This window comes from Persicimonas caeni (assembly GCF_006517175.1).
Classification (GTDB): domain Bacteria; phylum Myxococcota_A; class Bradymonadia; order Bradymonadales; family Bradymonadaceae; genus Persicimonas; species Persicimonas caeni.
Map to the genome: position 1 here is coordinate 5,414,240 of NZ_CP041186.1, position 115,343 is coordinate 5,529,582.

Below are 115,343 nucleotides of genomic sequence, written 5' to 3' on the forward strand. Positions count from 1 at the left end.
CGCCTCGGCCGGCGGCTCCGACAACGGCGTGCTCAGCCTCTACATTCAGACCGACGGCAGCGGCAACCAGCCGGGCAACCTGCATCCCTCCTTCCAGCCGGGCCACGTCGAGATGCTGCCGGTGCCCAAGGGCCACACCGCCTCGGTCATCTTCTCGTACGACCTCATCGCCACCTGCTACGTCAAAAAGCAGCTCGAAGCCGCCGGCTTCCATGTCAGCCTGGACAACTCCGCCGAGGGGATCGCGCTGACCGTGGCGGTCGACAAGAGCATCATCAAGAATGCCTCGCACGGCAATTTCTGGGGAAGCTTCAATGTCGACGGCATCGACGCCAGCCTCAAGAAGGACCCGATCAAGCTGGTCATCAAAGACGGCAAGATGAGCGTCAGCTGGAGCTTCAAGCAGACGCTGGGGTGGAACCGCATCATTCCCATGGCCAAGACGGTGCCCTGGGGCAAGGTCGACCTGAAGATGTCCATGAACAAGACGGTGCCCTTCTCGCTGAGCGACGAGGTGGCCAGCGCCAACTTGCACATCACCTCGGCCGACTACCACATCTCCACCGAAGCCCAGAGTTTGCCCTGGTACGACCACCTCATCGGCGGCCAGAACAGCCTGCCGTCGGAGCTCGAGGCGGACAACTTGTCCCTGTCCTTGCCCGCCATCGACCTGAACTTGGGCGGGCTGGGCTTCTTCCCCATCACCAACCTGCTCTTTCCCGGCCAGCACGTCATCGACATCGACAAGTCCACGGGCATCGAGATGCCCCACGACTTCTTGCTCACTGGCCAGATCGCCACGGGCAACCCCAAGGCGCTCGTCTCGGCCAATTACCTGCTGGAGATGGCCTCCACCAACACCCTCCAGAGCACACCGCAGACCAAAGGGGCCTCGGCGCTGCTTCATGACGTGACCACCCAGGACAAGGTGGCCGCCCAGGTGCTCGACCTGGTGGCCGACGGCGACCGCGACAAGCTGCAGGGCTGGCTCGACAAGAACGGCTACGAGGTCACCGGCGACCAGATCCAGGCCTCCGTCCAGGCGCTGAGCTCCGGGCAGGGCGACGACATCTCCATCTGGGGCGGCGTCTACGAGGTCGAGGCGCCGCAGCGCTTCGAAGACAAGAAGCTGACCGTCTTCACCAAGAGCCAGCGCGTGGAGCTCGACGGCAAGAAGGTCGACTACACCGTCGAGGCCAGCAACAAGATCCGCTGGCAGAACACCGCCGGCGAGACCTTCGAGATCACCTTCCTCGACCACTTCGACGACCAGGGCCGCCCGGCGGCGAACACCTTCGAGGGCACCATCACCACCCCCGCCTCCAAGCCCAAGGCCAAGCCCACCGTGGTCGACTTCAAGGGCACGATGGTCGTCTTCGAGGAGGAAGAGCACTGGCACGAGCTGGCCGAGACCGAGCAGGCCGTCATGGTCATCGCGCTCATCGGCTCCATCTCGGGCGTGCTCATCGGCATCGCCGGGCTGCTCAAGGGGACCAAGGCGGGCAACGCCATCTCCGAGTCCTTCAACAAAGGACGCGAGAAGCTTCGTGAACGCGCTCGGGAGCGGGCGATCGACGCCGCCGATCCCGACGCGGAGATGTGGGACGAGGCCACCGCCGATCTCGACCGCGAGGCGCGCCAGGAGATCAACCGGGAGCTGACCAAAAACCGGCGCAACTACAAGGATCTCGACGTCAACGAAATCGCCGAGAACTTGCCCGACTCGGTCACCGAGGCCTTCGAGGCGCGCTTCAAGGAGCGCTTCTGGGAGGTCGCCCGCTCGCGCATCGAGGCCGAGCTGGGCGGCATCAGCAAGCTCATCGACGTGGACAGCTACAAGGAGCAGGTCCTCGAGCAATATGCCGACGCCAAGATCGACGCCATGCTCGACGGCGCCGACGGCTATTTCGAGAGCGTCAAGCGCGCCACCGCCGCCGAATTCAAGGCCGAGATCTTCCGGCGCGACTACGAAGCCAAGGCCCGTGAGGTCCAGGAGGCCACGATGGCGCGCGACGCCACCGGCTCCGAGATCGAAAGCCGCCAGGACCGGGTCGACGAGATCGAGGAGCAGCTCGACGACGAGAGCCTGCCCGACGACACCCGCGAGGAGCTCGAGCGCGAGAAGGCCGAGCTCGAGCAGGAGATCTCGGACAAGCAGGACGAGCTCGACCAGCAGGAAGATGACCTCGCCGACAAAGAGGAGGCGCGCGACGAGGCCGAGCAGAACAAAGAAGACGCCGAGAACGAGCAACACGATGCCGAGCGCCAGGCCGAAGAGCGCCGCGCCGAAGTCTTTGGCGAATAGGAGCCGACCATGACCGAATCGACGCTAGATAACTCACTCGCGGGGGCGGCGCAGGCCGCCGCCCCCGCCTCGACACCCGAAATCCACGCCCAGGCCCGGGCGCTCACCAAGGCGGGGGCTAGTCTGCTGTCGCCCTCGGAGGGCTACCGCGTCTACGACGTCGGCGGGCGCAAGATCGTCTTGTCCGCGCTCGACGCGGCCGTCTCGCTGGGCGAGGGCACCGACCTGGGCGGCGACTTCACCGATCTCGACGAGCTGGTGGTCTTCTCCGAGGCCGTGACCGTCTCGGGCGAGGTCGACGCCAACGCGCTGGCCATCGCCACGCACACCATCGACACCCTGCCGGGGTCGAAGCCTTGCTTGAGCACCGCCGGCACGCCCGGAGCACATCAGCCCCACCCGGCCATGACCGGCGACGGCGACCGGGGAGGGCCCGGCGGCCCCGGCGGCGACATCGCCGTGTACCTGGAGATGCTGTCCGACTCGGCCCTGCACCTGTTCTACGACGCCGCCGGCGGCGACGGGGGGGCCGGCCAGGACGCCAAAAAGGGCACCGGCGGGCCGGGAGGCCCGGGCGGCAACGGCGGCACGGTGCATGTGGGCTTTTCCCACCCGTATGCCAAGGCCCTGGCGACGCTACGCGAGTGTGCGGCCGCCAAGCACGCCTCCCAGCGCGCGCGGTTGGCCAAGCAACTCCTCGCCCAGCTCGACGGCGACGAGCAGTTCGCCGACGAGACCGCCAAGCTCGCCAAACTGGTCGACGACGGCCACGGCCGAGACGCCGACGCGCTGCGAGGCGTGCTCCAGGCTCTCGGCTACGGCCTGCTGGGCGCGCTGGCCGCCCTGCGCTCCGAGCTGGTCGAGCGCATGGACGTCTCCGGCGGCGGCTACGGCGTCGGCGGCAGCGGCTCGAAGAGCGACGGGGACAACGGCAGTCGCGGCGAGCCTGGCAAGCGCAGCGCTGACGCCCTCGTGCTCGCCGAGGCCGGCGATCGGCCCACCGACTTCGTCTTCGCCCACCCCGACCAATGCGACATGCTGCTGGCCAAGGCCGAGATGGCCTATTTCACCGGCACCGACGAGCATCTGCAGAGCGCGATCATCTGGGCGCGCCGCGTCTTCGAGCGCACCTCCTTTGCCAAGGACCTCGACGACGACTCGGCGCTCCGGGCGCTGTACGCCGACAAGCAGGCCTCGTTGGGCATCCACGCCGGCATCGAGCAGTTGGCCCAGATCAACGATCGCGCCGGCCAAATGCTCAACCAGATGAAGGTGGGCAAGGACTACTTCGACCACGCCGCCACCTGGGCGCCGTTGACCTCGCTCGACTTTCTTCGCTCCATCCTCGACCAGCAGTTGAGCAACCTGGAGACCATCGAGGCGTCGTATACCGCCTACTTCGATGCCCTCGCCGAGCAAAAGGCGACCTTCAAGCAACTGCGCGCGATGCGCGCCAAGGCCCACCACGCGATCTCGGCGGCCCGCAACAAGCTCGAGATGCTCGAGGGGATGGCCGACGACACCGCCCGGGCCATCGAGCTGTACGAGCCGCAGATCGAGGCCAAAAAGGACGCCCTCGAAGAGGAGTTGGCCAAGGCCAAAGACGACATCACCTCCCGGTTCAGCTTCAACTTCAACGACCTGGTCAACGGCCTGACGATGGTCGCCTTCGCCCCCCAGAAGTTCATGATCGCCTTGCAGGTCACCGACCTGCTCTACAAGGGCGCGTTCACCGTGCCCAACGACAAGGGCGTCGACGTCAACAAGAGCTACCTGATCAAGCACGTCGCCTCGTGCAAGGCCGACGTCGACTCGCTCATCGAGGGCTACGAGCAACAAAAGGACGGCAGCGTCAAGATCGACGATCCGGGCGCGGCCAAGCTGGTGGTGGCCAAAAAGCAGCTCGACAAGTTTTTGGGCGAGTTCAGCGAGCGCCTCGGCGACCAACTCGAGGCGGTCGACAAGGCCTTCGACGCCTATATCAACACGATCATCGCGCGCAATAACCTGGTGTTGCGCTACAACGCGATCGTCAACACCGAGGCGAAGTACCTGCAGCGCATCGCCAACTACGAGCAGAAGCTCGACGAGATGAGCGACGAGGGGCTCGACAAGCTGCGCCCCGACTTGCCCGCGATCAGCAACTTCATCACCCGCATGTACTACGATGCGCGCGACGAGGTGTTGCAGACGCTGTATGGCTGCTCGAAGGCGTATCGCTTCTGGGCGCTCTCCGAGCACGATCTGCTCGAGGAGAGCTTCGCCGGCTACCTGCCCCCGCAGATCAACGCGGCCATCTTGCGCGGCGCGCAGACCAAGCTGCTCGGCGAACTCGAGCGCGCCGTCGAGACGCTTCGCCGCCCGCCGCAGCACTTTCCGCCCCCGTCCAACCCCCAGGGCAGCGTCGAGCTGTCGCTGAGCGACGAGCAGGTCGACGCGCTTCGCCAGGACGGGGCGGTCATCTTCCAGCTCGAGCCGGTCTACCCTTGGACCCCGCGCAGCGAGTCGCCCTTCGCGGGGTGGGCCAATATCCGCCTCGACAAGGCGCGGGTGTGGCTCCCCGGGGCTTCGACGGCCGACGGGGTGTTCAACATCGATATCACCCAGATGGGCACCGAGGAGCTGGTCGACCCCAACGGCGCCAGCTACGAGTTCACCCACGACCCCATCCACATCAGCTTTCGCTACCGCGATGGGGAGACGCCTCAAATCATGGAGGACGGCGACATCGGCACCGGCTCCCAGCGCCGGTTTGCGCCCGTCGGGCCCTTCGCCTGGTGGCGCATCGAGGTGAACGACACATACAACTCGGAGCTGAACCTCGAAAATCTGGAGGGCATCACCCTGGAGTTCTGGGGGACGAACTACACCTTCGGCTAAGTGCAACCGCGGGAATCCCTCGCTCCGAATCACATCGGGGCGAGGGCGTCTTGCTTTCGGAGCGAGAGCATCTTGCTTTCGGAGCGAGAGCATCTTGCCCTCGGAGCGAGAGCATCTTGCTTTCGGTGCGTGGGCATCTTGCCCTCGTGTGAGAGTGCAGGGGGCCCTCGTATGCGAGAGCATCTTGCTTTCGGTGCGTGGGCATCTTGCCCTCGTGTGAGAGTGCAGGGGGCCCTCGTATGCGAGAGCGTCCCTACCTATGGGTTTGGAATGCAATGATGATGGAACAACGGACACACCGACACAGATCGCACGCGCCGCGCCTGCCGGCCGGCGTCGCCCTGCTAGCCCTGGCGGCCTGCCTGCACGTGCCGTTCGACGCGCCGGCTCAGGAGCCCGCCGACCAGGAGCGGGAGCAGACCCGCCGAGAGCTCGGGCTGACCATCAGCGGCGGCGCCAGCCTGGGCGCCTACGAGGCGGGCATCAACTGGGCGCTCATCAAATACCTGCGCTCGGCGCAGGCCCGCGGCGACGCCATCGCCTACGACCTGACCACCGTCACCGGCGCGTCGGCCGGGGCGGTGAACACCCTGCTGACCACCGTCAACTGGTGCAAGGATTTCAGCCAGGAGCACCGCGGCCAGCCCGACGGCCAGTGCGTCTCCGACGAGCAGGTCATCTGCAATGACATCGACGACAATATCTTCCGCAACACGTGGATGGCCGTGGGCTTCGACGCCGACCCCTCCCTGCTGCCGCGTTCGGCCGACGGCTACCTCGACGACGACGGGCTGTTCACCCGGCGCGCCTTCGGACGCAGCCTCGAGGTGCTCGACCGTGAGCTCGGCGAGTCGAATTTTCGACCGGAGTGCTCGCTCGATAACCTCGGGATCACGGTGACCCGGGACGTGCCCGGCAAGCTGACCAAGGGCGGCCTGCAGACCTACAACCAACGCTTTGTGGTGCCGTGGCGCGTCGACGTCGACGACGGCGGCGAGCTTCGGTTCGCCTACCAGCCCATCCACGACGGCGAGCACCCGATCCACAACATCTTGCAGTTGGCGTCGGTGCTCGACCCCTCGACCGGCCAACGCCACGTGCCGCGCCGCATCGTCTTCGACGCGGTGGAGACCTCCAGCGCCTTTCCGATCGCCTTTGCGCGCAAGCAACTCTACTACTGCGCGCTCGAGTGCTCACCGCAGCACGGGCTGGTCGGCTCCCAGGTTGTCGTCGACGGGGAGGTGTTGTCGTGCCCGGACATCGAGGGGCAGCCGGCCCAGATCTGCTGGGGCGACTTTATCGACGGCGGGGTCTTCGACAACGTGCCCCTGGGGCTGGCGGCGGCGATGGCCGAAACGCGCCGGGCGGCGCGACACACCCCGCAGGCGCCGATGACCTACCTGTATATGGACCCCGACCAACGCCGGATGCACGGCGCCGACCCCACCAAGACGCGGCGGGCGATCCGGGGTCCGGGCTACTCGCCGCGTGGGCTGTCGTTTTACGCCGAGTGGCTCGAGGGGGCGATCGACTCGGCGCGTAGCTCCGAGCTGTACCACACGTTGCTCGACCACCTGTGGAACGAGGGCGCCGCCGCGCTGGCGGGCCGGGTGGCCCAGACCCTCACGCGCACCTCCCGGGTCTACGCGCGCGCCGCCGAGCTCGGCGTCGCCGACAAACTGACCGCCTCCGAGCTGTCGGCGGCCGACCGCCAGGCCCTCGCCAAGCTCGGGGTGCGCCGCCCCGACGCGTTCGCCCAGCAGCAGTTGAGCCTGTTGGCCGACAACCCCCAGCCGTCCGCGAGCGACGCGCCCACCCAGGCGTCGCGCAAAAAGCAGGCCTTCGCGCTCCTCGAGGCGTTCGACGAGAAGGTCGAACTCGACGCGGCCGACTACGCGGCCACCCACCCCTGCCATGCGGTCGCCCTGGCCCAGCAGGCCGACGACGAGCGCCCGGTCGCTCCCGCCGGCTTCGCCATCGACGATTCCCTGCACATCGCTGCCTTCACAGGGTGCCTGCTGGCCGACCGACACCGGCTCGCCGACGCCTTCTTCGGCGCCGACGGCCACGCCGCGGCCGAGGGGCTGGCTCAACTCTTCGGGTTTCTGGCGGTCGACTACGCCGAGGCCGAGCATCGCGGGGCGCCGAGCACCCAACCGCTGCGCGCGATGATCCTCGACGCGATCGTCGAGGCGGCCTCGCTCGCCTTTGTACGAGCCCCCTCGTTGGCCCCGGCGATGCGTCACGAAGCGCGCCAGATGGCTGCACACGCCGCGTTGGCTCGGCGCCTGCAGTCCTCGGTGGAGAGGGGGCGGCGCCTCGTGCTCTCCACGCGCTTGTCGCCGGTCGTGGGCGACTACTTCTCGGCGTTCGGCGCCTTTTTGGACAAGGGCTTTCGCCACTACGACTACCTGGTCGGGGTCTATGACGCGTTGCACTCCATCGCGTCCTATCAGTGCCAGCGCCAGAGCTACTACGCGCCCCACCCGGTGAGCCGCGTCGGTCGGGTGCCCACGCAGACCCACCTGAACCTGTGGAGCGAGGTGACCCAACGGTGTGTGGTCGAGCGGATGAACGCCGCCGCCGACGCCCTCGGGGTCGACGAGGTGGCCGACGCACACTTTATCGTGGCCTCTCTGGCCAGACAGGAGGCCCAGGTCGCCCTGGGCGTCGACGGGGCGAAACGGGTGTGGGCCGACTTGCGCCGCGCGCTCGACAAGGACGACGCCACGGTCGACAACGTGCTCTTCGTCGAGCAGATCCCCCCCGGCAGCCCGAACCTGCAGGCCCTCCTGGAGGTGATGATGGGCACGCGCGCTCCCTGCCAGAACCACCCGGCCAACGAGACCTGCCCGACCGAAGTCGACCCGGACGCGTTCTTCGAGCGACTCGCCGACGCCGGGTTTACGCCAAGCCCCAACGGGGTGGTGGCGATGATCCTCGACAAGGCGCCGGGCTGGTACTTCGACCCGGTGCGCCAGATCACCCGCCGCATGCGCGCCATCGAGGCCAGCGACAAGTTCGCGCCCGGCGTCGCCCTGTTCGACGGCGCGCAGACGGGGGTCAACATGGCCCAGAAGGTCGACCGGGTCGAAGCCGAATTCGGCCGCCCGGTCGACGACGGGCTGCACTGGCTGGCGCCGTACTCGGCCGCCGAGCCTGCCTTCTGGACCCAGACGCTGCTGCCCAACGAGCTTCGGTTGAACGTGGCCACCCAACGTGAGCGCAGCGCCCGCGTCGGCTTCGAGGTCCAGTGGCGCTTCGCCGAGTTGGGGTTTGCCGACAGTGGCCAGGCGCTGGGCGGGCTGTCGCCGCACTACAGTTGGAACCGACGCCGCCACGAGGTGGGCATGGAGCTGCTCGACTACTCGGTACGCGTCGCCAGCGACGCCGGCATCCACGGGGCTCGCCTGGGCGTGCACGCCAGCTACCTGTGGGACGACCCCGCCGGTGACTGGCTGGCAGTAGGGCCGAGGCTTGTTGTCCACACCCGCTTCGTCGACTTCGCGGTGCGCTACAACCATGCGTGGAGCGCGGTCACCGACCCCGACGGGCGCTCGGAAGTGCTCATCGGCCTCGGGTTCACCGGCCTCGACCAACTGGCCGGCGCCGGCGTCTACCTCGCCCCGGAGGCCACCCGGGCCTACGACATCCTCGAGCAGGCCCTGTGACGGCGCCCCGGCGGGTTCACCCGACCGATGAACGAGTCTGAGCAGCTAATGCGAGGCGGCCAATCTCCCACAAGAGCCACGACTCACGACTCGAGACCGGCGCGCAGCGCCCCCACGACGACATACTGATGCGTCTGCCGGCGAAATTCGCCGGCATGGGCGCTGCGTGTTTGCTTGTGATTGTGAACAGTCAACGGGCAAAGCCCGCCCCGTTTTCAAGCCACCTCGGATAGGTCATGCGCTACGCACATGCCCACCCCGACGCCACGACCTCCAACGACGCCGCTGCGGCACTCCCATGGCACAGGCCCATCTTCACGCCACATCCGAACTACGACGTTCCTACGAACCCGCACCGGGCAAATCCGACCGTTTCGCCACAAGGACGAAACTGCCGGCTCGGCCTCCGCCGAGCGCGTCGAAGAGGTACAGGCCGACATCTCCTCGAAGATACGCTCGCTACGAAAGCTCTGTTTTGCGGATCGGGAAACCGTTCCGCCGCAGACCAGGTTCTGTTCGACAACTCCGGACCGAGCCGAGGCGAGGGGATTCGGTGCAGATTCGGAGGCCGTCTGACGCAGGCGATGCAGCGCATCGTCGAGGACAGACGGCGCCGAAGATGCACGAATCAACCGCCTTCGGCGACGGGAGTGAGTTGTCGAACAGAACCTTCTGAGCCCAACCGGCTCAGCCACCAGCGTGTGGGTTAAGGCTAACGACGACCCACCCGCCCGTTTCAAATTTGTGGGGAAATTCGTGGCCACGATACATCCACCCCTCATTACGGTTTTCGGCAAAAACCAAAAATTGTTGCGTCTTTTTTCTGAAATCGCCCCGTGGCGGCCGTGCAGGGCGGTTTTTCTCTGTTGCTCCGATCGGGGGGGGCGAGGTGCGGGGGCGCCTCGTGTCAGTGCGCGCATGGTGGGTTGCCGAGCGCGCGCGCCTTCGGGTAGTCTGGTCGGCACAACACCGACAACGAAGTGGCCGCAGGCCGTCGGGTAGACCATGACCACCAGCTGGCACGCGCATGGTGCGCGGGCGAAACAGCGGTGGCGTTTACCAATGGGAGGACGACATGTCGACACCGAACCTGGATCAATTGACCCCGACATTGCAGGCGCTCGACGCCGCCGATGTCTCGGCGCCCCACGGGATGCCGATCGACGTATTCTTGGCCGAAGCCGAGGCGCTGGTCGCGCTGGCGACGCGCGCCGAAATTGCCGCCAAGCTGACCCACGTGGGCGTGGCGGACGCACGCTTGGCGCGCTTCGAGGTCGCGCTGGGCGCGGCCCGCGAGGCGCAGGCGGCGTGGACGCAGGTGCGCAGCCGGCGCCAGACCGAGGAGTTCGAGGCCGCCGTGGCCGACGGCGAGTCGCTGCGCCGCGACATGCTGCACGCGTGCAGTTGGAACCTGCGGCGCAACCGCAAGGTGCGCGAGGCGCTCAAGTTCGTGCGCGAGGGCGACGGGCACGCCGACCTCGCCCAGGACCTGCACGACCTGGCCAGCTTGATCGACAATAACCGTGCTGCCTTCGACAGCGACGGCTCCTTCGACGCGGTCGCCGTCGCCGAGCGTGCGCGTGGGGTTGCCGCCACGCTCATGGGCGAGTCGGCGTCGTATCGACTGCGCTTTACCAGCGCGGGGGCCAAGGAGATGCGCGACCGCGCGTTCACCTTCCTCGACGACCTGGTCCAGGAGGTGCGCGAGGCGGGCCGCTACGTGTTCCGCGACGACGAGGAGATGGCGCGGCGCTTCGCCAGCAGCTATTGGCGACGCTTCGAGGACAACGACGTGCTCGACACCGAGCCGACCGAGCCGACCGAGCCCGAGCAGCCCGCCGAGCCGGTCGACGTCGACACCGACCGCGAGCCCGTCCCCGCCGAAGAGTAACCCCTCCCAGAGATCGGCCGCGCGAGCCCAGAGACGGCTCGCGCGGCCCCAGAGATGACCCGGCGCAGGCCCAGAGATGGGCCCGCGCCGGCCCAGAGATTCTCCACCCGACCCCAGAGAAAGTCCGCGCGGGCCCAGAAGTTGGCCCACGCCGGCCCAGATCCTTCCCCTCCAAGTCCAGAGACGCCCCGCGCCGGCCCAGAGACGTCCCGCGCGGGCCCAGAGGCGAGTCGCCCCGGTCCAGCGGGGAGTCGACCCGGGCCCAGAGATCAACTCAGACCAGAGATCAACTCAGACCAGAGATCAACTCAGCCCCACTCGACGTCGCCCGACTCGGCGTCGCGGCGCATCGCGAAGGGCACCACCTCGCGAATGTCGGCGGCGCCGCAGGCGAGCATCAACAGGCGGTCGACGCCGACGGCGACCCCGCTCGAGGCGGGCATGCCGCGCTCGAGGGCCGCTAGAAATCGCTCGGGCATGGGCATGTCGGGCAGGCCGCGCTCGCGGCGGGTCTCGAGGTCGTGCTCGAAGCGCGCGTGTTGCTCGACCGGGTCGGTCAGCTCGCCGAAGCCGTTGGCGAGCTCGACCCCGCCGACGTACAGCTCGAAGCGCTCGGCGACGCGTGGGTCGGCGGGCTTTTTGCGGGCGAGCACGGCCAGCGGGGTGGGCCAGTCGGTCACGAAGACGGCGCCGCGGTCGGCCAAGAAGGGGTCGATGTAGGTGACCTGCAGTTCGAAGAAGAGTTCGTCCCATTGCCTATGCGTGCCGGCGCGGGCGAGTGAGCGGGGCGAGAGCAGGTCGTTCGCCTCGCACGCGGCGTACAGCGCGTCGAAGTCGAGGGCCTCGAGCAGGTCGAAGCCGCACGCCCCCTCGACGACCTGTTGCATGGTCATGCGCTCGAACGGAGCGCTCAGGTCGACGCGACGCTCCTCGTCGTCGGTGACCACCATCGCCTCGTCGCCGAGCAATTCGCGTGTGAGCGCCTCGACGTCGTCGATGATCGCCTCGACCGGCTCGCCGGCGCGGTACCACTCGAGCAGCGTGAACTCGGGGTTATGCAGCGGGGTGACCTCGCCGTTTCGCCACACCTTGCACATCTGCCAGATGCGCTCGAGCCCCTCGACGAGCAGGCGCTTCATCGCGAACTCGGGGGAGGTGTGCAGGTAGCCGGAGACCGACAGGTCGCCGTGGCGGTCTTCGTACACCGCGCGCACCGGGTCGAGGTGGACGTCGGTGCCCGGGGCGGCGACCCAGTTGGGGGTCTCGACCTCCAGAAAGTCGCGCGCGTCGAAGAAGGCGCGGATCTGGCGGTTGGCCCGGGCGCGCAGGCGCATCGCCTCTTCGAGCGACAAGCTGCGTGCGGCTGACAAGCTGCGTTCGCTGGCGAGTGAGGGCGTCCGAGGGGTGTTGGAATCGGCCATGGCGAGTCTCGGTGTATGCAATCGTACTATTGAAGCGTCAACGGCTTCCATTCAAGGTGGGCACAGATTCACAACAACTCACGATAGGAAGTGCGATGCAAGATGCCCAGAGAGTATTGTCTCGGCTTGTGCCGGTCGGCGCGCTCGTAGCCGCCCTGGCGGTCGGTGCGGTGGCCTGCGACGATGACGACGACACCAACAACACGCCGGCTCCGGCCGACACGGGCCAAGACGCCGCGGCCGACGTGGGCGTGGACACAAGCGTCGACGCCACGCCGGACACTACAGCGGACACGGCCCCGGATACCACCGCCGAAAACCAGGCGCCCACCGCGGTTATCGCGGCGCCGACCGAGATCGAGGCGACCGGCACGATCACCTTCGACGGCTCCGGGTCGACCGACCCGGACGGCGACGCACTCAGCTACACCTGGGAGGTAACCTCGGCGCCGGATTTGAGCCTGGCGACGCTCGACGACGCCAGCGCCGAGATGCCCACGTTGCTCGCCGACGCGGCCGGAGAGGTCGTCATCGAGCTGACCGTCTCCGACGGCGAGTTGGAGGACACGGCCACGGCCACCGTGACGGTGACCTGTCCGGCGCCCGTCGAGGTCAGCGGCGACATCGACACCGACACGACCTGGCCCGCCAACGGCTACGGCTGCACCCACTACCTGGTCACCGGCACGGTGCGCGTGCTCGAAGGGCTGACCATCGAGCCGGGGGTCAACGTCTCCTTCGAGCAGGGGACGGGCATGCGCCACAGCCGCGGGGCGACGTCGCCCTTCGTGGCCGAGGGCACCGCAACCCACCCGATTCTCTTTACCGGCACGACCGAGAGCCCCGGCCACTGGAAGGGATTGCTCATCTCGAGCGACCTGGCCGACAACTCCCTCGTGGACGTCATCATCGAGTACGGCGGCTCGGAGGCCTGGTGGAGTGATGTGCGCGCTGGCAACCTGAGCGTGATGGACCTGACCACCGGCGGCACCGTCGCCTCGGCGTCCATCGAGCATACGACGCTGCGCCACAGCGCCGACGCCGGGCTGGTCACCGCCGAGCAGGGCGCGTCCTTTCCGGTCTTTAACGCCAACGTCGTGACCCAAAACGCGGTGCCGGTCTCCATCAACGCCAACCAGTTGCAGTGGCTCGGGGCGCCCGGAGACAACGACTTCACCGGCAACACCGACGACTATATCGAGATCCACGACGCCACCACGGGCAACCGGGTGGTCGACGGGCAGAACTGGGTCGATATGGGCGTGCCGTATCACTTCACGGACAACGTCCACGTCCTGTCGGCCGCCGACTTGGTCGTCGAGCCGGGCGTCGAGTTGCTCTTCGCTGAGAATACGGCGCTTTATGTCGGAGGGACCATCGAAGCGGTGGGCACCGCCAGCGAGCCGGTTCGTTTTGCCAGCATCCTCGACCAGGATGGCGCTTGGAACGGCATCCGGATCGAGAGCAATAGTGTAGTAAACGTCTTAGAGCATGTCGTAGTCGAAGACGGCGGCCAGAGTCGGATCGGCGCGGGCGTCGACGAGCCGGCGAACCTGACCCTGTTCAAAAATAACGGTCGAGACGCGTCGATTACGCTGCGCGACAGTGTCTTTCGCGACAGCGCCGGGGTCGACATCACCTTCCAGAACGAGAGCTTCACCGACTACCAGTTGCGTGATTGCTCGAATGTGACCTTCGAGACTCCGCCGGTCTCGTGTCCGTTCCCCGCGCCCTGATCTGGAGTGGGAGCGAGTCGTATCGGGAGCGCGGTTCGTCGTTGTGGCGAATCGCGCTCATTCGTTTCTTGTGGTGAGTGTGGCGTGCAGCCAGATGAGCTCGGCGCGCGAGTCGAGCCCCAGCTTGTCGAGCGCGCGTCGGAGCAACGTGGCCACCGCCCCGGCCGACAGCCCCAGCCGATAGCCGACGGCCTTGTTGCTCTCCCCGGCGCCGACCAGGCCGGCCACCTGGCGCTCGCGCAGGGTCAGGGCGCGCGGGTCGCTGACCTCGTGCGGGTTGGCGTAGGCGACTAGGTAGCGGCGCCCGTCGCTGTCGAATCGGTCGACCAGCGACCATCGCCCGTCGATGAGCCCCTGCCACAGCGACAGCGCCTCGTCGTCATTCTGGCGAGTGGAGCCGGTGCGCGCCGCTTCGATGCGCTTGGCCGCTTCGCGCAGTGTTTGGCGCGCGTTCGGCGAGCTGGCCGCAGGCTCGGCGTGGATCACTCCGGCGCCCGGCTCGAGCACGGCCTCGGGGTCGACCGGGTTGCGCGTCAGCGCGCGCCGCAGCCGAAAGGCGGCCTGCAGGTGTGCGCCGATGCGAAACCAGCGCTGCCGGGTGGCCTTTGTGATGGTCGAGATCTCGCGAAACGGCGAGTTGACCGCCACGCCCACGCCGGTGGGGCCGGAGGCGCTCAGCCCGAACGTGTCGGGGTAGCCGTGCGGCTGGACATGCTCGCCGTAGGGCGGGGCATCGGCGGGGCGCTCGTAAAACTCGCTGACGGTCCCGCAGAGGATGCCCGCGTGGTAGAACTGGCGGACCTGTTGGGGGGCGCTGTCGCGATTGAGCGCCAGCGTCGCCTCGACGAACTCGTCGGTGACTTGCGCGGCCGCCCAGCCGACGGTGTCGACCCCTTCGTCGGGACGACTGGCATCGTAGCCGTAGACCATCACGCCGAAATCCCCCGGCGCCAGGCCCACCAGCGACTCACACAGGGCGTCGTACCACTGCTGGGCGTCGCGCTCGATGCAATAGGCGGTTTCGACGATATGGATCAGGTCTCGTGACATCGGTTGTACCGGGCGAGGGCTGCGATCAACTCCGAGGTGGAGCTGACGTCGAGTTTGGAGAGCATCGAGGAGACCTGCGAGCTGACGGTGTGGCGCGAGGTGCCTCGCTGCCGGCCGATCTCGGTGTAGGTGCGCCCTCGAATGAGGAACGTGGCGACTTCGCGCTCGGCGTCGGTCAGCGCGTCGGGCCACTTGCTTGGCACGAGCGGGACGCTGAGGACCGCGAGGCCGCGCGCAACGGCGTCGCGTTGGCCTCCGTCGTTTGTGAGTTGCTCGGGTGTGCCCGACTCGTTCGACATCTTGGTTCACCTCGGTGCTGCGAATGGGCGAGTTTCGATGGGTATGGTGGGGTGCAAAACACTCTCTGGCAAGGCGGCGAGTCCTCGCGGCGCGATTCGACTTGCGTAGGTTGGGCGTCGCGTAATAAATTTATCGCCGTTCAACTGTGTTATTTTTCTGAGAATCTTTTGTTCCGTCGGCCAGACCGGCTCGGTCGAGTCGGAGCGGTCCTCGCCACACATTCGGAGAACGTAGATGCCTGCATTCGAAACCCTCGTCGACCTGTTCGAGCAAACCATCGAGAAGTACCCGAACAACCGCCTGTTCGGCGAAAAGAAAGATGGCCGCTACCAATGGACGTCGTACCAGAAATTCGGCCAGAAGGTCGATGCCTGTCGCGGCGCGCTCGCCGCGCGCGGTATCGGCAAGGGTGACACGGTGGCGGTCATCTCGGACAACCGTCTGGAGTGGGCCGTGGCCGCGTACGCGACCTACGGACTCGGCGCCAAGTACTGCCCGATGTACGAAGCGCAGATGCCCAAGGACTGGAAGTACATCCTCGACGACAGCGACGCCAAGCTGGTGTTCGTGGCCGACCAGGACATCTACGAGAAGGTCCAGGACCTCAAAGACGACATCGAGACCCTCGAGCACATCATCTTTTATGACGGGGCGACCGACCACCAGGACTACTTCGGCAATATCCTCGAGGACGGCCGCCACAACGCCACGCCCTCGACGCACCCGACCAAAGACGACATCGCCACGTTCATCTACACCTCGGGCACCACGGGCAACCCCAAGGGCGTGAAGCTGAGCCACTGGAATATCTGCTCGAATATCCAGGCCATCGGCGACATCTTCCCGCTCGACTCCGACGAGACGAGCCTGTCGTTCTTGCCGTGGGCGCACAGCTTCGGCCAGACCGTCGAGCTGCACCTTCTGTTCTCGCGCGGCGCCGCCCTGGGCCTGGTCGAGGACGTGTCGACCATCGTCGAGAACCTCTCGGAGGTGCGCCCGACCATCCTGATGAGCGTGCCGCGTATCTTCAACCGCATCTACGACGGCGTCCAAAAGAAGATGGACGCCGAGGGCGGCTTCAAAAAGAAGATGTTCTATGCGGCGATCGACAACGCCAACAAGAAGCGCGAGGAAAAAGAGGCGGGCGGCGTCGGCTTCATGACCGGCATGAAGGACAAGATCTTCGACAAGCTCGTCTTCAGCAAAGTGCGCGACCGCTTCGGCGGCCGGCTCAAGTACGCCATCAGCGGCGGCGCGGCGCTCAGCCCCGAGGTCGCCCGCTTCATCGACAACCTCAACATCCAGGTCTACGAGGGCTACGGTCTCACCGAGACCTCGCCCATCGTCTCGGCGAATATCCCCGGCGCCCAGAAGATCGGCAGCGTCGGCAAGCCCATCCCCGGCGTCGAGGTGTTCACCCGCCCGGTCGAGGGCTACCCCGAGGGCACCGGCGAGGTGTGCGTGAAGGGCCCGAACGTCATGCAGGGCTACCACAACCTGCCCGACAAGACCGCCGAAGTGCTCGAAGAAGACGGCACCTTCCACACCGGCGACCTGGGCCGCGTCGACGAGCAGGGTTTCCTGTGGATTCTGGGCCGCGTCAAAGAGCAGTACAAGCTCGAGAACGGCAAGTACGTCGTGCCCGGACCCATCGAAGAGCAGCTCAAGCTGAGCGGCTACATCAACCAGATCATGATCGAGGGCACCAACAAGCCGTACAACGTGGCGCTCATCGTCGTCGACGAAGAGGCGCTGACTCAGTGGTGCGAAGAGAACGGCGTGCCGCGCGAAGAGGCGCTCGACCACCCGAAGGTGCGCGAGCTGTACGCGACCGAGCTCAAGCGCTTCGGCAATACGCTCAAGGGCTACGAGCACCCGCGCGCGTTCGCGCTCATCGACGAGGAGTTCTCCACGGAGAACGACATGCTCACGCCGACGCTCAAGCTCAAGCGTCGCATCGTGATGAAGAATTACGGTGAGAGGATCGAGGGGTTGTATAAAGAGGCTGCGGCGGAGTGAGGTTTGGGTTGCCGAGGCGGCGTCGCCGCCTCGGCAACCACTTCTAGGCCTTCAACCTCTCCTGCAACGCCTCCGCCTTTTCCAAAGCCTCCTCCTCCCTCGGCTCCAAGCCAAACTCCCCCAACATCGCAGCCTTGTCACGCGCGGCCGCCGCGCGGCTGAGCACGCCCAAGAGCTTTTGCTGCTCGGAGCGCGCCTCGGCGTCGAGTTCGGCGTCCGAGGTCGAGCGGTACGGGTCGAAGCGGCCCTGGTCGTCGATGGTGATCTGGGCGTCGACGTCGCCCACGTCCATCGTCTCGATGATGTACTCGATGCCCGAGGCGCTGGCGTGGAGCGGCAGGCGCAGGAGCGTGGTGATGGTGCCCGAATTGGTCGAGGCGAGCGTCGAGCCCAGCCCGTCGACGACCTCGCCGATGGAGACGCCCATGGCGGTCTCGACCTCGTCGACGACGCCGCGCGAGGCGAGCGGCGGAAGCTCGGCGCAAAACAGCACGTTCTGGCCCTGGTCGCGCAGCCACACCGCCCAGCTCATGAGCGCGCGCAGCGCGGTGAGTTGGCGCTGGGCGTCGCCGTCGAAGGTCAGCTCGTGGGTCGCCCATTCGGGGGCGCGCGCGTCGCCCGACAGCCACAGGACGGCGTCGTACTCGTCGGAGCGAGTGCGTGCGGCGTGTACTCTGGCGGCGAGCGCGTCGTAGGCCTGCGGGCCGGTGTAGGTGTCGAGGATGAGGTTCAGGCCGCCGTGGGCGAGCGGCGAGAGCCGGTCGATGGCCGAAAAGCCGGTGGCCAGGGCGGGGCGGGTGCCCGAGAGCTCGGCGAATTTGGGGGCGCGCAGCTTGAACGGGATGGTGTCGAGGTCTTTGCCGGCGGTGATCGCCAGGGCGTCGACCGAGGACTGTCCCTGCTTGGGCGCGGTCACGTGGGCCGACTCCTCGGTCTGGAAGACCTCGACGCCGGGGCGCACCCAGGCGGGCATGCCGAGCAGCATCGCGTCGACGGTGCGCCCGCCGGCGTGACGCCTGACCGCGGCGAAGACCTCCTCGCCGCCCTCCGAGCGGATGCCTAAGGCATCGCCGGTGCGCGGGATGTCGTCGCCTACAAAGGCGCGCACCCATCCGGATTCGACTTCGATGATCTGGGGCGACCGTTCTTCGTAATCGGTAATATCCATGTCATTTTTCCGGCGGCCGAAAATCAACGAGCCACCCAAACCGCTCCAGGAGGTCCTCGGCGACATACTCGAGGCCTGCGCGGTGTGGGTGGCTCAATGTTGCGAACGGGACGAAGTCGCGAAACGCGCCGCTGTCGGCGGCGTTCCAGTATTCGTCCTCGTCGAAGATGTCGACCTGGAGGTCTTTGACGCTCGCCGCGAGCAATTCGAGCTCGGCGATCATCTGGGCGCGGTCGGCTTTGCGCCGATCGACCGATAGGGTCCAGGTCTCCACAGGTGTCCCGCCTTACTCTTCGATTTCTTCTTCGAGTTCGGCTTGAAGCTGCTCGGGCGTGGGCGGCCCCTCTTCCTCGCGGCGCTCGAGGCGCTCGCGGGCCCACTCGCGAAGGCTCTTGGCCTTGTCGTCGAGGGACTGCTTGAGGAAGTCGATGCCCAGGTACTTCTCGCCCAGGATATAGGCGCGCTTTCGGACCGAGGTGTCGGGCAGGTCGGCGGCCTTCTCCAGAAGCTCGAGGCGGGTGTTCTCCTCGAGGTTCTCCCACTCTTCGTCGAGCAGGTCGAGCGCGCCGCTGGCGACGTGGTCACCGCCGTAGCCGCGCACGGTGTTGGGCTTGAGCAGCTTTTTGAGCAGATCGAGGGAGTCCTTGCCCAGACGCGCCAGCCAGACGACCGCGCGGCGGCGCACCGAGCCGGGCAAAAAGCGAATGCTCAGCCGGTCTTGCTCCTGGGCGTCGGTGTCCAGCGGGTGGTCGTACTCGTTGCGCGGGAACGGGATGGCGTTCTCGACGACGATCTTGCAGACCTCGCGCTTGAGCGTCTTGTTGAGGCTGTCGAGCTTCATGAGGAAGTCGAAGATCTTCTTACCCTTGGCCCCGATGGCCTCTTTGGCCGTCAGGATCATCAGGATAAGCTCGATCGACTCCTCGTTGCTGATCTGGACGTCTCCGAAGACGCCGTCGCAGGCCGGGATGAGGTACTTTTCGGCCTCTTCGTAGTTGTCGGTCAGTCGTGGCAGCCAGATGATGCCGCGGCGAAGCCCGAGGTAGTCGCGGCGAGTCAGCAGGCCGTTCTCGCCCAGCCAAGCGGCGAGCATGAACAGACCGGGGCCGGGCTCTTGGCCCTCCTCCAGGTGCATGTTGACCTGCAGGCAAGCGTGGCACAGCTTCTCTTTGACGTGATCTGAGATGCCTTCGGCAGCGACCACGCGGCGGGCAAAGAGGCCCAGGTAGTACGGGTACTGCAGATAGCGCCAGATCCGCTCTTCGTTACTGCCACCGATGGGATAGTCTGTGCTCTCGATGAGCGCGTCGGTGGCCATCTCGATGAGTCTCGGGATTTCTTCGTCCGAAGCATCGAGATTGCGTTTCAGAAAGGTGGTCGTATTCAACCGAAACCTCCAAATTGGTATCGTGAACCGGCCTGGAAGCAGCTCTGGACTACTTCAAAGAACGTATGGTGGGAGTAGCGGCGAAACACCGCGGCGTCGTTTTCAACGGTTGCAACCAGCAACGCCCCGGGATTATTCGTGATGCCGTGTCCGTGGCCTGGGGGCGTGGCACACGTTAGTAGGCTGTCGGCATAGCACGTTCAGCGCGGGATCGCAACTTCCGGACAGGGGAACCCACCCCCAGACAACTTGTCCAAAGACCTGAAGGGTAGTAACCACCCCACCAAGGTGCTACGATACGCGCCAGCGCGCATCTCGAGCGAATCGAGAGGTGCGCTCGACTTTGAAACCGACCGAGGTTCAGAGGCTTATGAGTGACCACAACGGCAACGAAAACCCGCAAATGTCCGACGACTCACCCGAGTTCGACCGGATGCTCGACAGCATCGAGAAGGCCGAGTCGGCCCGCAAGCGAAAGGGGCTGATCTTTTTGCTCATCGGCCTGATCATCGGCGCGGGGATCTTCGCGCTCGCCTTCATGTTCCGCGACGAGGTCTTCGGCCCGGCGGTCGACATCGAGGAGGGCCAACAGGAGGTCATCGCCAAGACCGACGACCCGCAGTGCCGCGACATGATCGCGCAGGTCCAGGACTTGTCGGACCGCTACTTCAAGCTCGAGCCGAAGATCGAGGACAAGCTTTTGAGCGAGGACGCCGCGGCCATCCAAGAGATCCGCGACGAGGTCGCGCGGCTGCAGCAACGCCTCGACGAGATCGAGGAGTTCTCCGGCGAGGCCAACTTGCGCTTCGACGAGTCGCGCGCCCAGCTCAAAGAGTGGTTCGACTACGTCGAGCTCGAGCTGTCGTTCATCGACCGGCTCGCCCGCGAGCAGCTGGCCAAATTGGAAGACGCCAAATTGGAAGACGCCAAATTGAAAGAAGAAGGCGAGCCCGCTAAAGAGGACGGTACTGCAGACAAGGCTGGCGAAGAGGCCGACAAGAAGCCCGAGGGGATCGTCGTCGAGAAGGGCGAGGCGACCAAGAAGAAAGAGAAGGCCGAAGCCGCCAAGGAAAAGAAGAGCAAGAAGACCCCCGAAGAGCGAAAGCAGGGCGCGCTGGTGGCCATCCACGACGCGTTCCAGAAATTTCGCGTCTGGCACTCGAGCTCGCTGCACCCCTGCGGCGAAGCCGACGAGGGAGAGACTCCCTGGCGTCCCAAGAATGAGACACGAGACTCGCAATGACATTGACGTACCTCAAGCGTGCCGCTGTTCTAATCGCCGCCCTGGCGTTCACCTCCTGCGGCGGTTGTGACGACGGCGGAGGCAACAACGCCACCGACAGCGGCATCAATCCGACCGATGTCAGCGACGTGTCTGACGTCGAAGAGGATACGATCTCGTGTACGCCCAACGAGATTCTGCGCTGCACCGCCGAGAACACCCCCGGCGTCGAGCGCTGCAACGCGCAGGGCAACGGCGTCGAGCAGTCGAGCTGCGGCGACAGCCAGGTCTGCCGCGAGGGCGCCTGCGTCGACGTCACGTGCGTGCCGGGCACGCGCCGCTGCGCAGATCCGGGCCAGCCTCAGGAGTGCAACGACGAGGGGTCGGCCTGGGAGAATATCGAGGCGTGCACCGACGGCGATATCTGCGAGGAGGGTTTCTGCCTGAACCGCTGCGAGATCGCCGACCGCACCAACAGCTATATCGGCTGTGAGTATTGGGCGGTCGAACTCGAAAACCACCTGCTGAACGACTCGCGCGACGACGGCGAGCCGCTGCCCGACGACCAGCGTCCCCCGTTTGCCATCGTGTTGGCGAACACCTCCGACAGCTACGACGCCGAGGTCACCGTCTACACCGAAGAGGGTCAGCTCGCCCAGGCGGTCGGCTCGCGCACCGTCGCCTCCGACGTGTCGCTGCCGGGCATCGACTACGTGACGGTGCACTCCGAGCTCATCGACGCCGACGGAAACCGTCTGCAGGGCCCGATCTCGGGCGATATCGACAAGCTGCCGCTCCCCAAGGGCACGCTGATGACCTTGGTGCTGCCGCACCGAAGCGTCGAGTTCGGCAAGAGCACCCTCGACTCGCTGGCTTATCGGGTCGAGTCGACCCAGCCGGTGGTCGCCTACCAGTTCAACCCGCTCTGCTGTAACTACAACTACACCAACGACGCCAGCCTCCTGCTGCCCACCAGCGCGCTCACCGAGAACTACATGTTCATGAGCTACGCGGTATGGAACGGCAGCCAGAGCCGGCTCGACCAGCCGTATTCGTCGACGATGACGGTGCTGGCGACCGAGCCCGACACGCAGGTCTCCATCCAGCTGGTCGCGCCCAAGGGCGCCGGCTCGGGCGAGAACGGCCTTCGTCCGTACTCCGAGCTCATCTACCCGTTCGACAGCTCGCGGGTGAACGGCCCGGACGCCAACGGGCGCATCAACGTGACGATGCAGCCCTTCGAGGTCTTGAACGTCGCCGGCGCCGGGGTCGACCCGGTCGAAGATCTGACCGGATCGCTCATCGAGGCGGACAAGCCCATCGCGGTCTTCGGCGGCCACACCTGCGCGTTCGTCCCCTTCAACCTGTCCGCATGTGACCACCTCGAGTCGCAGCTCTTCCCGCTGGAGACCTGGGGGCGCCGGTTCATCGCCGCGCCGCTCAAGCTTCGCCAGGAAGACGCCTCCAACAGCCGCGAGGGAACCTACTGGAAATTCCTGGCGCGCGAGGACGGCACCCGCATCGACGTGGGCATCGACATCCAGCGGCCCAACGTGCTGCCGCCGGCCGACGAGGGCGTCAAATCGTGCGAGGAGTTCGCCACCAACGCCGAAGCCGGCATCTTCGAGCTCGACGCCGGTCAAACCTGCGAGTTTGGCTCGCGCGACCTGATCGTGGCCGAGGCGAGCCAGCCGATCATGCTCGGCGCCTTCCTGAGCGGCCAGTCGAGCGTCAGCGAGAACGCCGATTGGGGCTCGCACGCGGGCGACCCGGCCTATTATCTGGTGCCGCCCGAAGAGCAGTATCGCCGCGACTACTCGTTTTTGACCCCGGCGACCTACTTCCAGAGCTACGTGACCGTGACCACCCAGCCGGGTGTGCCGGTGACGCTCGACGGTGAGCCGATCAACCTGAGCGACTACGATTACGAGGAGAACCTCACCCGTGGCGTCGCCCGGGCGCACATTCCGGTCGAGCCCGGCCCGCACCGTATCGAGGCGCAGGTGCCGTTCGGTATCGTGGTGTATGGGTACGACGATTACGTGTCTTATGCGTATACGGGTGGGTTGAACTTCAAGAAGTTGACGCCTTGGAACTGAGGGGTTTGGGGTTTAGGGGTTGAGGGGTTTGGGAGATGGGACGGCGCGGGTTTGGGGAGAAGGTTTTGGATGAGTGGATGTAGAGTGATTCGGGGGTTTGCGAACGGATCGAAATCATGTAATCGGGCCCAGTCAACTGGTGGTCACCGATTCATTGCCGCCCCGTAGATACGCAGTCGTCGTTGCTGTTACGCAGTTGTAGTTCACTCAACCACTGACCCACTCAACCACTCTCGAATGATTCAGCCCGGACATATCATCGGCGAACGCTATCGGCTCATCGAGCAGATCAGCCAGGGTGGCGTCGGTACGATCTGGAGAGCCCTGCACGAGCAGCGGGGCCTGGAGATTGCGCTCAAGCTGCTCAAGCCCGAGATGTCGCGGCTGCCGCACCTTCGCCGCCGGTTTGCGCGCGAGGCGAGGGCGGCGTCGCGCCTGTCTCACCCCAATATCGCCGTGGTCCACGACTTCGGTGTCGACGACAACAGTCAGATGTTCATCGGCATGGAGCTCATCGAGGGCGACCCGGTGACGCGCTGTATCGAGACGGGGCTCTCCCTGCTCAACGTGCTGCTGCTCGCCGACCTGCTGCTCGCGGGGCTGGCGCACGCGCATGCTCGCGGCGTGATTCATCGCGACCTCAAGCCCTCCAATATCCTGCTGGCCGGCTCGTCGCTGCCCCACGAGATGGGCGTCCCCAAGCTCGTCGACTTCGGCATCGCCAAGGTCTCCTTCGAGGGGAGCGACGAGAGTGAGACCGCCCACGGCGAGGTCGTCGGCACCCCGCGCTACATGAGCCCGGAGCAGGCCTCCGGCGAGCCGAATCTGGGGCCGCAGACCGATATCTACAACGTGGGGCTCATCCTCTACGAGATGATCACCGGCGAGCCGCCGTTCGGCGAGCAGAAGGGGCTGGCGGTCATGAGCCAGCACGTCCACGACCCGATTCCGCCGATGATCCCGCGCACGGGCTTGTCGATTCCGTCGGATTTTCGAAACCTGGTGATGCGCGCGCTCTCCAAGGAGCCGCGCGACCGCTGGGCGACCGCCGCCGAGTTTCGCCAGGACATCGCCCCGCTCATCGAGCAGGCCCGTCGAGATCCGCACGCCGAGCGGGTGCCCACCCAGACGATTCAGGTGCGCGATCCGCACACCCTCGAGACGGCGCGCATGACGATCGAGGAGACAGGCGACTTCGCCAACGAGGCGCCCACCATCGTCGAGGAGCCCGACGTGGTCGAGTCGGTGCGCGGCGAGGTGATGGAAGCGGCGATGGGGCCGGCGTTTCGCCGGGTCCCCTTCGTCGGGCGCATCGATGAGCGCGAGCGGCTCCAGCAGATCGCGCGCAACGTCAACGAGTCGGGACACGGCAAGATTGTGCTGGTCAACGGCGAGGCGGGCGTCGGAAAGACGCGCCTGTCGACCTGGCTCAAAGAGCAGTGCGAGGAGCACGGGGTGCTTCGCGCCCATATCGGCGCGTTCTCGCGCGGGGCGACCGGCGGGCTTCGCGGGCTGCACGAGGTGCTCGAGAGCATCTTCGGCACGCGCGGCTTGTCCCGAGAGGAGGTCGACGAGCGCGTGGGGTGGTATCTCGACCAGTGGGGCCAACCCGACAGCGACGACCGCGGGCCGATCGTCGAGTTTTTGCGGCCGCACGGAAGCTCGGCAGGCGAGAGCCCGTCGGGCAACTTGTCGACGAGCGCGCTGTTCGCCGCGGTCGCCCGCGTGCTCGAGCTTGCGAGCCTGCATCGCCCCCGCCTGCTAATCCTCGACGACGTGCACTGGGCGGGCGGCGAATTGGCCGAGTTCTTGGACTATATGGCCGTCGAGATGCGCCACCGCAAGCTGCCGTTGCTGCTTCTGGCGACCATCCGCACCGAAGACCTCGCCGAGCGTCCCCGCCTCGCCGCCCAACTCGAGGCGCTGAGCCGCTATGTGGGGGAGAGCGTCGAGCGGGTGTATCTGGAGAGGCTCGGCCGCGAGGTGAGTTACCAGCTCGTCGAGGCGATCTTTCCGTGCGACGACCAGTTGACCGGGATCATCTACGAGCGCTCGGCTGGAAACCCGCTGCACCTGATGCTCTTGCTTCGCTACCTGCGCGAAGAAGACTTGCTCGAGTCCGACGGACAGCAATGGCACGCGCGCAACCTGTCGCGGGTGCGCGCAGCGATGCCCCCGAGCCTGGCCGACCTGTTCCACGTGCGCGTCCAGCAGGTCGAAGAGCGCCTGCAGACGGCGGGGAACCTCAGTGCGCTGTTGGTGCGCGCGGCGGTCATCGGGCCGCGCTTTAGCTACGGCGTGCTCGAGCGCATGATCGAGCTCGAGGCCGACTCCGAGCGCTTCTCCGACTTCGATATCCAGTTCGACCGGCTGCTCGCCGAGGGCCTCATCGTCGAGGTCGAAGGGCGCGGCGAGGACTGGTACCAGTTCAACCACGCGCTGCTTCGCGACTACTTCTTGCGCGAGAAGCTGGGGCCCGGGTTGTTCAAAAAGCTGCATCGCCTGGCCGCCGAGGCGATGGTCGACGCGCTGGGCGCTCGGGTGGACCAATACGCCCTTGAGATCGCGGCGCACTGGCGCTCGGGCGGGCGCACCGAGCGTGCGCTCGAGTGGTATCGACGCGGGGCGAACTCGCTGCGCGCCTCGTCGATGTATCGACAGGCCGCGGCGGCCTACGAGGTGTGCGTCGAGTTGATGGACGCGCGCCTGGCGATCGACTCGCGCGGAGAGAGCAGCTTGCCGAGTGTGAGCGACGCCGAGCGCTTCGAGCGCGCCGGGGTGACGTTGTCGGAGTATGTCGACACGCTCGTTCGCCTGGGCGACTTGCTCGAGGGCTTCAGCGAATTCGATCGCGCCGAGAAAGCCTACAGGCGGGTGGTGCGCATGGTCGCCGGCGACCACGAGGGCCTGGCCGACGACGTGCTGCGCGCGCTGGGGCTGAGCTGGAAGGGCCTGGGTCATATCGCCTGGCAGCGCGGCGACTTCGAGGCCGCCGAGTGGGCGTTCCAGAAGGTCCGCCAGCTCGTCGAGGGCCGCGAAGCGCTGCGCCCGGTCGCCGAGTCGGCCGCGCGAGGGCTGTCGTGGGTGTTCTGGCACCGCGGCGAGTACGCCCGCGCCAGCGAGTTGACCGACGCCGCGCTCGCATCGGCCACTGCCCGCGGCGACATCGCCGGCGAAGCCGCGTCGCACTGGCTTCTGGGCGAGGTCGACCGCATGAAAGGCGAGGGCGAGCTCGCCCGCGAGCACTACGAGACGTCGCTCGAGCTGTACCGTCAGTCCGACGACCCGACCGGCGTCGCCCGCAACCTGTTGAGCATGGCCCAGCTCGCTCGCTACCAGAAGGCGTTCGGCGAGGCGCAAACCCTCTACCAGCGCGCCCTGTCGCGCTACGAAACCCTGGGTGACCGCCGCGGCGCCGGCCAGTGCTACAACGGCTTGGGCGATATCGCTCGATTCGAGGAGCGCTACCGCGACGCGCGGCGAAATTACGCCCGCGCGCTCGACATCTACGAGGCGATCGGCGCCGGCTACGACGTCGCGCTCGTCTACACGAACCTCGGGCTGACCGCGATCGCGCTGTCCGACTACGAGGCGGCCGACGAATACCTGAGCGCCGCGGGCAATATGGTCACCGGCGACGAGTACCCGTATTTGCTGGCGGGCGTGGAGTTCAACCTGGCGCTGGTCAAGTCGCTACGCGGCGACGACGCCGAAAGCGAGGCGATCCTCGACGACGTCCTGGAGCTCGCCGAGCGCTTTCCGATCCCGGATTTGGACTACGCGCAACCGTTGGAGCGCCTAGGTCGACTTCGCGCCGAAGCGGGCGATACACGCGAGGCGGTCGAGTTGTGGGAGAAGGCGGCCGAGATTTATCGGGAGTTGGAGCTTGGTGAGGATTTAGAGCGGGTGCAGGGGTATATTGCAGGGGAGGAGTGAGGGGCTCGGAATGTAAGGCATTGCTTTGCGGCGCCCCCCATCCGCCCTCCGCTTCGCTACGGGCACCTTCCCCGAGGGGAAGGGCTGCCTTAGCTCTTCTGAGCCACGTAGCTTTTCGCAGGGGCATCCCTTCCCTCGGGGGAAGGTGCCGAGCGCGTCGTTTAGCGCGAGGCGGATGGGGGGGCTTCGGAAAGCTAAGCTCCCTACGCCGCAGCCGCCGTCTGCTTCAGAATTCGACGAATCCCCGTGATCGCCCGATACAGGCTCGCCTGACGCGCCGCCGACTCGCGGCCGACGCTGCACAGGTACAGGGTCTCGCCGTCGATGTCGAAGCTGCGGATCGACATGGTCGACGGGTTGAAGCCCGGCACCATGGAGGCGAGCTTGGCGAAGACCTTGCCGCGGCTCTTGCCGCGATAGGTCTCGAGCACCGGCGCGTAGGCCGCCAGCGCGGCGGCTTCGTCGGCGTCGCCGGCCCCGGCGAGCAGCAGGCCGCTGCTGTCTCCGAGCACGAAGTTGTTCAGGTTCTGGGTCTTGAAGATGTGCTCGAGTTGGTAGCCGATGGCGATATGCGCCTTGGGGCTGCGCTTGCGGCGGCGTTCTTGGTGAAAATCAACGACATTCATTTGCGTCCTCCGTGAGCAGTGAAAAACATCACGCGCCATCCCTGGCGCACTTTCACTGTACGAGGGTGCGGCAGAGTCGCAAATTTTTTGATCGCTCTCGTTCAAAAGCGTGTATTGACGCAAACTTGCCCACACCATACGATGCCGGCGTTTCGAGCCATTTTCCGCGAGGATGTGCGAGGCGTTAACGAAGTGACAGTTTCTTGACGGATCGCTTCTTGCACAACTGGTACCCGTCGATCATTTTGTTACGTCCCGACTCGTTGCGGGAGACCGAGAGATTGGATTGAGGAGATACGCATGCGCGATGACTTCAAAAAATACCTGACCGGAGCCATCTTGGCTGGAGCGGTCATGGCACCGGGCGCCGTGTGGGCGCAAACTGATGATCCGGCCGATGCCGGCGCCATCGAAGAAGATCTCGATGAGGCCGTCGAGGAGGATCTGGAGTCAGGTGAGGCTGCTGAGAAGCCGTGGACGGTGTCCGCGACGTTGCTCACGCGCGCTTACCAAGGGATGTTCGCTGACCCGGCGAACCAGGACCCCGCGCTCGACCCGAGGAATGGACAGGCCGGGCCGGCTTCGGCTGCGTTCGACCGTTGGCTGAATCTGTACGTGGTTTCGGCCGGCTACAGCTACGAAGACTTTTCGTTCGGAGCGGATCTTACTTGGTCGCACTGGATGACGCGCGGCGGCGGCAGTGTCGAGCCGAACGAATTTCGCTTCGAGGACACGGGTCTATCGGCGAGCTGGTCGGGTTATGAGATCGAGCCGATCGACACCACCGTGTCGGCGCGGTACTCGGCGACATTGCCCACGAGTTTGGAGAGCCGCACTTCGAACCTCATTGTCGGCAATACGCTCACAACGTCGGCCAGCAAGACGTTTTTCGAGAAGTTGACCCTGTCGTACTCGCTGGCGGGAAGTTGGACGCCACATACCACCGAAATGGCGACCAACGCGCCGGATACGGTGCAGATTCTGCGTGAAACCGATCCGTTGACGACCGCGAGCGGCGAGTTTCCGGATAACGAGTACTACAACTCGCAATTCGCCTTGACCAACGCCCTGAGCGCTAGCATCCCGGTTTGGGACAAGCTGAATGCATCCATCTCTTACTCGTTGACGAAGTATTGGACGTATCACGTCGACAACGACGACGCACTTGCCGCCGACATCGACGGCATTCAGACGGGCCGAATGACCTCGGACGTCAGCATCGCTGCGGCATCGCTGTCGTATCCCATTGGAGACTACGTCAACGTCTCGGGTGGCATCCGCACGGCCCAGGCGCCCAAGACCAGCGACAATTCGAGCTTCCGCTTCCCTTGGTGGGACACCACCAGCGCCGCTTCGAATCGCTCGGCCTTCCAGTTGGCGATTACCGGCACGTACTGAGCTGAGTTGAAAGCTTGAAATGAAAAAGGCGCGCCTTCGTGGCGCGCCTTTTTTTGTTGGGGAGAGCAGACATTGCCTACTCCCGAGCCCCCTCCACATCATTCAACGCCCAGTCATACTTCAGAAAGCTCACCGCGGGCTCACCCTCACGAGTCTCGACGAGCTTCTGGACCTCCTCTCCGCCATATTTCGCCGCATAGAGCGGCAAGCTCTCGGCGCTGGGAGAGAACTCGTCGCTCACGAAGTCAGGCCGATACCAGTTCATCACGCTCGTCAGGTAGAGCTTGTCGCCCTCGACACGTGCGTAGCGCTCGTCGCCGAGGGTACGCTCCGCGGCCTGGTCGAGTTGCTTGTCGATCTTCGCACCCTCGTAGGGCCAAGAGGCCAGGGGCGGGCAGCCCACGGAGGCGCAGTTGACCGCGAAGTGGATGCGCGAGTCCTTGTAGATCGGTCGAATCAACCCGTGCTCGATGTCGTCGAGGCTCAAGGTGTAGCCGGCGACCTTGTAGCGCTTGGTCTTCCACGGGTTGTCGAGGTCTTTGATGCTCTCGAGGCCCGGGTAGTTCTCGACGATGAGCTTGAGGGTGTAGGCGTTGTAGGCGTTGATGAGGAGCGCCAGCTCGCCGTCGTCGTCGAGCTCGGTGAGGTCAGCCTTGGCGAGCCGGTCGAGGTAGGCGTCGAGTTCGGCTTCGTCGGCTTTGAGGCCGGCGTAGTCCACCCGTGCTGTGTCGTAATCGACGTGGCGCTCGAGAAGCTCGCCGTAGTCGGAGTGATCGAAGCTCTGCGCTTCGTCGGGATCTTTTCGCAGATCGTCGACGATGGGGCTGTCGATCTGCTCGGCCTTGGGGACGAACAGAGACAGGCACCCCGAGGAGCACGAGGTGAGCCCGGCCAGCAAAAAGAGGGCGGCGGCGATAATGGGAAGACGAGTCATATAGAACTCCATGCAGAGGGGCGGCATGCCTAAGACATACCGCGCCCTCATGAAGATTCAACAATTCGACTCGCCTCGCCGACGCTGGCCCTGGGCTCAGTCTTCTTCCTCGCGCATCGAGACGTTGATGGCCTTGGGGTACTTCTTGCCATCATGGCCTCCGTACTGGAACTCCACGGGGATGATCTCCCCGGGTACGTACGAAGGTAGCCGCGTGCGCAGCTCGTCGTCGACGACGTTGGCGATATGGAAGAAGAACTTTCGCTCCTCGTCAGTCTGGATGAACCCGAAGCCTTTGTCGGTAAAGTAGGCGATGATGCGCCCCTCGATGTCTTCGCCGATCGAGAGCTCTTCATCGATCGACATGCGCTCGAGGCGATCGATGTTCTCTTCGAGATCGAAGAAGTGGAAGGAGCAATCTTCGTAGATGCGAATTCCCATCGCCTTGACTTGGCTATATCGCCTGTCGAATAGAAATGACAGACAGGCGCCAAAGGCCACCAACAGCCCTCCGGAATCGATCGTGACGTCGTCCACTTCGATATATAGCGACTTGAGGACGACGCCGCGTTTGGAGGCCTGTAAGAAAGCCTGTTGTTGATCGAGGTCATCCGACTCCGTAGTCACGTGGATGCCTAAATTGACGTGCGCATGCACGTCCTCTAGGCCCGAGACAGTGAAGTCGAGGAGATACTCGTCTCTGAACCGATCGCTGGAATCGATCAAGCCGCCGGCGCGCTCGAAATAATCGCGCAGGGCTTTGGACAGATCGGCATCGGGCGAGTGCAACTCGTTCGAGATGTTTTCTGACATGCTCATGAATCCACCTCAAGCACAAACAACCTAGTTCGACCGGTGACGCTCGCAGAACGCGTAACGCTCCGATGAGGCCCTACGGTCATTAAATATATGGAGCAGCGCGACGAAGGCACGCATCTGGCTGAAAATCCGGCCGCATTGCACCGCATAGCGGTCGCGCTCTGGTATAACGAGCGAGATAGGCCGCGCGTTCCGCAGGATCAAAAAATTTTTTGGCGGGCGGTCGTGTTAGAGGTTCGGCGCCGGTCGGTCGCCGCATTTCGAAGGCCGTCGCCTTTCGCACGGCTGGACAAAACTACTGAGCTTGGACACATTCCACCCATGGAAGAAGCACCAAAGAACACCTCCGATGCGACGCCGGACGCCCATCGCGGCTTCGTGCGTGAAATGAATCGCGGCTTTGCCACTGTTTACGGCTACGGCGGCGCAGCTGTGTTGGCTGTGACCGCGGCCGTGGTGGGCGTGGCGGCGACTTTCGACGCCTTGGGCTCCCCGCTGACCTGGATTGGGGCGGTGGTCGCGTTTTTGCTCGGCCTGTTCGTGCTGCGCATCTTCGTGAGTCGCAAAGCCCACCGCATGCTCGATCGCATGCGCCAGTACTGTGAGGTCAACGAGGTCACGGTCGACGAGCTTCGCGCCCGCTATACCGGCGAGGGGCTGTACCCGTACTTCGAGTCGATCTTCGAAGTCGTCGAGCGCCGCCAAAAGCTACGCAACCAACAGGGTTCCGAATAATGACCGAAGTCTACGAATTTCTCGCCAAGGGCGGCTGGCTGATGATCCCGATTCTGGGCTCGTCGGTCATCGGCCTGGCTTTCTTCTTGGAGCGGCTGTGGGCATTGCAGCGCGCCAAGATCGTGCCGCCGCGTTTTGTCGAGGTGGTCAAAAAGATGCTGCGCGAACGGCGCTTCGACGAGGCCGAAGGGCTGTGCCAGACCAACGAGGCGCCGATTGCGGCGATGCTCGAGGCGGGCATCCAGCACGCCGGCTGTGAGCGCGACGTCATCAAAGAGGTGATGCTCGAGAAGGGCGAGCGCGAGATGTTCTTCATGGAGCGCTTCACCAACGCCCTGGGCTCGATCGCCACCGTGGCGCCCTTGATGGGCCTGCTGGGCACCGTCGTCGGTATGATCAGCGTGTTCCAGCGCGTGGTCAATCAGGCCGGCGCGGGCGGCGCGGTCGACGCCGGCGCGCTCGCCGCGGGCATCTGGGAGGCGCTGATCACCACCGCCGCCGGGCTGACCGTGGCCATCCCCATCTACCTGGGCCACCGCTACATCATGGGCCTCATCGACCGCTACGCCGTCGAGATGGAGGATATCAGCCTGACCGCGCTCGACTACCTGGTCCCCGAGGGCCAGGCCGGCCGCGTGCGCCACACGCCGGTCGAGACGAGCGAAGAAGACGCCGACGCCACGGCGACCAACGGCCAGCTCACCCCTCAGGAGGCTGAATGAGCCTGCGACACTCCCGAAAAGAGCGTCGCGGGGAGGCCAACCTCGAGCTCACCCCGCTCATCGACGTGGTCTTCTTGCTGCTCATCTTCTTTTTGATCACCACGACCTTCTCGAAGAGCCAGGAAGCCCATATCCCGATCAACCTTCCCAAAGCGGTCAGCGGCGAGAAGGCCACCAGCGGTGACAAGGTCGTCTTGTTCATCACCGCCGAGGGGTCGGTCGAGCTCAAGGGCGACGAGCCGCTGCAGGGCAACTCCATCGAGGAGAAGCTCGCCGACTTGCGCGAGCGCAAGCCCGAGGCGAACGTGGTCCTCAAGGGCGACCAAAAGGCGAGTCACGGCAAGGTGATCGAGGTGTTGGACCAGATCAAGCAGACCGGCTTCAAGAAGGTCGATCTGGTGATTTCGCGGCCGCAGGGCGAATAGGCCGCGAACCAAATTCTTGCATTCCCCCACCCCCCTGCTAGTATCGCCTGCAGGATAACTCGGAGCCACCTACATCCATGAAGCGCCTCGGCCTGACATTATTGGTCCTCGCCGTGATCTCGGGCATCGCGTACTACGTGTTTACCCACCCGAGTCTCGACCGCGCCGAGCAGTTGCAGGGCGAAGTCGAGAAGCTTCGTGAGCAGAATCGGCAGTTGGCCGACAAGAACGATCGCCTCGAGAAGAAGGTGGTCGCGCTTCGTGACGACCCGCGCTTGGCCGAGCGCAAGGCGCGCGAGTCGAGCGGGTTGGCCCGCCCCGGCGAGGTGGTCTTCCAGTTCGAGAAGCCCGACGAGGACGTCGAGGTGAGCGTGACGCTGGAAGTCGGCGTCGACGCGCTGGAGTTGGCCGGCAAAAAGTTACACGTGGATCAATTGGCCGACGCTCTGGTCGCGCTCGACAAGGATGTCGAGAATGCGCGGCTCAGCGTGGAGTTCGATGAAGAGGTCGACGCGCTCAGGCAACAGCGCGTGCGCGATCTGGTCGCCGGCTCGCCGTTGGCCCCGGCTGAATTCGTCTCGGTTGAAGAGTGATCGAGTGATTGAGAAGTAGAAAGCCAAGGATGGCTGTTATGTCTGCGACGACACGAAGTCTGACTCGCCGCCCGCAAACCATCGAGGCGAGCTGGCCGACCGGCCTGGCGATGCTCGGTGCACTCCTGTACGTGGTCGGCTACGTGGGCAATCCCAGCCTTCCGCTTCCCATCAACATCGCAGCTGCCGTGGTCCTGCTGGGCGTGTGTGTCTGGTCGGGTTGGCGTGCGTGGAGCCTGCGCGGCGCCGACAAGAGCGTGGCGTTCCAGCTCGAGCGGTCGGTATTGTACGTGACGACCGCCTTTGTGCTCGTGCGCTCGCTGTACGGCTTCGGCGTCGACACCTACCCGCTCGTCTACCTGCTGCTCGCCTTTTTGGTGACCTTCCAGGAGCGACAGGCCGCCATCGGCGCGGTCGTCGCCGCGCTGGTGCTCGAGTGGGGCTCGCAACTTTTGGGCACCTCGGCCGGCGCCGCGGAGCTGAGCGCCGGGTTCGAGCTGCAACAACAGCTCGACTGGGCCTCGCTGACCACGCGCACCGCGTTTATCGGGCTGTTCGGCTTTTTGTCCTACGGGGTCCACGGCACCGAGGTGCTCGAGCGGCGTCGCCGCCACCGCCGCGAGGTCGAAGAGGAGCGCGAGAAGATGCTCCGTCAGGCCCGCGAGTACCGGCTGCTCAACTCCGGGCGGGTAGACGCGGCCGCCGGCGACCGCACCCAGGCCGAGGAGATGGCCGTCTACGACGCCGTCGAGGCCGTCCAGCACACCACCTACGTGAGCCTGTCGCTGCTCAAGACGGCGCTGCAGTGTCATACCTGCGTGCTCTTGTGGTTCGACGTGCGCGGCGAGAACCTGCACATCAAGGAGCTCGTCAGCGACAGCGACGGCATCGTCGAGGGCGATATCAAGCCGGCCAAGGGCGTCATCGGCGGCATCTCGCGGCGGCGCGAGCCGGTCAACCTCGAGAACCTGCGCAATGGGTTTCGCGGCATCCCGTATTACCGCGACCCGCAGGCCATCAAGCACTTTTTGGGCGTGCCCGTCATCGAGAACGGCCACCTGCGCGGGGTGCTCTGCGCCGACCGCAAAGGGGGCATGCCGTTCTCGTCGACCGACGTCAACGTCGCCGAGGAGGCGGCCGCCTACATTTTGCGCGCGGTCGAAAACGAGCGCATGTTCACCAGCATCGAGCGCACCAAATTCGAGCTGGGGCGCTTTTTCGAGGCGAGCCGCCGGCTCAACGGCGTGCTCACCCCGCAGGACGTCTACGAGGTGGCGCTCGAGAGCATCGCCGGCATCGTCGAGTACGACTTCGCCGCGATCACCGTCTTCGACGAAGCCGACAACCTGCACCGCATCGAGGCGCTCGACCACACTGGTGCCTTCGGCGTCGACGTCGAAGACTGGCAGGGCAAGACCTTCGGCGAGAATAGCGGCCTGGTGGCGATGGTCGTCAAAAACTGCCACTACCTTCCCTACGGCGGCCAGGTGCGCGAGTCCGACCCGGTCATCTTCACCCGCGACGAGCGCCTCGACGCGGTGCGCAGCATGCTCGTCTTGCCGTTGATCGCCCACGACGAGCCCATCGGCACGCTCGTCATCTGCCACAAGGAGGCCGGCCAATTCGGCTCCGAGCGCCGCGAGATGCTCGAGGTCGTGGGCAACCAGGTGGCCATCAGCCTGCAAAACGCCCGGCTGTACGCTCAGATGGAGGAGATGGCCACGACCGACGGGCTCACGGGGCTCGCCAACCATCGCAGCTTCCAGTCGAAGCTCGACGAAGTCATCGCCCGTCACCGCCGCACCGAAGAGCCGTTCGGCCTGATCCTGACCGACATCGACCACTTCAAGTCGGTCAACGACACCTACGGCCACCCGGTGGGCGACGAGGTGTTGCGTCAGGTCTCGCGGGTCTTCAAGGAGTCGTTGCGCGAGGTCGACGTGCCGTGTCGCTACGGCGGCGAGGAGTTCGCCATCATCCTCGAGGACACCGACCGCAAGGGGGCGATGACCATCGCCAACCGGCTGCGCGAGTCGGTCGCGGCGCTGGAATTTCAGTCAGATCAGGGGCCTTTCCAATGTACGATCAGCATGGGGGTGACGATCTGGCCGACCGACGAGCGTGACAAGCAGCCGCTCATCGACCTGACCGACCAGGCGCTGTACTACTCGAAGGAGCATGGGCGGAATCGGGTGACGTCGGCCGAGGAGCTTTGAGGGGCTAGAGAGGTGCAATAAGCCAACATCTTCCTCTCCGCCCGCAGCGAAGCGAAGGGAAGGAGAGGACCGAGGTGAGGCCTCCCTTTCCGCCCGCAGCGAAGCGAAGGGAAGGAGAGGGACCGAGGGAGAGGCCTTATGGGCAACTCAACTACATACCTCCTCCTCAATCCTCCTCCACTTCGCTTCGCTACGCAGAGGAGGAGTCCCCTCCTCGGTCCTCCCCACTTTGGGACTGCAAAGCGGGGAGGAAGATGTCGAGCGGTCGTGCGGCATCTGTCATCGCATTTCTCATTGAACCCCCGCCTTCCGTGCTGATATGAAGAAACGGCACGACACTCACAACCCTCATGACCCCCACAGCCGGTGCAAGGCCCCCTGACGGCCTCGTCACTACCGGCACGGCACAATATGCAGAAAAACTTCGTGTTCGACACCAACGTCCTGCTGCACGATCCCCGTGCAATCTTCAAGTTCGAAGACAACAACATCATCATCCCCATTTACGTCATCGAGGAGATCGATACGTTCAAAAAGGAGATGACCGAGCTCGGCCGCAACGCGCGTGAGGCGAGCCGCATGCTCGACCGCTACCGGATGCAGGGAAAGCTGGGGGAGGGCGTCGAGCTCGAGAACGGCGGGACGCTGCGCGTGCCGTCGACGACGCGCTCGCTCGACAAGGAGTTTTTGCATTCGGACAAAAAGGACAACCTGATCTTGGCGGTCGCCCTCGACCTGCAGGGCGACGAGCCCGACAAGCCGTGCATCTTGTTGACCAAGGACGTCAACCTGCGCATCCGCGCCAACGCGCTGGGCATCCGCTCGGAGAACTACGAGGAGCAAGACGTCTCCATCTCGGAGCTGTACCCGGGCGCCTGCGAGCTGGACGTGCCCGTCGACATGATCAACGGGCTGCACGAGGACGGTGAGCTCGAGGTCGACCTGACCCAGTACCAGCCCAAGGTCTCCGAGTCGGCCGAGCGTGGCGCCGGCGAGGTGATGCCGCGCTTCTACCCGAACGAGTACGTGCTGCTCAAAAACGAGGCCGGCGGCAATCAGAACTCGTTGGGGCGCATCACGCTTCCCAACCCCGACGACCCGTCGAACGCGCGCATCCAGCCGTTGTTCAACCTCAAGAGCGCCGTGTGGGGGCTGCGCCCGCGCAACAAGGAGCAGTATTTCGCGCTCGACGCGCTGCTCGACGACGACATCAAGCTTGTCACCCTCATCGGTAAGGCGGGCACCGGCAAGACGATCTTGGCGATCGCGGCCGGCCTGCGCAAAGTCACCGACGAGCAGAAATACGGCAAGCTCGTCGTCAGCCGTCCCATCTTCCCGATGGGCCGCGACATCGGCTACCTGCCCGGCACCGTCGAAGAGAAGCTCAACCCCTGGATGCGCCCCATCTTCGACAACGTCGAGCACCTCATGGGCGTGTCGACCGCCGACAAGCGGGCCGGCCGAGGCGCCCAGGAGCTCATCGACATGGGGATCATCGAGATCGAGCCGCTCACCTATATCCGCGGCCGCTCGCTGCCGAACCTGTTTCTGATCGTCGACGAGGCCCAGAACCTGACCCCCCACGAGGTCAAGACGATCCTGACGCGCGTGGGCGAGGGCACCAAGATCGTGCTCACCGGCGACCCGTACCAGATCGACAACCCGTACGTGGACAGCGAGTCGAACGGGCTGACCTACGTGGTCACCAAGTTCAAGAACGAGCCCATCAGCGCGACCGTCTCGATGTTCAAGGGCGAGCGCTCCGAGCTCGCCGAGTTGGCTGCGAATATTCTGTAAGGTGTAGGCGCGATGGCTGACGACAAGGTGGCCGACAAAAAGACGTCGAAGTGGAAGTGGGTGGCCCTAGGAGTGGTAGTGATGGCTGGTCTCATCGGCGCCGTATTTGCTTTTCTCGACCCGCTCGACACCCAGTTCGACGACGTCGAGGACGCCAAGCTCTACGAAGCCAACGAGAAGCAGCCGGCGCCCGACGAGGTCGACCGACTGAAGGTGATGACCTGGAACGTCAAGTTCGCCGGCGGGCGCATCGACTTCTTCTTCGACTGCCACGGCGACCGCGTCATCATGGAGGAGGCCGAGGTGCTCGGCCACCTCGAGGGGCTCGCCCAAAAGATCAACCAGGTCGACCCGGACGTCTTGCTCTTGCAGGAGGTCGACATCGACTCGAAGCGGGCGGCCTACGTCGATCAGGTCCAGTGGTTTCTCGACCACACGAACCTCAACTACGGCGCCTACGCCTCGCAGTGGCGCGCCAAGTTCATCCCCAAACACGGCATCGGCAAGGTCGACTCGGGCAACGCCGTCTTGTCGAAGTGGCCCATCGAGCACGCCGAGCGCCTGGCGCTGCCGCTCATCTCCACCCAGGACGCCGTCACCCAGTATTTCTACCTGAAGCGCAACATCCTGCGCGCCAAGGTCGACGTCCCCGGCGACAAGCCGCTGTGGACGGCCAATATCCACACCGCGGCGTTCGCCCAGGACGGCACGAAGGACAAGCAGATCCGCGCCTTCGAGCTCGAGCTGGCCAAGTTCAGCGAGCAGGGCAAGACGTTCGTCGCCGGCGGTGACTTGAACACCATCCCGCCGGGCTCCAAGAAGCTTCGCGATTTCCCCGACACGGTCTGCGTCGACGCAGACTTCCAGGCCGACGACTACTCACGAGAAGTCGGCCTGCTCGACGACCTGTACGCGAAGTACGAGGCGGCGATCCCGCTCGAGACCTACGAGGCGAACAACGCGCGCTTTGGCACGCACTCCACCCACAAAGACCACTTCTGGAACCGCAAGCTCGACTACTTGTTTACGAACGGGGAGTTTGTGGAGGGGACCGGGGCGGTCCACCAAGATAAGACGACAGGCGGCATGGAGACCATGCCGCTGTCGGACCACGCTCCAGTCACCGCCGTGCTCGACTGGGAGTAACGCGTCTCGGTGCGCGGGCATTTCGCCCGCGATTCGGTGCGCGGGCATCTTGCCCTCGATTCGGTGCGTGGGCATCTTGCCCTCGCCTCCATCGGTGCGTGGGCATCTTGGCCTCGCCTCCATCGGTGCGTGGGCATCTTGCCCTCGCTTTAGTGTTTTTGGACGTTCGATCTGAAACAGAAAAAGCCACTCAAAACCCGCCTCCCACACCCACCAAACCCCGATCTCCCAAAAAAGCACGCAACGTTTTTCCACATTTTGTCGAAAACCATAGTGAGGCAACTATGACCTTCGACATCAGGAGAAAACGATGCCGCACTACTTTGACTACCGTGGCCCGGTGCGCCGCCGCCGCGGCAAATACTTGCCCCACCTTGAAGTCGACCCGGGCATTTACTTCGTGACGTTTTGCCTACACGACTCGGTCCCCAAGAAGAAGCTCGCACGACTCGGCGAAGAGCGTGAGCGTCTCGTGGCCGAGCTCTACAACGCGGGCAAGCTCGATTCGGCACGGCTCTATCAGATCAACGGCGAGTACTTCGAGCAGGTCGACGACCTGCTCGATGCCGGTGCCGGAAGTCGCATGCTCGCGAACCCACACGTCGCACAGATCGTGGCCGGTGCTTTCGAGTACTTTCATCGTGACCGGTATGACCTCGACTCGTGGATCATCATGTCGAATCACGCCCATGTAGGGCTTCAGACCCGCAAAGGCCACTGGCTGTCGGACATCATGCACTCGTGGAAGTCATTTACGGCTAACAAGATCAACAAGCTACTCGGACGGCAAGGCGAGCCGGTCTGGCAGGCTGATTATTTTGATAGACTCGTGCGTACCGAGGAAGAACTCGAACGGGTGCGCCACTACATCTGGCACAATGCGGATGCGGTGGGTCAAGATGACTGGAAGTGGCGGCGTCAGTACGAGCGACGTTGGAAGGAAGAGGAGAAGCCGAGGGAGTTGGGGAGACCGCTTTGTAGCGAGGAGGAGTCGAAGGCGTGGTGGGATGAGTATGCTATGCCTGACTCAGATTGGTCGAAATCAAATGCAGCGTAGGCTTGAAAGCGAGGGCAAGATGCCCCCGCACCGAGGGAAGCGAGGCCAAGAGGCCCCCGAAACCTCATTCCTCCAGCTTGATGCGGTCTTGTGAGCCGGGCTCGACCGGTGAGTTCAGCTCGAAGTAGTCGGCGAGCACGTCCAGGTCGATCGCCCCCGGTCGGCGCTCCGTGCCTTCCTTCAAAATCGTGAACCCGTCGCCGCCCGACGCCAGGAAGCTGTTGACCGTCACGCGGTAGCCCTGCTCGGCGTCGATCGGCTGGCCGTTGAGCTCGATCTGCTCGAGGTCGACACGGTCGCCCGGGGCGTCGTCGGGGTTCCAGGTGTAGCTGAAGCCCTCGGAGACCTGCAGAATCTTGGGGTGCGAGCCCGACCATTGCATCTCGAGCAGGTCGTGGATCTGGGCGCCGGTCAGGGTCATCGTCATCAGGGTGTTGCCGAAGGGCTGGGCGCGGTGCAGGTCTTCGTAGGTGACCGTGGCCGGCTTCTCGGCGGTGGCGTCCTTGGCCTCCAGGCTCGAGCGGATGCCGCCCGGGTTCATGAAGGCGACCTGGGCGCCGCCCTTGTCGGCGGCCTTCGTGGCGGCGAGCTGGGCGTCGGCGATGACGTCGCCCAGCGCCGATTCGCCGGCCTCGTTGGCCTCGCGCGAGATGCTCGCGGTGACCGTGCCCACGCTGCGGTTGGCCACCGCGGCCGACTTGTCGACGTAGGTCTCGACCAGCTCGGCCATCTGGGTGTTGGCGGGCTCTTTGTCGTTGTAGACGACGTGGTTGACCGCCTTCTTTTCGACGACGTCGCGCGTCTCGGGGTCGAGGGTCAGGTCGATCTCGGTGAGCAGGCGCCCGTAGGACTTGGCGCTGGTGACGAGCTTGCCGTCGATCTCGCACACGTAGGTCTTGTGGGAGTGGCCGGTCACGAAGACGTCGACCGCCTCGCTCGAGTTTTTGACGATGTCGACCACCGGGCCTTCGATGTCGCCGCAGTCGCTGACCGAGTCGAGCTCTTTGCTGGGCCGGGCGCCCTCGTGGATGAGCACGACGATGGCCTCGACGCCTTCGCTTTGCAGCGCGGCGGTCGACTCGTTGATCACCTCGACCTCATCGCGAAACTCGAGGCCCTCGACGGCCTCGGGCGACACGATCTTGTCGGTGCCCTCGAGCGTCAGGCCGATAAAGCCGACCGGCAGCCCGTCGTACTCTTTGACCTGGTGCGCCGGAAAGATCGTCTTGCCGTCGTCTTTCTTGATGACGTTGGCCGCCAGGAACTGGAATTTGGCGCCTTCGAAGCTCTCGCCGGTCTGGCAGCCCGTCTCCGGGTGACAGCCGCCGTTCTGCAGGCGAAGCAGCTCTTCCCAGCCCTCGTCGAACTCGTGGTTGCCCACGGCGATGAGGTCGAGGGGGAGCTGGTTCATCGCCTCGATGGTCGGCTCGTCGTGAAAGACCGAAGATACCAGCGGGCTGGCTCCGACGAGGTCGCCCGCCGACACCACGATGGTGTTGGGGTGCTCGCCTTTGAGCTTGTCTACATACGCCTTCATGAACGCCACGCCGCCCGCCTCGACGCGCTCGCCGTCGACGGTCACCTTGCCCGACGGGGCCTCCAGGTTGCCGTGCAGGTCGTTGAACGAGATGACCTTGACGGCCACCGGGTCTTTTTTGGGCGGCTCGGCCTTGTCGGGCTTGGTCTGCGGTTGCGTGCAGGCGCTCGCGACGAGGGCGACGGCGAGGAGAAGGGCGGACAGGCGGCTTGAAACGAACATTGATTACCTCGAAAGAACGGGGCGTACTTGACGAGGTGACCATAGTTGAGGTGGGGCGGGGCGTCTAGGTGTTGCAGGTATGCACTCACACCTCCCCACGCCGGGGCAATCCCGGCGTAGCTCCCAACTGCTCACACACCTTCGCCCCGCACGCACAGCCCAACCCGAGCACACGCTCCCACTGCGCCTCGTCCCACGAGGCGATGCTCTCGCGAAGCTCAGCTTCGCCGACCGCCTCGCAAATCGCGGTGAGCATGCCCGACACAAACCCATCGCCCGCCCCGGTCGTATCGACGACCTCGACCTCGGGCGCGTCGACCCGGGCGTGTACGTCGCCGCAGAAGACTTCGGCGCCGTCGGCGCCATGCGTGACCACGAGCGCGAGCGCGCCGTTGGGCCGAATGATGTCTTCCCACACCTCGCGCGCCGACTTGCCCTCGCCGACGAAGGCGAGCTCGTCGTCGTTGAGCTTGATGAGGTCGCAGCGGCGGAGCAGGGCGTCGACCTGGCGGCGGGTCTCGGCGTGGTCTTTCCACAGGTGCAGGCGAATATTGGGGTCGGTCGACACCAGACAGCCGTGCTCTTCGGCCAGATCGAGCAGGCGCAAGGTCGCGGCGCGCGGGTCGGGCTCGGTCATCAGGTTGCTGCCCAGGTGGACGATGCGGCTGCGGGCGACGAGGGCCTCGTCGACGTCGTCGGGGGTGACGCTCAGGTCGGCGCTCGGCTCGCGAAAGAACAAGAAGCTTCGGTCGCCGTCGTGGTCGAGGCTCACGAAGGTGACGCCGGTCTTGACGCCCGAGACGTCGTGTACGCCAGTGACGTCGACGCCCTCGCGCTCGAGCGCCTCACGCAGGTACGCGCCGAATTCGTCGGCGCCCACGTTGCTCAGAAAGCCGACGCGGCGTCCCAGGCGGGCGAGCCCCAGGGCGACGTTGGCCGGCGCGCCGCCCACAGCTTTGTGGAAGCTGTCGACGTGGCGCAGCTTGCCGCGCCGGTCGGGCAGGAAGTCGACGAGGGCTTCGCCGAAGCTCAAGATGTCGAGTTGGTCGGCATTTTCGGTCATGGCGGTGCTCGTCAGTCTGCGACGGCCCAGTCATAGGGGGCGTCTTCGGTCGATTCGGGCTCTGTATCGGCCTCAGGGGCCGTCTCGGTCGTCGATTCGGCCTTTTCGACGGTCGCAGAGGCCTCGTCGGTCGTTGAATCGGGCTTGGTTTCGGAACCAGATGTCCGCTCGATTTTCTGCTCGGGCTTGGTTTCGGAACCGGATGTCTGCTCGACTGTCGATTTCGGCTTCTGGAGGGTCGCAGAGGCCTCGTCGGTTTTCGATTTTGGCTTTGCGGGCTTCTCTTTGGCCGTTTTGACGTTCGACTTCGGCTTTGTGGGCGTCTCTTTTGCCGAGTTGGCGTTCGACGCCGGCTCTGCGGGCGTCGTCTCTGCCGGCTGCGCTTTCTGCGCGGGGTTGGTTTCGGAACCAGGTGCCGAGTTGATTTCCTGCGCGGGCTTGGTTGGGGAACCAGGTGCCGACTCGACTTCCTTCGCCGGCTTTGTCGCGGTCGACGACCCGGCGTCGACGAGCAACCATGCGGTGGCGCCGCCCAAGAGGAGCGCGGCGGCGACCAGGACGGCGATCACCATTGTCCGCCGCGACGGCGTCTGAGCCGGCGGCGGGACGGTTTCGGTACGCGGCGCCACCTCGGGGGGTTCTTTGGTCCAGGTCTGCGTCTTGCGCGTGGCCAGGTCGTCGTCGGCCTCGGAGGCGACGAGGGCATCGTCGAGCTCGACGAGGCGGCGGGCGAGGTCGGCCGAGATGCCGGGGACGGTCTGCAATTCGTCGAGCCGGGGGCCGCCCAGGCCGCGCAGCGTCTCGGCGCGCTGTGGGTCGAGGCTCATCTGCACGGTGTCCTGGTAGGCGCCCGGCGCGAGGAGTTGGGTGGTGCTCGGGCGCGCCATGGGGATCTTGCCGGGAGGGATCGCCGGCACCTGCGAGGCGTCGACCTGGCGAAGGGCCCGGGCGAACGCGGCGGCGTCTTCGAAACGCTCGGCGGGGTCGGTCTGCAGCGCTGCCTGGAGTACCGGGCCCACCGCGCTCTGCATGAGCGCGCGCGGCAGCTCGTACTCGCCGCTCAGGTGCTCGAGCATGCACGCCATGGGTGTCGGCGCGTCGACCACGGGGCGCCCGGAGAGCAACTCGGCCAAGATCAGACCCATCTGGTAGACGTCGAGCGCGGGGCTGACGACCTGCTCGTCGATATATTCGGGGGCCATGTACTGGGGCGTGCCCAAAATCTCGCCGGTGGCGGTCAGACGGCCGGCGGCGGCGTTGTCGAGAAAGGCGGTGCCGAAGTCGAGCAGGCGAAACGCCTCGTCGGGGGTGTTCGGGTTGGCGAAGAAGACGTTGCCCGGCTTGAGGTCCTTGTGGACCACGCCCTTTTTGTGCGCCCAGCCGAGCGCGTCGAGGCACCCGGCGAAGAGCGGCAACGCGCGCTCGGCCGGCAGAAACGGGCGCTCGAAGATCTGCGTCTCGAGGTCGTGCCCCTCCATCAACTCCATGACGATAAACGGTGTGTCGATCGCCTCGAAGGTGCCGTAGTCGAAGATGCGCACCACGTTGGGGTGCTCGACGCTGGCGGCGATGCGGGCTTCCTGGGCGAAGCGCTCGAGGACCGTGCGGCGCAGGTCGGGCTGGCCCTGCAGGCGCTCGAGGCCGAGCACTTTGACGGCCACCTGCCTGCCGGTGTTGTGGTCGTGGGCACGCCAAACGCGCGCAAAGCCGCCCTCGCCGAGCCGAGCGGTTAACTCGTAGCGGCCATCGATGACGCTGCCTGCGTCGATCAGTTGTGCTCCCGGATGAATGGACACGCTGACCCTCGGCGCGAGTGATTGGGCGACGGGGTGCCCACGATAATCTATCGGCTGGGAAATACAACCTGTTGGGGCGTGGGCGTGTCAGGACCCGACACGCCGAGTCGATAGTTCTCGTTATGGCCCCAACAGAAGACCTCGTTGGCCACGCTCACCCCGCACGAGTGATTGGTGCCCACGGCCACGTCGAGATACTGACGGCCTCCGTCGATGGGGCGGTCGGGGTGAGGAATATCCGATCCCGAGATGCTGGGGAAGACCGTCCCCAGCTTGTGCTCCTTTCGGCCCCAGCAGTAGATCTGGCCGTCGTCGGCCACCGCGCAGGTGTGGTTGAAGTTGGTCGACACCCGCCGAAACTCGACGTTAGCGGCGTTGGCCGCCGGCTCGACCTCCAGCGGTTCAGTGAGGACGTGGCCGGGGTCCAGGGCCCCCAGTTTGCCGGACGTGTTTCGTCCCCAGCAGTAAATCGTATGCGTGCTGACCGGGGTCGCGTCGACGACCGCGCAGCTCGCCTTCATCGAGGCGTCGAGTTGGGTGAGGGTGGCCGTGCGGCCCCAGACGGGACTGTCGATCACGCGCGGCACGGAGGTGGTGGACGCGACGTCGGGCACGGCGAGTTGATCGTTCGAGTTGTCGCCCCAGCAAAAAACACGGTTCTGTGAGGTCGACGCGCACGTGTGTCGATCGCCGCAGGCCACTTCGACGAAGACCTCTCCCGGATCGAGGCTCTGGGTGGCGACCGCCTGGAGCTCGGCGACGTCCTCGGTCGCCCCGAAGCTGCCGAGTTGGCCGTAGGTGTGGTCGCCCCAGCAGTAGGCATCGCCGCTGTCGGAGACGGCGCAGGCGTGATGCTGACCTACCGAGACCTGCACGAGTCTCTGGCCGGTCGGGTTGGCGATTGGCGTGGGTTCGTCGACGACGGCCTGCGGGCTGCCCAGGAGCTCGCCATTGCCGCCCCAGCAATACACGTTGCCGTCGGAGGCGATAGCGCACATGGTCGACCCGCCGCCGTCGATCGCGCCGGGCTCGGCGACGAAGGTCGCGCTGCCCAGATTGGTCATCGAGACTTCTCCCACCGGGTCCTCAGACGGCAGGTTCTGCGTAAAGCCGAGCCCGAGGGTGCCCACGTCATTGGCGCCCCAGCAGAATGCTTGCCCCGAGGGGACCACCGCGCAGGTGGCGCTGCTCGACGCGGCGATGATGACCTCCGGTACGATCTCGCCTCCGCCGGAGTCGGCGTCGTCTGTGTCGGACGTGTCGGTCGTATCGGCGGCGTCGGCGGCGTCGGTCGTATCGGTGGCGTCGGACGCATCGAGCACGTCCGAGGTGTCGGTCGCGTCGGAGGCATCCGATACGTCGGCCGCGTCTCGTGTGTCGGTCGTATCGGAGGCGTCCGTCGAGGAGTCCAGCGGCGGGCCCGTATCGAGGCGCGTTCCTATCTCGACGCACAGGTTTTGCGCCTCGTCACACACGTACCCGGACGCGCAATCGGAGGGCTCGTCGCAGGCGAATGGCTGGTTCATGATGTCGAGCTGCTGGTCGCAGCCGGCGGCGACGGCCAGAATCACCACCAGGAGGCAGGAGAGCTGGAGTCTCGACGGAGAAGAGCTTGAATCAAACATTGCGAATCTCGATTGCGCGAGGAGAGATGCCTCGATGGAGAACTCAGAAGCGTCCGCCGATGACGATGCCGCGACCGTCGACGCTCGGGCCGACGCTGACCTGCGCCTCGGCGTCGTCGGCGGTCACCAGTAGGTAGGTGCCCGTGATCGCGGCGACGCCGCCGACGATGCCCATCGACAAGCCGATGGTGTCGAGGGTGTTGGCGCGATTCTGGTGCTCCTCGACGGTGGCCTGGGTGGGGCGAAGCACGCGATTCTGGTCGTCGAACTCTCGGGGCTCGCGCACCTCGTCGCGCACCGATTCGGCCCAGAAGTGCATGCCGACGCCGCCGCCCACGAGCGCAAGCCCGCCGGCGACGCTCGACCAGGCGAGCACCTCGCGGCCCGACAGGGCTGGCTCGGCGTCGACACTCGGCGTTTGTACCGCGCCACCTCGCTCACCGCCGCCCTCGGCGAGTTCGACCTCTTGGCCGCTCTGGCAGCTTTCGTCGAGTTCGGCCAGGAATTCACGTGCTTTGGCGTCGATAAACTCCGGCTTGGGCCGTTCGAGGGCCGGCGCATCGAAGACCTTTTGCAGGGTCTCGCGCGCCTTTTCGCAGCGGCCCATGTACTGATAGGCGCGCCCCAGGTTCAGGTAGGTGATGTTGAGTTCGCCGATATACAGCGCTTCCTGCAGGTACGACACGGCTTTGGTGTAGTCACCCTCGCCGATAGCGCGCGCCGCCTCGTTGTTGAGACGGTGCTGCTCTTCGGTCGGACTTGCGATTTGTCGCTCGTCTTGCGGGGCGAAAGCCTTGGTTTGGGCGAAAGCCGTGGTCGGAGCCGAAGAGAGAAGCAAGAGAACCGTGGTCGTCACGAAGGCGAGTGCGCCTCGGTGAGGTCGGGTATGCAGACGGGTGTGGCAAAACATCGAAAAGGCCGTTCGAAAACTATTTATTCACAGCTTTTGCGAGTATGGGCGGCAGACGGTCGGGAGGCAACCGGAATATTGCTCACGCAAACGCGTCTTCGAGGACCGTCTCGAGCATCACGCGGCTCTTGAGCGGCTTGTCGAGCATCTGCTCGAAGCTGGCGTCGACCACGCGGCGCGCCTGGTTGACCACGGCCGGCTCGCTCAAGCCGCGGGGGGCCTGGGGGCCGGGGGTATGAAAGTAGTGAAGCAGCTCGAGGGTGGCCGGCTGGATGACGCCCACGCCTTCGCCCGGGCGGCGGCAAGCGTTGCACACCAGGCCCTCGCCGGTGCGAATGCAGCGAATCTTGTCCATCGTGTCGGCGGGGGCGCCACAGCGAAAGCAGCCGTCCAGGGAGGGCAGGGTGCCCTGGAGTTCGAGCAGGTTCAGCTCGAAGTGGTGCAGCACGGCCTGCAGGGCGAGCGTGCTGTCGTCGGAGTCGCACAATTGGCGGTAAAACGCGCGCAAGAGCTCGAAGGTGGCCACGTCGGGGTTGGCCTCTTGGGAGACCTCGCGCACGAGTTCGGTGGCGTACGAGGCGATGGTGATCCGGTCGAAGTCACCCTCGAGAGCCGGGAAGTCCTCGACGACGTCGATCTCGCGCAAAAACGCCAGGTTGCCGCTCGACTTCTGGGTGTAGCTCAGGTCGAGGCAGCGCATCGGCTGCAAGCCGCCGCCGAAGCGCTTGCGGCTGGCGCGCGCGCCGCGGGCGATGGCCGAGAACTTGCCGGTGTCTCGGCCCAGCAGGGTGACGATGAGATCGTTCTCACCGTAGTTGACCTTGCGCAGCACAAAGGCGCGCGTTTGACGCGGTTCACTCATGCGCGTCCTACTCCTTGCATATTCTCTTTATTCTTTGGGGGCGTACTTGTCGATGAGGCGGCCGGTCGCCGGCAGCGCGTCGGTGACGTGGCCTTCGGCCTGGCCGCGAAGCTTCTTGTAGGTCTTCTTGAGCACCTTGTTGTCGGCGCGCTCGGCCTTGCCGTCGGTGATGCTCAACAGCGCGTTGGTCGCCTCGGAGGGGTGGGCCGACAGGTAGCGCTCGAAAGTGTCGAAGCTGTCCGACTCCAGGTACTCCTGGTAGAGCGGGTCGAGGGCCTCGGCGAACGGGTCGAGCAGGTTGTCGGCGGCGTCGTCGATCATGCGCCCGCCCTTGAGCTTTTTGACGACTTTGTAGCCGCCCTTGAGGGCCATGCCCGACAGCCCCGACTTGCTCTTGACCTCGTTGTCGATGAGCGTGACGACGTCGGCGACGACCCGGTCGCGATCGGCGGTATCAAGGCGTGCTTTCAATGTTCCCATGGGTTCTCCAATACATTCGTTGACATAGGAGACCAGCGCTGGAAGCGCTGCCTCCAAAAGAGACATTGGAGGCAGACCTTCTAGGTCTGGACCAGCGCTGGAAGCGCTGCCTCCAAACAGTGACTGAAGCGCTGCCTCCGAAACAGTGACTAAAGCGTTCTTAGTAGGCCAATGTATTCCTGTCTAGGCGTCGAGCTAGGCGTCGGGCTCGGGCTCGGCGGCAAAGACGTGCTGGCGGGCCAGGCGTGTGGTCTTGGGGGCCTCGTGGCCCAAGAGCGGCCGCGGGCGCATCAGGTCGAGCTGGGGCAGCATGACGTGGTGGACGATGCCCACGCCCGGAAGCTCGACCGGGGTGCCCTGGCAGATGCGGCCGAACCAGTCGTTGATGGGCGCGTCGAAGTCGTCGGGGTCGGCGTCGAACTGGTCGGCCAGCCAGGCGGGCAGGTCGGTCAGGAGCCCGTCCTCGGCGTCGCTATACTCGAAGAGCGCGTCGGGCTGGTCTTTCCAGATCGCCAGCGGGCCGAGGCGGTCGATGTCGAGGCGCGCGTCCTGCCAAAGGAGCCGGCGGAGCAGGGCGTAGGGGTCTTCGAGTTGGTCGAGGACGACCGCCGTCTCGAAGGCGTGCTCGTGAGGCGAGCTCTTCCACTTTTCGGCGAGTTTGGCCGGCGTCTCCCAGCTCGTCGGGCCATCCTCACCGTACTCGAAGGCGTCGTAGACGTTGGCGCTCCAGCCGCTCTGGGCGTTCTCGCCGAACCAGTGCTCGAAGCGCGCTGCGCTCGTTTGCGAGTCGTGGTCGATGCGGTACCAGCGGTGTTCGCCCATCTCCTCGAGGAACTCGTCGTGGTTCATCCGACCGCCCTCGTAGCCGCCGCTGTCGACGACGAGCCACTCGAGATCGGCCAGGGCGTTGCGCACGCCGGGCACGATCGGTGGGCGCAGTCGGGCGGCGGCTTCGTCGGAGACGTCGTCGCGATGCACGAGGATGAGCGTGTCGTCGAGATCTTCGAAGGGGAGCAAGAGCGGGGCGTGCAGCCAGCTCTGTTGGCTGCGGCCGTCGAAGAGCCAGATCTCGCCGCCGGCGAGGTCGACGGTCTCGCCGTCGACTTCGAGCGACTGTGAACTGATGTCGATGCGTTCGCCCAGGCCCAGATGGGGCAGCAGAATCTGGTCGTAGACATCCTGCTGGCGTTCCAGCAGCGCTTCGAAGGCGCTGGAGATGTCGTCGACGGACGGAAGCCGTGCCGCCGAGTCAGATTCGACGAGGCTCTGCTCGAGCAGGTCGGCGGCGTGGACAGTCATGATCGGACCGGGGGCCCGGCAGGTTCAAAAAGAAATGTGGAGAACGCCGCCGGCGCCGTCGGCGCCCACATACGGCGAGAAGCTCACGTCGGCGTTGTCGGCCGAGACGGGCACGTCGGCTTCGGCATCCTGCTCGGAGGCGTCCATCAGCAGCACAGCGCCACCGCCGACGAGGGCGACCGCGCCGATCCCCAGGCTCACCCAGGTGATCGTCTGGTGAGTCTGCCAGGTGTCGTAGTCTTCCTGGTACAGCGCGCTTGCGTCCGAGCCTTCCGGGTAGCAATTGGCCGCGCCCTTGTTCTCGGAGCACGTCAGGTTCGATTCGACGTCGTCGATGAGCAGCGTCGAGCCAAAGAGGGCGGCAGAGCCCAGGCCGACTGCACCCACGCCAACAAGCGACCAGCCCAGATAATTCGGCCCGTCGTCGGCCGGTGCGACCTTGTCCGGCCCATCGACAGCTTGGCCGTCGGCGACCTTGTCGCCGTCTTTTTGGTCGCCGTCTTTTTGGTCGTCGGTCTTGTCGGCGGTCGCTTTCTCTTTGGCGTCGGCTTCGGCTTTGGCCTTCTCGAGCTGGGCGCGGATCTCTTTGATGTCGTCAAAGCGCCCGTCCTCTTTCATCCGGTTCTCCCAGATGTCGAGCTCTTCGAGGGCGGTGTCGTAGTCGCCCATCGCCTGCAGGGCGAGGATGCGGTTGTACTTGTAGATGAGGTTCGAGTCCTCGGCGAAGGCGCGCCGAAGCAGCCTGGCCGCTTTCTCGTAGTCCCCGTCTTGGTAGGCCTGAGACGCCTCCTCGTAGTACGCGGCGGCCTCTTCGGGGCCGGCAAACGCCATGGACGGAGGGACGGTGAGCAGGCCGATGATGCAGATGCTGAGGAGCTTGATCCGGGCCGAAATCTTCATCTTATCTATCGCGCGACTGAAAAAGCGTTGGAAGCGTAGGTCTTACAGAGACGACTGCCTTGTTTTCCTACGATAGCGGTGCTGAGTCAAGAAAGTGTGCTCAGCGCCGCCACTTCCGAGGCTGGAACTTCTCGGGCTCGTCGTCCGAATCGTCGTCGGCCGGAGCCTTCGGGCGAAACTTTTTGGGCTGGAACTTTTTGGGTTCGTCTTTGGGCTCGTCCTTGGCCACCGTGGTGGGCTTGGTGGTCGTGGGACGGATCTCTTTGTCGGGCGACTCGTCGGTCGTGTCGGGGGTGCGCGTCGGCGACTTCGGTTTGGTCGTCGAAGGTGCCGAGGCGGTTTCGGGCTTGTCGTCGTTGGCCTTCTTGTCGCCAGTTGTCGCAGGCGGGCGCGTTGCCGTCGGCTCGCTCTCGTCCTTGGCGAGCGCTGCTGCGGCGGGGTCGGCGCTCGGAGCGTCTTGTGCGGCTTTGTCTTGGACCGCCACTTGCTCGTCTGAAGGCTCGTCGTCGGCAGGCTCGTCGTCTGCAGCGTTATTCTCGGCTTGTTCCACAGCCTCGTCGTCGGCCGGAGCGTTCGCCTCGGACTCGGCAGACGCCTCGTTACCTTCATTGGCGCCCGCAGCCGCCTGCTCGGTGTCGGGCGTGGGCGAGTCGGTGCCGGCGTCGCCCGTAAAGAGCAGGGCGGCGCCCACGCCCAGCAGCACGGCGAGCACCGCGCCGGCGACAATCCACTTGGTGCCGTTGCTCGACTTGAGGGCTTCGAGCTCGGCGGTCATCGTGCCGCCGCTCTGGGGATCGTGGACCTGCACACCGTTGGAGGTGCCGGTGATGCGCTGCTTCTGGCCTCCGTCGAGGTGCAGCGTATCGGCGGTCGCCCGGCGGATATGTTGCTGGGCGCCCATATTTTGGGTGTGCTGGATATTCTCCGACGAGACCCCCGCGGGCGCGGCGAAGAGTCCGCTGGTATTGCCCACGGCCGCGTCGAAGGCCGCCAGCATCTCGCCGGCGGATTGGTAGCGATCTTCGGGGGCCTTGGCCGTCGCCTTCAAGACGACCTGGCGCAACGGGTCGGGCAGGGTGATCCCGTTTCGCGGCGTCAGCTCGGGCAGGTCGTCGTTGATGTGCATGTACAGGATCGACAGCGGCGTGGGCGCGTCGAACGGGCAGTCGCCGCTGAGCATCTCGTAGAACATGATGCCCAGCGCGTACACGTCGGCCGGCGGGCCGATATCCTTTTTGCCCTGCGCCTGCTCCGGCGCCATGTAGTGGGGCGTGCCGAAGACTTCGCCTTCCCGGGTCAGCCCACGCGTGGCGCCGTCGTGGACCATGCGCGCGATGCCGAAGTCGAGCAGCTTGATATAGTCGCTGTCGCTGCCCGTCTTGGTGACGATGAGGTTTTCGGGCTTCAGATCGCGGTGGATGATGCCTTGCTGGTGCGCCTCGGACAGCGCCGACAAGATCTGGCGAAATACATGGGAGATGCGGTCGAGCTTGAGGCCGGGCTGCATCATCCAGTCGGCCAGGCTCTTTCCGGGGGCGTACTCCATGACCATGAACGGATGGCCATCGTCGTCGACCCCGAAGTCGTGCATCGTGATGATATTCGGGTGGGTCAGCTTCGAGACGGCGCGCGCTTCGCGTGCGAAGCGATCCTGTCCCTGGTCGGAGTCCTGCAACTCGGCGCGCAAGACCTTGAAGGCGACCTCGCGCTGTACGGGAAGCTGCATGGCTCGGTAGACTGCGCCCATGCCGCCTTCGCTGATCAGCGACAAGATGACGTACTTGTCGGCGGCCAGCTTGCCTATCCAGTCATCTTTCTCGGCATCTGCGATGGCGTCATCGTAGATATAGTAGTGGCCGTCTCGCGGACACTTGGCTCCGAGTTCAGGATTCTCCCCGTGACACTTTGGACAAATGGGCATGGTTTCTCAGTCTTACCGCACCAGTGTGCCGCCACGATAGCAACCACGGTGTCGCAGGACAACAAATAAGTCTCGAAACCTGCTGGAAGAACGCTGGGAATACGCTCGTTAGCAGGGTGCGCAGTTGACGCGCCCGGAGTTTCGTGGTTTTTCGTCTCCGAGGCCGACTGTCGGCGATTTCTGTACCCGAGTGACGTCTATGAGCGAGCAAACTTCACAAGAACAATCTTCGAAACAAGAAGAACCTGCCGTCGATTCCGCCGCCGAGCAGGCTTCCCCGACGTCGCGTCCGCCCGAGGAAACCGAAGGCTGGGAGCTGTGGACGAAAGTGGCCCTGTTGATGGGCGCCATCACAGTGATCGCGTGGGTGGTCGTGTTGTTGCGCCTGGGCGAAGTCAGCGTCTACACGCACGGCTTCATCATCTCGGCGCTGGGCGCACTGACGCTCCCGGTGACGCTGTGGGGGCTCATCAAGACGATGTTCAACCGCCCGGTGATGCGCCGCTCGCGCACCATCGCCTTCAGCGTGTTGCTGGCGATCGGCTTCTTCGGAAACGTCCCGCTCTTCGCCGTGCCTCTGTCGACCGAGGACTTCGAGTCCGAGCACACCTACCGGCTCCCCTTCGACGGTGAGTGGGTGGTCACGGCCGGCGGCGACTCTACCGACACGAATTACCACGCGACCACGCCCACCTACCGGTGGGGCTACGACTTCACCAAGCTCGTCGACGGCGAGCGCCACAAGGGAGACGGAGACAAGCTCTCCGACTACTACTGCTACGGCGAGCCGGTGCTCGCTCCGGTGGGCGGCGAGGTCGTCACCGTCGACAAAGAGCGCAAGGACAACGTGGCCGGCGAATTCGACGCCCAGTCGGTCATGGGCAACTACGTCATCATCCGCGTCGACGACAAAGAGTACCTCTTCGTCGCCCACATGAAGGAAGGCTCGATCCCCGTCGACGAAGGCGACACCGTCGAGCGGGGCCAAAAGATCGGCGAGTGCGGCAACTCCGGGCGCTCTCTGCAGCCCAACGTGCACGTCCACCTGCAAAATACCCCTGAATTCCCCATGTCCGAAAGCCTGCCGCTGCGCTTCTCGAACTATCTCGCCGACGGCAAGCCCGTCGAAAAGGGCATGCCCGAAGGCTCGAGCGATAGCGAGAACCCGTTTGGACAGGTGGTTCAGAACAAAGAGTAGGCCCAGCAAGGCCTGCTCTTAGTCTAACTCCTCCTCAACCTGTTCAATCCAAGGCAGCTTGTCTTGGTGCAACTCCGTGCCGCCCCAGTGGCCGGTGCCGACCACGGCGAACGCCGTCACACACCACACGCCGATGGCGAATTTGCGCCAGTCGTCGTGGTCTTCACGCACGCCTTTCTCGAACGAAAATGCAGCGATGCCCATCACAACCCAGGCTGTCAGGCCGAGGTTGCGGTGGTGGGTGAGATCGTAGGAGCCGTCGCCGCCGAACCAGCCCGGTGCGGCGAGGATGCCGGAGACGACGGTCACCGTGGTCATCGCAAAGCACGCCCAGCCGACCCAGCGAATGAAGAGCCGAAACTGGGGGATATCGTCTTTGAGCGACCACAGGCCCACGCCGGCGATGACCAGCGTGAGCACGATGGGGAAATGCAGGGTGATATGATGCAGAAACTCCGACCACATGCCTCTTCCTAATGCTCGACGTTCGAGGCCAGGGCGGCCACGGTCACGCCGTCACCACCTTCGTTTTTGTCGCCGGGGCGAAAGTCGCTGGCGTACGGAGAGTCGACGAGATAACCGCGCACCGCGCGCTTGAGCGCGCCGGTGCCGTGGCCGTGGATGATATGGACGCCGGCGCGGTTCTTCAGGAACGCGTGGTCCATGAACATCTCGAGCTTCTCGAGCGCCTCGTCGACGCGAAGGCCGCGCAGGTCGACGGTGTTGTCGCCGGTCTGCGGGATGGCCAGCGAGGCGTCGGTCTCGGCGTACTCGGGCTCGTGGTGTCGGCCGCCGCCTCCGCCGCTCCGACCGCCACCACCGCTGCGCCGTCCACGCTTGTGGCTGCGGCGTTGGGCCTCGCTCGGGTAGAACAGGTCGTCGACGTCGACGTTGGCCTTCAGCGCGCCGATTTGCACACGCGCCTGGTCGTCGCCTTCGCTGTAGTCGAGCACCGAGCCCTTTCGGTTGAACGAGCCCACGAAGACCTCCAGGCCGTTTTCGATCTCGTCGGCCGGCACGCGCACCAGGCCTTTGGGACCGGGCTTGGGCGGGCGCGTCTGCTCGCTGGCCTTCTCGATGGTCTTCTCGGCGCCGCGGAGCTGCTTTTGGATCTCGGTCAGCGCCTTGGCGTCGACGTCGCTTCCGCGCTCGACGGTGCCCGATTGCTGGACCTCCTTGAGCTTCTCGCGAATCAGGTCACGCGCGCCGCGAAGCTGCTCTTTGAGCTTCCGCGTCTCTTCGTGGACCGACTCGCGCTCCTTTTCGCGAAGCTCGCGGTACTTCTTCTCGAATTTCTTCTTCTGGTGCTCGGCGTGACGACGTTGCTGCTCGAAGCGGTTGCGCTCGGAGCGAAGCTCGCCGAGCTGGTCTTCGAGCGAGGCCAGGACCTCGTCGACGCTGTGGTGGTCTTCGCCCTCGAGCACCTGGATGGCCCGGTCGACGAGCTTGTCCGGGAAACCCAGACGCCGCGCGATGCGCACGGCAAAGGAGCTTCCCGGGATGCCCAGTGTCAGCCGATAGGTCGGCTCGAGCGAGTCGATGTCGAAGCCCATCGAGGCGTTGGCGAACTCGTCGTGCTGGATGGCCAGCGTCTTCAGGTTCTCCAGGTGTGTGGTCACCGCCGTGGTCGAGCCGCGCTCGGCGAGCTCTTCGAGTAGCGAGATCGCCAACGCGGCGCCCTGCAAGGGGTCGGTGCCGGTGAACAGCTCGTCCAAGAGCACCAGGCTATTGGGGCCGCAGCGGCCCAAAAACGTGTTGATATTGGTCAGGTGACCCGAGAACGTACTCAGGTCGCGCTCGATCGACTGCTCGTCGCCGATGTCGGTGAAGATCGACTCGTAGAGCGGCACCTTACTACCGTCGTCGGCCGGAATGGGGAGTCCGCAGTGGGTCATCAGGGCGCACAGGCCCATGCTCTTCAAGAGCACGGTCTTACCGCCGGTGTTGGGGCCCGAGATGACCAGCACGCGTTTGTCGGGGTCGATGATCAGGTCGTTGGCGACCACGTCCGAGACCACCTCGCCGTCGACCTCGCGCTGGTGCTGCAGGTAGAGCAGGGGATGGCGCACGCGCTTGAGCTCGACCTTCTTGTCCGACACCGCCGGGATGGTCGCCTCGACGCTCTCGCCGAAGCGGGCGCCGGCGACGATGACGTCGAGGTAGGCGAGCACTTCGGTGTTGCGCTCGAGGCGCGGGGCGTACTCGGCGACGAGGCGCGACAGGCGCTGCAGGACGCGATTCTCCTCTTCCTCGAGCTCGATCTCCGCCCAGCGGAGCTCGTTGTTGAGGTCGACGAGCTCCTGCGGCTCGATGAAGGCGGTCTGTCCGCTCGACGAATAGCCGTGCACGATGCCGGCGACCTGAGTCTTGGCGCCCACGCGCACCGGGAGTACGTAGCGCTCGTCGCGCACCGTGAAGTACTCGTCTTGAAGGTGCGTCTCGATGTCGTGGCGGCGCAAGAGCTGGTCGATGCGCGAGCGCAGTCGGTCGTGCTGGTTTTGGACCGACCGGCGAAGCTTTCGAATCTGGGCGCTGGCCCGCTCGCTGATCTGGCCGCCCGGCTCGACGGCGTGGTGCAGCTCGCGGCGAAGCTCGTCGCACGGGTCGATCTTGCCGCCCACCTGCCCCAGATAGGGGAGGCGGTCGGCGCGGCTCTTGAAAAAGCGGTGGTTTCGCGAGGCGACGTCGCAGTTCTGAGCGATGGCGGCGAGGTCTTCGCCCACAAGCGAGCCCTCACGGGTGACGTGGGCGACGGCCTTGCGGATGTCGCGAAGCCCGCGCAAGGGCGGGGCGTCGTCGTCATCGAGCAGGCGGATGGCCTCGGCGGTCTCGGCCAGGCGTCGCTCGACGGCGCCGCGATCGGAGAGCGGCATCAGCCGCAACGCGATCTCGCGGCCCTCGGGGGTCACCGCGTGGCCGGCGACGAGGTCGAGCACCTGGTTCCACTGCAGGTCCTGCAGTGTCTTCCGGGGAAGGTCCGCGTAGGCGCGGCGCTCCTCGGCGTCGTCACCCGCCAGCGGCGCGAGCGTCTGCTCCATCAACTCACCCAGCGGGTAAGCGTCCTCGAGAACTCGGTTATTTTGACTAGCCGGCTGGTCGCCGGAGTATTCGTTACGAATCGTCATCTTGATTTCTTCAGGTTGGGGCAATTGAGCGCCCTGTATCGATGCTGCCCGAAGGTAGTGTCGGCCACATCACGTGTAAAGCACGTGCATTTGTTGTGGCCTCGGGCTTCGGATTAATTTTCACAAATCTGTCGTTAATGCACTTGAATGGCGACGCTGTTCGCATCCCGACGCGCGACTGTCAAACGATGAAAGGCTCTTGTTCGCTGGGATTTAACGAAGCTTTCGAGGTGCAAGAAGATGGACGTGAGCACGAAAACAAATAGCCGTATCTCAAAACGCATCAAAATAACGTTTGCCGCACTCGTAACCTTCCTGGCGCTTCCCCTCGTCTCGGCGGTCGGAGGCTCGGTAGTCGGTGGACAGGCCAACTCGGCGCTGCCGGTGGTCTCGCAGGCCCAGGCCGAAACGGGCGCCAAGAAGACTCAGACATCCCCGCAGGTCGCCGGCCTCCCCAACGTCTCGAACGTCTTCGAGAAGCAAAAGGAGAAGGTCGTGGCCATCAAGGCCGAGACGAAGGCCAAGGCGGGCAAGCACCCCTTCATGGGGCAGATGCCCAGCCGGCCGCAGATGGGGCAGGGCTCCGGATTCATCGTCGATGAAGACGGCTACGTCTTGACCAACAACCACGTGGTCGCCGACGCCGACACGGTCACCGTCATCCTTCACAATGGCGACTCGTACCCGGCCAAGGTGGTGGGTACGGACGAGAAGACCGACATCGCGCTGGTCAAGATCAAGGCCAAGACGAAGCTGCCGGCCGTCGAGCTGGGCACGTCTAGTGATCTGAAGGTCGGCCAGTGGGTCGTCGCCATCGGCAACCCCTTCGGCCTCGACTACTCGGTGACCGCCGGCATCGTCAGCGCCAAGGGCCGCAATATCGGCCACGGCCCCTACGACAACTTCATCCAGACCGACGCCAGCATCAACCCGGGCAACTCGGGCGGCCCGCTGTTCAACATGAATGGTGAGGTCATCGGCGTGAACACCGCGATCATCCGCGGCGGCCAAGGGATTGGCTTTGCGGTGCCCATCGACATGGTCAAGCAGATCGTGCCGCAGCTTCGCGACAACGGCTACGTCAGCCGCGGCTATATCGGCACCGGCATCCAAGAACTCGACGACGAGCTCGCCGAGAGCTTCGGCGTCAAAGAAGGCACGGGCGTGCTCATCGGCTCGGTTGAAGACGGCGGCCCCGCCGCCAAAGCGGGCATCCGCCCCGGCGACATCGTGACCCACTTCAACGGCAAGCGTACGAAAGACGTCAAGAGCCTGCTCTTGGCCGTCGCCGGCACCAAGCCCGGCGAAAAGGCCTCGGCCAAGGTGATCCGCGACGGCAAAAAACGCTCGCTCAACGTCACCGTCGCCGAGCGCCCCGACGCCAGCCGCCCCGAAGCAGTGCCCGCGAGCGACGACGACGCCGGCGACGCCAAGCTCGGCGTAGCCGTCAGCGGCGTCGACGCCCAGACCGCCGAGCGCCTCGGCGCCAAAGCAGGCAAGGGCGTCCTCGTCCAGCAGGTCGTCCCCGACTCGCCCGCCGCCCGCGTGCTGCGCCCCGGCGATATCATCATGCAGGTGGGTAAGTATAAGGTGAATTCGCCCAAACGCCTCAAGAAGGCGCTGTCGAAGCACGACGACGGCAAGCCGCTCCGGCTGCTGGTGATGCGCGACGGACGCACGATCTTCCTCGCCGTAAAGCTCAAATGAATTGGCTGTGAAGCTCAATTAATGCGACATTTTCCTCTCCGCCCGCAGCGAAGCGAAGGGAAGGAGAGGACCAAGGAGAGGCGTCCTCTTCCACGAAGCGAAGCGAAGTGGAGGAGGATTCAGGAGGAGGAAACCACCCGGGCCAGCACTATCGCTGGCCCGGCTTTCTTGTGGGCATTGCCGTTGTCCTCTCCCTCGGTCCCTCTCCATTTCGCTTCGCTACATGGAAAGGGAGGCCTCTCCTCGGTCCTCTCCATCCCTTCGCTGGCGCTACGGGCGGAGAGGAGGACTTGGATTTAGTCGAGCACCTCCACCTCATCGCGGCTCACCGTACGAATCAAGCGCGTCAACTCCTTCCTGCGCTCCGCATCCGCAAAGTAGACATCGCGAATCTGGCCGATCATGTCCTTGGCGCGTCGGAAGGTACCGACGAGGTCGCCGGACATGTCGGTCGGGTTTTTGATGTCTTCCAAGATCTCGTTGAGGCTGTCGCCGCGCGCCCAGCGCTCGCCCAGAGGCATCACCTCGGGGGTGAAGACGGTGTGTGAGTCGACCAGGTCTTCGGAGTGGACGACGATTTCGGATTCGAAAACCGCGTTGAACTTGGAGAAGATCTCCCACCACTTGTCGTCGTCGGGTTTGCGGACCCGCGCGCTGCGGGCGAGTTCGACGACTAGGCCGCACATCGTGCCGAAGAGTTCTTCGGGGGTCAGGTCTTCGAGGTGGCCGGCGAGGATAAGCTCGGTGAGGAAGATCTCCTCGATCTTGATGTGGCGCAGGATGCGCGCCGGCGGCTCGAGCTCGTTGTCGGCGGTCAGGTAGTTGTAAGTGCGCAGGAATTGCAGCTTGCGCTGGAAGTCCTCCCACAGCCGGGGGCGCTGGGCCTCGGCGAGCTCGCGCTTGAGCGAGGAGAGCTTGCGGCGCTTTTTACGGCGCCGCTGCATCGCGTCGGGGGTCAGGTCGCTCTCGTCCTCGTCGTCGCCGAATTGCGCCTCGCGCTCGGCGATGCGCTCTTCGAGTTGCTTGGCGCTGGTGCCCGATTGGAACGCCTTGAAGCTGCGCTCGAGCATGTCGCGGATCTCGTCCTCCGAGAAGCGCGCGACCAGGTTGACCACCGAGTGGAACGACAGGTTGAAGGACGACTCGACCGGCTCGGACTCGTCGCTCATAAGCTTGCGCAAGAGTCCGCGGACCTCGTCGTACTGATGAAAATCTTGGCGCACGATGACGTCGCCGTGCTCGTCGATGCCGCGGCGGCCGGCGCGGCCGGCCATCTGCATGTACTCGCGCACCGTCAGCGGCACGATCTCGGTGCCGTTGTACTTGGTCAGTCCGTCGAAGACGACCGTTCGGGCGGGCATGTTGATGCCCAGCGCAAACGTCGACGTGCAGTAGAGCACGTTGATGAGCCGCGCCTCGTAGAGCTCCTCGACCAGCGCCTTGAGCGCCACGTGGATGCCGGCGTGGTGCCAGGCGATGCCCTTGCGCAGCGTCGCTTTGGAGCGCGGCGTCAAGACGTTCGGGTAAGTCTCCTCGAACTTGCGCAGGTGCTTGTTGATCTCTTTGGTCTTGGCCATGCGGCCGATCTGGCGGCCGGTGTCGCCGCGGGCCAGGCCCTCGGCGAGCTGCTCGACGAGCTTTCGGCTGAAGATGAAGTAGAGCGCCGGGTAGCGCCAATCCTGCATCATGTCGAAGACGTGGTAGTGGCGCGTCGTCTCGGTCTTCGACTTTCCGCCGTTTCGCCCGCCGCGACTGCGCCCGCGACCGCGACCGCGTCCTCGTCCACGACCACCACCGCCGCCTTGGCCGCGCTTCCAGCTCTTGTAGAGCTTGTTGTAGCGCTCCACCGGCACGATGCCCGTCTCGAGGCTGGCCATATACATCGACAGCGGCACCGCGCGCTTGTCCTCGCGGACCACCTTGACGTCGGTCTCGCGAATCTCGGACAGCCAGGTGGCCATCTCCTCGAGGTTCGAGGCGGTCGCAGACAGGCCGAGGATGCGAATGCGCGTGGGTAGGTAGATGAGAAGCTCCTCCCAGACGGTGCCGCGCTCGGGGTCGTCCAGGAAGTGAATCTCGTCGATGATCACCGCCTGCAGCCGGTCGATCTCGGGCAGGTGGGTGTCCGAGGGGCTGGCGGTCGCTTCGAGTTCGGCGCGCTCGGCCTCGTCGGGGGCTTCGCCGCCTTCCTCGTCGCTGATGATGCCGCCGTGGCCGCCCTCCAAGAGCATATTGCGCAAGATCTCGGTGGTCATGATGCGCACCGGCGCATCGCGGTTGATCACCAGGTCACCGGTGACCAGCCCGACCTTGTCGCGGCCGAACTGGGCGGTGTACTCGCGGTATTTCTGGTTGGAGAGCGCCTTGACCGGCGCGGTGTAGATGACTTCGCCATCCTGCTCGAGGATATGCTCGATGAGGTAGTCGGCGACCAGCGTCTTGCCGGTGCCCGTCGGGGCAGCCACAAGGACGCTGTTGCCATCTTCGATGTAGTTGATCGCGTCTTCTTGAAAGCGATCGAGGGTGAGTCCGCGGTATTCCATGACGGCCCGGGGCAACAAGTAGCACAACGCATACGTAGCTATCGTTGCAAATCTAGCACGTCAATGGTGCACGAAAAGGCGCTCAGATTCCCAAGACGGTGTGAATGACGGTGTTGCCGGTCTTGTCGGGGTAGCCGACGATGGTCAGAAAGCGCCCACCTTTGGTGAACTGCATGAAGCTCGCCTCGTCGCCCTGGAATTCGACGAAGGGGCGCATCTTGGTGAACATCGACGAGGATTCGGTCTCGACCCAGCCGCGCTTGGCCATCGCTTTGCGGTAGAAGCCGATGAGATCGCGCTTGTTTTTGGTGCCCGAGTAGACGTTGCTCGAGTAGCTTCGGTTCGGGTCGAGGTCGCGCACGCGGCTGATCCGGCTGCAGCTCGGACAGGCGGGCACCTCCATGTCGACGTCGACGTCACCGCCCTTGGCGCCGACCATCTTGAGGTAGTCGAAGTTCTCGTCGCTCCAGGTCGCGGTCACCGTCGAGCGGTGTTTTTCGCGGTCCCAGAACATCTCGACAAAGTGGTGGCCCTTGAAGACCTTGCGGTGGTCCGGGTCGCGCGACCTGCCCAGGGCGAGGAGTCCGTCTTCGTCGTCGGCGCCGTTGGCCGGCACGACGCCGCCCATGGCGTAGTACTCGTCGCCGCGCTTCATCGTGGGCACCACGCCGCCGGTCATGCCGTCGAGCAGCATCTGGTCGCCGGTGCCAAAGGAGTTGTTCTCCGTCCAGGCCTTTTTGTTGAGGCCTTGGTTTACGAACTCCTCCTGGTAATCCTTCATCAACTCGCGCGGATGCTTGCGGCTGTAGTTGACCGAGAAGTGGACGACGTTGCCGTTGATGCTGAAGCTCTGCGGCTCGTCGTGTCCCAAGTTGTCCAGGGCGCTGGCAAATTTGGCCGAGTTGGACAGCTCGATGAAGCTCATGTCCAGGATGTCGGCTTGGGAGTCCTGGATAGTGCCGTCGGGCTGGTAGACGGCCATGATCCCGGCGATGGCGCAGATAGACGCGCCGGCCAGGCCCAGCTTGCCAAAGGTGATAAGCGTCGACTTGAGTGAAGCCATCGTCTGCTCCTGAGCGGCGCGCTCGGGTTCGTTAGGGGTACGGGTCGACGTTTTCGTTGACGCTGTCCAACGGGTTGCTGAACTGGATGCCCATCAGGTCCTTGTACTGCTCGTGGCCCTCCATGGTCAGCCGCGAGACGGTCGTCGCGCGCGCGGCGTCGCAGCGCGGGCCCTGGCCGAAGACCGGACAGCTCGAGTCGCCTGTGGTCCCCGGAGGCACGAGCGTGCTGAAGTGCGCATCGATCGAGATGGTGCGCCCGGCAAAAGAGAAGTCCTCTTTGTGGCGCGCCGACACGGTCCCGTAGCGCAGGCCCGCGCCGAACGCCGGGCGAATGCCGGCGGCGGTGATCAACGAGTTGAGCGTGCTGAAGGCGCTGCCGCCCGACGAGCTGAACGAGCTCGGCGACACACCGTCGTTGAGCATGGCGAAGGCGTATTTGGACTCGCCGACCAGGTCTTTGAGGTCGGAGGTCAACCGGTCTTCTTCGCCTGTGCCGTCCAGGCGCGTCGAGTCGGACGGCCAGGCAGGCCCGGCGCCCTCACGGCCGTACAGCTTGGTGCCCGGGACCACCGCGATGGTCTCGGCGCGTGCGTACGATTCGCCCATCGTGCCGCGAAAGCCCATCCCCGCGTAGGCGGCGCCTTCGGTGACGTTCGACGTGATCTCGACGGCCGTCGAGGTGTTGTGCGCCGGCGACGTGCCCGAGCCGAGCACGGCGGTGCCGGCGAGTTGGTCGGCGGCGTCCACGGCGGCGAGCGACGGCTGCAGGTTCCAGTCGGCCGTAAAGAAGTCCTTCTGGAAGACCAGTGCCTGGTCGAAGGTCTCTTTGTAGGCGCGAATGGGCGCCTCGGAGCCCTTGCGGGTAAACTCGCCCAAGATCATCACGCCGTTGAAGATCAGCACGAAGATGGGCAGCACGATGACGAACTCGGTGAGCGTCGAGCCGCGCTGATCCACGTGAAACGCGCGCAATCCCCGGCCGACCAGACCTTGGCGAAGTCCGCGAACGAGTCGCTCGAACATATCTGCCTGTTGTGTGTGGGGCTGGTTCATTTTGCAATCCCGCCGGAGGTCGAGTCACCCATGGCTGACGTGTAGATATGCATCATGGCCATGTCGCGCAAGGAGTTCAAAATCGCGTCGAGCGCGCCGCTGCTGGTCACCGAGGCGACCTGCGCGCTCAGGGCCAGGTAAGGAAGCGTCTGCATGTACGCGTCGTTCATCTGGAAGCCCGCGTCGCTGAACTCCCCGGGCAGGTGGACCGGGCGCATGCGCGCCGTCCAACTCGGGTGCCACACGTCGGGCGGAAAGCCGCTGCCGTTGAACGTGATTTCGCTCTTGGCCATCGTCCAATAGCCGCTCGACTTGTACATCAGGTCGTCGATGAGGCCGGCGGCGTGCGTGTATTCGCGCGACAGAAAGCCGTATTTTTGGCGGTCCTCGTCAAAGCGCGACGGGTCGTTGTGGTAGGCGAACACCATATTCGAGGTGCGCTTGAGCCACTCGCCACCGCTTCCGCCGTCGATCTCGTAGGGGAAGGCCGTCTCGCCGAAGACCGAGTCGGAGTAGAGCAGGCCGACGGTGGCGAAGAAGAGCGTGGGGCCGGTGGCCATCACAAAGCCGTTGGCAGCGTCGACGCCCGACTCCTGCTTGTGGCGGATGGTGTTGGCGATGTGCTCGACGATATACGACTCGTTGCCCATCGACTTGAGCGAGCTGAGCGAGTAGCTGCCCAGCGAGTCGAGCGACAGTCCGCAGTTCGAATAGCCGGTGACCATCTGGCACATCCAGTTGACCGCCGGGGGCGGCGACAAAAACCCGCTGCCCCAGCTCGCCTTCGAGATGGGCAGGTTGTCGTTGCCGTGGAAGGTGGTCAGATCGATGGTCTGGATGCCGAAGAGGCTCAGCGCGGTGTTGATCTTGTCGATGACGTTCTGGATCGCGCTCAGCCCGATGGTCACCCGCCCGGGAGGCGGCGGGAAACTCGCCACCGCCGAGGCGCCGTTTCGCCAGCCGCGCGACAGGTGCTCGGTAAAGGCCCACCACGGGGTGATGTGCAGCATGTAGTGCTGGTAATTGTCGAGCGCGCGGATATCCGACAGGTGCGCGTTCTCCGAGTTGCCCGAGCCCAGCGGGCTCAAGTCGATGCCGAAGCCGAGCTCGTCGAGGCCGTCTTTGAGTCCCGAGATGGTGCCGACGATGTCGGTCAAGCCCTCGGCGGCCGCCTCGATATAGGGCGTGATGGGGTCGCCTGAATATTTGACGTGGTCACCGATAAACTCCGATATCCACGTCGGCGCGTTGTAGATGGCCGTGGCGCAGGCGCCCAGGTTCGGCGGGATCTTCAAGCAGTCGGCGACTTTGCCCGCCAGCCACACGGTGTAGGCGGCGAAAAAGCTCGGGTACAGCGAGTGGATGCCGACGATGGAGCGCTTGGAGATGTTGGAGTAGGCGATCATGTTCATCGAGCGCGCCTCGACCGACGCGTGGCTGAACGCGGCGGTGTCGGCGGCGCCCTGCAGCATGATCTTGTCTTTGGTTGACTTGTGGGCGTCGACGATGATCCACGCCACCATCATCAGGGCGAGCACCGCCGCCAGGCACAACAGGGCCACCGCACCGCTCTCGTCGCGGTGGGAACGGTCGAAGAACCCTCGGATTTTCGCGATAGACGGCTTCATAAGCCTGTCTCCTAGGGGCATCCAGTAATTCCGGGGTTACACGGATTCGGCGAGATCTGTTTGGGCATGGTGAACTCGCGCTCGATGGTCGCGTAGTGGCCCGGGCGATTTCCCACGTCGGTGCGCCAGTCGCCAAAGAACTTGCCGATATACGGCATCGCCTGGTGGTGATGGTAACGCAGGTTGACGCCGGCCTCGTCGGACCCGTTGATCACCGTGATCTCGGTGGAGTGGTAGGCGAACGTGAACTTGCGCACCGTCCGCTGGCGCCACCCCGAGGTGTCGAAGGCGCGGAAAAAGGCCGAATCTTGGTTCGAAAAATTCGTCATATTCTCGCCGGCGAGCAGGGCGGGCGCGGCGGTCTGGGCCGTCGCGCCGGTATCCTGCGAGAACGCCGGCATCTGTCCGCCGAGCAACACGCCGCGCATCTGCTTGGCCTCGTCGCTCAACCCGCCCGGGTTCTGGATGAACTCGGCCGGGGCGATGGGGGTGAGCACCGCGGCGGCTTGAATGCGCGCCATCTCCTCGACCTTGGTGCCGCTGACGCCGTTTCGGCCCACTTCAGCTTCGCCCGACCACAACCAGGCGGCGCGTCCGGCCTGGAAGACCGCGGCGTTCGCCAGCAAACCGGCCATATTGTTGATGGCGAGCTGGGCGATGCCGAAGGTGAGGATGAAGAAAATGGGCAACACGACCAGCGTCTCGGTCATCACGCTGCCGCGCTCGAGCTTCAGAGTCTGTCGGGCCGAGCCCTCGCGGGAGGTCACCAACTCGTAGCCGATGACGAGCAGGGCCCACAGGCAAGCGGCCAAGCCCATGTGCAGGGCGACCTCGAACCAGGCCAGCTCCAAAAAGGCGACGTGTTGGGCCGAGTCCCAGATGGCCTCGAGGGTGACGCGGTTGACGTTGGCGAAGAACAACACCGACGCCACCACGCCCACGCCCAAGCCGTGAGCGACCACGCGCGTCAGCCACTTGGCGGCAAACGCCGGCCAGTCGGCTTGTCTGTCTTTGGAGTCGGCCATCCCTTCCTCTGTTGCGTCCAGTCTCCAGTGGCTCAACGGTCGAGCTTCTTCTTGGCTTTGTCGAGCTGCTGTTGGAGCTTGTTGCGATCCTGGGAGTTCATCTGCCGCTTGGCGTCCTCCCAGGAGGCTTGTGGCTTATACACATCTCGTTGAAGCAATTTCTGTACCGACTCGTCGTAGTCGGGTCGGTTCTTGCCCTCGATACGCGCCGCCTCCTCTTTCATGCGGCGCACCTCACGGTTGTAGTTGCCGCCGATTTGACGGGCCATGTGGCGAGTGCGCCCGTCGCCGACCTGCCGGTTGCCCAGCGGCGAGATGCCCTCGGCCATGAAGGCCCCTTTGGAGTCGACGCTGTTGCCGATGCGGTTGAACTTGGCGTGGGCGCGCTTGATGCCGGGGGTGGTCTCGTCGGCGAACATCGCGTCGAGGGCGGCGTGCACCTCGGCGGTGGCCGTGCGCACCGCGCCGGCGACCGTCTCGCGGTGCACGCTGTCGCACAGTTGGTCGCTGGAGCGCTGCTGGTCGATCATGTCGCTGCAGATGCGCACCCAGCTCTTGCGCTCCCGCTCGATGTCTTGGCCCGACGGGCAGCTGTGGCTTTCGACGACCGCCTCGAGCCCCAGGAGGACGTCGCCGGAGCCGGATTCGCTGAAGAGCGTCTGGCAGCCGAGCCCGAGAATCCAATCTCGAACGGGTTTCTTGCGCAGCAGGCGGCGCTCGAGCGTCGGCAGGCTGTTGCGGGAGGCGTCGACGCCGGCGAACGCATAGGCGACCATCGCCGAGAAGAGCGACAGGCGCCTTTGCGCCGGGATATTCAAGCTGTCACCGAGCGCGACGGCGTACTCCTGAGCGGAGTCGAAACGATCGGTGATCGCGTCGGCGCAGCACTGGGCCGTGGCCGGGTCGGTGGCGGTGGTGGCGCAGTAGGTCAGGTGCTGAGCCGGTCGCTGCGTCTCGGAGTGCTTCAACGCCATCAGGTGGGGCGCAGCGCCGCACACTAATGCGTTGTCTTGGTTGCGAAAAGCCACGCTCCAGTGCCGAAGGAAACGATGGCTCAGCTCCTGGGCACGCGCCGGAGCGCGCTCGGCGAGCCTCGCCACACACTCGGTGCCGACCTGCGGCTGGGTCGTGAAGAGCTCGATAAGCTGGGTCTCCATGAAGGCGTCGCCGCCCACGCCGGCCTGTACGCAGGCGGTGAGCTGGACCTCGCGCGCCGGGTCGACCAGCGCCTTTTGCTGCGCAACGGTTGGAAGAGATGGGCCGAAATTGTCGACCAACGCGGCTCGAACCGGGGTAACCATCCACAACAGCGTGGGCAGCGCGAACGCCGCGCACACTCCGAAGCCCTTGGCGAGGGCTTCTTGGCGGTCGCGGTTGCAATAAAGGTAGCTAATCGAGCCGCTTAACGCTGCCGCGATGCCCAACGCGGCGGCGAAGGGGAGCCAGGGGGCGAGCCACTGACGCACGGCGATGGTGAGCATGACGAGCATGCTCAGCGCGCCGCTGACGATGAAGAGCGGCAGAGCGTCCTTGAAATCGGCCGGCGAGCGTTCCTCGGGCTCTTCGGGCTGCTCGGCCTGCTCCTGTTGCGCCGAGACTCGGGCTGCTTGGGCGACCTGCGGGCTCGGGGCCCGAGGCTGCGGGGCCTGCTGCGGTTGAGCCTGCTGCGGTTGAGCCTGCTGCGGTTGAGCCTGCTGCGGTCGAGGCTCGGGGCGATGTCCGGGCAGGGCGTCGTCGCGAATGCGGTGCGGAGCGGTCTCGTCCAGCTCGTCTTCGTCAGGAGCACCGGCGTAGAGCGCGTCGCGCGGCTGGGTGTCGCCTTGATCGGCGTAGAGGGCATCACGGGGAGCGGTCTCGCCCTGGTCGGCGTCGACGTCGCCGATGACCAATCCTTCGCCATGCCTCGCCCGCGGTGCCTGGCGTGGTGCCTGACGAGGGGCCGTGTCGGCCGCGTCGGGCCGCTCGAGCGGCTCGTGAACCATCGTAGGTTCGGCGTCGTCCCATTCGTCAGCCGGTGGTAGGTCGACCGAGTGGCCCATCAGGGTCTCGTCGTCGGCGCCGACGTCACCTCGCGGAGGCAACTTCAATGACTCGCCGACCATGGTGGGCTCGGCGTCGTCCCACTCGCCTTCCGGCGGCAGGTCGACCTTCATGTCGAGGAGCGTCTCGTCCTCGTCGTCGGCCTCGCGGTCCTTTCGCGGAAGCGGTGGCGGAAATTTCGGCTTGTCCGTCATCTGCCCAGTGGTCCTTGTGTGACAAGTTGTCACAGAACTGGGGCCAAAGCTCCCCAGAATCCCGGCCCCAGCGGCCGGATAGCGCATGTTGCGTCTGCGAAGGCAGAATAGTTGATCGCCGGAATGGCTTCAACGAGGCGAGGCAGAAAATGTAACGCCGCCCCTGCAAGGTGGGGCGGCGTAGCACCGAGATTCCTCTCGCTTTTGGCCGAATCCTGTTGTCGACCCAACCCAAAGCGGGGTGGTAGAGGCGTCTCTATGGAAGGAGAAAGAACGCGCGACTCACGTCGCGGGTTGTTCCTTCTCGCCGAGCTCGAGACCTTCGAAGCGACGCGCCGAAAGCTCGAGATACTCGTCTGATTGATCGATGCCGACGTAGCGCCGGCCATTCTGGAGGGCAGCCACACCCGTGGTCGACGAGCCGCAGAACGGGTCGAGGATCAGGTCGCCCGGGTCGCTCGCCGCTTTGACGATACGGTCGAGCAGCGCGATCGGCTTTTGGGTCGGGTGCTTGCCGAACTCTTTTTCGGCCTTGCGCGGCGACATGATATTCCACAGATTCTTCATCTGCTTGCCGCCGTTCATCTCCTTCATCGTCTTGTAGTTGAAGGTGTGCTTGCTGTCCTGGTCACGCGCGGCCCAGATGATCGTCTCGGTGCCGTGGGTGAAGTAGCGGCACGACAGGTTGGGCGGCGGATTGACCTTGAACCAGGCAATATCGTTGAGGATTTTGTAGTCGAGCTTCTGCAGCGCAAACCCGATGCTGTAGATGACGTGGTGCGTGCCGCTGACCCAGATGGAGCCATTGGGCTTGAGCAGTCGCTGACAGGCGGCCAGCCATCGCAGGTTGAATTCGTGATTCGCTTCGACGCCTTGCGAGCGGTCCCAACGTCCCTTGTTCACAGAGACCATTCGGCCGGACTTGCAGGTGACCCCGTCGTTGGAGAGGAAATAGGGCGGGTCCGCGAAGATCATGTCGAACTGCTCGGGCTCCATTTGCTCGAGAATGGCGAGCGAATCTCCCTGCAAGAGGGTGAAACCACGAGGGTCCGAATAGTACGGCGTTAGGTCGCCGTCGTTACGCAGCAGTGCTTGCATGACATCCCTGTCGCTATGTTTTTCACTCGCGTCCGTGCGAGGGGCCATCCGTGGTCGCTCGCGTCCGTGCGAGGGGCCATCCGTGGCCAGTTTGATTCCATCAATCCTTGACGCGCCATCGCACATTACCTCGTAAGTGGCTACGAGGATGCTTATCCCGACTCAAATAGAACTTACAAACAATGCTAAGTCATTGAAATTGATCGGGAATCTCGCTCGGTTTTCGGCTATGGAAAACCCAAATTGATCTAACGATCTCAAAGCGTTAGCGCGATCCGTGCATTGAAGCCTAAGGGTCGATGATCAACTGTGTCAAGAAGATTTTTCGGCTTTGTGATCGTGGCCCGATCGAGGTCATTGGGCGGAGCGGGGCCTTGGCCCCTGCGGAGCTATCGCCAGTGCAGCCCCAAGGCTTGCCTTGGGGTTGGGCTCCGCGAATTGGCATGGTGTGCAATCGTGTGCGAATATATGTTTATGCTGCGAATTCTTTTCGAATGGTGAGTCGTATGCGCATCAATATATGGCGTTTCTCCCTCCTCGGTCTCTTGGCCGCATTCGTGCTGGCCGGCTGCCCGTCGACCGACAGCCCGGCCGGCAATAACGGCGCGGACGCAGGGTTGCACGAGGATAGCGGCGACAACTCCAACAATTGCGTACCTGAGTGCCAGGTCGGCGCGCGTACCTGCGGCGAGGAGCAGTCGGTGCTTCGCTGCGAGTCGGTCGACGGGTGCGCGACCTTCGTCGAGGTGCTTCGCTGCCCGTCGTACAAGCTGTGCGAGGGAGGCACGTGCGTCGACAAGCAGAGCGAGTGCACCAGCGTGTGCACGCCGGGGGCCGGGCCGCGGTGCAACTCGGCCGGTGAGGTCGAGCAATGCGACGACCACGACGGGAACGGCTGCTACGAGTGGGGTGGGGCGCAAACTTGCGCGTCTGGCGAGTACTGCAACCCCGACACCGGCGCGTGCGAAGCGCCGAGCTGCTCCGACGAGTGTTCGGCCGGCGAGACGAGTTGCGAGGGCGAATTGGTGCGTACGTGCGCCGAGAACGCCCAGGGCTGCTTGGTCTTCGGCGCGGGCACGGAATGCCCTGCCGAGCAGACCTGCCAGGCAGGCCAGTGCGTCGAGCAGACGAGCTGCTCCGACGAGTGCACCCAGAACGAGGCGGTCTGCGCGGCCGACGGCGGCCTTCGCACCTGTGAGGACCACGACGGCGACGGCTGCCTCGAGTGGTCGAGCGCGCAGGCATGTTCCTCCGGCCAGGAGTGTCGCGCCGGAGCGTGCGTCGACTCGAGCTCGTGCCGCGACGAATGCGTCGACGGCGAGACGGTCTGCGTGGGCAACAAACTCGCCGACTGCGCCGACCACGACGGCGACGGGTGCACGGAATTTCCCAACCCCTACGACTGCCCCAGCGGGCAAACCTGCTCGTCGGCGAGTGGCACGGCCGCCTGCGAGGGCGCGCCGAGCACCGGCACGGCGGTCATCAACGAGATTTTCTACGACTCGGTCGGCCCCGACCTTCGCACGGGCGGCTCGTCGCCGGCCTCGCCGACCTTCATCGAGCTCAAGGGCACGCCCGGCATGGACATCTCGGGCTTCGCCGTCGAGCTGGTCAACGGGTCGAACGGTCAGCCCTACAACTCGTTCACCCTGCCGTCGGGCGCGAGCCTCGACGGCAACGGCTTTGCCGTGCTCGCCATGGACACGCCCGATTCGTACCTGTCGTACGCCGCGTCGAGCTATACTAACGTCTACTACGTGCTGACCGCCTACGGAAACGGCACCGACGCGCTGCAAAACGGCCAAGACAGCGTGGTCCTCAAAGACGCCTCGGCGAGCACCATCGACGCGGTGGGCTACGGTGACTTCTCGGCGACCCCGCAAAACTTCGCGGGCGAGGGGAGCGCGGTCGCCGCGACCATCTCGGGGCGCTCGCTGGGCCGCGTGCCGGGCGCGGCGGACACCGACGACAACGCCGCCGACTTCGTCAGCTTCTATCCGACCCCGGGGCTGGAGAACACCGACCTGCTCATCAACGAGGTCTACCCGGACCAGCCCGGCGTCGACGACGCCACCCAGACCTTCATCGAGCTGGTCGCGCCCATTCAGGGCTGGGAAGACATGCCGCTCGATGGCTACAAGGTGCACGCCATCAACGGGTTCGACGGCCTCGACTATATCTTCGGGCCCAACGGCGGCGACGGCATCAGCCTGGCCGGCGCGAACCTCAACGATGCCCAGAGCACCGACGGTTACGTGGTGGTTTGCAATATCGCCGCCGAGATCTCCTTGCTCAATGCATGCGCCGTGGCCTATGACGGGGCCGATTTACAGAACGGGCCCGACAACGTGGTGCTGCGCTACAACGGCCGCGTGATCGACGCGGTCGGATACGGAACATTCGGTTCGGGCGAGACGTTTGTTGGTGAGGGCGACCCGATAAGTTATAGCTCGAGTGACGCTGGCCAATCGCTGGGGCGCTGGCCGATCACCGATCCGAGTTGGCAGACCGACACCGACGACAACTACATGGACTTTTGGTGGCTCTCTCCGACCCCCGGCACCGCGAATCCGCGTCCATAAAGACTCAAGACTCAAGCTTCGAGACACATTGAATGACCGACAAAGAACGCCAATCCAACGACGACCGATCCAGCGGCGATAAGAAGAGCTTCCGCATCGTATGCACGCTTTGCGGCTGTAAGGCCGAGGTGCCTTTCAAGCCGCGCCGCGGTCAGGATGTCTTCTGCCCCGACTGCTTCAAGTTCAAACGCGACGAAGTCAATCAAAAGCGTCAGCGCCATTCTCCGCGAAAAAAGCACGGAACGCGCGTGATGTTTCCGATTACGTGCGCACAATGTGGAAAGAAAGAGACGCTCGATTACGTGCCCAAGGGCGTGGCGCTCCACGAGGTGATGTGCTCGGAGTGCGTGCGCACCACTTACGGCGAGCAGTCGCGTTGGGCGCAGATCAAAGAGACCAAAGCCGCCGAGCAAAAGCAGGAATGGGAGTTTACCTGCGAAGAGTGCGGCCGCGAGGATTACCTGAAGTTTCCTCCCAAGCCCGACCGTGACTACCTGTGCGTGCGCTGCTTCAACGAGCAGGAGGCGCCCAGCCGCGAGCGGTTGCAGGGCAAACAGCGCGTCGGCCGTGCGGTCTATATCCGCACCAAAGATGAGGACTCCGAATAGTCACGAACGTAGGTAGCGGACACCGTTGGAATTCGCCACGAGTCTGGACTGGCAACTCGTCCAGTACATCTTGATTTCGCTGGGGCTGGGGGCCGTGGTCGGCCTCGAGCGCCAGAGTCACTACAGCGAAGAGAGCGAGCGAGAAGCCATCGGTGTGCGCACCTTTGCGCTGGCCAGCCTTCTGGGAACCGTCTCGGCGATCGGTTCCCAGAGCGGCGTTCCGGGGATGGTCTATGTGACCGGCACCGGCTACTTCTTGATGATCATCGCCTACCTTGTCTTCCAGTACCGCCAGCGCGACACCATCCCGGGGATCACCACCGAGGTCGCCTCGCTCATCGTGTTCGTGCTGGGCGTGCTGGTCCCCTTCCAGCCCTTGTTGGCGGCCGCCCTCGGGGTCATCGTCGCCGCGATCCTGTCGGTCAAACGCTACACCCACCTGCTCGTCGAGAAGCTCAGCCAGGACGAGGTCCTGGCGACGATGAAGTTCTTGCTGGTGTTGGTGGTGGTTTTGCCGGTGCTGCCCGACCAGGGCATGGGGCCCGACGACATCTACAACCCGCGCGAGCTGGGCTACCTGGTGGTGCTCATCACAGGGATCAGCTTCGTCGGTTATTTCGCCATTCGGTTTTTGGGGCGCCGGCGGGGCATCTCACTGACCGGCTTGCTCGGCGGGCTCGCCTCGAGCACGGCGGTCACCCTGGCGATGTCCCACCGGGTCAAGAACTCCAATGACGACCGCGTGGTGCGCCTGGCGGCTGTGTTCGCCATCTTGATGGCCAACGCCATCATGTCGGTGCGCGTGACCGTGGTGGTCGCCGCGGTCAACCCGGACTTCGTGGGGATGTTGCTCGTGCCGGTCATCGCCATGGCCGTGCCCGGCTCCATGGTCGCCGGGTACCTGTGGTACAAGATGGCCCACGCCTATCCGGAGGGCGGCGAGGGCGTGCCGGAAAAGGCCGAGGAGGTCGGCGAAGAGGCCGAGCGCAGCGACGAGCAGTTGCATATCACCAACCCCTTTCGCATCGGGCCTGCGCTCAAGTTCGGGCTCATCTTCGTGGTGATCATCGGGCTGGTGCACGTGGCCAAGATCTATTTTGGCAGCTCGGGCACCTACGTGGCCGCGCTCATCAGCGGCTTGGCCGAGGCCAACGCCATCAGCATCGCCGTGGCGCGTATGCAGGAGGCCGGCGACATCTCGGCGACGGTGGCCACCCGCGGGGTCGTCATCGCCATTTTGGCCAACAGCTTCGTCAAGGCGGCCATCAGCGGCTTCGTGGGTACCAAAAAGCTCGGAATCTACGTGGCCCTCGGGTTGGTTCCCATGCTCGCCGCCGGCACCGTCGCCGTCTTGTTAGTAGGTTGACCGGGCTAGTAGGTTGATCGGGTTAGTAGGTTGACCGGGCTAGTAGGTTGACCGGCGAGCAATTGACACAGAGCGCACCGACAAACTAGATTCCGCATCCCGAGAACTTCCGTTAACTCCGAGCAGTTTGCGATGACACAGACCGCCGAAAACGACACGAACACCGACGACTCGCTCTACAACGCCTTCGCCAAGGCCACCTTCGAGACGAAGACCGACGAGGGGTTCATCTTCAAGCTCGCCGACGGCGAGACTGCCCAGGTCGACCTCGACGAGTACGGCGACGATTTCCCGTTTCCGTACAGCGAGGGCGACGAGGTCGAGCTTCTCGTCGAGCAACCCTGGGGTGAGGGGTGGAAGGCGTCGGTGCGCAAGGCCGAAAGCCTTCGCCTGTGGGAGCGCCTCGGACAGCTGGCCGACGAAGAGAAGATCGTCGAGGGCGATATCCTGTCGCAGAACAAGGGCGGCCTGTCGGTCGACATCGGCCTGCGCGCGTTCTGCCCGCGCAGCCAGATCGACATCCACCGCGTCGACGACGCCTCGCCGTATGTCGGGCGCACCGCGCGGTTTCAGGTCATCCAGTTCGACAAAAAGCGCTGCAACGTGGTGCTCAGCCGTCGCAAGGTCATCGAGTTGGAGCGCGAAGAGGAGAAAAAGCGCACCCTCGACGAGCTCGAAGAGGGCAAGGTGTTCACCGGCGTGGTGCGCAACATCAAAAAGTACGGCGCCTTTATCGATATCGGCGGCATCGACGGCCTGCTGCACATCTCGAATATGAGCTGGGGCCGCATCGACCACCCCTCCGAACTCGTGCGCCCCGGCGACGAGATCAAGGTGGTGGTGCTCGACTACGACGCCAAGCGCGACCGGCTGAGCCTGGGCCGAAAGCAACTGCTCGACAACCCGTGGAGCGACATCGAGGAGAAGTTCTCCGAGGGCGACGTCGTCGGCGGCAAGGTCGTGAGCCTGGCCGACTTCGGCGCCTTCGTCGAGGTCGCCCCCGGCCTCGAAGGGCTGGTCCACGTGACCGAGCTCTCGTGGACGGCGCGCATCCACCACCCCAAAGAGGTGCTCGACATCGGCCAGGACGTGCGCGTCAAGATCGTCGGCATCGACACCGACAACAAGCGCCTGAGCCTGTCGATCAAGCAGCTCGAGAAGAACCCCTGGGAAGAGCTCGCCGAGAACCTGTCGGTGGGCGACGTGGTCAGCGGCCCGATTCGCAACATCACCGACTTCGGCCTGTTCGTCGAAGTCGCCCCGGCCGTCGAGGGGCTGGTGCACGTCAGTGACATCTCGTGGACCGACAAGATCGACGACCCCGCCGAGCACTTCAAGGTGGGCGACGAGATCGAGGTCAAGATCATCGACATCGACGTCGACAACCAGCGCCTGAGCCTGGGCATCAAGCAGCTTTCGCGCGACCCGTGGGAGAAAGCAGGCGAGAAGGCCAAGGTCGGCGAGAAGATCAACGTCGAGATCACCCGCCTGACCGACTTCGGCGCGTTCGCCCAGGTCGTCGAGGGCGTCGAGGGCCTCATCCACATCTCGGAGCTCTCCGAGGGCCGCGTCGAGAACGCCCACGAGGTGGTCCGACCCGGCCAGGAGGTCGAGGTGCTCGTGGTCAGCTTCGACCGCGCCAACCAGCGCATCGGCCTGTCGCTCAAGCGCGACGAGCTCGAAGAGCCGATGGCTCGCGAGTACACCGAAGAAGAAGGCGCCACCGCCAAGCTCGGCGATATCCTGCGCGACCGTCTCGGCCTCGGGGCTGAGGAAGAAGAAACTTCAGAAGAAGCGAATGAAACTGCAGAAGAAGTAAAAGCAGAAGAAGTAAAAGAGGAAAAAACAGAAGAAGCAGAAGAGAGCGAAGAAGAAGCCGCCGACGCCGACGAAGTAGCGTCCGGGGAGGGCGAAGTAGCGTCCGGGGAGGACGAAGTAGCTGCCGGGACCGACGAAGTAGCGTCCGGGGAGGGCGAAGTAGCGTCCGGGGAGGACGAAGTAGCGTCCGGGACCGACGAAGTAGCTGCCGGGGAGGACGAAGTAGCGTCCGGGACCGACGAGGAAGCGTCCGGGGAGGACGAGGAAGCAGCCGAGACGGACGAAGACACCACCGACGAAGAAGAATAAGCCCACGCGGAGCGGCTGCTTGCTGCCCGCGGAGCGCATCGCCCGTGCAGCCCCAAGGCTCGCCTTGGGGGTAATAAGCCCACGCGGAGCGGCTGCTTGCTGCCCGCGGAGCGCAGCCCCGGGGCTTGTCCCCGGGGTTTTGCGATCCAACCCCGGAGCCAACATGTCGCGGCTCGCATCAACCCGAACGCTGTGTGCTCGCCTCCTGTGCGTGTTCACGGCGTTTTCGTTTTCCGCCTGCGCCATCCCCACCCAATCGGCTCGCCTCGAGCCCACCGCGCCGCCCACCGAGGTCGAAGCCTCGGCCGACACTCGCTACAAAGACCGCGCCTGCTCGCCGTACTGGAGTTGGCTGTACCCGGGCCTGGGCCAGTTATGCGTCGGCAAGACCGGTGAGGGCGCCACGCTCGCCGCGCTCGGCGCCGCCGAGATCGGCTCGGCCATCGCCTTCGAGACCGGTGTGCCGCTGCTCGCCTTCCAGAACGTGTGGGTCTACGGCATCGCCGACGCCTACATCGAGGTCGACCGCGCCGAAGGGGCGCTGTACGCCCCGCAGGACACGTTGGGCGAGCTCGTGGCCGCGCCGTTCAACTGGGAGGTCATGAAAGAGCCGTACGTCTGGGGCGGCATCCTCGCGATGAGCGCGGCCGCCTTCGGCTACTCGTACCTGCTGGGGAGCACCTCCGACGCTACACCGACCACCACCGACGACACGCCCCGGTTCCTGGGCCGCGAGATGCGCCCGGAGTGGGCCTACTCATTGGCCGCGGGCACCGGCGTGGTGCTCTTCGAGCACGTCGCCATCGGCGAGGAGGCCCTGTTTCGCGGGGTCATCCAGTCGTCGCTGGCGCGCAACTTCGGCGAAATGAAGGGGTGGGCTTGGGGCTCGGTGATCTTCGGGGCGGTCCATATCCTCAACGCCTCGGCGCTGCCGCCCGAGCAGCGCGAGGCGTACATGTTCTACAGCGTGCCGTTCATCACGGCGGTGGGGAGTTATCTGGGCGCGAGCTATATGTGGAGTGACTACAGCTTGGCCGCGCCCGTGGCGTTACACTTTTGGTACGATTTCATCTTGAGCGCCGCCCAGTACGCGGTTTCGCCGTCGAGCAGCCCCATCGGAGCGTCGGTGACGATTCCGTTTTAATCCATGTACTCGCCGCGCAACTCTTCGAGGTAGGCGCGGTCTTCGGAGGTCATCTGGTCGTCGGCGGTGACTTCATCGCCCGCCGCACCTTCTTGACGACGGCGCGCGGCGAAGAACCAGATGGCTGCCAGACACACGACGAGCGCGCCGGCGAGCACGCTCAGTAGCGCGTAGTTGTCTTCGGCCGGCGGCTCGACCATCCGGAACTCCTCACCGTACTTGTCGATGATGGCTTCCTTGATGTCTTGCTTCTCCAGGCCCTCTTTGGCGAGGATCTGGATCTCCTGGCGCACGTCGGATGCCCCCCCGGAGGGGCACATAGCGAGAGTCTTGCCGGGGCAGAACGGGCTGTAGATCTCTTTGCTGACCTCTTGGGTCACCTTGGAGACCTCGCCTGCGCCGCGTTGGCCGTGAGATTCTTGGGCGAGGGCGGGGGAGGCCGCCAGAAGCGGGAGCAGGAAAGCTGCGGCCACGAACCGGCGCCAATGATGTAGTTTGGTGTAGACCATGTGTCGTCGTTATCCGGAGTACTCGGCGTCGACATCGTCGCTGCCGAGCCAGCCGCGAAGCAACTCGCGTTGGGCGTCGGAGGCGTCTTCGCGCGTTCGAATGCGATACTTGTCGGGAGGCGTCTGGCCCAGCTCGACCGTGTATTGGCGAAGCTCGCCGCGGCGGAACAGGTGGACCTCGATGGTGTCTCCCGGGGACTTGTCCCCGATGAGCTTCGAGAAGTTGTCTCCCGTTACCTTCCAACCATCGACGGCGACGATTTCATCCCCGGCGTAGATTCCGCTCTGGTGGGCGGGGCTGGCGGTGGGCACGTAGGTGACGTGGAGACGGCCTTCGCGGGGGTCGGTGCTCAGGCCGAGCCACGCCTTCTCTTCCTTCTTGGCGGAGGCATTCTTGGCGGAGGCATTCTTAGCGGAGCGCTCCAACTCGAGGCCGAACGGGGCGAGCAGGGCGTTCCAGTCGAAGTCTTCGGTGCCGCGGATATAGCGGTCGAAGAACTCGCCGCACTCGACGCCGGTGGCCTCTTCGACGATCTGCTCGTAGGAGCCCTCGGGGTAGCCCGAGCCGTCGGCCCCATAGTAGTGCTCCCACAGGTGGCGCAGCACGTCGTCGAGGCTGCGCTCGCCGTCGGTGGTCTGGCGGATATGCAGGTCCAAGACCACGCAGGCGAGTTCGCCTTTGAGGTAGTACGACACCGTCGAGTTACGGGTGTGCTCGTCGGGGCGGTACAGCTTGATCCAGGCGTCGAAGCTGGCGTCTTCGAGCGAGTGAAGCTTGCGGCCGGGCACGCGGTCGAGTTGGCTGACGCGCTTGGCGAGGCGTTGCAGGTAGCCGTTGGCGTCGATGACGCCGGCGCGCAGCAGGCCGAGTGTGTCGTAGTAGCTGGTCACGCCCTCGACGGTCCACAAATCGCGGGTGTAATTCTCGTTCTGGTAGTCGAAGGGGCCCAGGTTGGCGGGCCGGATGCGCTTGACGTTCCAGACGTGGAAATGCTCGTGGCAGACCAGCCCCAGAAAGTTGATGTAGCCGTCGTCGGGGCTGCCGGGCTTGTCGCCGGGCGTGAAGTTGTGGCGCGGGTAGATCAGCGCGGTCGAGTTGAGGTGCTCGAGTCCGCCGCCGGCGCCGTCGCTCATCATCGTGATGAACAGATAATCGTCGTAGGGCAGCCCGCCGAAGATGTCGCGGTTGGCCTCGACCACGCGCGGCAGGTCCTCGCGCAGCTTGTCTCGGTCGTAGTTGCCCTGGCCCCAGAAGACCATCTGGTGAGTCTTGCCGTCGACCTCGAACTCGAGCGGCTCGTAGTCGCCCATCTCGACCGGCGAGTCGAAGAGGACGTCGAAATTCGGGGCGGTGAAGTAGTTTTGGTTCGCCTCGCGGCGCTCCATGCCGGTGTAGACCTGCCAGTCGTAGCCTTCGGGGGGGACGACGTGCAGTTCGACCTGCTCGTCCTCGCGCCCGTGGGGGTACAGGTAGGTGGCCACGCCGGTAAAGAAGCAGTGGGTATCGTCCAGGTGGTTGGCGCGCACGTTGACGTCGTGAGCGAACAGGTCGTACTCGACGACCAGCGAGTTGCAGTTGGACGCGTCGACGCGCCAGGTGGCCTTGTCGAGCTTGCGCACCCGGCGCTTGTCGCCGTCACCGCCGAAGGCGCGCAGGCCCTGGACGTGGCGCGAATACTCGCGCACCAGGTAGCTCCCCGGGCTCCACACAGGCATGCTCAGGTCGACGTGGTCCTCTTCGCCGACCGCGTCGATCTCCATGCGCACGCAGAGGAGGTGTTCGTGGGGTTGGGGCGCTGAGACTTGAAACCGAATAAGAGCACTCATGCGTCTTCTCACAAACAGGGGAAACAAAGCCGATGCCGCCTACAGGCTCTTACACCAGCCGTGCTCAATTTTGAAGCGCGGACGTCCGAGATTGATTCGGTCTCCAGCGCCTTAGTTTGGTAAGAAGAGTTCCGCAGAGGGCGGCTCTCGACGGCCGGTGAGGTCGGCTCTTGTTCTTGGCGTTAAAAAAAGATTAAGATGCGGTTATTGCGTGAAAGTCCACGGCGACGCCATGACAGTGGTGTCGAGGTACGCTCGGGCACATCGTTGCCGTACAACAGGCGAGAAAATGTCGGACCATTCAGAGTTTCACGGCGGCCGAGAGTTCGACCCGGAAGGGGAGCCGGAGTCGTTCGTCATCGACGCCGACATTTTGTATCAGGTGCTCGGCGAGGGCGGGCTCGGCACGTGGCGAGCCGACTTCGACCAGAGAGTTCTGGTCGTCGATGCGTGTGATGCGGAGTTGTTGGGCTTCGAGCCGACCGTCCAACGAATCGGGTTCGACGAAATCATGCGGGTGATTCATCCCGATGATTTGGAGCGGATGTCCCGCCAGTTCGCCGAAGAACGCGTCCAGTTCGGTCGATACGAGTTCGATCTTCGCGTCCTGCTTCCCAATGACGAAGTGCGCTGGTTACTGGCGCGCGGCACCATCTTTCGAGACGAAACGGGCGGCGTCATCGCTGCAGGGGTGCATATCGACGTCACCGAGCAGCGCCGCATCGAAGAAGCGCTGCGAGAGAATCGACGTCGTCTGTCTACCTTGATGAGCAATTTGCCGGGCATGGCCTATCGCTGTCTGAACGACCATGACTGGACGATGCTCTTTGTCAGCGAAGGATGTGAGAGGTTGTGCGGCTACGACGCCGAGCAGCTGGTCTCCGGCGAGGTTGTTTGGGGAGATTTGGTGTGCGTCAGTGACCAAGATTGGCTCTGGGAGTCGGTTCAGGAGGCGCTCGACGCGGGTGAGCCTTTCGAGGTCGAGTACCGCATCCGGCATGCCGACGGCACTCATCATTGGATGTGGGAGCAGGGGCGTGGGGTCTACGACGATGGCAAGCTCGTCGCCATCGAGGGATTTATTACTGACGTGACCGCGCGCAAGCAGGCCGAAGAGGAGCTTCGCGAGGCCGACCGTCGCAAGGACCAGTTCTTGGCCATGCTCGGCCACGAGCTGCGCAACCCGCTGACCGCGATCATCTCGTCGGCGGAGTTTCTCGAGGGGTACGAAGCCTCCGACTCGGCGCTCGAGCGCGTCCAACGGGTCTTGTCGCGCCAGTCACGCCAGATGAAGCGCCTGATCGACGGGCTGCTCGATGTGTCGCGTATCACGCGCCAAAAGATCACCCTCGACAAGTCGAAGGTCGACTTGCTCGCGGTCCTGCAGGGGCTCTTAGAGGATCGCACCGGGCAGTTGGCCAGGCGCCACATCGAAATCAGCGTGGGGGCGGGCAAAGAGCATATGTGGATGGATGCCGACCCGGTGCGCTTGGGGCAGATTTTCGACAATCTGTTGATGAACGCCATCGAGCACACCAAGCCGGGCGACACCATCAGCCTGCGCGCACGCCACCTCGACGGCACCGCCGAGATCGTGGTCGCAGACAGCGGGGAGGGGATCGAGGCGACCTTGCTCGACGTCATCTTCGAGCCGTTCCAGCAAGGTCCCAAAGAGCAGGTTCAGGCAGGCGGCGGTCTCGGCTTGGGCCTGGCGCTGACCAAGGGCCTCGTCGAGTTGCACGGCGGTCATATTGAGGCTAGGAGTGAAGGCAAAGGCAAAGGAGCGCAGTTTGTCGTGCATCTACCACTCACCGAAGCGCCCGAACGCGTGGCGCCTACCAAGCCCAAGGAGGCCGGCGTGCGCCGCGATATTCTGCTCATTGAGGATGACCCCGACGTCGCCGAGGTTCTCACGCTGATTATCGATCGGGTGGGCCACGACGTGCGCGTGGCCTCGTCGGCCTCTGAGGGATTGGAAATGGCTGCCGAGCAGAGGCCCGATTTGGTCTTGTGCGACCTGGGTCTCCCCGGGATCAGCGGCTACGAACTCGCCGTCCGTCTGCGCGCCGATGAGGGGTTGAGCGACTTGCCCCTGGTCGCCCTGACCGGCTACGGAGGCGAGTCGGTGCGCGAGCGTGCCCTCGAATCAGGCTTCGACGAGCATGTGACCAAGCCGGTGTCGATGACCGAACTCGCCGAGGTCTGTGACAGGATGTGCGGTACTCGCCATTGACCCAGCCCACCTCGTGAAATAGGTTGCGGCCCATCGAACGAGTGGCGAATCAGGAGGTTGAGGTCATGGCGAAGAGCAACGCAGACGGCGAGACGACGGCAGCCATCGTACAGAAGGTCCGCGACGGCATCGAGGAACTCGACGACAAGATCGTCGGCAGTGATGTCTTGTTGACCGGATTTCCCGGCTTTTTGGGTGAACACGTCCTCGAGCGGCTCATCGAGCTGCAGCCCGAGTCGACCTTTTATCTGCTCATTCAGTCCCAGATGCGCGGTCTCGCCGAGCGCTACCTCGACAAACTCGAGCGCGAGAATCCTCACTTCGAGGGGCGCTGGGAGCTTCTCGAGGGTGACATCACCGACCGCTTTTTGGGCCTCGATGAAGAGCGCTACCACGAGCTGACTGCGACCGTGGGCGTGGTCTGGCATCTGGCCGCCATCTATGATCTGGCCGTGCCCGAGCAAATCGCTTACCGGGTCAACGTGACCGGCACCATCCACGTGCTCGACTTCTGCGAGGCTTGCGAGAGCCTGCAGCGATTCAACTACATCTCGACGTGCTACGTCTCGGGCGAGCGCGAGGGCAAGATCTACGAGGACGAGCTCGACGAAGGGCAGGGGCACAAGAATCACTACGAGTCGACCAAGTTTTGGGCCGAGGTCGAGGTCCAGCGGCGCTCGAAGGAAATCCCCACCGCCATTTTCCGACCGGGTATCGTCGTGGGCGACTCGCGCACCGGCGAGACGTTCAAGTACGACGGCCCCTACTACCTGATGAAGCTGCTGCGCCGGCTGCCCGACTGGATGCCGATGGTCAATATCGGCAAAGGCGAGACGGTGGTGAACCTGGTGCCCATCGACTTCGTCGCCGACGCGATGGCTTTTCTGGGCAACAAAGAGGGCGTCGAAGGCCAGATCTTCCAACTCGCCGACCCCAACCCGATGCGCGCCCGCGACGTCGTGGCGCTGACCCTCGACTCGATGAACAAAGCTCCGGCGCTGGCCACGGTGCCCTCGAGCCTGCTCGATGTGGCGCTGAGTCGCCAGAAGGTCGAAGAGCTGGTCGGCGTGCCCCGCGAGTCGATCGTCTACTTCAACCACGACGCCCGCTACGACTCGAGCAACACCCAACGCGAGCTCAAAGAGACGGCGATCCGCTGCCCGCACCTGTCGACCTACATGCAGACGTTGGTCGACTACTTCCTGCGCAATCCCGAAAAAGAGTTCTTGGACAAGCGTCGGATTTGACGGCCGTAGGCTGTCAATAACGCCCCCACCATGGCTGAGTCGTTGTTGAAACGTGCTCGTGGCGCTACTATAGTGCCGATCCACGAGTGCCAATGGATATCTGCGTCGTGAATCACCCACTTTGCGGCGACCTCATACACCGGATTAAGTCATGTCTATCGACGAGCTGAACATGCGCGGCCGCGTATCGACTCGGCTGCTGACCCTGTTGGCGGCGCTGTTCTTCGTGCTGGCCGGCTGCTCGGACGACACCGAAAACAATAACGGTAACGGCGGCGACGCCGCGCTGTTGCCCGATGCGAGCACGGACGCCGATGTCGGCGTCGACACGGCACAGGACGTCGAAGACGATATTGACGACGTGGGTGAGGACGTCGTCGAGCCCTCCGATGTCGGCCCGCCCGACACGGGTGACGCGGGCGTCGACGTCGAAGAGGACGCCGGCCCGGTCGAGCTTCGCATCGACAGCGTAACCCCGCCGCGCGGCCCGGTCGACGGGGGCACCCCGTTCGTCATCGAAGGCACCGGTTTTACCCAGGAGACGGTGGTCTATTTTGGCAGCCGTCGCGCCGACGTCACCTTGGTCGACGGCACGCTGGTCGGAGAGACACCTGCCGGGGCGGGTATCGGCTCGGTCAACGTCAAACTGCTCGACCCGACGATGGGCGAGGCGCTGCTCGCCGGCGGCTATACCTACACTGCGACGGTCGAGGTCACGGCCGTCAGCCCGACGCGCATCCCCACTGAAGGCGGCGTCGAGGTGACCGTGGAGGGCCGCGGGTTCACCGACGGCACGCGCGTGAGCTTCGGCGGAGCGACGGGCATTCGGCACACGCTGGTCGATAGCTCCCTGCTGCGCGTCGTGGCGCCGCCGCACGCGGCCGGCGACGTCGACGTGCGCGCCTCGAGCCCCGACGGCAGCGACGTGCTGCCCGGCGCGGTGACCTACTTCGAGACCCTGCGCATCGACGCGGTCCGCCCGGCCACCGGCACGACTGCCGGCGGCGATACGGTGACCTTGTACGGAAGCGGGTTCGAGAGCGGCATGATCGTCGAATTTGGCGGCGTCGAGGCGACCGTGCAGTCGGTCGACCCGAGCGGCGCCGAGGCGACAGTGGTGACGCCGGCCGGAAGCGCCGGCCTCGTCGATGTGCGCGCCGAGACGCCCAGCGGCGACGCGACCTTCTTGGAAGACGGCTTTTACTACACCGCCAGCAACACCGACTTTGCCATCGCCGCGGTCGACCCAGCCAGCGGTCCCGAAAGTGGCGGGGTCGACGTGACCCTCATCGGCGCCGGGCTCGACGCTTCGGGGCTGAGCGTGACCTTTGGCGGGAGCGCGGCGACCGTGGTCGACCAGGGCCCGGGCCACGCCACGGTCACGATTCCGGCGCATGCGCCCGGGGCGGTCGACGTGACGATTGCCGACGGCAACGGCGCCAGCGACACGCTCAGTGGAGCGTTTACCTACGTCGACGACCTCTGGATCGACCGCGTCACCCCCGACACGGCCGACGTGGCCGGCGGGGTCAGCGTGACCATCGAAGGCGAGGGCTTTACGGGCGCGCAGCGCGTGCTCTTCGGCGGCATCGCCGCCCAGTTCACCGTCGACAGCGATACTCAGATCACAGCTACCGCGCCGCCGCACGCAGCCGGCATCGTCGACGTGGTCGTCGAGCGCGAAATCGAGGCCAAATTCGTCGACGGGTTCACCTACACCGAAGATCTGGAGGTCTTCGGCTTCTTCCCGGTGCGCGGCTCGGTGGCGGGCAACACCTACGTCGAGATTCGCGGGCGCGGGTTTACCGGCATGATGGACGTGACCTTCGACGGTCAGGCCGCGGCGAGCGTACAGATTCTCGACGCCCAGACGCTGGCGGTGCGCACGCCGCCGCATGCGACCGGTCCGGTCGACGTGGTGGTCACCCGTGGAAACGACCAGGTCACGGCCAGCGAGCAATATACCTACTTCAATCCCGGCAGTCGCTTTGGCGGCGCTTGGGGCGGTCCCATCCAGGGCGCGGTCAACGTGACCGTCTACGAGATGGGCGGCTCGCCCATCGCCGACGCGCACGTGCAACTGTCGACGCGAAACGACAGCGTCTACCAAGGGCTGACCGATTCGAACGGCATGATCACCCTGTCTGGCCCGGACGTCTACGGTGAGCAGACGGTCACCGCGGTCGCGCCCGAGTACTCGAGCACGACCGTCCAGCGGGTCAACGCCGAGAATATCACCATCTTCTTGATGAAATCGTCGCAGGGCCCGCCGCCTCCCGGCCCCCCGACGGCCACCTTCCAGGGTACCCTGGGCGGCCTCGACAAGATCAAAGAGCCGGGGCCCAACGAGTTCCAGATGGCGATCGTGCGCACCACGCGCCCCGACCCCTGGTCGCGCGTGCCCGATCCGGGCAACGGCGCGACGGTCATGACCGACGGGCCATACACGCTTCGCAGCCGCATCGGTGACGTCGCCCTGGTCGCGCTTGGCGGCCTCTACAACAACGACACCCAGACGTTCACCCCGCTGGCGATGGGCGTGGAGCGCTACCTCTTCGCCAGCGACGGCCAAACCTACAACGTCGACATCGATCTGGACATCCCGCTGGACAAGTCGCTGGCGTTCAAGATCAACAACACCACGTTGACCCCCGCAGGGCCCGACATCAACCGGGTCATCCCTTGGCTCGACTTCGGGTTCGAGGGCGTTTTTGGCGGCGTGGTCGTCGCCGAGGGGGCGAGCAACGTCATTCAGGCCGACAACCTGCCGGCGCTCGAGGGCGACCTGCAGGGCGTCAAGTACTGGGCGATTGGAGGAAGCTACACCGGCGAGACCGACCCGCCCTACGCCGAGGCGTTCCAAAAGAATATCACCGACATGAGCCAGATCGTGAATATGCCGGCTCTGCCCTCCATCGCGCGGGTGACCTCGCCTGCCAACGGCTCGATTCCCGTCGACGGGCTGGTTTCCTTTCAACCCAGCTCGCCTATCCAACCTGACTTCTACTACGTGCGGGTGGTCACGTTCATGGGCGCGACCGTGTGGGACGGCTTCTTGAACGGCTCGGAGACGAGCTTCCGGTTCCCCGACTTCCCGGACTTCTCGCATCTGCCGCCCGACCAGCGCCCGGTGCCTTATCCGGGGGGCTCGTACGTGCTGCAGATCATCGGCATCAGCCAGCCGGGCACGAGCATCAACAACTATTCGTACTCGAACCTGTCGATCGACGGGTGGGACGCGTACTCGGTGTGGGCGCAGGTGGTGACGTTCTGAGAGATGTTTATCTTTGAATCAAACATCTCTACACTACATCAGACCGCCGTCCGTCCTCCCACGGAGACGCTGAATGCTACGCGCATCTTTGCGACGCATCCCTGTCCTTTTTGCCGTGTTGCTCGTGCTGGCGAGCGCCTGCTCGGATGACACTGAACAGGGCGACGCCGGCGTGATCGACGCCGGCGCCGACGCCACCACGCCCGATACGACCTCTCCCGACACCGACGCTGGACCCGACCTCGACGCGACCGATGGGCCGGACGATGTGCGCCAGCCGCGCGATACCGACGACGAGTGGAATTGGGATGTCGGCGGAGACACCGCCGAGCAGCCCTTCTTCCTCGAGAAGGTGGTGCCGCCCAGCGGGCCGGTCGACGGTGGCAACCGCGTGCGCCTCGTGGGCACCGGCTTCGAGCCGGGCACGCGCGTCTTCTTCGGAAGTCGGGAGATGAGCGTCGACGTGGCGTCGCAGCAGATGCTCGGCCGCGTGCCGTCCGCCTCCGGACCCGGCCCCGTGACCATCAAGGCGATTTCGCCCGGGGGAGAGACGCAGACGCTGGTCGACGGCTACGAGTACGTCCAAGGATTGAGCATCGACAGCGTCAGCCCATCGCTGCTGCCGACCGATGGAGGCGTCGAGGTCGAGATCCGCGGCAGCGGCTTCGGCCCGCAGGCCGCGGTGAGCTTCTCGGGTGAGCCGGCGCTTCGGGTCACATTTGTCGACGCCGAGTTGCTGCGGGTGGTCGCGCCGCCCAGACGGCGCGGGTACGCCGACGTGCGGGTGACGACACCTGCCGAGTCGAAGGTCGCCGAGCGCGCCGTCGAGTATTTTGCGCCGCTCGAAATCTCGCGTGTCGCTCCGGCCAGCGGCCCCGTCGCCGGGGGCCAGACGGTGACCGTCGAGGGCGAGGGCTTCTCGTCGTCGACCCGGTTCTTCTTTGGCGGCGAGCCTGCCGAGATCCAGAGTATCGACCCCCAGGCGTCCACCGCGACGCTGCTCACCCCGGCTGGAAGCGCGGGGCTGGTCGACGTCAGCGCCGAGAACTCGCGAGACAGCACCATCTTCGAAGACGGGTATCTGTATCGCGCCGACGACGCGGCGACCTTGGCCGCGCTGAGTCCCGGCTTCGGGCCCGCCTCGGGGGGCACCGAGGTTTTGCTTCGCGGCAACGGCTTTGACGGCGCCGGGGTCGAGTTCGTCTTTGGCACCAACGTGGCCACCGTGGTCGACCGCGGCGCCACCTGGGCGCGGGTGCAGACGCCGGCCGGCGCCGTGGGCACCGTCGATGTGGTGATGCGCGACGCCAACGGTGAAATCGACCGCTTGGCGTCGGCCTTCGAATACCGACAGGCGCTGTGGGTCGACGCGGTCGCGCCGCAACAGGGCCCGGCCGATGGCGGCACGTCAGTCACCCTCACCGGGACCGGGTTTGCCGGTACCGATCGCGTCGAGTTCGGCGGGATCGCCGCGCCGTTTACCGTCGTCTCCGACTCTGAAATCGAGGCGACCACGCCCGCTCATGGCGCCGGCTCGGTCGACGTGGTCGTCGAGCGAGACGGCGTGGAGGCGCGCCTGCGTGATGGCTTTCTCTACACCGAGCAACTCGAGATCTGGGGCTTTACCCCCATCCGCGGCTCCATCGCCGGCAACACCTACGTGGAAGTGCGTGGGCGCGGGCTCTACGGCGCTCTGCGCGTCTTCTTCGACAGCGAGGAGGCGCCGGTCGTCCAGCGCATCGACCGCAATAACCTGTTGCTCTACACCCCACCACACCAGGTCGGCGAGGCACAGGTCAGCGTCGAGGCAGGCTCGCAGCAGGCCGACGCTCCGTATCCCTACGAGTACTTCAACCCGGCCAGTCGCTTTGGCGGCGCGTCCGGCGGTGCGGTCGACGGTGCGGTCAACGTGTCGGTCTACTCGCGCGGCGGCGGGCCGATCCCGGGCGCCTTTGTGATGCTGTCGACCCGCGGAGACACCCAGTATCAGGGGGTGACCGACGCCAACGGGCAGGTCACCCTGTCGGGGCCCGACGTGCTCGGCCCACAGACGGTGACCGCGACCGCCAAGGACTTCTCCTCGGCGACCATCGAGACGGTCGACGCCGAAAACGTCACCCTCTTTTTGACCTACATCAAACCCGACCCGAGTCAGGGCGGTGGCGGCGGCAACCAGGGCCCTCCCTCCGGCATCATCCGTGGAGAGGTGTCGACCGAGGGCAAGCTGTCCGACCCGGAAAACCAAAATACCTACGACATGGCCATTGTCGGCACCACCCAGGAGGCGATCTACAGCTATCCGACCGACCCGGGGCCGGGGGCCGTGGTGCTCGGCTCGGGGCAGTACGAGATCCGCTCGCGTATCGGAGACCTGGCGGTGGTCGCGCTGTGTGGGGTGTACAACGACGCCACCGACACGTTCGACCCCCAGTTCATGGGCGTCGAGCGCTATATGTTCGTCAGCGACGGAGGGGAGTACGAGGCCGATATTCTGTGCAATATCCCGCTCGACAACACCGCCACCGTCAAGCTGATCAACCCGGTCTATTCGCCCACCGGCCCCGACACCAACCTGGTGCGCTCGTACTGGGACTTTGGCTTCGAGGGCATCTTCGAGTCCCCGTTGGTCGGCCGCGGCTTGTCGGATATTTTGCAGGTGCCGCGCCAACCCGAGCCGACGGGAATTCTGAGCGACCTGAGCTTCACTTTTGTGGGCGGAAGCTTCACCGGCACGTACTCACCGTCGACTCAAACCCAATTGCGCGACATCACCGATCTGAGCCAGACGATCGTGTTGCCGCCGCTTCTCGATGTGCCCGAGCCGGTCTCTCCGGCCATCGGTGGCACCGTGGAGAACAACACGATCACCTTCCAGGCCGCCGGACCCTACTACCCCGATTTTTACTCGGTGACGCTGGTCAACTCCGACGGCATGCCGTTTTGGCAGTTCGTCATCCCGGGCACCGACAACACGATTCGACTGCCCGATTTCCCCGACTTCTCGTTCCTGCCGCCCGAGGTGCGCCCCAACCCGATGGAGACGGACCGTATCTACATGACCGTCATCGGGATTCGAGCCGCGCAGGGGTTTGCCTACGAGGGCTTCTCGTACCAGGACCTGTCGTTCGACGCCTGGCGAGCCTACTCGTTGACGCGATGGAGCTTTTTGCCCCCCGCTCCCTAGTGGTGTGACACCGAGATTCGATTCACCTTCGCCGGTCTAGCACCACCAGCTTCGGCGCTCACTCCTCGACGATGCGCTGCATCGCCTGCGGGGTTCGCATCCGAATCTGGCGGCGCTATCCTCGCCGAAAGGTTGAATCTCACTTCGGTGTCACCCCACTAGTGGGCTTGGGTTAATGAGCGGGCTTGGGTTGATGAGCGGGCTTGGGCTAACGCGGAAAAAACGTCTGGCCGGCCAAGACCGTTTCGATGGCCTCGCGCAGTTGGTCGGCTTGGCCTTTGGGCACAAATCCGCGCGCGCCGGCGTCGCGTGCATCCTGCACATGGCGCTTTTCAGAATGCCCCGACACAACCAAGGCCTTGATCGCCGGGTGCTCGTCGCCGAGACGACGCACCACCTCCAAGCCGCTCATGTCGGGAAGCGACAGGTCGACGATGACCATGTCCGGGCTCGCTTGCGGAATCTGCGTGAGCGCTTCGCCACCCATCTCCGCCTCCCCACAAAACTCGACCGAAGATAGAATCTCCAAGAGCATCTGCAGGCTTTGACGCATCGTCGCGTGGTCATCGACCACGAACACACGTTGAGTTCGAGTGGTAGTCATGCCTCGTCCTCTTCGCTGGAAATATCGAGCTTGTCGAGCATCTCGTCGAGAACCTCGCGCTGAATCGGGTTGAGCGCGTCGAACTCGACGCCGAACCCCGGCGGGTGACCCTCTTGGCGGTCCCATTGCCCGCGCACCCAACGAACCTCGCCCTCGACGACCAGGCTGGTGTCGGTGTTCTCGAGCAGAAAGTCGAGCTCGACGCGAGAACCTAACGGCGGTGGGTCTTCGGCGACCACGAAAATCCCGCCGGCGCTGATATTGCCCGATAGCCCGAACGTGGCCTCGGCGTCAGTGGCGATATGTACCCCCACGTAGTAGGCGCGGCGCTCGGAGCCTCGCCGGTCGTCGTCGGCCTTTTGACGCAGCAGGATTTGGGGCGAGTAACTCTCCAGAGCATCTGGCGTACGCGAGGCGGGCAGGGTGACACGGTCATCACGGGGCTCTGCAGGCTTTTCCTGATCACTCATCGCATGATGCTCCGTCGAGGGAGGGTTTGGATTGTCTTTTGGTCATTGTTCGCCACTTTGAACCTTCGCGCAAGAGTCAACCACGTGTCAGGTTCGCAATTGCAGGGCGCATGCCACTGCACGAACCAGGGGAGGCGAGGGCGCAGACTAAATCCTTATACATTCCTCGCGGCGTTCAACTTCAACCTTCCCGCAATATTTTCTTCGTTCTGGGTGCGGGTGCAGTTTTTGCGCGTTTGACCTGGCGAGGTGGGAGTGCAGGCGGCTCGGGAGGGCCGGATCAACGTAAAAGGCGGGTGGTCGATGCTGTGGCACGGTTGTTGCTCTAATCACGGACGGGGGATTCGGCCAGGCAACTATTTTTCAGATCCATGGAGGACCCGCGTACCATGGAGAATTCACCAGCAGTCAACATGCTGGGGCAGTACAAACTGATTCGGAAGTTAGGAGAAGGAGGCGCAGGCCAAGTCTATTTGGCCCGGCATTCCATTCTCGAGCAAAACTACGCCGTGAAGGTCTTGCGGCGTGAGTTTCATGACAACGAGCAGTTTACCGAACGGTTTTTTCGGGAGGCGCGCCTCGCGGCACGTCTTGTCCACCCCAATATCGTCAAGGTCGTCACCGCCGACCGCTACGAGGATGCGTACTATCTAGTCATGGACTTCATCGAGGGCATCTCCCTCGAAGAGATGGTCGCGCATGGAGCGCTCGAGGCCCATCGGGCCGTGCGCTACATCATCCACGTGCTCGACGGGCTCGACTATGCGCACACGCAGGGCATGTTGCACCGGGACATCAAGGCCGAGAATATCTTGGTCGATGGTCGCGACGAGCCCAAGATCGTCGACTTCGGTCTGGTGACCGACGTCGAGCAACGCAGCCGGCTGACCGCGCCCAACGCAGTGGTCGGCACGCCGTACTACATGGCGCCCGAGCAGTGGCGAGGAGAAACACTCGACGCGCGCGCCGATATCTTCTCGGCGGGGGTGCTCCTGTACTACACGCTGACTGGCCGCTTTCCGTACCCGGGAACCTCCCCGGTGTCGGTGCTCCATCGTCTGACCAGCGGGACGCACGAGCCGCTCAACTCGGTGAGCATTTCGGGGGCCACCCCCCTGACGGCGCCGACGCTGGAGCTCGAGCTCGAAAAGATCGTCAGCAAAGCGCTGCAGCGTGAGCGCGCGTTGCGCTACGACTCCGCCCATCAGTTCGCCCGCGAGCTCAACGAATGGCTCGACGCCGCCGATTTGTCGGAGCCGGCCTCCTCGTTGGCCGAGTCGACGCGCCCGGCGCCCGGTACCCGAGACAACTCCCCACTCGAGAGCGCTGATCAGCTCGCCAGTGCCGGCAAGCTCGACAGCGCCAACCAGCTCTCACGGCCGGCCACCGGCCACTATCATATCGCAGCAGAGGACAAACCGATGACCAACGAATCGCCCAACCTTGCCGTCTCGCCCGTCGAAATTGCCCCGAACACCTACTGGGTGGGCAAACGCCCCGATGACGAGATCTTCTACGCCAACCCCTACCTTCGTCACTTCCCCGGCTCCGATGGCAATGACGACTTCAACTTGATCATCGATCCGGGCTCGAGCAAAGACTTCAGCGTGGTGCAGGCCAAGGTCAGCCAGACCATCGGCAGCATCAAGAACGTGTCGTCGATCTTCATCAACCACCAGGACCCCGACGTCGGCTCGTCGGTGGGTCTGTTACTGGGACGCTACACGCCCAAGGCCTACGTGCTGTGCACCGAGGACACCTGGCGGCTGGTGCACTATTACAACATTCCGCGCAAGCGCTTTGTGGCTATGGAGAAGTATCCGCGCGGGCTCAAGGTGCCCACCGGCCACAAGCTGGTGCCCGTGCCCAGCCCGTTTTGCCACTTCGTGGGCGCCATGATGCTGTACGATCCGCAAAACCGCGTGCTCTTCAGCGGCGACCTGTTTGGCGGACTGACCGACCGTGACGCCAAAGGACTGTACGCCGACGAGAGCGACTGGACCGGCATGCGCGCGTTCCACCAGATCTACATGCCGACCAACCAGGCGCTGCGCCACGCCATCGCTAATATCCGCGCGCTCGACCCGCCGGTCGAAATCATCGCCCCGCAGCACGGCCGCGTCATCCGCGGCAAGTACGTCCAGGAGTTCATGGACCGGCTCGAGCAGCTTCCGGTGGGGCTCGACGTGATCAACGATCGCTTCGCCTCCGAAGACGAGCTGCAGGCGTGGACCACCGTGCTCAATCGCGTGCTGGAGGTCGCCAAGGTCGGCCTGGGTGATCAGGCCGAGGTGCTCTTGGCGGACGATCCGAACCTGAGCGGCATCATCACCTTTACGGGTCAAGGCATCGAGGTGACCTCGCTGGGCAAGACCTCGGTGGAGCGCGCGGTGCGCCTGCTGTGCGACCACTTGCCCCACGAGATGGCCAACTCGCTCAAGTACGAAGCGATCTATGCCTCCCAGGAGCTCGACCTGCCCACGCCGGTCATCGAGCTCGACGAGGATGGTCCCGGCGACAAGGACGAAGAGCCGAACAAGAGCGCCGATGCGACCTTCAGCATCGCTTCAGCGGAGTGACGCCTCGACCGGGCGCACGGCGAAGTCTCGGAGCGTCAGCCCCAGGCTTCGCTTGCGCCCGGTGACCACAAACTCGGTGGCGACTTCGCAGGTCATCGCCGAGATCATCATCGCCAGGGTGCGCGTCAACGGGTAGTCACACACGTCGTCGCGCCCCGTCGACGGCACGCGGTAGCGCTCGTTCCACACGACTTCGCCGTAGCCGTCGGCCATGCCCGCGTGCAGACAGGGCACCTCACGCGCAGCCGCCCACCGGGTGAGTGCGCCGCGTGAGGCGCCGTTGTCGAAGCAGTCGAGGACCAACCACTGATCGGCCAAAAACCGATCGAGGTTGTCGGCCACCAACTCCACGGCCTTGAAGTCGACCTCGACCCCCACCGCCCGGTACAACTCATTGGCAAGCACGCGCGCCTTGTAGGCGCCGACATCGCGGCGCCCGTAGGGCTGCGTCGAGAGGTTGCGCTCTTCGATGCGGTCGCGGTCGATCACGGTGAGCTGGCCATAGCCCATGCGCACCAAGCTCTCGGCAATATTGGCGCCGAGCGCACCTGCGCCGCATACGGCGACCGGGTAGTCGGCGATGGCGGCCATCGCCGCTGCACCGCGCTCGAGTTGTTCGTGCATAAATATCGTCATTTCACCACCACTCCTGCCGGTTCCATCCTTCGACGACCCCGACCAGAGACTGCAAATCGAAGTCTCGGTCGCGGCCCGACAGACAGATGCCGGCGCTGATGACCGTCAGGTCGTCTTTGTCGATCGCCGAGTGGTGAACCTTGCCTTCGGCAGTGGCCCACTCGACGTTGAAGTATTCACCTTCATCGCTGTAGCTGCGAAGCTGGCCGCCCGCGCGGCGAAGCGCCTCCTCGAGCGGGCGTTTGGGGCCCTCGGGGCGCGTCCAGTCAAAGCTCTCCGGGTCGGGCTCTTTCCACGCCATGGCGTAGGCCGAGCGCATCTCCGGAGTCATCCCCCGCACGCGCACTCGGTTCGGGTGCCACATATGGCGAAGTGCGTCGCGCAAGTCTTCGGCTAGGCGCGGGTCGGCGCGCCGGTCGCTCTCCTCGAACCACCAAGCGCCGCCGTCGGTGCGTGCGATTACCGTGTCGAAGGCGCGCCCTCCGTCGACCAAGTGCACCACCATTGGGTGCGCTTGGCCGAATCGTTGGGCCATGTCGGACCCGTTCGCCGGAAACGCCACCCAGCTTCGCTCGGAGAGCTTGCCGACCAGCAGCACGCGCAGCGGCTCGAAGAGCGCCAGGTAGCGCTCGACCGTCGCCAGCGACGCCGGCTCGACGAGCGCGGCGCGCTTTCCGTCGGGCTGGAACACACCCCAGCCTTCGAAGCCGGCCGGGGAGGGCGCAAAAGTGCGCACCAGACCGTCGAGGCGGGTGCGCACCTTGCCGTCGAGCACGCAGGGGGCTACGAACTCGGTCTTTTGGAGTTCGTGCTCTGCGTGCTCGAGCTTGTCGATCAGGTTGAAGATGTTCACTCCAGCCTCCTCGCTGCTCAGTTCCGCTCGGGCAGCGGCGTATCGAGAATCTCGAGCATCAACTCGAGTCGAGACGGCCGCGACAAGAGCGGCACCAGGTTCGGCAGCGCGTAGTAGTCGCCCGCGAAGTCCCAAGTGTCGACGCGCACGCGCTCTCCCTGCAGGCTCGACGTGCACCGGTTGCTCGCCATGCCGACGCGCACGATGACGACGTCGGGCGTGCGGCGGAGCGTCTCGCAGTAGTTGCGGTACGCCTGGGCCAAGTAAGGGGAAGTATTCTCCCCTTCGTCGGTGACGATGACGAACTGATCGACGGCCTGCTTTCGCAGGCGCATCGCCTCTACGGGCGCTCCGACACTAGTCGCGCCGCCGGCGTTCAGGTTCCGAAACGCCTCCTCCCACGCGGCGAGGGTCGTTCCCCTCGCCTGGACCCGGTAGGGGGCAGTGTCGAAGGCGTACACGTACAACTCGCTGTCGGTGATGCCCGAGATGAGCGCGGCGAGCCGCTTTCCCACCTCCAGGGCATCCGACATCGACGACGACTTGTCGACCAGGAGCCCGGTCGGCCGCTTGATGCTGCCCTGAGCGGCGACCTGTCGCTCGGTCACGCGGTCGAGACGCTCGCGCGTCTTGGCGCCCGCAGCGGTGGCCTCGGCGGCCACCTTGGCCTTATAGGCCGACACACGCCGGTCGGACTCCGCCTCCTCGAGCTTGCCGAGGATAAGCTCCTCCAACGGCGCGTGTTCCAGCGCGCCGCGCGCCTCGAGCGACTTCAGGTTGTTGATCACCTCCTGAGGGCTCATCACGTGCACCAGAGCAGCCAACACCGGGGCGCTGACCTCGTCGAGCGCACCCACGGCGACCGGGTAGGGCAGGCGGTGCTCGGCGATGAGTCGCGCCTGCGCGCCGGCGTCGTCGGTCTTGGCAAGCTGCTTGACGACCCAGGGCCGGCTCCCCTCGGGCGGCTCGTCGTCGAAGAGCACGCGGTCTGCCCGCGCGCTCGGCCGGATGTGCAGCGTCGCGTACAGGTGCTTCAAGTGCTTGCGCGCTCGGAGCACGGCGCCGTCGAACGCGCGCGGGTTTGCCTCGCGACCACGCAGATAGCGGGTGACCGCGGTGCGCGTCGAACGCGGCGTCTTGCCGATATGACGCTTCATGAAGTCGACCACCCGCGAGACCTGATAGGGCGGAAGCTTCTGCAAGAGCACGAACCCCGCCTCGCGGTGCTCGGTCAGCGGGCTCGCCAGAAGGTTGGCCACGAAGACCTCTTTGTGATCGCGCACCCGGCCGTTTTGCTGGTACCAAACCGCCAGGTGACCGTAGAAAATCGGGTCGCGCTCGAGCATCTCGAGGTGGACCGCGCCCACCGCGTCGAGTTGTCGGTGCGGGGTGGTCAGCAGGCTGTTCAAGAGCTCCAGCCGGGTGTTTCGTTCTTCGATGTTCATGGCACTCGCCTCCCTGGAACACGAATCCATTGGGATCATGTGGCACCGACGGTCGTGTCCCGGACGCACCGGTGCCCTGCGCAACGCGGCGTCGAGCGCGCGCTGCGCCAAAAAGCAGAAGTCACCCCGCGCAAGTACACCGGGCGGTGTGCGTTGCGTCGCACGGGAGTCGAACCCGTTGCCGCCGATCCGTGAGGAGTCGACGACTTTTACCAGTGTGTAAGCCCGGCCGGTCAGGTCGCGGGGTGACTCGTCAGCTTGTTGTGTCGTTGTCGATGAGAGGCTCGGGTCGGCCGCGTGCAAGTAAGCAGAACTGGTTGCACAACGGTGCCTTTTCCATTCGGCCACGCCTCCGTAAGTGGAGGCGGCAGGACTCGAACCTGCATCTACCGGCTTCGAAAGCCAATGTATGTAAGTTCTGCGGGTCGGGTCACGCGGCCGACCCGAGCCTCTCATCTTGTTTGGTTTTGGTTTGCGTTAATTAGGTTTTGTTTTGTGCTTAAAATTGCACATGTCACCCGTAAACCGCCTCCGGTCGAACTATGATATTGCCGGTGTTCGGGCGGTCGATAACATAAAATTTAAAGCGTTTGCGATCGACCTCGAAGTAGTTCGCCAGTCGTTGGCGGATTTCGTGGTCGCTCGTCTTTTGGTCGATGTCGAGTTGACGCTCGTGAAAGTCGTACGAACGTCCCTCGTAACGCACGTGCAGCATGTCCTACCTCCTCGGGTAACGGTCTAAGATGCAGCTGCGGGCAACAAAAAACCCGCATCCGAATGACGGAAGCGGGCTCTCCAAAAAACCGTATATGCAACGAACGGTCTAGACGGGAGGGCCTCCTCCGTCGAGTTGATCACACGCCAGTGGGCGCAGGCACGAACTCGTCGAGCTCGCCTGTGCGGCCATGGAGATGTGATATGTTGGGTTCGTTTGTTTCATGGTTTTGCAGTCTCTCGGCGTTCCGTGAGGAACACAGTTTTTGTCAGCGACGGCTTTGGAGTCTAGTGCTTGTTTTTATGTTGTCAAGAGGTTTTTGGGGTTTTCTTTTTAAGTCACGTCGGTCGGCACAGCACTTCCCGGTGACAGGACCTGCTCGATGGTCTTCAGATCAACCGGCTTGACCAGGTGGGCGTCGAACCCTGCCTCGAGCGACTCATCTTGGGTTCGATGACGTCCGTAGCCGGTCATTGCCACGAGCATGGTGTTGTCGAAGCTCGGGTTGCTTCGAAGCCGGCGGGCGACCTCGAAGCCATCGATCCCGCCCGGCAGCCCGATATCACACAGGACGACCTGGGGTTGGAACTCGGCGGCTTTGTCGAGGGCCTCGGCGCCGCTGCGGCACAGCAAGACGTGGTGGCCGCGGTGTTCGAGCACGGTCTCGATGAGGGCTCCGGCGTCCTCGTTGTCCTCGACCACCATGATGCGCTGACTCTCGGAGGCCGAGCGAGGGTGGGCCGATGCGGCCACCGGCGGCTCGGACAGCGGGAGGCGTACGGTGAACGTCGAGCCTTCTCCGGGTCCATCGCTCTCGACGGTGATCGTGCCCCCGTGGGCCTCGACCAGTCCCTTGGCCAGCGGCAAACCCATGCCCAGACCGCCCTCGGAGCGGTCGATGGTCTGTTCTGCCTGGCGGAACGGCTCGAAGATCGCCTCGAAGGCCTCGGGGGCGATGCCTGCGCCGGTGTCGCGGAATTGAAGCACAGCCATGTCTCGCTCGGTGCGTGACTCGACGCAGATGCGACCCGGCGCCTCGGTGAACTTGACCGCGTTCGACAGCAGGTTGTTGACCACCTGCATCAAGCGGGTGCGGTCGCCGCTGGTCCACAAGGGGGCCTCGTCGATGTGAAGCTTGAGGTTGATCTGGGCGTGTTCGATGCGTGAGCGCCAGTCGTCGACCACGTGGGTAATGAGATCATTGAGGTCGAAAATTTCGTGCTGCAGGCGCATCTTGCCCCGCTCGATACGGGTGACGTCCAAGAGACCGTCGAGCAGGCGCTTCATATGCTCGGACTGGCGATCCAAGATGTCATGAATCTTGCCCAGTTCGTCGTTGTCGACGGCGAGCATGTCGAGCAGGTCGACCGCAGTGGTGATGGCGGCCAACGGGTTGCGCAATTCGTGGCCGAGCATCGCCAGGAACTCGTCTTTGAGCTCGTCGGCGCGCTGGAGGGCTTGCTCGAACTCGCGGCGGTCGGTGACGTCGATGCACGCGCCGATCGAGCCCATGTACGAGCCGTCGGGCGAGTACCAGGGCTGGGCGCGCAGCGACACCCACCGGTATTCGCCATCGGCGCGCCGCAGCCGAAAGTCGGCCTTGAGCGGTCGGCGCTCGGCGAAGGTCTGTTGGTGCATCCCGATGACCTCTTCGCGCTCGTCGGGGTGTAACCCCGCGGTCCACCCACCGTCGATTTCTTGGGAGAGGTCGCGCCCGGTGAACTCCAGCCAGCGCTTGTTGAACCAGGAGTAGGCCCGCTCGGGCTCGGAGAGCCACATCAGCACCGGTACGGTGTCGGCCATCGCCCGCAGGCGCTCCTCGCTGGCGTGCAACTCTTCGAGCCGCTCTTTGCGTCCCAGCGCCGAGGTGATGACGTTGGCGACCGAGACGAGAAAGTTGGCGTCGTCGTCACGAAACGCGCCGGCCTCCTTGGAGTAAACGGCCAATACGCCGTAGGTGCCGTCGGTGTTGTGAATCACACAGCTCAAGCTGCTCGCCATTCGTCGCGCCTCGACCACCTTCGACGGCTGGAATCGGTTCTCGGCGTGCAGGTCGTCGCATAGAACGGCGCCCTCCATGCGCAGCGTGTAGCTGGCCAGGGAGTTGTGCTCCACCGGTAAGGAGACTGCATCGGCGTCGTCTTGGGGCCAGCCGCAACCGGCCTCGAGCTTCAATTGAGTATCGTCTTGGAGCCGGAAGATTCCACCGGCGTCTGACGATAGTGTCTCGCACACCGCCTGGACGGCCTCCTGGATGAACTGCGAGAAGTGCGGGCTGCTCAACGCTTCGACGCCCAGCTTGGCCACGCAGGCTTGCTGGGTCTCGCGTATGCGCAGCCGCCGGCTGGTCTCCTCGAGCTCGGTCACGTCGACAAAGGTGAGCACCGCCCCGTCGATGACGTCGTCGAGGGTGCGATAGGGGTGAATTCGCAGCAGGTAGGTGCGTTGGGGTCCCTCAGCGTTGCTCTCGACGCGCACCTCGGTGGGGGTCAAGGTCTCGAGCACATTCTGGACCTCGTCGAGCAGGTCGACTCCGCTGACTCGAAGCGTGATGTCCGCCAAGGGGCGGCCGACGTCGGCCTTGATGAGCCGGAAAATCTCTTTGGCCGCCGGCGTAAACTGCTTGATGCGAAGCTCGCGATCGAGAAAGACCGTGGGGACACGGGTGCTCTCGAACAAGTTCATCAGGTCGGCGTTGGCGGTGTCGAGCTCGGCGACCTTCGTCTCGAGGGTGTCGTTGACCGTCTCGAGCTCCTGGTTGACCGATTGCAGCTCGACCTTGGAGGTCTGCATCTCCTCGTTGGAGGATTGCAGCTCCTCGTTCATCGACAGCAGCTCTTCATTGGAGGACTTGAGCTCCTCGTTGGCCGTCTCCAGTTGGGCGATGGTGCTCTCGAGGTGGTCGCGGGTCGCTTCGAGCTCGGCCTCGAGCTGATCGATGACCTCGTTCTGATCGATGTTGGCCAGGCCTTCGTGGACCTGGTCGATGAGCGGCTTGTCGGTGCTGACGGGCCGAAACACCACCATCCAGAGATGTTCGCTGTTGGGGGTCGCCTGCAGCGGCGAGACGACGAGGTCGTAATGCTCGATCTGGTCACCCATGGCGATGCGCACGTTGGACGTGAGGACCTCCTCTCGCTGCGAGCGCGCCTTGTGCAGCGTCGTGCGCAGATGCAAGCGCAGCTCGGGGCGCGCCAATTCGACGATATGGTCCTCGACCGGACCGGAGCGATGCTCCAGAAAGCGTCCCAGATGCCCCGAGAAGTAGAGCACCCGTCCGTTGTCGTCGACCAGCGCCGAGGCCGGCCCGAAGCGGTCGAGCAGGCGTTGTTGGAACACGCGGCCCAGCTCGTGTGGCGACAATTCGGCGCGCGCCTTGGCGTACGGCGAGTGGTGGCGTCGCTTGGCGAGTTGGTCGAAGACGGGAAACGAGGGGGGGATGTCTTTGGGCAACTCGCGGGCGCGAAAGATCTTGGAGGACGAGTCGACCACGCGGAACAGGTTGTCGCGTCCTCGGATGCTCTCGGCCGGGCCCAAAAAGAGGTAGCCTCCCGGGCGCAGGGCGTAGTGAAACAGAGCGAGCAACTTTTGCTGTAACTCGGGCTCCATGTAGATGAGCACGTTGCGGCACGACAACAAGTCGAGGCGCGAGAAGGGCGGGTCGCTGACCAGATCGTGCGACGAGAAGATGCACATGTCGCGCACCGTCTCCCGGACGCGATAGCGGTCACCGCGGCGAACGAAGAAGCGCTCGAGGCGGGCCCTCGAGACCTGCAGTTCGAGCTGGGCGGCGTCGTAATATCCCGCGCGTGCCTTCTGGAGCGCCTTCTCGTCGATGTCGGTGGCAAAGAGCTGCACCTCGACGCGCCGGCGCATCTGCTCGATGCGTTCGGCGGCCAGAATCGCAATGGAGTAAGCCTCCTCGCCCGTTGCGCATCCGGGCACCCAGATGCGCAGCGTGTCGTTGGTCGCGTCGTCGAGTAACTCGTCGAGTTTGTCCTGCAATTCGTCGAACGCGGCCGGATCGCGAAAGAACGCCGTGACCGAAATCAGCAGGTCCTTGAGGAGCGCCTGGCTCTCGGCGTCGCCGTCTTGCAACAACTCCAGGTACTGCGCCGGCGTCCGCGTGCCGGTGAGCATCATGCGTCGGCCAATGCGCCGCGAGAGCATCGGGCGCTTGTACTGGCTGAAGTCGTGGTTGACCCGCTTGCCGAGCACTTCACAGACGTGGCCGAGGTAATCGGGGGCGAACGTTTCATCCTCATCGGTATTCGGTCCGACGATGCGCTCGCCCAAGTAGTGGGCGAAGGTCTCGAGACGCGTGGCGATTTGTTCGACGGGAAGCGCCTCATCGACGACACCTGCGCGCATCGCACTGCGCGGCATGCTGTCGTATCCGGAGGTGTTCGGGGTCTGGACGAGCGTCAGTCCGCCGGCTTGTTGGATCGCCTGCAGCCCCAGCGTCCCGTCCGCGCCGGCGCCCGACAGCACCACTCCGGCTGCCCGCGGCGCCCACTGCTTGGCCAGCGAACGGAAAAAGATGTCGATGGCCTTGTTTGGGCCGCGTTGCCGAGGCCTCTGGAGCACCAGTTGGCCGTCGTCGACGCTCATCTGCGTGTCGGGCGCGATCACGTAGACATGGTCGGCCTCCACGGGCATGCCGGACTCGGCCTGCACCACCGGCATGTCGGTGTGGGCGTCGAGAAGCTCGTGAACGTGGGTTTCGAAGTCGGGGTTGAGATGCAGAATGACCACAAACGCCAAGCCGGTGTCCGGCGCCATGACGTCAAAAAAGTTGTTCAGCGCAGTGATTCCGCCGGACGAGGCCCCCAGACCCACGACGGCCAGGGGCTCATCGTTTGCATAATCGCTCACAGGTGCCTTGCCTCGGGCAAAAAAGGACAACAACGAAATGAGTCGTTGTTGCCCTTATAGAACAAATAGGACTTGTTGGCGAGGCAAGCGACCGCCTCATCCAAAGAGTCGGCTCAAGAAGCCTTCGCCACGTGCTTTGGACAAAAGCCACTTGGCTCGCTTGGCCAGCTTGTTGGCGTCTTGGGCGCCCACAATGACGTCGAGGACTTCGCCGTCATGGATCAGCATCAGCGTGGGAATGGAGCGCACGTTGAAACGCTGTGCGAGCTGCGGGTGGTCCTGAGTGTTGAGCTTGTAGAAGGTCACCGGCTCGTCGGCCATCTGTTCGGCAGCTGCATCGAAGTGCGGAGCCATGGCTTTGCACGGCCCGCACCAAGGGGCCCAGAAGTCGATGATGGCGCTGCCGCCACCTTCGCGCATCAGTCGTTCGAGTTGGCTCTTCGAGGTCAGGTCGATGGTGTGCTCGCTCATGGTATCTAGCTCCGTTCCATGGTCTGTGGGGCTGCCGTTGGTTCAATTTGTCCAGCCCTGTTGAGCGTGACTGAATCACTTTGCAACACGCCGAGCCTCGAGTGTGCTTCGAGGCGTGGGCGACAGGGCCGCGGCAAGAACTGGAGCAAAGACGATGCCAACTGACGACACGGAGCCCAAAGATGCGTCTACTCGGAGCGCTTTCGTCCTCGGGCGACCTCCGGGGCGGTCACCGCGGAGGCGTCGTTGCCCCACGACGTGCGGATGTAGGAGAGAATGCCGGCGAGTTCCTCGTCGCTGAACCGCGCCCGAAAGCTGGGCATGAAGCTGTCGTATTTCTCGCCGCGCACCTCGATGGGGCCGCTCATGCCGTGTAGCGTCAGCTCGATGAGCCGGTCCTTCGGGCCGGTGACATACTCACTCTGGGCGAGCGGCGGGAACGCGCCGCTGACCCCTTGGCCTTGCTCTCCATGGCACATCGCGCAGGCGCTCATATACAGCGTCTCTCCCTCGGCTGCAGCCAACGCGGTGCCGCCATCCGGTTGTTCGGCGCCGGCGGTGCGCGGCGGTTGGGCCTCACCTTCAGCGCTCGCCTCGAGCTGGTTGGCGATTTGGGTATGACGCTCGGCGAGCTGCTCGTGGCGCTCGGCCAAGTCCTGCATCCCCGCTTCGGCGTGCGTGGCGGCCATCTGCCGGTGCATTTGGGCCATCTGAGTGTGCCACTCGTCGATGCCGCTGGCCCAGCACATCGTCTGCGGGCCACAATTACCGTGAGCTCCGGTCTGCGCGCGGTGATGTTGACGTCTGCGCATGCGGTGCTGCTTGCCGTGCTGGCCCTGCCGCGGGCCACGCTCGCGGGCACGCAACTGGTGCATGTAGCCCATCTGACCACGCATCTCGTGCATCCGAGGCCCCAACCCGCGCATCCCTTGGGGCAGCTGGGCTTCTCGCTGCTCGTACTGTTCGGCGAGTTGCTCGTACTGCTCGGCGAGCTCGTCGTAGGTCTCCTCGTCGCCAGCCTCGGCGTCGGTGGTCGCGTTTTGGTCGGCCTGCTCGGCCTCTGTCGACGCGGCCCCAGTCGACTCGGCGGGCGCGGCATCGGGCACCTCGCTCTTCTTCTCGCAGGCGCCCGCCGCAAAAAACAGCCCCGTCGCCACAACGAACACGCACCAGTTGGTCGAATTCACACCATCCTCCATGTCTGGTCAAACAGTCCCAATCACGTCGTGATGTATTAGTAAGCAGCCACAGCCTGTCGACCACCGCGCAATCTTTGCATCACTTCGGTGTGATTGGCGAAAAATGCACAAGCTGCTGAAAATGCTTGACTTTTGTTGGTTTGGTGTTGACGTTTTTTTAAGGCAAATCACCCGCATTTTAAGAAATGCAGCCCCATGAGCGTCCGTTTGGCACACCGTATGCAGCTTCGGATGGTGGTGCGCACGAGCGCACTTCGAAGGGCACCGGTTCTCGACCGCAAGCGCTCTCGACAGCAAGCGTTCTCGATAGCAAGCAAGTGCTCGACCGTAGACCGGGGCTCGAAATAGAGGGAGGTATCCAAGATGCGCGACAACATTCGATACATGATGGCAGCGGGAGTGCTCGCGATGGCTGTTGCGGCCTGTGGGGAGACCGACGAGCAAAGCGAGGATTTCGATTCGCCCACGCCGGTAGAGGAGGTTCAGACGGAGGTTCCCGACACGCCGTTGTCGGGTGGAGGCGACGAGCAAGTAGACGTTCCGGTGGATGAGCCCGAGGGGGGCGGTCCCGTCGATGAGATCCCGCCCGGTGACGTGGCGGATGAAGGTGACGTGGCGGATGGCGAGGAGGCCGAAGAAATCCAGGTCTCGCTTCTGGCCGGCAAACAATTGGCCTATCCGGAGGCCTGGATCGCCCACGCGGCCGCCAACGAGTCGGAGTGTAGCCACTCGAGGTGTCCCTATCTCGTCTCGGAGACCGACTCCGAGCCGGCTGCGGTGCCGCCATTCGAGCGCGGCACCGAGTGCATGGTCGAGGGGGGCTTGGCTGTCGGCGGAGGCCCCGATGAAGAGGGGAGCACCACCTACAGCGCCAGCGCTCAGGCCGGCGCCGCCAGCGCCACATTCAGCACGGACGTGAGCAGCGGCGATGATTTCGTCGAGTTGGCAGTGCAGGGTGAGGCCGATGCCGAGGAGCCGACCGCCGGAGGCGTGCGCGCCGATGCCGGCGCGACACTCTTCGCCGACGAGTCGGCCCTGGTGCTCGATATCCAAAACCCCTCCGGTGAGCCGGTCGTGCTCGAGGTGAGCTGGAGCTTGAAAGGAGAGCCGGCCGCAGGAGAGGCGAGCTGGCAGGGCGCACTCTGGTACACCGATCGGGCCAGCCGGCTCGACGAGTGCTATGTCGCCCCCGACTACCAGTTCGACCGCGTCTTCGACGTCTTCCAGGACGTCGGCGGCACGGTGCGCGGCCAAGCCTCGGGCACCGCACGCTTGCCTGTCTCGGGGGTCGAAACCGCCGAAGGTGAGCACATCCAGGTGGGTCTGCGCCTCAACGTCGGCGCCCACGCCGTAGCTCGCGCCGGAAGCGTGCCCGAGCATGCCCAGAGCTCGTCGAGTCGGGTGGACGGCACCTTGCGCTTCCGCGTCGTCCCCGCCGAAGAGACCTCGGCCGAGGCGCGCTGAGCGCACCGTCGATCCAGTTGAAACCATTTCGGGGTTGCTCGATTCGGCTCAGGTCGATAAGAGCAACCCCGTATTATTTTGCGCTGTTAGCCTCCCCTCGAAGTCGATCAGAGACCGTGGAAGAATTCGAAGAACTCAGCCCCACCGAACGCATCTCTCGCCTGCTCAAGACCGTGGAAGCCGGCTCCAAGCGCTACCACGCGCTCGACGCTGCCCTGAACTACAAGGGCAGCTGGATCGATCTGGCCGGTCATATCAAAGAGGTCGAGGAGCTCGAGTCCTGGAAAGACTGGGATTATTCGAGTCTGAACGCATATTGTAAAAAAGAGCTGCAACTTAGCCGCGGCGAGATTCGAAAAATGCGCGAAGGCTACGAGTGGCTCGAAAAAGAGGCGCCCGAGCTTTTGGCCGTCGACGAGTCTGCAGGTGACGACGCCGCCAAGTCCGCGCGGCCGGTGCCCGACATCGATACGATCGATCAGTTGGCCAAGGGTTATCGCGAGACGCGGCGAGAGCGGATCCCGAACGACACTTATCAGGAACTCAAGCAAGCTGCGCTGCGCGGCGAGCGTTCCTCGTACCAACTTCGACGCGAGTTCAAAGACGCGGTGCCCGAGCACAAGCGCGAGGTGAAGCCGGTCAATCCTCGAAAACACCTCAAGCGGGCGCTCAAAGCGCTCGAGAAGGCCCTTGCCGAGATCGAAAGTGACGAGCAGGCCGCCGACCCCGAACTCGCCGAGCGCGCCCGAAAATTGCGCGACGAGATGTTCCACTTGGTGGCCACCAAAGACGAGACCGAGTAGCGCTGTCCGGTTTCGTTACGCCGTCTGTTATGATAAGGGCCACTGACACCACACGAAGATAGCAACGGGAGTAAAAAGCACATGCACTACAGTGGTTCACCGGACGATAGTGAGAAGAAGCCCAGGGTTTTGTGGCTCAACGCCCTCTTCTTGGTCCTCACTCCGCTCGCGGCGTTGATCTTGACGCCGCTTTATATCCTCGAGCACGGCGTACACTGGGCCGAGCCCGTCGCGATGGTCGTATTGTGGTACCTGACCGGCATGGGCATCACCGCCGGTTACCACCGCATGTTCTCCCACCGCGCCTGGTGGGCTCCGGCGCCGATCCGCGCCATTTTGCTCGTCCTCGGCGCTGCCGCCTGGCAAAACAGCGCGATTGCCTGGTCGGCCGCGCACCGCTACCACCACCGCCACGTCGACACCGAAGACGATCCCTACAGCATCCAAGAGGGCTTTTGGTGGGCGCACATGCTCTGGGTGATGGTCGAGGGCAAAAAGCACCAGGATTTCGAGAGCGCTCCCGATCTTCGCGACGACCCGCTGTGTCAGTGGCAGCACAACAACTACTTCTGGATCAGCACACTCTTCAACATCGGCGTGCCCCTTCTTCTGGGCCTGATGACCGGCCGCCTGTTCGGCATGCTGCTTTGGGCCGGACTCGTGCGCGTGGTCGTGGTGCACCACTTTACCTTTTTCATCAACTCGCTGGCCCACATGTGGGGAAGCCGCCCTTGGAGCAAGGAGCAGTCGGCGCGCGACAACGCCGTGCTCGCCTTCTTCACCTTCGGCGAGGGCTACCACAACTTCCACCACACCTTCCCCGGCGACTACCGCAACGGCTTTCGCTGGTACCAGTTCGACCCGACCAAGTGGACGATCGCGCTGCTCAATAAAGTGGGGCTGGCCCAGGACCTGCGCCGCACGACCATGGACCGCCGCCTCAAGAAGCGCTGGCAGACCATGCGCGAGCGCTACGAGACGCAGATGGACGAGTGGAACGAGTCGATGCGCGAGCAGATTCAGGCCGCCGAGGCGAGCCTCGAAGAGGCGCTGACCGAAATGCGCAGCAAGCGCGCCGAGTGGGCTCGCAAGGCCGAAGAGCTGCAGGCTCAGGCCCGCGACGAGCTCGAACGCGCCCGCATCGAAGCCGAGCGCCGCGCGCTCGAGGCCTTCCGCAACTGGCAGAGCCTCGTGCCCGCCCAGGCGCGCTAGTGGCGCTCAGCCGAGCAAGAAACGAAGCAGGCCCGCACGACAACGTGCGGGCCTGCTTCGTTTCTTGCTTCTCTTAGGGGCCGACTCAGTCGCACTCACCGCCCAGAAGGCCGGTCTTCAGGCCCTTGTTGGGCGGGTTGGCGCCCAACCAGATGTCGAAGAGCGCTTTGGCGAACTTCTCACCTTCGATGGTGCCCTTGGTCGAGCCGTTGTGCGCAAAGGTCACGCCTTTGCCGGGGATGTAGGTGTAGATGAACTTGTCGCCCTCTTCGACGGCGCCCATCCAGCTGCTCAGCTTTTTGGCCTTCGCGCCGAGCGTCTTGCCGCCGTACTTGCTCTTGCTGATGCCTTCTTTGATGGCGTCACGCACGTCGCCCTTGTCGACGTCGCGCACGAAGCGCAAGATGAGCCGCTTTTTGCCCTTCGCGTTGACGAGCTTCGAGCCACTCTTCGATTTCTTCTCGACGTAGAGCGCGGCGACGTAGACGTCGACGTTGAACGCGGTCGCCTCGCGCAGGCCCAGTCCGTTGAGCTGGAGCTTGTCGCCGTCGAGGGTGATCGAGTTGGGGAACTTGACGTCGGCGCACTCGGCCGCGGTGGCCGTCGAGCTCAGGCCGAAGGTCAGGATGGCTAGCAGTACAAATGGGAGCAGTCGTTTCATGGTGCTAATCTGCGCTTGTGGGGTGATTCGAAAACTGACCTCGCAGGGTAGTGGGGCGCGCAGTGCTGTGCAAGCTGGAAGGTCGTTATGACGCAGGCGCGCTGCGGCGAAGCTGGCCGCGCAGCTCTTCGATCACGTCACGAGCGTGGGCCTTGAGAGCGTCGACGTCGTCGAGGGTCAGACCGTCGGTGGCGATAGGCTCGCCGACCCGCACACGCGCCTGCGTCCGGTGCAACCTCCAGTCGTGCTTGGCCAGGGCGGTGCAGGTGCCGCACACGGCCATCGGCAAGATGTCGGCGCCCGACTCGATGGCCAGACGAAACGCTCCTTCCTTGAAGGGCAGCAGCTCACCTTCTTTCGAGCGTGTGCCCTCCGGAAAGATCATCACGGGCACGCCTCGCTCGAGCCAGGTGCGGCAGCGCGCCATCGCCGATTTGGCCGAGTCACTGTCGCCGCGTACGACCTCGACGTCACCCGCCATGCGCAGCATCCAGCCGACGAATGGAATCTTGAAGTTGCTCGTCTTGCTCAGCCACTTCATCTCCCAGGGCAGGTAGGAGAGCAAAAACGGGTCGGCCGCCGAGCAGTGGTTGCTCACGCAGACGGTCCTTCGCGGCTTGTCCTCGGGCAGATCGCCTTCGACCCCGAAATCCCACGCCGGCGCCAACCACGTGGCGGTGACGCCGATGAGGCGAAATGCCCGGCCGGTCACATAGCGGCGCCGGTCGAACGGTGCGGTCACCACGAAGAGCACGCAGAGCACCGGAAAGCCGAGCAGGAGCGTCGAGCCGATGGCGAACCAACTCCAGACGGACCAGAGCGTGTGCGAGAGCGATGTGTCGGCGGCGGTGCTCATGGGGACTCCTCGATGTGCAGACTCTATGAGTCAACATTAACACGCCGAGAGGTCCCCGCGATGATCGAGATCATCCAGCGAGGCCCTAAGCCAGGTCGAAGAGGAGCAACTCGGCGTCCTCGGCCGCCTCGATGGCGACCTTCGCTTCGTCCGAGATCGCCGCGCCGTCGCCCTCTGACAGCGTGATATCACCGAGGGTGACCGTGCCGTCGACCACCTGGACCCACGCGTGGCGTCCGGCGTCGATCGAGTACTCGACCGTGTCGCCTTCCTCGAGCACCGCGCCCCAGATAGACGCGTCCTGGTGGATGCTCAGCGAGTCGTCGCGCCCGTCGGGCGACACCAGCAGCTTCAGGGCACCTCGGCGGTCGGCGCGGCGAAACTTTCGCTGCTCGTAGCTCGGCTCGAGGCCGGCGCGGCGCGGCGGAATCCAGATCTGCAGAAAGCGCACCGGCTCGGTGTCCGAGGCGTTGTACTCGCTGTGGCGCACCCCCGTACCCGCCGACATACGCTGGACCTCGCCGGCCTCGATGACCGAGCCGTTGCCCATGCTGTCTTTGTGCTCGAGGGCTCCCTCGACCACGTAGCTGATGATCTCCATATCGCGGTGCGGGTGTGTGCCGAATCCCGCGCCGGGGGCGACGCGGTCGTCGTTGATCACCCGAAGCTTGCGAAATCCCATGTGCCGCGGGTCGCGGTAGCCTCCAAACGAGAAGCTGTGCCGGCTGTCGAGCCAGCCCATGTCGGTGTGGCCGCGTTCGTCGGCAGGTCGTACTTCGATCATCTGTTTCTCCGTCACTTCACAGGGAATGGTTCGGTCCAAAATCGATTTAATACTTAAGCGTTTCGTGCTAGGTGTATAGCGCTTTGAGAGCACAAAATCGTTTCTTAGAGGAAACAATGGCCAATATCTCGGAACTCGAAATCTTCGTGACGGTGGTCGACGCGGGTAGCTTCACGGCGGCGGCCGAGCAGCTCGGGGTGTCCAAGTCGCACGTCAGCAAGCAAGTGTCGGCCCTCGAAGATCGACTCGGTGCACAGCTCTTGCACCGTACGACGCGCTCGCTGTCGGTGACCGACGCCGGGCAGGCGTTTTACGAGCGCGGCGCGTTGATCCTCGAGCAACTCGAGGAGGCCGAGCGCGCGGTGATGCAGCTGCAGACCAAGCCGCGCGGGCGTCTCAAAGTCAGCGTGCCGATGACCTTCGGGTTGCGTCATCTGGCGCCGCTGGTCGCCGAGTTCTTGCAGGAGTATCCCGAGATCAGCATCGATCTGGACCTGTCCGACCGCAAGGTCGACATGATCGACGAGGGCTTCGACCTGGCCATTCGCATCGGGGAGCTGCAGGACTCGAGCCTGATGGTGCGCAAGCTGGCCCCGGCGACGCGCTACTGCTGCGCCAGCCCCGAATACCTCGAGGCCCACGGCACCCCCCGGCACCCCGCCGAGTTGGCCGACCACGAGTGCCTCGAGTATGCCTATGGCCGGCTCAATACCTGGCAATTCGTCAGCCCCGACGGTGACGAGCACTTCGTGCAGGTCAGCGGAAGGCTGCGTGCCAACAACGGCGAGGTGCTCGTCGAGTCGTGCGTCGCCGGGCTGGGCGTGGCGCTGATCCCCGACTTCATGCTCGGCGACCATCTGCAATCGGGCCGCCTGGTGCGCCTGCTCGACGACTGGCTCGAGTGGAACGCCGGGGTCTACGCCCTCTACCCTCACAACCGCCACCTGTCGGCCAAGGTGCGCCGGTTCGTCGACTTCCTGGTCGACAAGTTGTCCCCGGCTCCCTGGCTGCAGGACGCCGCCGCCCAGAGTTGACGCTGCGGCGCCTGGATTTAGCTTTTCAAACATCACACAGAAGTTGGGAGGACTCCTTTCTTACCCCGTGACTCGAGCGGTCTGGAGCCGATGAGAGACGCGCCAGACAAAGCTGGCAGTGGCGGTCGTTGGGATCAGCTGTATGGGTTGTTGCTGCGGCTGGTCTCCATGGCGCTGCTGTGGGTGGTGTTCGTCCAGGGCGAGGTCGCCGAGTCGTGGACGGTGGGCCTGCCCACGGTGCTCGTGGCCGTGGTGGCGAGTTATCGACTCACGCCACGGCCCGGCGGGCGCGTCAGTGTGTGGGGCGTGTTGCGCTTCGTGCCATACTTTTTCTGGAAGTCGCTGGTCGGAGGCATCGATGTGGGCCTGCGCGCGCTGCGCCCGTCGATGCCGCTGCGTCCGGGGCTGGTGCGCTACGAGTTGCGCATGCGTCCCGACGTGGTGGCCACGATCTTCTTTGTCGGCGTCATCAGCCTGCTTCCGGGCACCTTGGCCGCCTCGCTGGAGGGGGACAGCATCGAGGTGCACGTGGTCGATCGCACCATGGCCATCGACGCGCAGTTGGCCGAGCTCGAGGCCAAAGTTGCCCGGGTCTTCGGCGAGGAGCTGGCGCCTCGCGCCGGCCGGGACGGTCCGTCATGACAGGGATGACCGGGTTCTATGCGCTGGTGGTGATCTGTCTGCTCGCTACCGTGGTCGCCGGGCTGGTGCGCGTGATCGGCGGGCCGACGCGCGTCGACCGCATGCTCGCCGCTCAGCTCTTCGGCACCTCCGGGGTCGCTCTCATTTTGCTCATCGCCCATATCGAGGAGGTCGAGGGGTTGGTCGACGTGGCGTTAGTCCTCTCGTTGCTCACCGTGCTCGCTGCCGTGGCGTTTGTGCGCCGGGCGTGGGAGTAGGCGAGGTCGCGGGTCGCGGCGCGTGGGTCGTGAGGTTGCGAATGAATGGGGAGGTAGCGTGGTGGTGCTCGATTGGTTGGCGGCGATTCTGATGACGCTGGGGCTGGTCTTCTTTCTGGCCGGCACCGTCGGGTTGCTGCGCTTTCCGGACGTCTACACTCGTCTGCACACGGTGACCAAGGCCGACAATGTCGGGCTCGGGCTGATCATCTTCGGGCTGGCCGTCGACGCCCAGAGTGTGTGGGAGGTCGTCGAACTCTTTCTCGTGTGGGGGCTGGTGATGGTCGCCAGCACCACCGCCGCGCACCTGATCTCGCGTCGGGCGCTCGCCCAGGGGATCACCCCTTGGAAGGAGTCATCGTGAGCGATGTGATGCTGGTGGTGGACCTCGGGTTGGGCCTGGTGTTGCTCGGGCTGGTCGCGCGCATGCTCGGCTCGGCCAGACGCTTCGAGATGGTCGTGCTCTACATCACCTTCGGCGTGACCATGTCGCTGACCTGGGTGCGCCTGCACGCCACCGACCTGGCCTTGGTCGAGGCCGCCATCGGCGCCGGGCTGACCGGGGCGCTTCTGCTCGACACGCTCGGCCGTCTCGAGGCGGGCCAACGCGGCGTCGAGCCCGACCAGATCGACGCTGACCAGATCGACGCCGACCCGAATGAGGCCGACCTCAATAAGGCCGACAAGGGAGACGCGACATGAATCGTCTCGCCACAGATCGCGCCTCGTCGGTGAGTTGGCCCATCCGGCTGCTCGCCGCCGTTGCGCTGTTGGCGGTCGGCAGCGCCGTCGCTTGGACCATCATCACCACGCCCGACTCGCCCGGGTTGGCCGAGCCGGTGGGGGCGCAACTCGAAAATATCGGGGTGAGCAACCCCGTAACCGCCGTACTGCTCGACCTGCGTGCCTACGACACGCTGCTCGAGGTGGTCGTGCTCTTCATGGCGCTGGTGGCGGTGTGGTCGCTTCGTGCCCCGTCGCGCAGCTTGGCCGGACCCGCCAGCGCCGCGCTTCGCTCGGTGGTCTCCCTGTTGACCCCGCTGATGATCATCGTCGGCGGCTACCTGCTGTGGAAGGGCGCGTTCGCCCCGGGCGGGGCGTTTCAGGCCGGGGCAGTCATCGCCTCGGCCGGCGTGTTGCTCTTGCTCTCGGAGCTGCCGGCGCTGCGCACCCGTCGAATGGTCGCGCTGCGCACCGGCGTTGCCGCCGGGGTCTTTGTCTTTGCAGGGATCGGCCTGGGTTGCATCGCCGTCGGCGCACGCTTCTTGGAGTATCCCGACGGCTGGTCCAAGACGCTCATCTTGGTCATCGAGGCGGTCAGCACCGTCTCGATCGCGCTCGTCTTGGTGGGCGTCTTCGCCGGCAATCCCCACGTGCTCACGAGTGGGTACGACGAAGACCGACCCGTGGGGGAATCATGACGCGCGCCACGATCTATGCGGTGGTGGGCATCGCCATCTTTTTGCTCGGGCTCTACGCCGTTATCGCCCGCGTCGACCTGCTTCGTCGCGTGGTGGCCGCCAATGTGATGGCCGCCGGGGTCTTCCTGTTCTACGTCGCCATGGCCGCCCCGACACCGATGGCGCCGCCCGACCCGGTGCCCCAGGCGATGGTGCTCACCGGCATCGTCGTGTCGGTCAGCGCCACTGCGCTCGGCCTGGCGTTGGTGCGCTATGTGCGCGCAGCCACCGGCGAGGCCAAGCTGCCCGAAGACCGACACACTTGAGCACACGAGGCGACTGCATGGACGCAATTCCCTGGGTCATAGGCTGTGTGACCGTGCCGATTCTGGGCGCGCTGGTGGCGTTTGTCGTCAGGGAGCGCTGGGTAGCGTCGGTGGGGGGGCTGACCAGTGTGCTCGTAACCGCCTGCGCGGGGATGCTGGTCTGGCAGACGAGCCGGGTGGGGGCGTTCGACTATCCGGTCGGCGGGTGGGGCGCACCTTTGGGCATCGAACTGTCCGTCGACGGGCTGTCGGTGCTCATGGTCGCGATGACGAGCGTGGTTGGCTTCTTCGTCAGCGTCTATGCGTGGAGCTACTTTTCCCCGTCGAGCGAACCTGGGCCCGGCCCGTCGCAGGCCGTCGAGGCGCACGCTCATCATCTGCAGGAGCACAAGCGTCGCTACTTTTGGCCGCTGTGGCTCCTCTTGTGGGGCGGACTGCACGCTCTTTTCGTCTCCAGTGATATCTTCAACCTGTACGTCACCCTCGAAGTGGTGGGCCTGTCGGCGGTCAGCTTGGTGGCGGTGGCCGGCGAGAAGGCCTCGGGCGCGGCGATGCGCTACCTGCTGGTGACGCTGGTCGGCTCGATGCTCTATCTGCTCGGCGTCGGGGTGCTGTACGCCACCTACAGCACCGTCGACATCGACCTTCTGTCCCAGCAGGTCGTCTCCGGCGCGTCGGCCTGGACTGCGCTGGGGCTGATGGCGGCCGGTCTGGTGCTCAAGACAGCGCTGTTCCCGGCGCATTTCTGGCTACCCGGGGCGCACTCCTCGGCGCCCAGCCCGGTCAGCGCGCTGCTCAGCGGGTTGGTCGTCACCTCGTCGTTTTACCTGCTGGTGCGGCTGTGGCTCGACGTCTTCGGCGCAGTCGTCGTCCTCAACGTCGCGCTGGTGCTGGCCTCGCTCGGTCTCTTTGCGATCGTGTGGGGGAGCGTGCAGGCCCTGCTCCAGTCACGCCTCAAGCTGCTTGTCGCATATTCGACGGTCGCCCAACTGGGCTACTTGTTCATCATCTTTGCCCCGGCGCTCGCCGGCGGTGAGGCTGCCTGGCGAGGCGGCATTCTGTACGCGCTGTCCCACGCCTGCGCCAAGGCGGCGATGTTCATGGCCGCCGGCAGCTTCGTGTACGCGCTGGGGGATGACGAGATCGACGCGCTTTGTGGCACCGGACAGCGCCTCTTCTGGACCTTCGCCGCCTTCGCGTTGGCCGGGATTACCTTGATGGGATTGCCTCCCAGCGGCGGCTTTGTAGGGAAATGGCTCATCGCTCGCGCGGCCATCGAGGCCGAGCAGTGGGTCATCGTCGTGGCGGTCTTTTTGGGCGGGCTGCTGACCGCAGGCTACGTGTTCAAGGTCGTCCAGATGGCCTTCGTGTCGGCGCCGGAGACATCGACCACCGAGGTGCGACCGCTCCCCTTGCCAATGCAGTGGGCGCCGATGTTGCTCGCGCTCGCCGCAATCGTGCTCGGCTTTTGGGCCCACGAGCCCCTGGCGCTCCTCGAAGTCGGCAACCCGTTCGGCGACATGTATGAGGCCGCCGTCGGGGCAACCAACGCAGCCCAGGGGGCTCCATGAACCCACCCATCGACTGGAATTGGTGGCTGCCCCTGTTGGTCGTGCTCAGCTCGTTTGTGCCCGGGGTGCTGATCTTTTTCCTTCGCGGTGCCCACCGCCAGGCGCGTGGCGTGCTCAACCTGGGCGCGGCGGTCCTCAAAATCGTCCTCATCGGCGTGATGCTGTGGGGCGTGTTCAGCGGCATCGAGTACGAGACACGCATCGAGGTCATCCCCAACTTCGACCTGGTGCTCGACTCCTCACCGTTGGCGATGCTCTTCGTGACGCTGTCGGGAGTGTTGTGGCTGGTCACGACCGTCTATGCCATTGGCTACCTGGAGCACTCGACCAACCGCAGCCGCTTCTTTGGCTTCTTCAGCCTCTGCGTGAGCGCCACCACCGGCATCGCGCTGGCCGGCAACCTGTTCAGCTTCATCATCTTCTACGAATTCCTCACGCTGACGACCTATCCGTTGGTCGTACACAACCAGACCGACGAGGCCCGCCGCGCCGGGCGCATCTACTTGGCCTACACGCTGGGCGGCGGCGCGCTCTTGCTATTGGGGATCATTTGGCTGCACGGCGCCTACGGAGCCTTCGACTTCGCCGATCCGGGCGCGCTCGACCAGATGGGGGTGGCCCCATCGCCGACGCTGGCGGTCATCTTCTTCGTCATGGTCGCCGGTCTGGGGGTCAAAGCGGCCATCGTGCCGCTACACAGTTGGCTGCCGAGGGCCATGGTCGCCCCCGCGCCCGTCAGCGCGCTGCTGCATGCCGTCGCGGTGGTCAAAGCCGGCGCGTTCGGCATCGTGCGGGTGGTCTACAACGTCTACGGGGTCGACCTGGTGGCCGACCTGGGCGTGCACCGCCCGCTGGCGGTCGCCGCCGGGATCACCATCATCTACGGCTCGGTGCTCGCACTGTATCAAGACGGGCTCAAGCGCATGCTCGCCTTTTCGACGGTCAGCCAGCTCTCCTACATCATGCTGGGCGTGGCCACGCTGGGGCCGTTGGCCACCATCGGCGGGCTGGTTCATCTGGTCCACCAGGGTCTCATGAAGATCACGCTCTTCTTTTGCGCCGGGGCCTTCGACGAGACGCTCGGGGTCAAGCTCATCAGCAAGATGGGCGGGGTAGGGCGGCGCATGCCGCTGACCATGATCGCCTTTACCGTGGCCGCGTTGGGGATGATCGGGCTGCCGCCTTTGGCCGGCTTTATCAGCAAGTGGTACCTCGGCATGGGGGCGGCCGCCGCCGGCGACGAATGGGCCATCTGGGTGTTGGTGGCCAGCACGTTGCTCAACGCGGGGTACTTTTTGCCAGTGGTCTACACCGGCTGGTTCGGCACGCCCTCGGGTGATTGGGACGAGCACCAGACCTCGTCGCGCTTCGAGACCGCGCCGAGCCTGTTGTTGCCGACGCTGGCGACCGCGTTCTTGGTCGTCTTCGTGGGGATTTTCGCCAACACCATCGTCAGCCCGCTCGCCTGGGTCGAGATCATCAGTGAACAACTGTACTGACCTGTCGTGAATGATTGCTTGGACGTGGACACGCCATGCTGGT

Annotated in this window: 85 protein-coding genes (2 of these 85 running past the window's edge); 43 read left to right on the forward strand and 42 right to left on the reverse strand. The window is 64.7% G+C overall.

The annotated features are described in order from the left end of the window. From FIV42_RS19925 to FIV42_RS19940, 4 genes are all read left to right on the forward strand, one after another. Positions 1-2,305, forward strand: partial view of a hypothetical protein gene (locus FIV42_RS19925; RefSeq protein ID WP_141199388.1) — the 3' portion only. Its footprint begins 743 nt before the window's first position; 2,305 of the gene's 3,048 nt are visible here — the last part of the coding sequence; its start codon lies off the left edge, out of view; the stop codon is at positions 2,303-2,305. A 9-nt stretch (positions 2,306-2,314) separates the two neighbouring features. Beyond that, the gene (locus FIV42_RS19930) at positions 2,315-5,185 is read left to right on the forward strand and encodes a hypothetical protein (RefSeq protein ID WP_141199389.1); all 2,871 of its coding nucleotides are present in this window, start codon (positions 2,315-2,317) and stop codon (positions 5,183-5,185) included. 281 nt (positions 5,186-5,466) lie between these two features. Further along, on the forward strand, positions 5,467-8,856 hold the full coding sequence (locus FIV42_RS19935) for a patatin-like phospholipase family protein (RefSeq protein ID WP_168210796.1): 3,390 nt from the start codon (positions 5,467-5,469) through the stop codon (positions 8,854-8,856). 1,075 nt (positions 8,857-9,931) lie between these two features. Beyond that, positions 9,932-10,747 (forward strand): hypothetical protein, encoded by an 816-nt coding sequence (locus FIV42_RS19940; RefSeq protein ID WP_141199391.1) that lies wholly within the window; start codon positions 9,932-9,934, stop codon positions 10,745-10,747. Positions 10,748-11,055: 308 nt separating this feature from the next. On the opposite strand, the gene epmA is transcribed toward FIV42_RS19940, so the two are convergent. After that, complete coding sequence (gene epmA / locus FIV42_RS19945) at positions 11,056-12,168, reverse strand: EF-P lysine aminoacylase EpmA (protein WP_168210797.1); 1,113 nt, start codon at positions 12,166-12,168, stop codon at positions 11,056-11,058. Between the two features lie 95 nt (positions 12,169-12,263). Here epmA and FIV42_RS19950 point away from each other — a divergent pair, with 95 nt between their 5' ends. After that, positions 12,264-13,904 (forward strand): PKD domain-containing protein, encoded by a 1,641-nt coding sequence (locus FIV42_RS19950; protein ID WP_141199393.1) that lies wholly within the window; start codon positions 12,264-12,266, stop codon positions 13,902-13,904. Between the two features lie 57 nt (positions 13,905-13,961). Here the strand turns inward: FIV42_RS19950 and FIV42_RS19955 are convergent, their stop codons facing one another. Further along, entirely contained in the window at positions 13,962-14,954 is a 993-nt protein-coding gene (locus FIV42_RS19955) for a helix-turn-helix transcriptional regulator (protein ID WP_141199394.1), read from the reverse strand. Further along, a complete protein-coding gene (locus tag FIV42_RS19960; RefSeq protein WP_141199395.1) occupies positions 14,939-15,253 on the reverse strand; it encodes a helix-turn-helix transcriptional regulator in 315 nt (104 codons plus the stop codon). Before FIV42_RS19960 ends, FIV42_RS19955 begins: the two co-directional genes overlap by 16 nt. 235 nt (positions 15,254-15,488) lie before the next feature. Between FIV42_RS19960 and FIV42_RS19965 the strand changes: the two genes are divergently transcribed. Further along, positions 15,489-17,273, forward strand: coding sequence for an AMP-dependent synthetase/ligase (locus FIV42_RS19965; RefSeq protein ID WP_141199396.1), 1,785 nt, complete (start codon positions 15,489-15,491; stop codon positions 17,271-17,273). A gap of 43 nt (positions 17,274-17,316) precedes the next feature. Here FIV42_RS19965 and FIV42_RS19970 read toward each other — a convergent pair whose 3' ends face one another. The 3 genes from FIV42_RS19970 to FIV42_RS19980 are packed head-to-tail and all read right to left on the reverse strand — an operon-like array spanning position 17,317 to position 19,828. Beyond that, positions 17,317-18,441, reverse strand: coding sequence for a hypothetical protein (locus FIV42_RS19970; RefSeq protein WP_141199397.1), 1,125 nt, complete (start codon positions 18,439-18,441; stop codon positions 17,317-17,319). A 1-nt stretch (position 18,442) separates the two neighbouring features. Continuing rightward, complete coding sequence (locus FIV42_RS19975) at positions 18,443-18,715, reverse strand: hypothetical protein (RefSeq protein ID WP_141199398.1); 273 nt, start codon at positions 18,713-18,715, stop codon at positions 18,443-18,445. A gap of 12 nt (positions 18,716-18,727) precedes the next feature. Then, positions 18,728-19,828: a hypothetical protein gene (locus tag FIV42_RS19980; protein ID WP_141199399.1), complete on the reverse strand. Its 1,101-nt coding sequence runs from the start codon at positions 19,826-19,828 to the stop codon at positions 18,728-18,730. A 370-nt stretch (positions 19,829-20,198) separates the two neighbouring features. On the opposite strand from FIV42_RS19980, the gene FIV42_RS19985 reads away from it, so the two are divergent. The 3 genes from FIV42_RS19985 to FIV42_RS19995 all read left to right on the forward strand — a co-directional run bounded on the left by FIV42_RS19985 (position 20,199) and on the right by FIV42_RS19995 (position 27,085). Continuing rightward, positions 20,199-21,071: a hypothetical protein gene (locus tag FIV42_RS19985; protein WP_141199400.1), complete on the forward strand. Its 873-nt coding sequence runs from the start codon at positions 20,199-20,201 to the stop codon at positions 21,069-21,071. Beyond that, the gene (locus FIV42_RS19990; protein ID WP_141199401.1) at positions 21,068-23,149 is read left to right on the forward strand and encodes an IgGFc-binding protein; all 2,082 of its coding nucleotides are present in this window, start codon (positions 21,068-21,070) and stop codon (positions 23,147-23,149) included. Before FIV42_RS19985 ends, FIV42_RS19990 begins: the two co-directional genes overlap by 4 nt. Positions 23,150-23,386: 237 nt before the next feature. Continuing rightward, positions 23,387-27,085, forward strand: a complete 3,699-nt coding sequence (locus FIV42_RS19995; protein WP_141199402.1) for a serine/threonine-protein kinase — start codon at positions 23,387-23,389, stop codon at positions 27,083-27,085. 203 nt (positions 27,086-27,288) lie between these two features. On the opposite strand, the gene FIV42_RS20000 is transcribed toward FIV42_RS19995, so the two are convergent. Then, positions 27,289-27,711: a hypothetical protein gene (locus FIV42_RS20000; protein WP_141199403.1), complete on the reverse strand. Its 423-nt coding sequence runs from the start codon at positions 27,709-27,711 to the stop codon at positions 27,289-27,291. Positions 27,712-28,011: 300 nt separating this feature from the next. On the opposite strand from FIV42_RS20000, the gene FIV42_RS20005 reads away from it, so the two are divergent. After that, a complete protein-coding gene (locus FIV42_RS20005) occupies positions 28,012-29,109 on the forward strand; it encodes a hypothetical protein (RefSeq protein WP_141199404.1) in 1,098 nt (365 codons plus the stop codon). 76 nt (positions 29,110-29,185) lie between these two features. Here FIV42_RS20005 and FIV42_RS20010 read toward each other — a convergent pair whose 3' ends face one another. Both FIV42_RS20010 and FIV42_RS20015 read right to left on the reverse strand, forming a co-directional pair. Then, positions 29,186-30,043 (reverse strand): DUF547 domain-containing protein, encoded by an 858-nt coding sequence (locus tag FIV42_RS20010; protein ID WP_168210798.1) that lies wholly within the window; start codon positions 30,041-30,043, stop codon positions 29,186-29,188. A 96-nt stretch (positions 30,044-30,139) separates the two neighbouring features. Then, positions 30,140-30,862 carry a cold-shock protein gene (locus FIV42_RS20015; RefSeq protein WP_141199406.1) on the reverse strand — a complete coding sequence of 241 codons (723 nt, stop codon included), beginning with the start codon at positions 30,860-30,862 and terminating at the stop codon, positions 30,140-30,142. 321 nt (positions 30,863-31,183) lie between these two features. Between FIV42_RS20015 and FIV42_RS20020 the strand changes: the two genes are divergently transcribed. From FIV42_RS20020 to FIV42_RS20055, 8 genes are all read left to right on the forward strand, one after another. After that, positions 31,184-31,597 carry a hypothetical protein gene (locus tag FIV42_RS20020; RefSeq protein ID WP_141199407.1) on the forward strand — a complete coding sequence of 138 codons (414 nt, stop codon included), beginning with the start codon at positions 31,184-31,186 and terminating at the stop codon, positions 31,595-31,597. Then, positions 31,597-32,319, forward strand: coding sequence for a MotA/TolQ/ExbB proton channel family protein (locus FIV42_RS20025; protein ID WP_141199408.1), 723 nt, complete (start codon positions 31,597-31,599; stop codon positions 32,317-32,319). The genes FIV42_RS20020 and FIV42_RS20025 overlap by 1 nt, the downstream gene beginning before the upstream one ends. After that, a complete protein-coding gene (locus tag FIV42_RS20030) occupies positions 32,316-32,744 on the forward strand; it encodes an ExbD/TolR family protein (protein ID WP_141199409.1) in 429 nt (142 codons plus the stop codon). Before FIV42_RS20025 ends, FIV42_RS20030 begins: the two co-directional genes overlap by 4 nt. Before the next feature lie 77 nt (positions 32,745-32,821). Then, entirely contained in the window at positions 32,822-33,337 is a 516-nt protein-coding gene (locus tag FIV42_RS20035) for an FtsB family cell division protein (protein WP_141199410.1), read from the forward strand. Between the two features lie 38 nt (positions 33,338-33,375). Then, positions 33,376-35,553 (forward strand): diguanylate cyclase, encoded by a 2,178-nt coding sequence (locus FIV42_RS20040; protein ID WP_168210799.1) that lies wholly within the window; start codon positions 33,376-33,378, stop codon positions 35,551-35,553. A 411-nt stretch (positions 35,554-35,964) separates the two neighbouring features. After that, positions 35,965-37,350: a PhoH family protein gene (locus FIV42_RS20045; RefSeq protein WP_141199412.1), complete on the forward strand. Its 1,386-nt coding sequence runs from the start codon at positions 35,965-35,967 to the stop codon at positions 37,348-37,350. A 12-nt stretch (positions 37,351-37,362) separates the two neighbouring features. Next, positions 37,363-38,496, forward strand: a complete 1,134-nt coding sequence (locus FIV42_RS20050) for an endonuclease/exonuclease/phosphatase family protein (RefSeq protein ID WP_141199413.1) — start codon at positions 37,363-37,365, stop codon at positions 38,494-38,496. Positions 38,497-38,806: 310 nt separating this feature from the next. Then, positions 38,807-39,553, forward strand: coding sequence for a transposase (locus tag FIV42_RS20055; protein ID WP_141199414.1), 747 nt, complete (start codon positions 38,807-38,809; stop codon positions 39,551-39,553). 64 nt (positions 39,554-39,617) lie between these two features. On the opposite strand, the gene FIV42_RS20060 is transcribed toward FIV42_RS20055, so the two are convergent. The 10 genes from FIV42_RS20060 to FIV42_RS20110 form a co-directional block, all read right to left on the reverse strand. Next, complete coding sequence (locus FIV42_RS20060; protein ID WP_141199415.1) at positions 39,618-41,312, reverse strand: bifunctional metallophosphatase/5'-nucleotidase; 1,695 nt, start codon at positions 41,310-41,312, stop codon at positions 39,618-39,620. Between the two features lie 85 nt (positions 41,313-41,397). Then, positions 41,398-42,375 carry a carbohydrate kinase family protein gene (locus FIV42_RS20065; RefSeq protein WP_141199416.1) on the reverse strand — a complete coding sequence of 326 codons (978 nt, stop codon included), beginning with the start codon at positions 42,373-42,375 and terminating at the stop codon, positions 41,398-41,400. Between the two features lie 11 nt (positions 42,376-42,386). Beyond that, positions 42,387-44,171: a serine/threonine protein kinase gene (locus FIV42_RS20070; RefSeq protein WP_168210800.1), complete on the reverse strand. Its 1,785-nt coding sequence runs from the start codon at positions 44,169-44,171 to the stop codon at positions 42,387-42,389. Between the two features lie 47 nt (positions 44,172-44,218). Further along, positions 44,219-45,796, reverse strand: coding sequence for an RCC1 domain-containing protein (locus FIV42_RS30265; protein WP_168210801.1), 1,578 nt, complete (start codon positions 45,794-45,796; stop codon positions 44,219-44,221). A gap of 43 nt (positions 45,797-45,839) precedes the next feature. After that, positions 45,840-46,652: a tetratricopeptide repeat protein gene (locus FIV42_RS20085; protein ID WP_168210802.1), complete on the reverse strand. Its 813-nt coding sequence runs from the start codon at positions 46,650-46,652 to the stop codon at positions 45,840-45,842. A gap of 136 nt (positions 46,653-46,788) precedes the next feature. Next, entirely contained in the window at positions 46,789-47,568 is a 780-nt protein-coding gene (gene recO / locus FIV42_RS20090; protein WP_141199421.1) for a DNA repair protein RecO, read from the reverse strand. Between the two features lie 27 nt (positions 47,569-47,595). After that, a complete protein-coding gene (locus FIV42_RS20095) occupies positions 47,596-48,048 on the reverse strand; it encodes a DUF6918 family protein (RefSeq protein ID WP_141199422.1) in 453 nt (150 codons plus the stop codon). Positions 48,049-48,243: 195 nt separating this feature from the next. Then, complete coding sequence (locus FIV42_RS20100) at positions 48,244-49,347, reverse strand: hypothetical protein (RefSeq protein WP_141199423.1); 1,104 nt, start codon at positions 49,345-49,347, stop codon at positions 48,244-48,246. A 24-nt stretch (positions 49,348-49,371) separates the two neighbouring features. After that, the gene (locus FIV42_RS20105) at positions 49,372-50,247 is read right to left on the reverse strand and encodes a tetratricopeptide repeat protein (protein WP_141199424.1); all 876 of its coding nucleotides are present in this window, start codon (positions 50,245-50,247) and stop codon (positions 49,372-49,374) included. A 100-nt stretch (positions 50,248-50,347) separates the two neighbouring features. Further along, positions 50,348-52,168, reverse strand: a complete 1,821-nt coding sequence (locus tag FIV42_RS20110; RefSeq protein WP_141199425.1) for a serine/threonine protein kinase — start codon at positions 52,166-52,168, stop codon at positions 50,348-50,350. A gap of 199 nt (positions 52,169-52,367) precedes the next feature. On the opposite strand from FIV42_RS20110, the gene FIV42_RS20115 reads away from it, so the two are divergent. Continuing rightward, positions 52,368-53,366: a M23 family metallopeptidase gene (locus FIV42_RS20115; RefSeq protein WP_141199426.1), complete on the forward strand. Its 999-nt coding sequence runs from the start codon at positions 52,368-52,370 to the stop codon at positions 53,364-53,366. 18 nt (positions 53,367-53,384) lie between these two features. On the opposite strand, the gene FIV42_RS20120 is transcribed toward FIV42_RS20115, so the two are convergent. Both FIV42_RS20120 and FIV42_RS20125 read right to left on the reverse strand, forming a co-directional pair. Then, positions 53,385-53,831 (reverse strand): hypothetical protein, encoded by a 447-nt coding sequence (locus FIV42_RS20120; protein ID WP_141199427.1) that lies wholly within the window; start codon positions 53,829-53,831, stop codon positions 53,385-53,387. Between the two features lie 8 nt (positions 53,832-53,839). Beyond that, complete coding sequence (locus FIV42_RS20125; protein ID WP_141199428.1) at positions 53,840-56,491, reverse strand: endonuclease MutS2; 2,652 nt, start codon at positions 56,489-56,491, stop codon at positions 53,840-53,842. Between the two features lie 246 nt (positions 56,492-56,737). Between FIV42_RS20125 and FIV42_RS20130 the strand changes: the two genes are divergently transcribed. Further along, positions 56,738-58,198: a trypsin-like peptidase domain-containing protein gene (locus FIV42_RS20130; protein ID WP_168210803.1), complete on the forward strand. Its 1,461-nt coding sequence runs from the start codon at positions 56,738-56,740 to the stop codon at positions 58,196-58,198. Between the two features lie 296 nt (positions 58,199-58,494). Here FIV42_RS20130 and FIV42_RS20135 read toward each other — a convergent pair whose 3' ends face one another. The 7 genes from FIV42_RS20135 to FIV42_RS20165 form a co-directional block, all read right to left on the reverse strand. Further along, a complete protein-coding gene (locus tag FIV42_RS20135; protein ID WP_141199430.1) occupies positions 58,495-60,741 on the reverse strand; it encodes a DEAD/DEAH box helicase in 2,247 nt (748 codons plus the stop codon). Positions 60,742-60,823: 82 nt separating this feature from the next. Further along, positions 60,824-61,804: a hypothetical protein gene (locus FIV42_RS20140; protein ID WP_141199431.1), complete on the reverse strand. Its 981-nt coding sequence runs from the start codon at positions 61,802-61,804 to the stop codon at positions 60,824-60,826. Between the two features lie 31 nt (positions 61,805-61,835). After that, positions 61,836-62,858, reverse strand: a complete 1,023-nt coding sequence (locus FIV42_RS20145; RefSeq protein WP_141199432.1) for a TadE/TadG family type IV pilus assembly protein — start codon at positions 62,856-62,858, stop codon at positions 61,836-61,838. Then, complete coding sequence (locus tag FIV42_RS20150) at positions 62,855-64,486, reverse strand: hypothetical protein (protein WP_141199433.1); 1,632 nt, start codon at positions 64,484-64,486, stop codon at positions 62,855-62,857. Before FIV42_RS20150 ends, FIV42_RS20145 begins: the two co-directional genes overlap by 4 nt. Before the next feature lie 11 nt (positions 64,487-64,497). Beyond that, positions 64,498-65,511 carry a TadE/TadG family type IV pilus assembly protein gene (locus FIV42_RS20155; protein WP_141199434.1) on the reverse strand — a complete coding sequence of 338 codons (1,014 nt, stop codon included), beginning with the start codon at positions 65,509-65,511 and terminating at the stop codon, positions 64,498-64,500. Between the two features lie 32 nt (positions 65,512-65,543). Then, positions 65,544-67,745, reverse strand: a complete 2,202-nt coding sequence (locus FIV42_RS20160) for a hypothetical protein (RefSeq protein ID WP_141199435.1) — start codon at positions 67,743-67,745, stop codon at positions 65,544-65,546. Positions 67,746-68,027: 282 nt separating this feature from the next. Next, positions 68,028-68,843 (reverse strand): DNA-methyltransferase, encoded by an 816-nt coding sequence (locus FIV42_RS20165; RefSeq protein WP_141199436.1) that lies wholly within the window; start codon positions 68,841-68,843, stop codon positions 68,028-68,030. 506 nt (positions 68,844-69,349) lie between these two features. Between FIV42_RS20165 and FIV42_RS20170 the strand changes: the two genes are divergently transcribed. From FIV42_RS20170 to FIV42_RS20190, 5 genes are all read left to right on the forward strand, one after another. Then, on the forward strand, positions 69,350-71,425 hold the full coding sequence (locus FIV42_RS20170; protein WP_141199437.1) for a lamin tail domain-containing protein: 2,076 nt from the start codon (positions 69,350-69,352) through the stop codon (positions 71,423-71,425). A 32-nt stretch (positions 71,426-71,457) separates the two neighbouring features. Beyond that, the gene (locus FIV42_RS20175) at positions 71,458-72,033 is read left to right on the forward strand and encodes a CxxC-x17-CxxC domain-containing protein (RefSeq protein ID WP_141199438.1); all 576 of its coding nucleotides are present in this window, start codon (positions 71,458-71,460) and stop codon (positions 72,031-72,033) included. Between the two features lie 25 nt (positions 72,034-72,058). Beyond that, a complete protein-coding gene (locus FIV42_RS20180; RefSeq protein ID WP_141199439.1) occupies positions 72,059-73,399 on the forward strand; it encodes an MgtC/SapB family protein in 1,341 nt (446 codons plus the stop codon). 132 nt (positions 73,400-73,531) lie between these two features. Beyond that, positions 73,532-75,526, forward strand: a complete 1,995-nt coding sequence (locus tag FIV42_RS20185) for a S1 RNA-binding domain-containing protein (RefSeq protein WP_141199440.1) — start codon at positions 73,532-73,534, stop codon at positions 75,524-75,526. 163 nt (positions 75,527-75,689) lie between these two features. Beyond that, positions 75,690-76,670, forward strand: a complete 981-nt coding sequence (locus FIV42_RS20190) for a CPBP family intramembrane glutamic endopeptidase (protein ID WP_168210804.1) — start codon at positions 75,690-75,692, stop codon at positions 76,668-76,670. Here FIV42_RS20190 and FIV42_RS20195 read toward each other — a convergent pair. Both FIV42_RS20195 and FIV42_RS20200 read right to left on the reverse strand, forming a co-directional pair. Then, entirely contained in the window at positions 76,667-77,179 is a 513-nt protein-coding gene (locus tag FIV42_RS20195) for a cytochrome c-type biogenesis protein (protein ID WP_141199442.1), read from the reverse strand. The genes FIV42_RS20190 and FIV42_RS20195 overlap by 4 nt on opposite strands. A gap of 9 nt (positions 77,180-77,188) precedes the next feature. Beyond that, a complete protein-coding gene (locus FIV42_RS20200; RefSeq protein WP_141199443.1) occupies positions 77,189-79,006 on the reverse strand; it encodes a M61 family metallopeptidase in 1,818 nt (605 codons plus the stop codon). 289 nt (positions 79,007-79,295) lie between these two features. Between FIV42_RS20200 and FIV42_RS20205 the strand changes: the two genes are divergently transcribed. From FIV42_RS20205 to FIV42_RS20220, 4 genes are all read left to right on the forward strand, one after another. Continuing rightward, positions 79,296-81,239: a hybrid sensor histidine kinase/response regulator gene (locus FIV42_RS20205; RefSeq protein ID WP_168210805.1), complete on the forward strand. Its 1,944-nt coding sequence runs from the start codon at positions 79,296-79,298 to the stop codon at positions 81,237-81,239. 65 nt (positions 81,240-81,304) lie between these two features. Then, the gene (locus FIV42_RS20210) at positions 81,305-82,486 is read left to right on the forward strand and encodes an SDR family oxidoreductase (RefSeq protein ID WP_141199445.1); all 1,182 of its coding nucleotides are present in this window, start codon (positions 81,305-81,307) and stop codon (positions 82,484-82,486) included. Positions 82,487-82,637: 151 nt separating this feature from the next. After that, positions 82,638-85,760 carry an IPT/TIG domain-containing protein gene (locus tag FIV42_RS20215; protein WP_141199446.1) on the forward strand — a complete coding sequence of 1,041 codons (3,123 nt, stop codon included), beginning with the start codon at positions 82,638-82,640 and terminating at the stop codon, positions 85,758-85,760. A 73-nt stretch (positions 85,761-85,833) separates the two neighbouring features. Continuing rightward, entirely contained in the window at positions 85,834-88,944 is a 3,111-nt protein-coding gene (locus tag FIV42_RS20220) for an IPT/TIG domain-containing protein (protein WP_141199447.1), read from the forward strand. A 208-nt stretch (positions 88,945-89,152) separates the two neighbouring features. On the opposite strand, the gene FIV42_RS20225 is transcribed toward FIV42_RS20220, so the two are convergent. Both FIV42_RS20225 and FIV42_RS20230 read right to left on the reverse strand, forming a co-directional pair. Next, positions 89,153-89,548 (reverse strand): response regulator, encoded by a 396-nt coding sequence (locus FIV42_RS20225; RefSeq protein ID WP_168210806.1) that lies wholly within the window; start codon positions 89,546-89,548, stop codon positions 89,153-89,155. Then, on the reverse strand, positions 89,545-90,018 hold the full coding sequence (locus FIV42_RS20230) for a PilZ domain-containing protein (RefSeq protein ID WP_141199449.1): 474 nt from the start codon (positions 90,016-90,018) through the stop codon (positions 89,545-89,547). The genes FIV42_RS20225 and FIV42_RS20230 overlap by 4 nt, the downstream gene beginning before the upstream one ends. A gap of 389 nt (positions 90,019-90,407) precedes the next feature. Here FIV42_RS20230 and FIV42_RS20235 point away from each other — a divergent pair, with 389 nt between their 5' ends. Continuing rightward, positions 90,408-92,597 (forward strand): protein kinase domain-containing protein, encoded by a 2,190-nt coding sequence (locus FIV42_RS20235; protein WP_168210807.1) that lies wholly within the window; start codon positions 90,408-90,410, stop codon positions 92,595-92,597. On the opposite strand, the gene FIV42_RS20240 is transcribed toward FIV42_RS20235, so the two are convergent. From FIV42_RS20240 to FIV42_RS20270, 7 genes are all read right to left on the reverse strand, one after another. Beyond that, on the reverse strand, positions 92,586-93,233 hold the full coding sequence (locus FIV42_RS20240) for a ThiF family adenylyltransferase (protein WP_141199451.1): 648 nt from the start codon (positions 93,231-93,233) through the stop codon (positions 92,586-92,588). The genes FIV42_RS20235 and FIV42_RS20240 overlap by 12 nt on opposite strands. 1 nt (position 93,234) lies before the next feature. Then, positions 93,235-94,086 (reverse strand): hypothetical protein, encoded by an 852-nt coding sequence (locus tag FIV42_RS20245; protein ID WP_141199452.1) that lies wholly within the window; start codon positions 94,084-94,086, stop codon positions 93,235-93,237. A 17-nt stretch (positions 94,087-94,103) separates the two neighbouring features. Next, positions 94,104-95,531, reverse strand: coding sequence for a vWA domain-containing protein (locus tag FIV42_RS20250; RefSeq protein WP_141199453.1), 1,428 nt, complete (start codon positions 95,529-95,531; stop codon positions 94,104-94,106). Between the two features lie 514 nt (positions 95,532-96,045). Continuing rightward, positions 96,046-96,246, reverse strand: a complete 201-nt coding sequence (locus FIV42_RS20255; protein ID WP_141199454.1) for a hypothetical protein — start codon at positions 96,244-96,246, stop codon at positions 96,046-96,048. A gap of 333 nt (positions 96,247-96,579) precedes the next feature. Further along, positions 96,580-101,121: a chemotaxis protein CheB gene (locus FIV42_RS20260; RefSeq protein ID WP_141199455.1), complete on the reverse strand. Its 4,542-nt coding sequence runs from the start codon at positions 101,119-101,121 to the stop codon at positions 96,580-96,582. A gap of 96 nt (positions 101,122-101,217) precedes the next feature. Beyond that, positions 101,218-101,592: a thioredoxin gene (gene trxA, locus FIV42_RS20265; protein WP_141199456.1), complete on the reverse strand. Its 375-nt coding sequence runs from the start codon at positions 101,590-101,592 to the stop codon at positions 101,218-101,220. Positions 101,593-101,780: 188 nt separating this feature from the next. Next, positions 101,781-102,779, reverse strand: coding sequence for a c-type cytochrome (locus FIV42_RS20270; protein ID WP_168210808.1), 999 nt, complete (start codon positions 102,777-102,779; stop codon positions 101,781-101,783). Positions 102,780-103,199: 420 nt separating this feature from the next. On the opposite strand from FIV42_RS20270, the gene FIV42_RS20275 reads away from it, so the two are divergent. The 3 genes from FIV42_RS20275 to FIV42_RS20285 all read left to right on the forward strand — a co-directional run bounded on the left by FIV42_RS20275 (position 103,200) and on the right by FIV42_RS20285 (position 106,270). Next, positions 103,200-104,255, forward strand: coding sequence for a hypothetical protein (locus FIV42_RS20275; protein ID WP_141199458.1), 1,056 nt, complete (start codon positions 103,200-103,202; stop codon positions 104,253-104,255). 116 nt (positions 104,256-104,371) lie between these two features. Then, positions 104,372-105,058 (forward strand): hypothetical protein, encoded by a 687-nt coding sequence (locus FIV42_RS20280; protein ID WP_141199459.1) that lies wholly within the window; start codon positions 104,372-104,374, stop codon positions 105,056-105,058. Between the two features lie 81 nt (positions 105,059-105,139). Next, on the forward strand, positions 105,140-106,270 hold the full coding sequence (locus FIV42_RS20285) for an acyl-CoA desaturase (protein WP_141199460.1): 1,131 nt from the start codon (positions 105,140-105,142) through the stop codon (positions 106,268-106,270). 85 nt (positions 106,271-106,355) lie between these two features. Here FIV42_RS20285 and FIV42_RS20290 read toward each other — a convergent pair whose 3' ends face one another. The 3 genes from FIV42_RS20290 to FIV42_RS20300 form a co-directional block, all read right to left on the reverse strand. After that, positions 106,356-106,931: a chalcone isomerase family protein gene (locus tag FIV42_RS20290; RefSeq protein ID WP_141199461.1), complete on the reverse strand. Its 576-nt coding sequence runs from the start codon at positions 106,929-106,931 to the stop codon at positions 106,356-106,358. Positions 106,932-107,016: 85 nt separating this feature from the next. Beyond that, a complete protein-coding gene (locus tag FIV42_RS20295) occupies positions 107,017-107,787 on the reverse strand; it encodes a lysophospholipid acyltransferase family protein (RefSeq protein WP_141199462.1) in 771 nt (256 codons plus the stop codon). An 85-nt stretch (positions 107,788-107,872) separates the two neighbouring features. After that, complete coding sequence (locus FIV42_RS20300; protein WP_141199463.1) at positions 107,873-108,571, reverse strand: pirin family protein; 699 nt, start codon at positions 108,569-108,571, stop codon at positions 107,873-107,875. A gap of 116 nt (positions 108,572-108,687) precedes the next feature. On the opposite strand from FIV42_RS20300, the gene FIV42_RS20305 reads away from it, so the two are divergent. The 10 genes from FIV42_RS20305 to FIV42_RS20350 form a co-directional block, all read left to right on the forward strand. Then, positions 108,688-109,605, forward strand: coding sequence for a LysR family transcriptional regulator (locus tag FIV42_RS20305; RefSeq protein ID WP_141199464.1), 918 nt, complete (start codon positions 108,688-108,690; stop codon positions 109,603-109,605). 90 nt (positions 109,606-109,695) lie between these two features. Next, positions 109,696-110,247 (forward strand): Na+/H+ antiporter subunit E, encoded by a 552-nt coding sequence (locus tag FIV42_RS20310; protein WP_141199465.1) that lies wholly within the window; start codon positions 109,696-109,698, stop codon positions 110,245-110,247. Further along, positions 110,244-110,504 carry a monovalent cation/H+ antiporter complex subunit F gene (locus FIV42_RS20315; RefSeq protein WP_222615274.1) on the forward strand — a complete coding sequence of 87 codons (261 nt, stop codon included), beginning with the start codon at positions 110,244-110,246 and terminating at the stop codon, positions 110,502-110,504. Before FIV42_RS20310 ends, FIV42_RS20315 begins: the two co-directional genes overlap by 4 nt. A gap of 61 nt (positions 110,505-110,565) precedes the next feature. Further along, complete coding sequence (gene mnhG / locus FIV42_RS20320; protein ID WP_222615275.1) at positions 110,566-110,868, forward strand: monovalent cation/H(+) antiporter subunit G; 303 nt, start codon at positions 110,566-110,568, stop codon at positions 110,866-110,868. Then, positions 110,865-111,206, forward strand: a complete 342-nt coding sequence (locus FIV42_RS20325) for a DUF4040 domain-containing protein (protein ID WP_222615276.1) — start codon at positions 110,865-110,867, stop codon at positions 111,204-111,206. The genes mnhG and FIV42_RS20325 overlap by 4 nt, the downstream gene beginning before the upstream one ends. Next, positions 111,203-111,925, forward strand: a complete 723-nt coding sequence (locus FIV42_RS20330) for an MnhB domain-containing protein (RefSeq protein WP_141199466.1) — start codon at positions 111,203-111,205, stop codon at positions 111,923-111,925. Before FIV42_RS20325 ends, FIV42_RS20330 begins: the two co-directional genes overlap by 4 nt. Continuing rightward, complete coding sequence (locus FIV42_RS20335; protein ID WP_141199467.1) at positions 111,922-112,230, forward strand: NADH-quinone oxidoreductase subunit K; 309 nt, start codon at positions 111,922-111,924, stop codon at positions 112,228-112,230. The genes FIV42_RS20330 and FIV42_RS20335 overlap by 4 nt, the downstream gene beginning before the upstream one ends. Positions 112,231-112,247: 17 nt before the next feature. Continuing rightward, the gene (locus tag FIV42_RS20340) at positions 112,248-113,801 is read left to right on the forward strand and encodes a complex I subunit 5 family protein (RefSeq protein WP_141199468.1); all 1,554 of its coding nucleotides are present in this window, start codon (positions 112,248-112,250) and stop codon (positions 113,799-113,801) included. Continuing rightward, the gene (locus FIV42_RS20345) at positions 113,798-115,300 is read left to right on the forward strand and encodes a proton-conducting transporter transmembrane domain-containing protein (RefSeq protein ID WP_222615277.1); all 1,503 of its coding nucleotides are present in this window, start codon (positions 113,798-113,800) and stop codon (positions 115,298-115,300) included. Before FIV42_RS20340 ends, FIV42_RS20345 begins: the two co-directional genes overlap by 4 nt. A 35-nt stretch (positions 115,301-115,335) precedes the next feature. Next, positions 115,336-115,343: the beginning of a proton-conducting transporter transmembrane domain-containing protein gene (locus FIV42_RS20350; RefSeq protein WP_141199469.1), read on the forward strand. It continues 1,846 nt past the right edge of the window; only the first 8 of its 1,854 coding nucleotides appear in the window; its start codon is at positions 115,336-115,338; its stop codon lies off the right edge, out of view.

Excerpts from the sequence above, each read along its gene's own strand:
- FIV42_RS20160 (WP_141199435.1), bottom strand. The coding sequence starts at position 67,745 with ATGACGGACAAGCCGAAATTTCCGCCACCGCTTCCGCGAAAGGACCGC.
- FIV42_RS20305 (WP_141199464.1), top strand. The coding sequence starts at position 108,688 with ATGGCCAATATCTCGGAACTCGAAATCTTCGTGACGGTGGTCGACGCG.
- FIV42_RS19950 (WP_141199393.1), top strand. The coding sequence starts at position 12,264 with ATGCAAGATGCCCAGAGAGTATTGTCTCGGCTTGTGCCGGTCGGCGCG.
- FIV42_RS20215 (WP_141199446.1), top strand. The coding sequence starts at position 82,638 with ATGTCTATCGACGAGCTGAACATGCGCGGCCGCGTATCGACTCGGCTG.
- FIV42_RS20345 (WP_222615277.1), top strand. The coding sequence starts at position 113,798 with ATGAACCCACCCATCGACTGGAATTGGTGGCTGCCCCTGTTGGTCGTG.
- FIV42_RS20105 (WP_141199424.1), bottom strand. The coding sequence starts at position 50,247 with ATGAAGATTTCGGCCCGGATCAAGCTCCTCAGCATCTGCATCATCGGC.
- FIV42_RS20000 (WP_141199403.1), bottom strand. The coding sequence starts at position 27,711 with ATGAATGTCGTTGATTTTCACCAAGAACGCCGCCGCAAGCGCAGCCCC.
- recO (WP_141199421.1), bottom strand. The coding sequence starts at position 47,568 with ATGAGTGAACCGCGTCAAACGCGCGCCTTTGTGCTGCGCAAGGTCAAC.
- FIV42_RS20210 (WP_141199445.1), top strand. The coding sequence starts at position 81,305 with ATGGCGAAGAGCAACGCAGACGGCGAGACGACGGCAGCCATCGTACAG.
- FIV42_RS20300 (WP_141199463.1), bottom strand. The coding sequence starts at position 108,571 with ATGATCGAAGTACGACCTGCCGACGAACGCGGCCACACCGACATGGGC.
- FIV42_RS20095 (WP_141199422.1), bottom strand. The coding sequence starts at position 48,048 with ATGGGAACATTGAAAGCACGCCTTGATACCGCCGATCGCGACCGGGTC.
- FIV42_RS20025 (WP_141199408.1), top strand. The coding sequence starts at position 31,597 with ATGACCGAAGTCTACGAATTTCTCGCCAAGGGCGGCTGGCTGATGATC.
- FIV42_RS19955 (WP_141199394.1), bottom strand. The coding sequence starts at position 14,954 with ATGTCACGAGACCTGATCCATATCGTCGAAACCGCCTATTGCATCGAG.
- FIV42_RS20060 (WP_141199415.1), bottom strand. The coding sequence starts at position 41,312 with ATGTTCGTTTCAAGCCGCCTGTCCGCCCTTCTCCTCGCCGTCGCCCTC.
- FIV42_RS20255 (WP_141199454.1), bottom strand. The coding sequence starts at position 96,246 with ATGCTGCACGTGCGTTACGAGGGACGTTCGTACGACTTTCACGAGCGT.
- FIV42_RS20335 (WP_141199467.1), top strand. The coding sequence starts at position 111,922 with ATGACGCGCGCCACGATCTATGCGGTGGTGGGCATCGCCATCTTTTTG.
- FIV42_RS20290 (WP_141199461.1), bottom strand. The coding sequence starts at position 106,931 with ATGAAACGACTGCTCCCATTTGTACTGCTAGCCATCCTGACCTTCGGC.
- FIV42_RS20240 (WP_141199451.1), bottom strand. The coding sequence starts at position 93,233 with ATGACGATATTTATGCACGAACAACTCGAGCGCGGTGCAGCGGCGATG.
- FIV42_RS20310 (WP_141199465.1), top strand. The coding sequence starts at position 109,696 with ATGAGAGACGCGCCAGACAAAGCTGGCAGTGGCGGTCGTTGGGATCAG.
- FIV42_RS20040 (WP_168210799.1), top strand. The coding sequence starts at position 33,376 with ATGTCTGCGACGACACGAAGTCTGACTCGCCGCCCGCAAACCATCGAG.
- FIV42_RS20175 (WP_141199438.1), top strand. The coding sequence starts at position 71,458 with ATGACCGACAAAGAACGCCAATCCAACGACGACCGATCCAGCGGCGAT.
- FIV42_RS20295 (WP_141199462.1), bottom strand. The coding sequence starts at position 107,787 with ATGAGCACCGCCGCCGACACATCGCTCTCGCACACGCTCTGGTCCGTC.
- FIV42_RS20225 (WP_168210806.1), bottom strand. The coding sequence starts at position 89,548 with ATGACTACCACTCGAACTCAACGTGTGTTCGTGGTCGATGACCACGCG.
- FIV42_RS20220 (WP_141199447.1), top strand. The coding sequence starts at position 85,834 with ATGCTACGCGCATCTTTGCGACGCATCCCTGTCCTTTTTGCCGTGTTG.
- FIV42_RS19930 (WP_141199389.1), top strand. The coding sequence starts at position 2,315 with ATGACCGAATCGACGCTAGATAACTCACTCGCGGGGGCGGCGCAGGCC.
- FIV42_RS30265 (WP_168210801.1), bottom strand. The coding sequence starts at position 45,796 with ATGTTTGATTCAAGCTCTTCTCCGTCGAGACTCCAGCTCTCCTGCCTC.
- FIV42_RS20235 (WP_168210807.1), top strand. The coding sequence starts at position 90,408 with ATGGAGAATTCACCAGCAGTCAACATGCTGGGGCAGTACAAACTGATT.
- FIV42_RS20230 (WP_141199449.1), bottom strand. The coding sequence starts at position 90,018 with ATGAGTGATCAGGAAAAGCCTGCAGAGCCCCGTGATGACCGTGTCACC.
- FIV42_RS20065 (WP_141199416.1), bottom strand. The coding sequence starts at position 42,375 with ATGACCGAAAATGCCGACCAACTCGACATCTTGAGCTTCGGCGAAGCC.
- FIV42_RS20115 (WP_141199426.1), top strand. The coding sequence starts at position 52,368 with ATGAGCGAGCAAACTTCACAAGAACAATCTTCGAAACAAGAAGAACCT.
- FIV42_RS20315 (WP_222615274.1), top strand. The coding sequence starts at position 110,244 with ATGACAGGGATGACCGGGTTCTATGCGCTGGTGGTGATCTGTCTGCTC.
- FIV42_RS19990 (WP_141199401.1), top strand. The coding sequence starts at position 21,068 with ATGACATTGACGTACCTCAAGCGTGCCGCTGTTCTAATCGCCGCCCTG.
- FIV42_RS20185 (WP_141199440.1), top strand. The coding sequence starts at position 73,532 with ATGACACAGACCGCCGAAAACGACACGAACACCGACGACTCGCTCTAC.
- FIV42_RS19960 (WP_141199395.1), bottom strand. The coding sequence starts at position 15,253 with ATGTCGAACGAGTCGGGCACACCCGAGCAACTCACAAACGACGGAGGC.
- FIV42_RS20015 (WP_141199406.1), bottom strand. The coding sequence starts at position 30,862 with ATGAGCATGTCAGAAAACATCTCGAACGAGTTGCACTCGCCCGATGCC.
- FIV42_RS20330 (WP_141199466.1), top strand. The coding sequence starts at position 111,203 with ATGAATCGTCTCGCCACAGATCGCGCCTCGTCGGTGAGTTGGCCCATC.
- FIV42_RS20005 (WP_141199404.1), top strand. The coding sequence starts at position 28,012 with ATGCGCGATGACTTCAAAAAATACCTGACCGGAGCCATCTTGGCTGGA.
- FIV42_RS20100 (WP_141199423.1), bottom strand. The coding sequence starts at position 49,347 with ATGACTGTCCACGCCGCCGACCTGCTCGAGCAGAGCCTCGTCGAATCT.
- epmA (WP_168210797.1), bottom strand. The coding sequence starts at position 12,168 with ATGGCCGATTCCAACACCCCTCGGACGCCCTCACTCGCCAGCGAACGC.
- FIV42_RS20050 (WP_141199413.1), top strand. The coding sequence starts at position 37,363 with ATGGCTGACGACAAGGTGGCCGACAAAAAGACGTCGAAGTGGAAGTGG.
- FIV42_RS20205 (WP_168210805.1), top strand. The coding sequence starts at position 79,296 with ATGTCGGACCATTCAGAGTTTCACGGCGGCCGAGAGTTCGACCCGGAA.
- FIV42_RS20195 (WP_141199442.1), bottom strand. The coding sequence starts at position 77,179 with ATGGTCTACACCAAACTACATCATTGGCGCCGGTTCGTGGCCGCAGCT.
- FIV42_RS20010 (WP_168210798.1), bottom strand. The coding sequence starts at position 30,043 with ATGACTCGTCTTCCCATTATCGCCGCCGCCCTCTTTTTGCTGGCCGGG.
- FIV42_RS20190 (WP_168210804.1), top strand. The coding sequence starts at position 75,690 with ATGTCGCGGCTCGCATCAACCCGAACGCTGTGTGCTCGCCTCCTGTGC.
- FIV42_RS20035 (WP_141199410.1), top strand. The coding sequence starts at position 32,822 with ATGAAGCGCCTCGGCCTGACATTATTGGTCCTCGCCGTGATCTCGGGC.
- FIV42_RS20145 (WP_141199432.1), bottom strand. The coding sequence starts at position 62,858 with ATGAACCAGCCCCACACACAACAGGCAGATATGTTCGAGCGACTCGTT.
- FIV42_RS19985 (WP_141199400.1), top strand. The coding sequence starts at position 20,199 with ATGAGTGACCACAACGGCAACGAAAACCCGCAAATGTCCGACGACTCA.
- FIV42_RS19965 (WP_141199396.1), top strand. The coding sequence starts at position 15,489 with ATGCCTGCATTCGAAACCCTCGTCGACCTGTTCGAGCAAACCATCGAG.
- FIV42_RS20140 (WP_141199431.1), bottom strand. The coding sequence starts at position 61,804 with ATGGCTTCACTCAAGTCGACGCTTATCACCTTTGGCAAGCTGGGCCTG.
- FIV42_RS20055 (WP_141199414.1), top strand. The coding sequence starts at position 38,807 with ATGCCGCACTACTTTGACTACCGTGGCCCGGTGCGCCGCCGCCGCGGC.
- FIV42_RS20170 (WP_141199437.1), top strand. The coding sequence starts at position 69,350 with ATGCGCATCAATATATGGCGTTTCTCCCTCCTCGGTCTCTTGGCCGCA.
- FIV42_RS20030 (WP_141199409.1), top strand. The coding sequence starts at position 32,316 with ATGAGCCTGCGACACTCCCGAAAAGAGCGTCGCGGGGAGGCCAACCTC.
- FIV42_RS20135 (WP_141199430.1), bottom strand. The coding sequence starts at position 60,741 with ATGGAATACCGCGGACTCACCCTCGATCGCTTTCAAGAAGACGCGATC.
- FIV42_RS20275 (WP_141199458.1), top strand. The coding sequence starts at position 103,200 with ATGGCTGTTGCGGCCTGTGGGGAGACCGACGAGCAAAGCGAGGATTTC.
- FIV42_RS19995 (WP_141199402.1), top strand. The coding sequence starts at position 23,387 with ATGATTCAGCCCGGACATATCATCGGCGAACGCTATCGGCTCATCGAG.
- FIV42_RS20150 (WP_141199433.1), bottom strand. The coding sequence starts at position 64,486 with ATGAAGCCGTCTATCGCGAAAATCCGAGGGTTCTTCGACCGTTCCCAC.
- FIV42_RS19970 (WP_141199397.1), bottom strand. The coding sequence starts at position 18,441 with ATGGATATTACCGATTACGAAGAACGGTCGCCCCAGATCATCGAAGTC.
- FIV42_RS20045 (WP_141199412.1), top strand. The coding sequence starts at position 35,965 with ATGCAGAAAAACTTCGTGTTCGACACCAACGTCCTGCTGCACGATCCC.
- trxA (WP_141199456.1), bottom strand. The coding sequence starts at position 101,592 with ATGAGCGAGCACACCATCGACCTGACCTCGAAGAGCCAACTCGAACGA.
- FIV42_RS20110 (WP_141199425.1), bottom strand. The coding sequence starts at position 52,168 with ATGCCCATTTGTCCAAAGTGTCACGGGGAGAATCCTGAACTCGGAGCC.
- FIV42_RS20285 (WP_141199460.1), top strand. The coding sequence starts at position 105,140 with ATGCACTACAGTGGTTCACCGGACGATAGTGAGAAGAAGCCCAGGGTT.
- FIV42_RS20120 (WP_141199427.1), bottom strand. The coding sequence starts at position 53,831 with ATGTGGTCGGAGTTTCTGCATCATATCACCCTGCATTTCCCCATCGTG.
- FIV42_RS20125 (WP_141199428.1), bottom strand. The coding sequence starts at position 56,491 with ATGACGATTCGTAACGAATACTCCGGCGACCAGCCGGCTAGTCAAAAT.
- FIV42_RS19935 (WP_168210796.1), top strand. The coding sequence starts at position 5,467 with ATGGAACAACGGACACACCGACACAGATCGCACGCGCCGCGCCTGCCG.
- FIV42_RS20165 (WP_141199436.1), bottom strand. The coding sequence starts at position 68,843 with ATGCAAGCACTGCTGCGTAACGACGGCGACCTAACGCCGTACTATTCG.
- FIV42_RS20155 (WP_141199434.1), bottom strand. The coding sequence starts at position 65,511 with ATGGCCGACTCCAAAGACAGACAAGCCGACTGGCCGGCGTTTGCCGCC.
- FIV42_RS20200 (WP_141199443.1), bottom strand. The coding sequence starts at position 79,006 with ATGAGTGCTCTTATTCGGTTTCAAGTCTCAGCGCCCCAACCCCACGAA.
- FIV42_RS20250 (WP_141199453.1), bottom strand. The coding sequence starts at position 95,531 with ATGAACATCGAAGAACGAAACACCCGGCTGGAGCTCTTGAACAGCCTG.
- FIV42_RS19940 (WP_141199391.1), top strand. The coding sequence starts at position 9,932 with ATGTCGACACCGAACCTGGATCAATTGACCCCGACATTGCAGGCGCTC.
- FIV42_RS20020 (WP_141199407.1), top strand. The coding sequence starts at position 31,184 with ATGGAAGAAGCACCAAAGAACACCTCCGATGCGACGCCGGACGCCCAT.
- FIV42_RS20340 (WP_141199468.1), top strand. The coding sequence starts at position 112,248 with ATGGACGCAATTCCCTGGGTCATAGGCTGTGTGACCGTGCCGATTCTG.